Below are 115,343 nucleotides of genomic sequence, written 5' to 3'. Positions count from 1 at the left end.
CACCATGGTGGCGGCGTGGATCAACGCGGACACCGGCGTTGGGCCGGCCATCGCGTCCGCCAGCCAGGTTTGCAGCGGCAACTGGGCAGATTTACCCACCGCCCCGCCCAGCAGCATCAGCGCCGCCCAGGTGATGGCCGGATCGCCCACTGCCAGTTTTTGCGGCGCCAGCACTATCAGCTCACGGAAGTTCAGCGTGCCCAGCTCGTGGTAGAGAATGAACAGTGCGAAGGCCAGGAACACATCACCGACGCGGGTGACGATAAACGCCTTCATGGCCGCCGCGCCGTTGTGCGGATCTTTGTAATAGAAGCCGATCAACAGATAGCTGCACAGGCCCACGCCTTCCCAGCCCAGGTACATCAGCAACAGGTTATCCGCCAGTACCAATACCACCATGCTGGCGATAAACAGGTTGGTGTAGGCAAAGAAACGCGAATAGCCTTCTTCGCCGCGCATGTACCAGGAAGCGAACATGTGGATGAAGAAGCCGACGCCGGTCACAACCCCCAGCATCGTCAGCGACAGGCCATCCAGCGCCAGGTTAAAGCCGATATTGAAGTTGCCGACGGCCATCCAGTTCCACAGGCTTTGCTCGAACACCTGCGCGCCGGTGGCTTGTTGACCAAGAAAACCGATGGCCACAAACACCGTTACCAGTGCCGCCAAGCCGACGGAACCCACGCCGATGGTCGCCGATGTGTTTTCGGACCAGCGGCCGCGGGAGAATGCCAACAGCAGAAACCCGATCAGCGGTAGCAGAATAGTTAAATATAATAGGTTCATCCGCGCATCTCACTGACTGTATCAATATTCAGGGTGTGACGGCGACGGTAAAGCTGGAGCAGCAGCGCCAGGCCAATGCTGGCTTCGGCCGCCGCCAGGCTGATCGCCAGGATATACATCACCTGCCCGTCCGCCTGGCCCCAGTAGCTTCCCGCCACGATAAACGCCAACGCCGCGGCGTTAATCATCACTTCAAGGCTGATCAGCATAAACAGCAGGTTGCGGCGCACCAGCAGCCCGGTCAGCCCAAGCACAAACAGAATCGCCGCCAGGATCAAACCATGTTGGAGAGGGATCATGCTTGTTCCTCCGATTTTCTTCTCGCCATTTCGCCACCGGCGGTGGCATTGCTCAATACCTCGCCCGGTTTGTGTTCACGGCCAATGTGGAAGGCAACAACCAACCCCGCCAACAGCAGCATTGAGGCCAGTTCAACCGCCAGCACGTAAGGGCCGAACAGGCTGATCCCCACCGCTTTGGCATCCACCATATCGCCGCTGATGCCCTGATCGGACACGCTGCGAATGGCCACAATCAATACCGCCAACAGCAACAGCGACAGCACGCCGGGGCCGATCCAGACCACCGGCCGCAGCCATTCGCGTTCCTGCTGCTGCACCGCACTGCCCAGGTTCAGCATCATCACCACGAACACGAACAGCACCATAATGGCGCCCGCGTAGACGATGATTTCCAGCGCGCCGGCAAAATAGGCGCCCAGCGAGAAAAAGACTGCCGCAATCGCCAGTAATGAAACGATCAGGTACAGCAGCGCATGCACAGGGTTGGTGTGCGTAATCACGCGAAGCGTCGCGAGAACCGCAATCAGACCTGCCAGATAAAAGGCAATTTCCATGCTCAGCTTGCTCCTTAGGGCAATAGACCTTTGACGTCAATCGGCTTGGCTTCGTTTTCGGCTTCGCCTTTGGCTTTGCCGTCAATCGCCATACCGGCCATCCGGTAGAAGTTATATTCCGGATATTTACCCGGACCCGAGATCAACAAATCCGTCTTTTCATACACCAGATCCTGGCGTTTGAATTCCCCCATCTCAAAATCCGGCGTGAGCTGGATGGCCGTCGTCGGGCAGGCTTCCTCGCACAGCCCGCAGAAAATGCAGCGTGAGAAGTTGATGCGGAAAAATTCCGGATACCAGCGGCCGTCTTTCATCTCGGCCTTTTGCAGCGAGATGCAGCCTACCGGGCACGCTACCGCACACAGGTTACAGGCAACGCATCGCTCCTCGCCGTCCGGATCGCGCGTGAGCACGATACGGCCGCGGTAACGCGGCGGCAGATAAACCGGTTCTTCCGGATACATGCGGGTTTCACGTTTGGCAAAGGCATGCAGGCCAATCATCCAAATGCTGCGCACCTGGGTGGCGAAACCAACCACTAACTCTTTCAATGTCATGGTTCATTCACCCCTTTAATTCGCGTTATACAAAATGACCGCGGCGGTCGCCAGCAGGTTCAGCAGCGTTAACGGCAGGCAGATCTTCCAGCCGAAGGCCATCACTTGGTCATAGCGCGGGCGCGGCAGCGCGGCGCGGATCAGAATGAACATCATCATGAAGAACGCCGTTTTCAGCGCAAACCAGATAAACGGCGGCAGGAACGGGCCATGCCAGCCGCCAAAGAACAGCGTCACAATCAGGGCCGAAACGGTCACGATACCGATGTATTCCCCGACGAAGAACAGGCCGAACTTCATGCCGGAATATTCAATATGGTAACCGTCCGCCAGCTCCTGTTCCGCTTCCGGTTGGTCAAACGGGTGGCGGTGGCACACCGCAACGCCGGCGATGGCAAAGGTCAGGAAGCCGAAGAACTGCGGGATCACATTCCACAGGTGCGCCTGCGACTCCACTATCGCCTGCATATTGAAGGAGCCGGCCTGCGCCACCACGCCCATCAGCGACAGCCCGATGAACACTTCATAGCTCAGGGTTTGCGCCGAAGCACGCATTGCCCCCAACAGCGAGTATTTGTTATTGCTTGACCAGCCGGCAAACAGCACGGCATACACTGCCAGGCCCGCCATCATCAGGAAGAACAAAATACCAATGTTAAGATCGGACACCGCCCAGGTCGGGCTGACCGGCACAATGGCAAACGACAGCAACAAAGAGGTGAAGGCGATCATCGGCGCCAGGGTGAAAATCACCCGGTCAGAGAACGCCGGCACCCAATCCTCTTTGAAGAACATTTTGATCATATCGGCGACCAGCTGCAGGGAACCGCCCCAGCCGACACGGTTTGGCCCGTAACGGTTCTGGAACAGCCCGAGCAGACGGCGTTCGCCAAAGCTCATGAATGCCCCGCAGGTCACCACGACCAACAGAATGACTACCGCTTTCAGGATGGCGATCAGAATGGCGATCACCTCAGGGGTTAACCAGCTCATCGTGCCGCCTCCCGCAGATTCTCAACCTTCGTCCCTACCAGCACCGGCGGGATCCCCGGCAGCCCCAACGGCAGGCCAAGCTGGCCCGGCGCAAGGCCTTCGCTCAGGCGCACCGGCAGGCGCAACTGCTGGCCGGCGCAGTTAAACTCCACCATCGCGCCAGCGTTAACGCCCAGCTGTGCCGCGTCCGCCGGATTAACCGCCACGTAGGCCTGCGGCATACGCTGCTGAATCACCGGGGAACGCTGCGACATCTCATCGCTGCCGAACAGGTGGTAATACGGCGCCACGCGCCAACCCTCGGCGTTGAACGCGGCCGGCACCTGGGTGAAATAATCCAGGCTGCCCTCCCCCGCTTCAATCAGCCGCACGCCCGGATCGCCATGGCGCAGCTTGCCGCCCACTTCGGCCTGGAATTTGTTCCAGGCTTGCGGTGAGTTCCAGCCTGGCGCCCAGGCGAATGGGATCTGCTGGCGGTCGGCCAGCGGGCTGTTGTTCCCTTCCATCGAGAAAGCAAACATCGTGTCTTTATCCTGCGGCTGGCGCGGCTCGTGCACGCTGATATTCGCGCGCATCGCCGTGCGGCCGCTGTAACGGTGCGGTGAACGCGCCAGCTTCTGGCCGCGAATGCGGAACGTGGCGTCCGGCGCGGCATCCACCATACCTTTCAACTGCGGCAGCGCCTCGGCGCAGGCATCGATCACATGATCGAGCTGCGTCCAGTCGACCTGGCGGCTGGTATAGGTGGAGTGCAGCGAGTGCAGCCAGCGCCAGCTTTCCAGCATAATGCTGCGCACGTTTTTCCCGGCATCGTCGTAGTAGGCGGGATCGTACACCTGGAAGAAGCGTTGAGCGCGGCCTTCCTGGTTAATCAGGGTGCCGTCGCTTTCAGCAAAGCTGGCCGCAGACAGGATTAAATCGGCCTTTTCCATAATGGCGGTGCGTTGATGATCGGCCACGATCAGGTTATTGACCTGCGCCAGCGCGGCATCCACCTTCTCCGCTGGCGCATGGCGGTACAGATCGTTTTCCATCACGATCGCCGTATCAGCGCTACCCTCGGCCAACAGCGCCAGAGCGTCGTCAAGCGCCCCGCCGCCCATCATGGCCAGGCCCATACTGTTGGCGGCGCTGGCGACGAAGGTGATGCCAACGTCAACTCCGCGCCCTTTCAGCGCTTTGGCGATATTGGCGGCGGCTTCGATAATCGCTTCGCTGCCGGCGTTGCTGCCGGTCACGATCAGCGGTTTCTGCGCACCGGCCAGCGCCTGCACGATAACGTCGATTTTCTTATCCAGCCCGGCGGCCAGATCGCTGACGGCCGGCGCCACCGCATCCAGCGCATGGGCGATGGCGAAGCCCAGCCGAGCCTGCTCATCCACCGGCGCCCGGTAGTTCCAGGCCGCAATGTCGTCCAGGCGGGTGTTATCCACGTTGGTGACGAACAGCGGGTGCTTGGCGTGCTGGCCGATGTTCTGCACCGCCGCAATCTGCCAGTCGGCGACGCGCTGCGCCGCCGCCATCGCCCGGGCTTTGCCTTTCACTGCCTGGCGCACCGCCAACGCAATGCGCGCGCCGGTTTGGGTCAGATCTTCGCCCAGGATCAGCACGGCGTCGTAGCTTTCGATTTCGCGCAGGGCCGGGGTATAAACGCCGCTGTTTTGCAGCACGTTCAGCATCAGCGCCAGCCGGCGCTGTTCGGCGCTGGCGATACCGGTGTAGAAGTTTTCCGCCCCGACCAGTTCACGCAGCGCAAAGTTGCTTTCCAGGCTGGCGCGCGGCGAGCCGATACCGATGGTCTTCTTCGCCTGGCGCAGAATGTCCGCCGCCCCCTGCATCGCTTGCTCGGCGTTCAGCGTGATCCAATCTTCGCCGCGGCGCTGCTGCGGCTGGCGCGGACGGTCTTTCAGGTTGACGTAGCCGTAACCGAAACGCCCGCGATCGCACAGGAAGTAGTGGTTAACGCTGCCGTTGTAGCGGTTTTCGATGCGGCGCAGCTCGCCATAGCGCTCGCCCGGGCTGGTATTACAGCCGATGCTGCACTGCTGGCAGATGCTGGGCGCAAACTGCATGTCCCATTTGCGGTTGTAGCGTTCGGAATGGGTTTTGTCGGTGAACACGCCGGTCGGGCACACTTCCACCAGGTTGCCGGAAAACTCGCTTTCCAGCACGCCGCTTTCCGGGCGGCCGAAGTAGACGTTGTCGTGGGCGCCGTAAACGCCAAAATCCGTGCCGTCGGCATAATCTTTGTAATAGCGCACGCAGCGGTAACAGGCGATGCAACGGTTCATTTCGTGGGAAATGAACGGCCCCAGTTCCTGGTTCTGGTGGGTGCGTTTGGTAAAGCGATAACGGCGGAAACTGTGCCCGGTCATTACCGTCATATCCTGCAGGTGGCAGTTGCCGCCTTCTTCACACACCGGGCAATCGTGCGGGTGGTTGGTCATCAGCCACTCAACCACGCTTTCACGGAACTGTTTCGCTTCGGCATCGTCGATGGAAATAAAGGTACCATCGGCTGCCGGCGTCATACAGGACATCACCAAACGGCCGCGCGTATCTTCCGCGTTTTGATATTGCTTCACCGCACATTGGCGGCAAGCGCCGACGCTGCCGAGCGCCGGGTGCCAGCAAAAGTAAGGAATATCAAGGCCAAGAGAGAGACAAGCCTGCAACAGGTTGTCTGCTCCGTCGACGTCGTATTCTTTGCCGTCTACATGAATCGTAGCCATAGTCAGCATGCTTCCAAGTGGCCTGCCTTACGACAGGCGTTAATCAAAAATTCGGCCGTGCAAGGCGCGCTCAGCGCGCCCGGAAGCGGCTGTTTACCAGCGTTGCTTCAGCAAGTTGTTCGGCTGAATACCGCCGATCGCATGTGCATTGCTAAAGTGCTGCACGGCGATGCCCGCTTCGAACTCGTCACGGAAATATTTAATTGCGCTTTGCAGTGGCTCTACGGCACCTGGCGCGTGGGCGCAGAAGGTTTTGCCCGGGCCCAGGAAGCGGCAAAGCTGCTCAAGGGTTTCGATATCCCCGGGTTGCCCTTCGCCTTTTTCCAGCGCCCGCAGGATCTTGACGCTCCACGGCAGGCCGTCGCGGCACGGCGTACACCAGCCGCAGGATTCACGGGCGAAAAACTCTTCCAGATTACGCACCAACGACACCATGCCGATTTCGTGATCCACCGCCATGGCCAACGCCGTCCCCAGACGGCTGCCGGCTTTGCCGATGTGCTCGAAATCCATTGGCAGATCGAGGTGATCCGCCGTCAGGAAGTCGGTGCCGGCGCCGCCCGGCTGCCAGGCTTTGAACTTCAGGCCGTCGCGCATACCGCCGGCGTAATCTTCCAGAATTTCGCGCGCCGTGGTGCCAAACGGCAGTTCCCAGACGCCGGGGTTTTTCACCCGGCCGGAGAATCCCATCAGCTTGGTGCCGGCATCGTTGCTTTTGCCGGCGGAAATCCCCTGGTACCACTCCACGCCGTTAGCCAGGATGGCCGGCACGTTGCACAGGGTTTCTACGTTGTTGACGCAGGTCGGTTTGCCCCACACGCCGGCAGAGGCCGGGAACGGCGGTTTGGAGCGCGGGTTGGCGCGGCGCCCTTCCAGCGAGTTGATCAGCGCGGTTTCTTCGCCGCAGATGTAACGGCCGGCGCCAGTGTGAACAAACAGCTCCAGATCAAAGCCGCTGCCCAGGATGTTTTTACCCAGGAAGCCCGCTTCGGTGGCTTCGGCGATGGCGCGGCGCAGATGTTTGGCCGCCTCCACGTATTCACCGCGCAGGAAGATGTAGCCGCGGTAGGCCTTCAGCGCGAAGGCGGAGATCAACATGCCTTCCACCAACAGGTGTGGCAGTTGCTCCATCAGCAGACGGTCTTTATAGGTGCCCGGCTCCATTTCATCAGCGTTACACAGCAGGTAACGGATGTTCATGGATTCGTCTTTCGGCATCAGGCTCCATTTCAAGCCGGTGGAGAACCCTGCACCACCACGGCCTTTCAGGCCGGCGTCTTTCACCTGATTGACGATCTCTTCCGGCGCCAAGCCCTTGAGCGCTTTTTCCGCCCCGGCATAACCGTTTTTGCTGCGGTACTCATCCAGCCACACCGGCTGGTGATCGTCGCGCAGCCGCCAGGTCAGCGGGTGCATTTCGGCAGTACGTTTGATATCAATCATTTATACCGCTCCAATAGTTCGACCACGTTTTCCGGCGTCAGATGAGCATGGGTATCCTCATCGATCATCATATTCGGGCCTTTGTCGCAGTTCCCCAGGCAGCAGGTCGGTAGCAGCGTAAACCGGCCGTCAAAGGTGGTTTGCCCTGGCTTGATGTTGAGCTTTTTCTCCAGCGCGGCCTGAATGCCCTGATAACCGTTGATGTGGCAAACCACGCTGTCGCAGTAGCGGATGACGTGGCGCCCCACCGGCTGGCGGAAAATCTGGCTATAGAACGTGGCCACGCCTTCGACATCGCTGGCCGGGATACCCAGCACATCGGCGATGGCGTATATCGCGCCGTCCGGCACCCAACCGTGTTTTTTCTGCACGATCTTCAAGGCTTCAATCGACGCGGCGCGCGGATCTTCGTAATGGTGCTTTTCCTGCTCTATCGCATCACGTTCTTCAGCGCTCAGCGCAAAGGCCTCGGTGCCGTGCGGCAAAGGCGCGGCATCAATCGGCTCTGGCGCATCGTGACTCACGTGAGTATCTTTTTGAGAGTGCATAGTTAGCGGTCCACATCTGACATGACAAAATCGATACTACCCAGATAAACGATCAGGTCGGAAACCAGGCTGCCGCGGATCACCGCTGGGATTTGCTGCAAATGCGCAAAGCTCGGCGTGCGTACCCGGGTGCGATAGCTCATGGTGCTGCCGTCGCTGGTCAGGTAGTAGCTGTTGATCCCTTTCGTGGCTTCAACCATCTGGAATGATTCGTTCGCCGGCATCACCGGCCCCCAGGAAACCTGCAGGAAGTGGGTAATCAGCGTTTCAATGTGCTGCAGCGTGCGCTCTTTCGGCGGCGGCGTCGTCAACGGATGATCGGCCTTGAACGGCCCTTCCGGCATGTTGTTCAGGCACTGTTCAAGAATACGCAGGCTCTGGCGCAGCTCTTCCACTTTCAACATGACGCGGGTGTAGCAATCGCTGTTGCCATCGCCGATCGGCACGTCAAAATCGAAGTTTTCATAGCCGGAATAAGGCCGCCATTTACGCACGTCGAAGGAAATACCGGTCGCGCGCAAACCAGCGCCGGTAACGCCCCAAGCCAACGCCTCTTTGGCGTTGTAGGAAGCCACGCCAACGGAACGGCCCTTGAGGATGCTGTTCTGCAACGCCGCCTTCACGTAGGAATCCAGGCGCTTCGGCATCCAGTCGAGGAAATCACGCAGCAGGCGATCCCAGCCTTTCGGCAGATCGTGCGCCACGCCGCCGATACGGAACCAGGCCGGGTGCATACGGAACCCGGTGATCGCTTCCACCAGATCGTAGATTTTCTGGCGATCGGTAAAGGCGAAGAACACCGGGGTCATTGCGCCGACGTCCTGGATAAAGGTGCTGATGTACAGCAAGTGGCTGTTGATACGGAACAGCTCCGACAACATCACGCGGATGGTGTTGACGCGATCCGGCACCACGATACCGGCCAGTTTCTCAACCGCCAGCACGTACGGCATTTCGTTGACGCAGCCGCCCAGGTATTCGATGCGATCGGTATAGGGGATGTAGCTGTGCCACGACTGGCGTTCGCCCATTTTCTCGGCGCCGCGGTGGTGGTAGCCGATATCCGGCACGCAGTCGACGATGTCTTCACCGTCCAACTGGAGGATGATTCGGAACGCGCCGTGCGAGGACGGGTGGTTAGGGCCGAGGTTAAGGAACATAAAGTCCTCGTTCTCGGTGCCGCGCTTCATGCCCCACTCTTCCGGTTTGAAGGTCAAGGCCTCCATTTCCAGATCTTCTTTCTGTTTGGTCAACACAAAGGGATCGAATTCCGTGGCGCGCGCTGGGTAGTCCTTGCGTAACGGATGGCCTTCCCAGGTCTTCGGCATCATGATGCGCGTCAGGTGCGGGTGGCCGTCAAAGGTAATGCCGAACATCTCCCAGGTTTCACGCTCATACCAGTTGGCGTTGGGGAAGATTTGGGTCACGGTGGGCACGTGCAGATGTTTTTCCGACAGCGCCACTTTCAGCATGATGTCGCGGTTGCGATCGATGGAGATCAAATGATAGAAAACGGAGAAGTCCGCCGCCGGCAGGCCCTGGCGGTGGGTGCGCAAGCGTTCGTCCATGCCGTGCAGATCGAACAGCATAACGTACGGCTTCGGCAATTTTCTTAAAAACGTCATTACTTCCAGCAGCTGTTCAACCTTCACCCATACCACGGGTATGCCGGTGCGGGTGGGCTGAACAGTAAAGGCTTCCGGCCCAAAACGGTTGCGCAGTTCGCCAATCACCGGATCATCAAGATGATCGCGGGTTTCCCATACAGGACGGGCAGTCTGGGCGTCGTGCGTCGTTAAATCTGTCATAATTTTTTCACCACGTTAAATGGTCATTTTTATTGCAAGCTTAACTGCTCTTGGTTACCGAACCGGCGCAACAAGGTCGGTATTCATCCGCACGCTTAAATCTCGTCGGGCGTGCGAAGGTTAGTCACCGCGATGCGTTCGCCGTGCTTACGTTCCCTTTCAGACTGCATATTGGCGCGGTACACGCCCTGATCGCCGACCACCCATGACAACGGGCGGCGTTCTTTGCCGATGGACTCCTGCAGCAGCAGCAGCGCCTGCATGTAGGCCTCCGGGCGCGGCGGGCAACCGGGGATATACACGTCAACCGGCAGGAATTTGTCGACGCCCTGCACCACGGAATAAATGTCGTACATGCCGCCGGAATTGGCGCAGGCGCCCATTGAGATCACCCATTTCGGCTCCAGCATCTGCTCATACAGGCGCTGAATAACCGGCGCCATCTTGGTAAAGCAGGTGCCGGCCACCACCATGAAATCCGCCTGGCGCGGAGAGGCGCGCAGCACTTCAGCACCGAAGCGCGCCACGTCGTGAACGGCAGTAAAGGAGGTCACCATTTCCACATAGCAACAAGAAAGGCCAAAGTTATAAGGCCAAAGAGAGTTTTTACGCCCCCAGTTCACCATGTCATGCAACGCATGCTCGAGTTTACCCATGTAAACCGTACGGTGAACCTGCTGCTCCAGAGGATCGCTGACGATCTCCTGCTTTTGCAGGGGGTAACGGTCATTCTCACCGTTCGGGTCTATGCGGGTGAGCGTATAGTCCATGTTAATGCCTCGCTGTTACTGCGGATGACTGTTGCTGTTAGTAATGGTGCCTGGTTTGACCTGACGCTTGGAACGTGCCGGCGTCCAGTCCAGCGCGCCAATGCGCACCAGATAAAATAGGCCGGCCAAAAGCACCAGAATGAAGATGGTGGCTTCGACAAAACCCAACCAGCCGCTCTCACGAATAGAGACCGACCAGGCGTACAGGTATAAGGCTTCAACGTCGAAAATAACGAAGAACATGGCGACCAGGTAAAACTTGGCGGAAAGGCGCAAACGCGCCGACCCGACGGAGTCGATCCCTGATTCATAAGGGGTATTTTTGGCACGAGCTCTGGCTCTTCCGCCGAGGAAAAACGCCCCCAGCAGCATGAGGCCGCATAGCCCGATAGCTACGACAAGAAATACGGCAAACGCCCAGTGATGGGCGATAACTTCAGTGGTTGTTGACATACTCTTTGCTTACTCATCAAAAGCGGTGTCGGACATCCTGCTCTTATAGCTGGCAGTTAGCGCATCGCATCGATTCAAGGGAAGGATAAATAACCACAATAAAAAACTGCATTTAGATCACATTAGACAGTGATTTTAATGTGGTTTTTTACTCCTTTTCATAACCTTTTGTCAACTTTAACAAAAGATTCCTCACGTTAATTCACATATATAGCAATTTATTAACACTTAATGCGTCTTGGTTAGGCTAAATCGTGTCAGTCAACGGCGGTATAGCGACCAACAGGAATAAACCAACATTAATATTCAGGTTTTAGTCTAACATTTTCTCAAGAAACCCCCGTGTTTCCACTCACTACCTAGGGGTATTTTTTTGATCCAAGACACGTTTCCAGCAAAAAAACCGCCCCAGCCATGCCAGGCATTGGCAATGCTTATCAATTTTCGCCCAACGCGATGGCGCGAATGAAAATAGCAAAATACCCACACTAACTCCAGGTTTTTACTTGCTTGTCTCATGAATGAAAAACAAACGGAACAGGCGATTAACACCACGAACGGGGAATGTTGCTGGCTGGCAGGCTATAGGCGGGAAATGGGGTTACAGGCATAAAAAATGCCAGCCGGTTTTACCCCGGCTGGCATTCGCGTAATCACGGCTATGTGTTACCAGAAAATAAATCGGGTGTTACTCATCCGCATCGGCGGCGCCGCTATCATCCTTGGTGCCCACATCGGCACTGGTGAAGCTATAGCTATCGTTACCATTTTGCACCGCGCGGAAAATGGCCATTGCCAGCTCATTCTCACACTGCGTGTCCTTGCACAAGACATACTGCGTATCCGGCAACGGCGGCAACCCTTCGGAGGAGCCCAGCACGCGCAGATCCGGGCTCATCATTTCGATCGGCCGGGCTGTCACGCCCAGGCCCGCCTTACATGCCGCACGCACGGCGGAAAGCGTGGAAGCCACATAGGCGATACGCCAGGGGATGCCAGCTTCGTCCAGATGCTTGATCGCCATAGCGCGGAACGGGCTGGGTTCGTCAAGCACCACCAGCGGGATCGGCTCACCCTGCTGATAGCGGTAATCCGCAGAGCAATACCACAGCGTCGGCGACGTGCGCAGCACAATATGTGGGTGCCCTTCGGCATCGACGGTGGTGATGGCAAGATCGACCTCACCGGTTTTCAGCATATCGATCATAAATGGGCTGCGTTTCACCCGCACATCAATCGCCAGCTTGGGATAGACGGACGTCACGCGGTTGAGCAAAAAAGGCAGGATGGTATCGGCAGTATCATCAGACGCGCCAATCGTCAGGACACCCTTGATATTGTTGTACATCAATGAGGCACAGGCTTCATCGTTAAAGCGCAGGATTTTCCTGGCATAACCAAGAAGCTGAATGCCGTGTTCCGTCAACAACTTGTTACGGCCATGGCGGGCAAACAGTTCCTTGCCAACCAATTGCTCTAACCGCTGCATTTGTTGACTGACTGCTGACTGTGTTCGGCACACGGCGACGGCCGCGGCGGCAAAAGTATTTAAATCAGCAACAGCCACAAATGTCCTTAGCAGATCGAGGTCGAGATTAAGTATCGGACGATTTGCATTTGTCATAGTGTGTTCTTCACTTTTTGAATTCTATTAATTTATAAAACTACCCTGGTGTATTTCTAAGACGCCGTTTAAAGGGACGGCGCCAGATATGACAGTACCCCACTCATAAGTGGAGGGCAAAAAAATTACTTATATTTCGTTACCTCCATCGCCTTTTGCGCTAAAACATATCGATATTACTTATCAAATGCCGATACATACACGCTCAAAACCATTAACAATACGTTATCAAAAGGATTTTACGTAGTTGTCTGCCCCTTTTTCCATGCTATTCGTGCGCAACGGCGCCAAAAACCGGATGATCGCCGCACCGGCAGAGATTCTTCAGGCAGCGACAACGAAAAAGGAATCGCCATAACGGCCGGCCAACGCCGCCGATTCAATGAATAACCGTTTACGATCCGGCACACGATAGCGTCTACAGCAATTAATATAACTCTAAATAGTTAAATTATATTAATGTAATTAAGTATTCTCTCATACTTTGCCAGCGAGGACTATAGCGCCGCCTCCAGCCCGCCGCACCAGCAACGCCGCAGAAAACAACCCAAAATAGGCGTAATATTGGTGATTATAACCATAAAATAAATTCATTCAGACTTATCATCGCTACAGTCGCGCTTTTGGCAGATTTTTTACGTCGAAGGTGCCTGGAACTCTTCAAAAGCACCGGCGGCAGGAGTACATTGTGCGGATTGCGGAGTTCCACGGTAGGAGCCCCCGCTTCCAGTAATAAGGCTCAACATTCTATGTCCCCCATTGAGAAATCCAGCAAACTGGACAACGTCTGTTATGACATTCGCGGTCCGGTGCTTAAAGAAGCAAAACGCCTTGAAGAAGAAGGCAACAAAGTCCTCAAACTGAACATCGGCAACCCCGCGCCTTTCGGCTTTGAAGCCCCGGATGAAATCCTGGTCGACGTGATCCGCAACCTGCCTACGGCGCAGGGCTATTGCGATTCCAAAGGGCTGTATTCCGCCCGTAAGGCGATCATGCAGCACTACCAGGCGCGCGGCATGCGTGAAGTGACCGTGGAAGATATTTATATCGGCAACGGCGTTTCTGAACTGATCGTCCAGTCGATGCAAGCGCTACTCAACAGCGGTGACGAGATGCTGGTGCCGGCGCCCGATTACCCGCTGTGGACCGCTGCGGTTTCGCTTTCCAGCGGCAATGCGGTGCACTATCTGTGCGATGAGCAGGCCGGCTGGTTCCCCGATCTGGACGATATCCGCAGCAAGATCACCCCGCGCACCCGCGGCATCGTAATCATCAACCCGAACAACCCGACCGGCGCGGTGTACAGCAAGGCGTTGCTGGAACAGATCGTCGATATTGCCCGCGAGCATAATCTGATCATCTTCGCCGACGAGATCTACGACAAGATCCTCTACGATGAAGCGGAACACCATTCGATCGCCGCGCTAGCGCCGGATTTACTCACCGTCACCTTTAACGGGCTGTCCAAGACCTACCGCGTCGCGGGCTTCCGTCAAGGCTGGATGGTGCTCAACGGGCCGAAAAAACACGCCAAAGGTTACATTGAAGGGCTGGAAATGCTGGCCTCGATGCGCCTGTGCGCCAACGTCCCGATGCAGCACGCTATCCAGACGGCGCTGGGCGGCTATCAGAGCATCAGCGAATTCATTCAGCCAGGCGGCCGCCTGTATGAACAGCGCAACCGTACCTGGGAATTGCTCAACGACATCCCCGGCGTCTCTTGCGTGAAACCCCAGGGGGCGCTGTATATGTTCCCGCGTATCGATGCCAAGCGCTTTAACATCCACGACGACCAAAAAATGGTGCTGGATCTGCTGCTGCAGGAGAAAGTGCTGTTGGTGCAGGGCAGCGCCTTCAACTGGCCTTACCCGGATCACGTACGCATTGTCACCCTGCCGCGCGTTGACGATCTGGAAATGGCCGTTGGCAAGCTGGGGCGTTTCCTGGAACACTACCGCCAGCTGTAACTCCGCACAGGGGCGCAGGCATGTATGAACCGGGCACATAGGTTACAGATCTGACCAGCCTCATAGGTAACGCATTTATTCTTTAATCAGCCCGGATTATACGATGGTTCTGTCTATCGTACCGGGCCAATACCAACTCCCCGAACCCTATTTCGTCCGTGTCATCGTCAACTTCTTTCATCCACACCCATTCATACCTGAGGGCCTCCGATAGGAAGATTCGTCGGCCGTTGAACCATAAATCACCTTTCACTTCCACACGCAGTAACTTCGCCCCCTTTGGTACCGGCATCTCCTTTTGTGCCCCAGTATAAATCCGGGGGGAAGGACACCAGACTGATTGGGGCGTTTTTCCTCCCAGAGCCTTATGTGGCCGAACTTCATTAAATTCTTTTCTCCATGTGTTTAGCCATGTCTGTTGTTCCTCCAGAGAGGCAAATTTATGACACTGTTTCATTCCCTCTTTCATTGTTCTGTGCATTCTTTCATGACGTCCATTCTCTGTCGGTTTCCCTGGGCGAATTCGCTCGGGAGTAACACCACATTTGATTAGCCAGATAGACATCTGGCTTAATCCCCACAGCCCGGCACCGGCAAAAGGTGGACCGTTATCGGTGCGTAGAACCTGGGGCAAACCACATTCGTGGAAGACTCGCTCGAGGCAGGGAATGACAAATTTCCCATCGGGTAAATACGTGGCATCACAGGCAAGTACCATTCTGCTGTAGTTATCCGTCAGTGTGAAAGGATGACACCAACGTCCGGTTGTATGGGTGAACTTGCCTTTGAAATCCGCGCTCCAGACATCATTTGGCTGGTTTATCTTATGGAGCACATAAGACCGTTTGGGTTTGTATTTCAATCGATTACGTTTTTTTGTCAGGCCATGGATCTTAAATATGCCCCCAATAGTACTGGCAGCGGGCACATCCGAAACATCCATATTCAAAAGTAATTGTCTTATCTTTTCCGGGCCCCATGTAGGGTGCTGCTGTTTCTTCTCAAGAAGCAATTCCACCGTTGGCAGCGGTATGGAAAGTTGATGATGGCGAGCTCGGGAATGGTCAGAAAGAGAGGAAATATCATCAGGAGAAAATCGGGACAGCCACTTATAGCCAGTTTTGCGACTAATGTTGAAACGGCGGCATAGCTCAGCGACAGAAGTATCGCCCTTCAGACAAGCGGTGACAAATTGCAAACGTTGCATGGTAACACTCTCAGGCCAAGGCACAGTAAACCTCCCTATCTCGTTAACTGTGCCAGTTATAACCTGTTACCCATGTGCCCGGTGTAAAGTGTTACCCATGTGCCCGGTTCATACAGGCACTGCGCCCCTTATCCCGGCCCGATCGCACCACAAGATTTGCATAACCCGCCCCTACTGCCCACAATGTAGCTCTCACTTGCCGTTATAAAGAGAGCACCATGAGCCAGAGCCATTTCTTTGCCCACCTGTCACGCCTGAAACTGATTAGCCGCTGGCCGCTGATGCGTAACGTACGTACCGAAAATGTCTCCGAGCACAGCCTGCAGGTGGCCTTCGTCGCCCATGCGTTGACGGTGATTAAAAATCGTAAGTTTAATGGCAACCTGAATGCGGAGCGCGTGGCGCTGCTGGCGATGTACCACGATGCCAGTGAAGTGCTCACCGGCGACATGCCCACGCCGATCAAGTACTACAACCCGCAGATTGCCCATGAATATAAGAAGATCGAAAAAATCGCCCAGCAAAAGCTGCTGGATATGATCCCGGCAGAATTTCAGGATGATTTCCGGCCGATCCTCGACACCAGCTATTACACTGAAGACGAACAATATCTGGTCAAGCAGGCGGATGCGCTGTGCGCCTATCTGAAGTGCCTGGAGGAACTGTCTGCCGGCAACAATGAATTCAAACTGGCCAAAGCGCGCCTAGAGAAAACCTTACAGCAGCGCAACAGCCCGGAAATGGATTACTTCATGGCGGTGTTCATCCCAAGCTTCAGCCTCTCGCTGGATGAAATCAGCCTGGATTCGCCGTTGTAACCCACCTTCTGCCCGGCACGCCGCCGGGCCAGCCGTTAAAAGCCGTACAGCCACGGCACCACCACCACGCTGACCAGCATCACTAAGAAGGTAAAAGGCACGCCCATTCGCACAAAATCACCGAACTTGTAGTTGCCCGGCCCCAGCACCAGCGTGTTAACCGGCGAGGAAACCGGCGTCATAAATGCCGCCGATGCCGCAATAGCGATAATCATGGCGAACGGATACGGGGAGACGCCCATTTCCCGCGCGGCAGCAATGGCGATCGGCGCCATCAACACCGCCGTGGCAGTGTTAGATATAAACAGGCCAATGGTGGCGCACAGCACGAACAGGCACACCAGCATCACCCGCGGCCCCATGCTGCCGGCCACGTCCATCAGCCCATGGACGATCAAATCCACCCCGCCGGTTTTTTGCAGCGCCTGGGCGAACGGCATCATCCCCACGATCAGGATCACGCTGGGCCAATGGATGGATTTATAGGCGCTCTCCATATCGATGCAACGGAACTGCCCCATCAACAGACAGGCGATCAGCGCCGCAATCGGGTTGGGGATTTCATCGGTCAGCATCATCGCCACCATCAGCGCCAGGCAAAACAACGCGTGCGGCGCCTGGGTGATGGCCGGCGCGACTTCGTCCACTTCCGCCGGCAGGTTGAGCACGATAAAGTCGTGGGTTTCGGCCTGCAGTTGGCGGATCGCTTTCCAGTCGCCAATCACCAGCAAAATATCGCCAAACTGCAGCGGCTCATCCACCAGTTTGCCCGCCAGCGCCTCGCCGTTGCGGCGAATGCCCACCACATTCAGATCGTAGCGGGTGCGGAATACCGTTTCGCGCAGGCTTTTGCCCAACAGGGCGGAATCTGGGATCAGCGATACCTCCGCCATGCCCACATTGCGCGCCTGCTCGGAAAAGTAATCCCCACGCAGCACCATCGGCTCCAACAATTGTTCGCTACAGAACTGGCGCAGATCGACGTCGCTGTCCGACATATCGATCAGCAACACATCGCGCTCGCGCAGTTCGGTGCTGCCGGAAGCGCTGATCATCACACGCCGAAAGCGCTTCCAGCGTTCGATCCCTACCACGTTCGCCCCATAGCGGGCGCGCAGGTGCAGTTCATCCAGCGAATGGCCGACCAACGGCGAACCGCTGCGGATCGCCAAACGGCGCGCGCGGCCGCTCAGCTTGTAATCACGGATCAAATCGCGAAAGGTGCGCCGCTGCCAGGTTTCGCGCGTGCTTTCCCCATCATCATTGCCCAGCCAGCGGCGCGCTATCAGCATATAGCCGATGCCCAACAGCAGCACCAGCACGCCCACCGGCGTAAAATCGAAAAAACCAAAGCCGTGGGCGCCTTCACGCACCAGCTCACTGTTCACCACCATATTCGGCGGCGTTGCCACCAGCGTCATCATGCCGCTGATCAGGCCGGCAAAGCTCAACGGCATCATCAACCTGCCGGGCGCAGTTTTCATCCGTGCCGCCACGCTCAACACCACGGGGATGAAGATCGCCACCACGCCGGTCGAGCTCATAAACGCCCCCAGGCCCGCCACCGTCGCCATCAACAACGCCAGCATTTTGGTTTCGCTGCTGCCGGCCACTTTGACCAGCCAGTCCCCCACCTGGTAAGCCACGCCAGTGCGCACCAGCCCCTCGCCAATCACGAACAGGGCCGCGATCAAAATCACGTTGGGATCGCTAAAGCCCGCCATGGCCTCCGGCAAGGTCAATGTGCCGCTCAGCACAAAAGCGACGATCACCAATAACGCCACCACGTCCATGCGTAGTTTATTCGTGGTGAACAGTACAATGGCCACCAGCAATAAACTCAATACCCACAGTAATTCACCGTTCACAGCGTTCCCATATGATCGTGATCCAAAGGCCTAAAAAATAGCATAAAAAAACCCCGCAAATGCGGGGTACAATCAATTTGTCTACAGATTGTCGAGCGCTTAGCGCACCACGTCGATACGGGCGCCCTGCGCCAGCTTGCCAACCTGTAACTGCACCAGCGAAGACAACGCCAGCGCGACCTGATCCAACTTTGGCGCATCCGCCGGCGCATTCACTGCAATCACCTGGCAACCGGCAGCCAGCCCGGAAAGGATACCGGCCGCAGCGTCTTCCACCACCACACACGCCTGCGGCGCCAGGCCCAGCCGTTCAGCACCCAGCAGATAGGGATCCGGCTCCGGTTTGCCGCGCTGTACCTGCTCTGCGGTGATAAACACCGCCGGACGCGGCAGCCCACTGGCGGCCAGCCGCGAAGTGGCTACCGGCACCGAGCCGGAGGTGACGATCGCCCAAGGGATGTCAAGCGTATTCAAACGCGCCAGCAGCGCTGCCGCCCCTGGCAACGCGTGGACGCCATCGGTATCCTGCGCTTCCACCTGCTCAAGCACCGCGTGTTCACGCTGAATTTCCGCTTCGCTGGCACCCGGCATAAAATGGCGCAGCGAAGTGATCGCCTGTTTGCCATGAATAAAATCCAACACCTGTTGCACATCAAGGCCGCGGCCTTTGGCCCAGTTGCTCCAGGCGCGCTCTACAACAGGTAATGAATCCACCAACGTTCCATCAAGATCAAATAGAAAACCCTTACACTCCACAGAAAACCTCTTTGTATACTCAGGCATTGATGATTTGCGCGATCTCCACAGCGCTCAGGTGATACTGGCGTGGGCAAGAGAGCCAAATGGCCAGCATGCGCTGGTATTTTTCCCACATCTTGGTTTGGGCATTAAAGCCGTGGCTGCCGGAATCAAAGTGAGTATAACGCCCTTCTGTGTTGACCAGAAAACGCACGTAGCTCAGATAACGTGCCTCCGTGGCCGCATCAAAACCGAGGAATTCCAAACGACGCGGTTCAACACCCTGTTTATCCTTGAGGTTTTCCCATGAAACCTGAAGTGCATGGTGCATTTCCATAATATTGATAATCGTACGGCACACCTCTTCGCTCATTTCACCAAAATCCCGATCCAGCTCACGTAACTGTAAGCCAAAACCGCGTTCAATAATGGTTTGCAAGCGGCGATAGCGTTCCGCATTGTCTGGATCAAGCATCGACATCATTTTGTACTGATTAGACAGAATCAGGCGCTGGGCATTCGTCATTTCCATCATACTTTCCTCGGTGCTGAATAATGGCGCAAGCATCGCACAGCGCAAGAAAAGGGGAAATGACAACCCGCTCATTTTTTGATTTAACGTGGGGTTCTTGGGCAAGATCAAAAAACAGGCTGTTTGCAGAAACAGCCTGTTTTGATCTCAGAGGTCATCGAGGAAGGTTTTATCCAACTGTTTAAACGCACGCTTGAGCAAATCCGCCAGCGATTGATAGGTCGGCGGCCCTTCGATCGGCGCCACGGCCTGCCCGGCTTCGGCCAGCTTATTGCGCACCTCATGGAACCATTGCAGCAGCGTTGGCGGCAGCGGCGTGATGGCGCGGCGCCCCAACCACCACAGCCCCTGCATCGGCAGGCTACAGGCGAACAACGCGGTGGCGATTGCCGGGCCCAGTTGCCCGCCAAGGGCGATCTGCCAGGTCAGGGTAAAGATCGCCAGCGGCGGCATGAAGCGCACGGCAAACTGCGTCGCCCGCGAAACGCGGTTTTCCGGAAAAACAGGCGCCAGACGCTTATCCGCCGGCCAGGTTTTCATGTAGTGCTCCCCGCGCTGGAATACCTGAAACCAGCTTACAGTACCGGACGGTTTACTTGTCATGGCTACCTCAATTTCACGGTTGAAAATGTCTGCTCAGTCTGCGTCACTACTAAAAAATTTGAAGCTTTAAATTTATTTTGTGTTTGCCGCAGGCTATCGGTATGCTAAGCCGGCCTTTTGGCCGGTTAAAAGATGGCTTTTTTATTGCCAACGTTTAGCCCAATAAAAACGTAGATTATTTAAACCGCAGAGAAATCTCCGGTTTTTCCATCATCATGTACTTTGCTTCACCCACATGATGTTAATCATAAATGTCAACGGCACTCTGCGCTACGCTTGTTGTCTGATTGACGGTTTATTCACCATTGTTTTGGGTCTCCCTTTAACAACACAAACTATTAAGTAGGTACTTCCATGTCGAGTAAGCTAGTACTGGTTCTTAACTGCGGCAGTTCTTCCCTGAAGTTCGCCATTATTGATGCAACCAACGGTGAAGAACACCTCTCTGGCTTGGCCGAGTGTTTCCACCTGCCAGAAGCCCGCATCAAGTGGAAAATGGACGGTAGCAAGCAGGAAGCGGCATTGGGTGCCGGTGCGGCACACAGCGAAGCGCTCAACTTCATTGTTAACACGATCCTGGCCCAAAAACCTGAGCTGTCCGCCAATCTGACGGCTATCGGTCACCGTATCGTACACGGCGGTGAAAAATTCACGGCCTCTGCGGTGATCAATGACGAAGTGCTTCAGGGTATCAAAGATTCCGTACCTTTTGCACCACTGCACAACCCTGCTCACCTGATCGGCATTGCCGAAGCGCTGAAATCTTTCCCTAATCTGGCCGATAAGAACGTTGCCGTGTTCGACACCGCGTTCCATCAAACCATGCCGGAAGAATCTTACCTGTATGCCCTGCCGTACAGCCTATACCGCGACCACGGCGTGCGCCGTTACGGCGCTCACGGCACCAGCCACTTCTATGTGACTCAGGAAGCCGCGAAAATGCTGAACAAGCCGGTTGAAGAGGTTAACCTGATCACCTGCCACCTCGGCAACGGCGGCTCGGTTACGGCGGTGCGCAACGGTAAGTGTGTTGATACCTCCATGGGGCTGACCCCGCTGGAAGGCCTGGTGATGGGTACCCGCAGCGGCGACATCGATCCGGCGATCATCTTCCACTTGCACGACACGCTGGGCATGAGCATCGACCAGATCAACAAGCTGCTGACCAAAGAATCCGGCCTGCTGGGCCTGACCGAAGTCACCAGCGACTGCCGTTACGTTGAAGACAACTACACCAACAAAGAAGACGCCAAGCGTGCGATGGATGTCTTCTGCCACCGTCTGGCCAAATACATCGGTGCCTATGGCGCGCTGATGGAAGGCCGCCTGGACGCGGTTATCTTCACCGGCGGCATCGGTGAAAACGCCGGTATGGTGCGCGAACTGACGCTGAACAAACTGGGCCTGATGGGCTTTGAAGTGGACCACGAACGCAATATGGCGGCCCGCTTCGGCAACGCTGGCGCGATCACCAAAGATGGCAGCCGCCTGGCGCTGGTCATCCCGACCAATGAAGAATTGGTCATCGCGCAAGACGCCAACCGTCTGACCGCTTAATCCCCCAGCACCGCCAGCCGCCTCCAACCGCTGGCGGTGCTGTTTCAGGACTTGCATTGGCCGGTGGGCGTTTTTTCCCCGCGTAGCCATGCCGAATAAACCCGTGAAGAGGACTATTCTGTGTCACGTATAATCATGTTGATACCTACCGGCACCAGCGTCGGCCTGACCAGCGTCAGCCTGGGCGTCATTCGCTCCATGGAGCAAAAAGGCGTTCGTCTGAGCGTATTCAAACCTATCGCGCAGCCACGCAGCGGTGCCGATACGCTTGATCAAACCACCACCATTATCCGTAGCAACTCCAGCATCCCAGCGGCCGAACCGCTGCGCATGAGCTACGTTGAAAGCCTGCTAAGCAGCAACCAGCAGGACGAGTTGATGGAAGAGATCGTGGCGCGCTACCACGAGAACACCAAAGATGCCGAAGTGGTGCTGATCGAAGGCCTGGTGCCGACCCGCAAACACCAGTTCGCCAACGCGCTGAACTATGAAATCGCCAAAACCCTGAATGCCGAAATCGTCTTCGTGCTGGCATTGGGCAATGACTCCCCGGCACAGCTGACCGAGCGCATCGAACTGGCGCGCAGCAGCTTTGGCGGCAGCAAAAACAAAAACATCACCGGCGTTATCATCAACAAACTGAACGCACCGGTTGACGAACAGGGCCGCACCCGCCCCGATCTGTCTGAAATCTTCGATGATTCCAGCAAAGCCAACGTGGCCAACGTTGATCCCGCACAGCTGTTCGCTAACAGCCCGCTGCCGGTGCTGGGTTGCATCCCGTGGAGCTTCGATCTGATCGCCACCCGCGCAATTGATATGGCACGCCACCTGAATGCGCGCGTGATCAACGAAGGCGATATCATGACCCGCCGCGTGAAGTCCGTGACGTTCTGCGCGCGCAGCATCCCGCACATGCTGGAACACTTCCGCCCCGGCTCCCTGCTGGTAACCTCTGCAGACCGCCCGGACGTGCTGGTTTCCGCCTGCCTGGCGGCGATGAACGGCGTTGAAATCGGCGCACTGCTGCTGACGGGCGGCTACGAAATCGACGGCGCCATCAAAAAACTGTGCGAACGCGCCTTTGAAACCGGCCTGCCGGTGCTGATGGTCGACACCAACACCTGGCAAACCTCGCTGAGCCTGCAAAGCTTCAATCTGGAAGTGCCGCCGGATGACCATCAGCGCGTTGAGAAAGTCCAGAACTACGTGGCCAGCCACATCAGCAGCGCGTGGATCGACACGCTGACCGCCACCTCTGAGCGTTCACGCCGCCTGTCACCACCGGCATTCCGTTACGAGCTGACCGAACTGGCGCGCCAGGCTGGCAAACGCATCGTCCTGCCGGAAGGCGACGAACCGCGCACCGTGAAAGCGGCCGCCATCTGCGCCGAACGCGGCATCGCCCACTGCGTGCTGCTGGGCAACCCGGATGAAATCCAGCGCGTAGCCGCCGCGCAAGGCGTTGAACTGGGCAAAGGGATTGAGATTGTCGATCCGGTACAGGTGCGTGAAAACTACGTGCCGCGCCTGGTTGAACTGCGCAAAAGCAAGGGCATGACCGAAGTGGTTGCCCGCGAGCAACTGGAAGACAACGTGGTGCTCGGCACGCTGATGCTGGAAAAAAGCGAAGTGGACGGCCTGGTATCCGGTGCGGTTCACACCACCGCCAACACCATCCGCCCACCGCTGCAGTTGATCAAAACCGCACCGGGCAGCTCGCTGGTGTCTTCCGTGTTCTTCATGCTGCTGCCGGATCAGGTTCTGGTCTACGGCGACTGCGCGATCAACCCGGATCCGACCGCTGAACAGCTGTCTGAAATTGCAATCCAGTCTGCAGATTCCGCCGCGGCGTTCGGTATCGAACCACGTGTAGCGATGATCTCTTACTCTACCGGCAACTCCGGCGCCGGCAGCGACGTTGATAAAGTGCGCGAAGCTACTCGCCTGGCGCAGGAAAAACGCCCGGATCTGATCATCGACGGCCCGCTGCAGTATGACGCCGCGATCATGGCTGACGTTGCCAAATCCAAAGCGCCGAACTCACCGGTTGCAGGCCAGGCTACCGTGTTCATCTTCCCAGACCTGAACACCGGTAATACCACCTACAAAGCGGTACAGCGCTCAGCGAACCTGGTATCTATCGGGCCGATGCTGCAGGGTATGCGCAAGCCGGTTAACGACCTGTCCCGTGGCGCACTGGTTGACGATATCGTCTACACCGTAGCGCTGACGGCGATTCAGGCCGCACAGGCAGAAAATCTGGCAGCCAAAGCGTAAGGCTGCTAGCTCGCCCTCTCCCCGCAGGGAGAGGGCGTTTTATACCAATGCCGGGCTTAGCCTGGCAGCAGTTGGTTAGCCGCCGCAACGATATGCTCTGCGGTCAAACCATACTCCTGTTGCAGGAAGTCCTGCGTTCCCACCTGGCCATAGCGCTCTTTCACCCCCACCCGCCGCATCGGCACCGGGCAGGTTTCCACCAGCACTTCCGCCACCGCTGATCCCAGGCCGTTATGAATACTGTGATTTTCACAGGTCACGATACGCCCGGTTTTCGCCGCATAGGTCTGGATAATGTCCCGATCGATTGGTTTCAAGGTGAACATATCGATCACCGCCGCACTGATGCCGTTTTGCGCCAGCATCTGCGCCGCCCGCAACGCTTCCGCCACCATGATGCCGTTGGCGATCAGTGTAATATCGCCGCCGTCACGCAGCAGGTTCCCCTTGCCGAGGGTAAAACGGGCCCCGTCCTGGTAGATACGCGTTGCCTGCTTGCGAATGGTGCGCACCCAGTAAAACCCCTCCAGCGCCATGAGCTGCTGCAAGATGTCCTTGAACATGGTGGCGTCCGTCACCTCCAGCACCACGGAATTCGCCAACCCACGCACGATGCCCATGTCTTCGAAAGACATATGGGTGCCGCCGTTATGGCAGGCGGTCACGCCGGCGTCCGAGGCAATCACCTTGACGTTATTGCGCTGATAGTCCAGAGACATAAACAGCTGATCAAAACAGCGGCGGCTGGCGAACGCCGTAAAGGTATGAACGAATGGCACGCGCCCGGTCAACGACAGGCCGGCGGCGACGCCAATCACGTTCGCTTCCATAATGCCGCAGTTAATCACGTGCTGCGGGTAATCCCGATGCACGCCGTCCATCGCTATGGAGCTCATCAGATCGGCCTCCAGCGCAACGATCGGATGGCCGGCCTCTATTTGCCGACGCACTTCGCCGGCGTATACCTTGCGCATCTCTATGCTGTCTTTTTCCAGCGGCGTAACGACATTACCCATGAGCGGCCTCCAGTTCAGCGATGGTTTTTTCGATCTCCCGCTTAATCTCCGGCGTCAGGCGCAGGTGATGCGAGTTCTTCATCTGCTCCAGGCAGGGCACGCCCTGCCCCTTGATGCTGTCGAGGATCACTACCAGCGGGCGCTGTTCGCCGCCGCGCACCGGCGCCGCTGCGGCGTGAATGGCGATAATATCGTCGCCTTTCACGGTGGAAACCTCAAAGCCAAAGGCGCGGAATTTGGCGGCCAGATCGAAAGGTTTAATCACTTCGTCCAAATCGCCATCCAACTGCTGTTTGTTGTAATCAATAAACAGCGTCAGATTATTGAGGTTATGGTGAGCAATGAACTGGAACGCCTCCCAACACTGCCCCTCGTTCAGCTCGCCATCGCCAAGGATGCTGAACACCCGGTTGTCGCGCCTGGCCAGGCGATGCGACAGCGCCATCCCAGCGGCAATCGACACCCCCTGCCCCAGCGAGCCGGTGGTCGCATCCACGCCGGGCGTGTGCAGGCGATCCGGGTGGCTGGGCAGCCGGGTACCGTTCTGGTTGAGGGTTTCCAGCATCTCCCGAGGGAAATAGCCCTTGATCGCCAGCGTGCTGTAGAGCGCCGGGCCGGCATGCCCCTTCGACAGCACAAAATCATCACGCTCGAGCCAGCCCGGCTGAGCCGGATTGATACGCATCACCCCGCCATATAACACTGCCAGGGTTTCCACCACCGACATACACCCGCCATAGTGGCCAAACCCCAGCCCGGTCAGCGCCTTCAACGTTTCCAGGCGGATCAACCGCGCCAGTTCGCGCATTGCTTCGATATTTGCCGTTACAGAACTCATCATACCGCCCTCACTCTTTTTCAACGCCGTTGGCAGCCGCACCACCCCCGCGTTTGCCCAGGAAGTTGTGCGCGACCAACAGCGCAAAGATGGCTACGATCGCCACCATGATCATTTCTTTGGACATGAAGCGCGCCATATTCCCCAGCACAATGCCCACCACGCCAAAATCAGCATCGGAGAAAGTGGTATTGGCAAAGCCGAGCGCACCCAGTACCGGCAACAGCAGCACCGGCAGGAAGGTAATCAGCAAGCCGTTGGCAAACGCGCCCAACATGGCGCCGCGGCGCCCGCCGGTGGCATTGCCGAACACCCCGGCCGTAGCGCCGGTAAAGAAGTGCGGCACCACGCCAGGCAAAATCAGCACCATTTTCATTTGCCCAAGCAGGAACAGCCCGACCAACCCGCCGAGGAAGCTAAACAGGAAGCCGATCAGCACCGCATTCGGCGCATAGGGGTAAACCACCGGGCAATCCAGCGCCGGGCGCGCATTCGGCACCAGCTTTTCTGAAAAACCGGTAAAGGCCGGGACGATTTCGGCCAGGATCAACCGCACCCCCTGCAGGATGATGAACACCCCGGCAGCGAAGGTAATGGCCTGGATTATCGAATACACCAGATAGTTCTGCCCGGCGCTGAGCTGGCTTTCCACATAGGCCTGGCCGGCGCAGATCGCCATAATCAGGTAGATAACGATCATCGTTATCGAAATGGAAATCGAACTGTCGCGCAGGAAGCTCAGGTTTTTAGGCAGGTTCATCTCTTCCGTCGAGCGTGAATTTTTGCCGACCCGCGCCCCGATCCAGCCCGATAGCACATAGCCCAGGGTGCCGAAATGGCCGAAGGCAATGTCGTCATTGCCGGTGATGCGGCGCATATAGCGCTGCGCAAGCGCAGGAAAGAACGCCATCACCAGCCCCAGCGACAATGCGCCGGTGAACACCAGCGCAAAACCCTCAAACCCGGCGACGGTCAGGATAATGCCAATCATGCAGGCCATATAAAAAGTATGGTGGCCGGTAAGAAATATATATTTCAGCCGGGTAAAGCGCGCTACCACAATATTCGCCACCATCCCGAAGGCCATAATTAACGCCGTGGAGGCGCCATACTTTTCAAGGGCAATAGAGACGATGGCTTCATTATTGGGGATAATACCCTGGATATTGAAGGCATGTTCGAACATACCGCCGAGCGGGTTTAGTGAACTGACCAATACGGTAGCGCCGCCGCCCAACACAATGAAGCCAAGAATGGTTTTTACCGTCCCCTTCACGATATCAGAAAATGATTTACGTTGCGCCAGCAAACCGATAAGGGCAATAATCCCCACCAGCACGGAAGGCACCTTTAATATATCAACCACGAATTTAAGCGTTTCCTGGATAAACATATCCACCTCGCCATTGGGTCTGATTAAAGAATGGAGTGTGCTTCAAAATACGCACGCAGCTTGGTTTCCAGCTCATTGATATCAATAATATTGGCGATCACCACCAGTTGATCTTGCACAACGCTGGCGCTGCCGGCGATATCCTTCGCCATCACAAAAATATCGGCCGCACCGGGCGTGGCCGAGGATAAATCGGAATGTTCCACCTCTGCCTCTACGCCCAGTTTCTTCAACACTTTCTTTATGTTCATTTCAACCATAAAGCTGCTGCCGAGGCCGGAGCCACAAATAGCCATTATTTTCATGATATTCACCCGCCTGATTTTTATGTAAGGGTTCCCCGCCGGAATAGCTTCCGGTTAAATAAAGGAGACCATCATGGGAAAATACAAGTATTAATAGTGAGAAATAATATCCTCAATTTGCTGTTTATCTTTGGCGTTGAATAATTCATCCATCGCCACGTTGTTTGAAAATAGTTCAGCAAGCTGTGCAATAATATCGATATGGCTATTGCTGTCCGGCGCGGCCAGCATCACCACTACATAGACTGGATCGTTATCCGCAGAGTGAAACTTTACCCCCTGGTGTATTTTTAATAACGATAACCCCAGCGCTTTCGCCCCTGCTTCCGGCCGCGCATGCGGCATGGCGATACCAGGCGCTAACACAAAATAGGGCCCCAGCAGCCGATATTGCTGGAGAATCGCCGTGACGTAATCCGGCGTAATCGCCCCGCACCGCAGCAGCGGCTGTGCGCTCAGCGCCACCGCCTGTTGCCAGCCATCAACGCGGTCACACAGTTGGATCGTGTCATTATTTAACCAGTCGTTCAGCACGTTCCCTCCTTGCTATTCAATAAGGAATCGAACATCTGCATCAGTTGAGCAACCAGGCGCCAGCGGTGGCGCAGATTTTCACAGCCGGCGCCGTTGGTTGCCACAACCTGATAAAACTTTAATCAACGCACCGATCGCCAGCCGTGATTAGCATCACAAAGATAGCGCTACCAAAATTTTATGATAGGATTTTGTGATAGCGCTATCAAATAAACGGCATATCCTGTTGTGTCTAGCCCGCCTTGCGCCGGCCGTGCCGCAATGGCGCCAGCGCGCTTCGCAGCTCAGTACTATGCGGCGCACAGTTTTTTATCACACTCCACAGGGCCGCGGGTTAGAATAGGTTGAAAATGCGGCGGGTTCCGCAATACGCCTGCCCGGCAGCGCCGCAGGGGAAATCGTCCACCGTTTATGCGCACGATGCGCGGTTTAGTCAGGATTACACATGTCGATCGGTAAAAAACGGCGCAGTACCGGAAAGGTCACATTGGCCGACGTCGCCCAACTGGCCGGCGTTGGCACCATGACCGTTTCCCGGGCGCTGCGCACCCCGGAACAAGTCTCCGATAAACTACGAGAAAAAATCGAGGCGGCCATCAACAAGTTGGGCTATTTGCCTAACCTGGCGGCCAGTTCACTGGCATCCGCATCTTCCTATACCGTTGCCATGGTGGTGCCCAGCCTGTCTGAATTCGGCTGCGCCAGCATGTTCGCCGGCTTGCAGCACGTATTGCAGCCAGCGGGCTATCAGATCATGTTGGCGGAATCACAGCACCACCTTGAGCGGGAAGAAAAACTGCTGGAAACGCTGCTGTCGTATAATCTGGCCGCCGCGGTGTTGTTGAGCGTCGAGCATTCGCAAAATACCCGCAACGCGCTGAAAGTCGCCAATATCCCGGTGGTTGAAATTGGTGCGATACGCGAAGATCCGATTGATATGAATATCGGCATTGATTACGTGGCGGCCATGTATCACCTCACGCAAACGGTGATCGCCAGCGGTTACCAAAACGTTGGGCTGCTGTGCGCCAATCAGGAACAGTGGATTTTCCAGCAGCACCTGCAGGGCTGGCACAAAGCGCTGCTGCACAATCACATGTCGCCGCACCGGGTGATCAATGCCGCGCTACCGGCCAGCTTCAGCATCGGTGCGCAACAGTTGCCCGAGTTCCTGCTCGCCTGGCCAGAGCTGGACGCGTTGGTCTGCGCCGCCGATGAGTTGGCCTGCGGCGCGCTGTACGAGTGCCAGCGGCGGCACATAAAAGTGCCGGATCAGTTAGCGATCGTCGGCTTCGGCAACAGCGACGCCAGCCAGGTTTGCCAGCCGCCGCTGACGACCATGACCGTGCCGCACAAAGAGATTGGTATTCAGGCCGGCAAAGCCTTGCTGGCGCGTTTGAATGATGAAGCCTGGCAACCGGAAGGATCGCTGCCTTCCACGCTTTGCCGGCGTAGCAGCTGTTAAAATGCACAACACCGGCCAATGGCCGGTGTTGTGCATTACACTAGCAAACGATCAGGGCTGTTCGTCACCCTCTTCTGGCGCGGCCTCCCGCGCCAGCGGCTTACCGTAAGCCTGGCCATTGTTGCGCGTCAGCCACAGCGACAACGCTTTCAGCGAGTCTGGCGTAAACTCATCGCAACGCGCGGTAATTTCCTCCGGCTTCAGCCAGCACACTTCGGCAACTTCTTCTTCCTGCAGTGCAAACGGCCCGTGCGAAACGCAGCTAAACAGCGCACCCCACACCCGGCACTGCGCTTCCTCAAAGTAGAACAGGCCATGTTCGGCGAACGGTACACCGGCAATACCCAACTCTTCTTCCGCTTCACGGCGGGCCGACTCGAGCACGTTTTCGCCGCTTTGCACCACACCGCCGGCGGTTGCATCCAGCCAACCCGGATAGAAGTCTTTGGTTTCGGTGCGGCGCTGCACCAGTATTTTCCCCATCCCGTCATGCACCACGATATAGGTCGCACGATGACGCAGCCGCTCTGCACGCATTTGCTGGCGACTGGCTTGAGCAATCACTTCATTTTGCTCGTTGACAATATCAACCCACTCAATATCTGCAGCCTGACCCTGTTCCGCCATCCTCTAAAACCTTCTGTGTTGGCACGATGAATTCCGCGCACTGGTTGATCAATGAGTGTTATTCATAGATTCTTATTATGCAAATACCCGCCATACTGCAAGCTGTGTGCACATTGGCGTTGTTAGCCGGCAAAGGCCGCACCAACGCCGTTTCGCGCTGCAACTCGAATTATCGAGGGTATAAATTAATGGGATAATGACACCTCTGCAACCGTCTTGCCCTCGTGCAGAGACACTACCCGCAAAGTGTCTTCATCCAGCAGCCCGTAGCTGGCGGGAAAGCCGCCTTTCGGTATGCTGACCGAGCCGGGATTAAAACAAAAGATATCGCCCTGCCGTTCTGCCTGCGGCAAGTGCGTATGGCCATAAGCCAATACGTCGCCGGCCGATAGCGGCGGCAACGCAGAGGGATGATAAAGGTGACCATGGGTCAAAAACAATCGTCTTTTTTGCAACAGCACTTGCTGCCAAGGGGCGGTGATCGGGAACGCGAGCAGCATCTGATCGACTTCGCTATCGCAATTCCCGCGAACGGCGATAATCTTGTCGCTATAGCCATTCAATTGTTCGGCAACCTGCGCCGGTTGATAGTTGTCCGGCAGCGCATTACGCGGCCCATGATTAAGAAAATCGCCAAGCAGGATCAGCCAGTCGGCGTCATGTTCTTCAAAACGTTCCAGCACACGTTCCGTGGCGGACAGTGAGCCGTGCAGATCGGAAGCAAATAACAGTTTCATACCCATTCCTGATGTCGCGAAGTGATTAGTGATGTTAGCGCCGCCTGGCGACGCGACCCCGGCGTAACGGCACCGGCCGCCGCCGCTTGGTTTACGTTAGCGAAGCCCGGCGGATTTTCCTAAATCTGGATCAAGCAACTCGCGATCGCCTACGCTGAACTGATATCCTAAGCCGCGTGATTGAGAACCATTTCACTGCGCCGTACGCAGGCTCGCTATTGCCAGGCGGTTTGCTCCTTCAGGTTCACAGACGGCATGCGGCGGCTGATTACCCTTTTGGCGCCAACCGGCCCATGTTTCATCTTATGACGATGTTTTACAAGGAGTATCACTACATGATTGACCTGTATTACGCACCGACGCCCAACGGCCATAAGATAACCCTGTTCCTGGAAGAGGTTGGCTTACCCTACCGTATTCACCATGTGAATATCAGCGCCGGCGATCAGTTCAAACCCGAGTTTCTCGCCATCTCGCCCAACAATAAAATCCCGGCGATCGTCGATCTAAGCCCGGTCGACGGCGGCGCGCCGATCGGCCTGTTCGAATCCGGCGAGATCCTGCTTTATCTGGCCGAAAAAACCGGCAAACTGTTGAGCAAAAGCCTGCGCGAACGTGCGGCCACACTGCAGTGGCTGTTTTGGCAGGTGGCCGGCTTTGGCCCCATGCTCGGGCAAAATCACCACTTCACCCACTATGCGCCGCAGCCGGTTCCCTATGCCATCGAGCGCTACCAGTTGGAAACCAAACGCCTGTACGGCGTGCTGGAAGCGGAGCTGCAAAAGCACCCATACCTGGGGGGCGATAATTACAGCATCGCGGATATCGCCACCTACCCCTGGGCCGCGGCGCATGCCCGCCAACGTATCGATCTGGCGGACTACCCGGCAGTGCGCAACTGGTATGAGCGCATCGGCAACCGCCCGGCCACTCAACGCGCCTATCAGAAGGCTGACCAGGCCTGACGAGGCGATGAGCTGCCGGCGGCAGCTCATCGCCGGCACCTTGCATTATATTTTCCCTACTTTCCGTGTATTCTGGGCGAAAACAATCAGCTCACGGAGAATTACTGATGTCATTTAACCAACCCGACGCCATTATTCGTATAAAAAATCTACGGTTACGCACATTTGTCGGTATTAAGGAAGAAGAGATCAATAACCGCCAGGATGTCCTGATCAATGTGGCAATCCACTACCCCGCCGATAAAGCCCGCAACAGCGAAGACATTGCCGACGCCCTCAATTACCGCACCATTACCAAAGCCATCATCCGGCATGTGGAAGATAACCGTTTCGCGCTGCTGGAAAAATTAACCCAGGATGTGCTCGATATTGTGAAACAGCACCCGTGGGTGACCTATGCTGAAGTAGAAATAGACAAATTGCTGGCGCTGCGCTACGCCGATTCGGTTTCCATGACCATGAGCTACCGCCGGGGCTAAAAACCCGTTCTTGAGCGGCGAACCTGGCAGCGCAGCGTTACCCTGCCCTTCGCGGGGCACAGCCAAAGGGAGATCTCCATGCGTATCCTGATTACCGGCGCAACAGGGCTGATAGGCCGCACACTGACGCAGCGCCTGCTCACTCAGGGGCACAGCATCACCGTACTGACGCGCAGCGTACAGCGTGCGCGCAAGCTGTTTGGCGAGCAAGCCAGCTACTGGCCCTCGCTGGCGGAACAGCGCGATCTTGACGGTATTGACGCCGTCATCAACCTGGCCGGCGAACCGATCGCCAACAAACGCTGGAGCAACACTCAGAAGGAACGGCTATGCCAAAGCCGCTGGGCGCTGACCGAGCGGTTGGCCGCCTTGTGCCACGCCAGCCGCCGGCCCCCGCAGGCGCTGATTTCCGGCTCCGCCGTCGGCTATTACGGCGATCAGGGCCAGGCGGTCGTCACCGAGGACACCCCGGCGCATGACGAATTCACCCACCAGCTATGCCAACGTTGGGAAGCCTTGGCCCTAAGGGCACAAAGCCGCGAAACGCGGGTCTGCCTGCTGCGCACCGGCGTGGTGCTGGCCGCCAACGGCGGCGCGCTGGCGAAAATGCTGCCCCCGTTTCGTTTGGGCCTCGGCGGGCCGATAGGCGATGGTAGCCAGTACCTGCCGTGGATCCATCTTGACGACATGGTTGACGGCATCCTCTTCCTACTGGCTGACGCTAACCAGCAGGGGCCGTTCAATATGGTGGCGCCCAATCCGGTGCATAACGAACAGTTTACCGCCCAGCTTGCCAGGGTGCTCAACCGCCCGGCGTTTCTGCGCGTGCCGGCCTTCGCCATGAAGATGATGATGGGGGAAGCGGCAGTTCTGGTGCTCGGCGGGCAGCACGCCATCCCGAAACGGTTGGAACAGGCGGGGTTCAGCTTCCGCTACAGCGAACTGGCGCCGGCGCTGGAGAATGTGATAAACGGCAAGTAGAGCGCCGCGCCACACGCACAGTGCGGGCGCGGCTCACGGCGGCTTATTTCAACGCGCCGGAAAGGAACTGCTGCAGGCGAGGGCTTTTCGGGTTGCCAAACAGCTCATCAGGCGGCCCCTGTTCTTCGATAACCCCCTGGTGCAGGAAGATCACATGGCTGGAAACGTGGCGAGCAAACTCCATTTCGTGCGTCACCACCACCATGGTTTTCCCCTCTTCGGCCAGTTTCTGCATGATGCGCAACACTTCACCCACCAGCTCTGGATCCAGCGCTGAAGTCGGTTCATCAAACAGCAGCACCTCTGGCTCCATCGCCAACGCGCGGGCGATCGATACGCGTTGCTGTTGGCCGCCGGAAAGATGCACGGGGTATTTGCCGCGCGCACGCTCGTCGATCCCCACCTTGTCCAGATAGCGTATGGCGCGCTCACGCGACTCCGCCTTGCTTAGCCCCAGCACCTGGATCGGCGCTTCCATCACGTTCTCCAGCACCGTCATATGGCTCCACAGGTTAAAATGCTGGAAGACCATCGTCAGGCGGGTACGCAACAGTTGCAGCTGTTTTTTATCAAACACCTTAAGCTGCCCGTCTTTGTCCCGCACCATGCGGATATCTTCATTGTTCAGGCTGATGGAGCCTTCACTGGGCTTTTCCAGGAAGTTGATGCAACGCAGGAAGGTACTCTTGCCGGAACCGGAGGAACCGATAATGCTGATCACGTCCCCCGCGTTCGCCGCCAGTGAAACCCCTTTCAATACTTCATGTTCGCCATAGTGCTTATGCAACTCCGTGACGGCCAATTTTTTATCAGACATAGCGTTGTTCCCGTCATTCATCAATGTTGTTTAATGTGTACCATCCAGCGTTTTTCCGCCTTGCGGAACAGGCTGACAAGCGCATAAGAAATCACCAAATACAGCACCGCCGCAATGCCGAAGGCGTAGAACGGTTGGTAAGTGGCCGAGTTGATGTCACGCGCGATCTTCAACAGATCCGGCACGGTGGCGGTAAAGGCCAGTGCAGTGGAGTGCAGCATCAAAATCACTTCATTGCTGTAAGCCGGCAATGCGGTGCGCAGCGCCGAAGGCAGAATGATACAGCGGTACATTTTGAAGCGTGAAAAGCCATAGGCTTCGGCCGCTTCAATTTCGCCATAAGGCACGGCACGGATCGCGCCGGCAAAGATTTCGGTGGTATAGGCGCAGGTGTTAAGCGTCAGCGCCAGGATGGTGCAGTTAAGCCCGCTGCGGAAAAACGCATTGAGAAACTCGCTGCCGCGCACAATCTCCAGGCTGTACATGCCGGAATAGAACACCAGCAGTTGCACATACAGCGGCGTGCCGCGGAACACATAGGTGTAAAACCACACTGGCAGGCGTATCCACGCAATGGAGGAAACCCGCCCCACCGCCATCGGTATCGCCAGCAAGCCGCCGAACACCACGGAAAGAATCAGCAGCCACAAGGTAACGGCCACGCCGGTAAAACGGTAGCCATCACTCCATAGCAGCGACTGCCAGTATTGCTGCAGGATCTCGATCATAGCTCCGCCCTCTTCACTCCCAGCGAATAACGCCGTTCAAGCCACAGCAACACACCGTTGGATACCGTGGTAAAAAACAGATAAACCGCACCGGCCACCAGCGCGTAAAACATCGGCTGATAGGTGCCCTTGCCCGCCAACTGCGTGGCTTTCACCACATCGTTCAGGCCGAGAATCGACACCAGCGCCGTCGCTTTCAGGATCACCTGCCAGTTATTGCCGATCCCGGGCAGCGCGTAGCGCATCATCGCCGGGAACATGATACGGCGGAAGATTTGGCTGCCGGTGAAGCCATAAGCGGTCGCCGCTTCAATCTGCCCGCGCGGTACCGCCAGGTAGGCGCCGCGGAAGGTTTCGGTGAAATAGGCGCCGTAAATAAAGGCCAGGGTAATAATACCGGCACCAAGAGGATCGATATCAATTTGTGCAACACCGAAAAACTCGGTGATATTGTTCAAAACAATCTGCAGGCCATAGAAAATCAACAGCATCAACACCAGATCCGGCACGCCGCGGATCAGCGTGGTGTAAGCGCCGAACAGCGAGGAAATTATGCGGTTTTGGGACAGTTTGCCGGCCGCGCCGATCAGACCGATCGCCACCGCCAGCAACACGGAACTGATCGCCAGTTCCAGCGTCACCAAAGCGCCTTCATAGATAATTTGGGAATAGCCTTGCAGCATTACTGGGTCCTGTCGTCATTATTCGTGAACTTCCAGAGAGGCACGCCTTCCCTGGCTGCAAGACAGGCTTGCAGTTCGCAGGGGCCGGTATACGGCCCCGTAGTTACCCTTCGGTAGGGCGTGTGGATTAACCGCCGTAGACGTCAAAATCGAAGTATTTTTTCGCAATCGTGTCGTAAGTACCGTCTTTGCGCATTTCAGCGAAGGCTTTGTCCAGCGCGGTTTTCAGTTCGGTATCACCTTTACGCAGCCCCATGCCGGTGCCGACGCCAAAGAATTTATCGTCTTTCACCGCTGCGCCGGCGAAGGCATAGTTCTTGCCTGGGGGTTGTTTCAGGAAGCCGTCGCTGCCCGCCACTTCATCCTGGAATGCCGCATCGATACGCCCGGAAGCCAGATCGGCGTAGACAAGATCCTGGTTCTGGTAAGGCACAACCGTCACCCCTTTCGGCTGCCACAGGGCATTGGCGTAGGCTTCTTGTGTGGTGCCCTGCAGCACCCCGACGCTCTTGCCTTTGAGTGATTCAATCGTCGGCAGAATGCTTGAGCCTTTCGGTGCGATCAGCCGTGCGTTGGCCGCATACAGTTTGTCGGTAAAGTCGATTTCTTGCTGGCGCTTTTCAGTGATGGAAAGCGACGAAATAATGGCGTCGATTTTCTTGGCTTTCAGGGAAGGGATCAATGCATCAAAATCGCTCTCCACAAAAGTGCATTGGGTCTTTATACGTTTACACAGCTCTTTTGCCAGATCGATATCAAAGCCGACCAACTCCCCCTGCGCGTTTTTCGATTCGAATGGCGCATAGGTAGGATCGGTACCGATCTTTAATGGCGATGGAATCGCAGCGAATGCGCTGTGCAATGCACAGGCCATAAGCAGAGGAAGAATCAAAACCCGCTTTTTCATACATTACCCTCAATTGTTTTTGATGCCGCCTGGGCATGCTGTCATTATCCGCCAACGTGGCCCAGCAAAGCTGGCGCGTATCACACGTGACGGTTAACCACAGAATAAAAACCTACCCTATCCATCGGTATTAACTGCAGCAATCATGCCACATTTGCCATTGCCAGCCACAAGATGCATGTCAAGCGCCCCGGGATGCGAATATGGCTACCATCAGCACATAATTCGAACGTTCAGACCCAGGCCGGCGCCCAGCCCATGACGAATAATTAAACACGGAAACAGCAGGGTTAAAATGGGTGATCCATTAAAGTGCATACAAAGCACCACATTGGTGCAGTGTTGCATAAATGTATCAATATGGGGATTAACGGCTAATGGCTGCCCTGCCAGCGGGCAAACAAGTCTTGCGGCAAGGTAATATCGAACTGATCGATCACCCGGTTGACGGTCTGATCGATAATCGCTTCTACGCTGGTGGGTTGATGATAAAACGCCGGCATCGGCGGCATGATGATCGCCCCCATTTCCGCCGCCTGCGTCATCAGGCGCAGATGCCCCAGATGTAGAGGGGTTTCACGCACGCACAGCACCAAACGGCGGCTTTCTTTCAATACCACATCGGCGGCGCGGGTCAGCAGACCGTCGCTATAGCTGTTGACAATGCCGGATAACGTTTTAATCGAGCAGGGTAAAATCACCATGCCGAGCGTTTTGAACGAACCGGAAGAGATACTGGCGCCGATATCGCGCGTATCGTGCACCACATCGGCCAACGCCTGCACGTCACGCAGGCTAAGCGGCGTTTCCAACGCCAGCGTCTGGCGCGCGGCGTTGCTCATCACCAGGTGGGTTTCCACATCGTCAACCGAACGCAATACCTGCAGCATACGCACGCCGTAGATAGCGCCGCTGGCGCCAGAAATACCGATGATGAGTCGTTTCATTCGCAGGCCTCTGCCTTGGGGATAAATCAGGGCGACTTTGCCGCAATACGGGCGAATAAGCAAGCCGTAACGCCGCGATGCACCACCAGCAAACTGGCCTGCACCATTTTAGCCAGCAGAAAATAGCGCCGTGCCGGTGATGAAAAACACAGGGCGAGGCCCCCCAAAAGGGAACCTCGCCCATGATCACCGCCTGTAAACCGGCAGGAAAGTTAACCTTCGTTATGCATTTCCAGGTTTTCGGCTTCCGCCTGGCCGCGCAGCGCCTTGGCGTCGTCGTTACGCAACGACTCCAGGTACTCCAGATAGCCCTGATCGACATCCTTCGTCACGTAAATGCCGTTGAATACCGAGCATTCAAACTGGGTGATATCCGGGTTCTCTTCGTTCACCGCGGCGATCAAATCTTCCAGGTTCTGGAAGATCAGCCCGTCGGCGCCGATAAGCTGACGGATCTCATCCACTTCGCGCCCATGAGCAATCAGTTCATTGGCGCTTGGCATGTCGATGCCATACACGTTAGGGAAACGAATTTCCGGTGCGGCAGAAGCCAGATAAACCCGTTTGGCGCCGGCGTCGCGCGCCATTTCAACGATTTGCTCTGACGTGGTGCCGCGCACGATGGAATCATCCACCAGCAGCACATTCTTGTCGCGGAACTCGGCGCGGTTGGCATTCAGCTTGCGGCGTACGGATTTACGGCGCGCCTGCTGCCCCGGCATGATGAAGGTACGGCCGACGTAGCGGTTTTTTACAAACCCTTGGCGATACGGCTTGTTCAGGATACGGGCGATCTCCAGCGCAATATCGCAAGAGGTTTCCGGGATCGGGATCACCACGTCAATATCCACATCTTCCCATTCGCTGGCGATCTTCTCGCCCAACTTCTGCCCCATGCGCACGCGGGCGCTGTACACCGAAATCTTGTCCATGAAAGAGTCCGGGCGGGCAAAATAAACGTATTCGAACAGGCAAGGGTTGGTTTTCGGATTCTCCGCACACTGACGGGTGAACAACTGCCCTTTTTCCGTGATGTAGACCGCTTCGCCCGGCGCCACATCGCGCAGGAACTCAAAGCCCAGGGTATCCAGCGCCACGCTTTCGGAAGCAACCATATACTCGTTACGGCCGTCTTCCAGCGTGCGTTTGCCAATCACCAGCGGCCGAATGCCGTGCGGATCGCGAAACGCCAGCAGGCCATGGCCGATGATCATCGCCACGCAGGCATAAGCGCCGCGCAGTTGCTGATGCATAGCCGCCACGGCGGTAAAGATATCGTCGGCGCCCAACGGATAATGCGGGAAACGGTCCAGCTCGGTGGCCAGTACGTTCAGTAGAATCTCGGAGTCGGAGGTGGTGTTGACATGGCGGCGCCCGTTTTCAAACAGCGCCTGGCGTAATTCGTGAGCGTTGGTCAGATTACCGTTATGCGCCAGCGTAATGCCGAACGGCGAGTTGACGTAGAAGGGCTGAGCCTCGGAGGCGCTGGAGCTGCCGGCCGTGGGGTAACGCACATGGCCGATCCCCATATTCCCCTGCAGACGCTGCATATGACGTGCTTCAAACACGTCTTTCACCAGACCGTTTGCCTTACGCAGACGGAACCCGTTATGCGCATCGATAGTGACGATGCCTGCGGCATCCTGACCACGATGCTGAAGCACCGTCAATGCATCATAAATCGACTGGTTAACCGGCATAAAACCGGCGATACCGACAATACCGCACATGTTGTCTTTTCCTCTAAGCCGCTACCGCCCCGGTAAGTGGGCCGGTAAGAAACTCGACGTGCTCTGCAGATAGTCAAAAAACCACCTGATGATATAACTGAACTGCGGGATTAACTGCGACTGTTTCCAGTCTTCACTGTGTGAAAAGTCGGTAAAGGTATCCAGAAAGAACAGGATGGCCGCGACGATAAGCACCCCACGCAGCGCCCCGAAACAGATGCCCAGCACCCGATCGGTTCCTGACAGCCCGGTTTTTTCGACCAACGAGCTAATCACATAGTTAACAATTGCCCCGACGATCAGGGTCGCGATAAACAGGATAGTAATCGCGATACCATTTCGCACCAGTTCGTCTTGAAAACGCGTGAAATAGACGGCAAGAGATGGGTAGAAATGGCTGGCAACAAAAAACGCACATCCCCAAGTCACAAGTGACAAAGCCTCGCGGACAAAACCGCGGATCAGGCTGACCAGAGCAGAAAAGCCAATCAGCGCAATAATGACGTAATCAATCCAGACCATGAACTATTCCAATAGTGAATCGCCCCTGCGTCCAATCGCGGCGAATTCTAACAGAAAAAGAAAACGTTTGCGTAGGGGATTTTCCCTAGCGCCGCAAATAAAAATCGGCGAAGAAATAATTCCCAGCCGCCTCACAGGGATAGGCGTTCGCCCCCGTACGGAGCTTGCCGCAGGGGCGGCACAAGGCCGCCCCTTGGCCATTAGCGCACGCCGTACGGTTTGATCTGCCCACTCAATCCGCTAAGTGAGTTCAACTCCGGCAGTGCCGCCTGCAGTTTTTGCCGCGATGCATCCGGGCCAACGTAAATGCGGGTGATCTGCCCCTGCACCGGCGTTGCCGGCACGGTAAAGGCGCGGTGGCCGGATAACCGCAGCGAAGCGACGATCTCATTCACTTTGGCCGCGTTTTTCAGCGCCCCCAGTTGCACCACGTAAGCCTGCCCCGCCGGCGCTTTTTCTTCGGCCGGTTTGGTTTCTGCCGGTTTAGGCTGTTCCACCGGTTTTGGCGCTGGCTTCACTTCCGGCTTCGGCGCCGGTTTGGGCTTCGGTTCAACAGGCTTGGGTTCCACCGGCTTCACTTCAGCCGGCTTCGGTTTCGGCTGCGGCGCCGGTTTGCTTTCGGCCACCGCCGGCGGCGCAACGGCGGGCTGCTGCGCCGCCGCATGGTTAGCTGCCTGCTGCATGGCCGCTTCATTCGCCGCCTGCTGCTCCACCAGCGAAGCGGCGCCTTCCGGCGGCTGCGCCGGCAATGGCTGGCTAACCGGCGGCACCACGTCGGATTCTTCTACGTCGCCGGGTTTCGGCACTAATGGGATTGCCGCAAACTCATCCTGATAGTGTTTCTTTTTACCGTCCAGCAGCCCAGGCAGGATAATCACCCCCAGCGCCACCAGTATCACGGTCCCGACCAGACGGTTCTGAAATTTGCTTGCCACTCACTCTCCCCGTATCTCGTCTAACGCCGCCATCACGTGCGCAACGGTGTGGAACGATCCACAGACGATCACAATATCCTGTTTTTCTGCGTCCTGCATCGCCTGGCGCCAGGCGGTTGCAACATCGGCGAATTGCCGCGGCTGCGATAAATGCTGGGCCAGCAGATCAACGCTTGCGCCACGTGGGCCTTCCAACGGCGCACAGTACCACTCATCCACTTCAGGCGCCAGGCAGGCCAAAGTGCCGGCGATGTCTTTATCCGCCAACATCCCCACAACGGCGCGCACCTTGCCGCCATTACGCGGCAGCTGAGCCAGGCGGCTGGCGAGGTAGCCTGCCGCATGCGGATTATGCGCCACGTCGAGGATCAACATGGGTTCCTGCTGCACAATCTGGAAACGCCCTGGCAACAGCGCCTGCTGCAGCCCGGTAAAAATCGCGCGCTCGTCCACTTCCAGCGCCGCATAGTGCAACGCGGCCAGCGCCGTCGCCGCATTGGCCAGCGGCACGTTCGGCATCGGCAAATCGGTCAACAGCGTGCCGTCGCCTTGCCACTGCCAGCGTTCGCCCTGCTTGCTGAACGACCAGGCTTCGCCGCGGCGGTATAGCTTCGCCCCCAGAGATTGCGCCACCTGGGCAATGCTGGCCGGCATATCCGGCTCGCCGACCACCGCCGGTTTGCCAGCGCGGAAAATCCCGGCTTTCTCACGGCCAATGCTCTCGCGGTTATCGCCCAGCCAATCGGTGTGATCCAGCGCAATGCTGGTGATCACCGCCACATCGGGATCGACGATATTGGTCGCATCCAGACGCCCGCCCAGACCCACTTCCATGATCACGACGTCGAGCCGCGCCTGTTTGAACAACTGCAGCGCCGCCAGCGTACCAAACTCGAAATAGGTCAGCGACGTCTCGCCGCGCCCGGCTTCAACCGCAGCGAACGCGCGGCAGTGTTCGGCTTCGCTCAGTTCCTGGCCCTGGATCCGCACCCGCTCGGTGTAGCGGATCAGGTGAGGCGAGCTGTACACCCCCACCTTCAACCCGGCGGCCAGCAAAATGGCCTCCAGCGTACGGCAGGTAGTGCCCTTGCCATTGGTGCCGGCAACGGTGAATACGGTCGGGGCGGGAGAAAGAAGATCAAGCTGCGTTGCAACACGCTGAACGCGTGCCAGCCCAAGTTCGATGGCCTGGCTGTGCAGACGCTCCAGATAGTAAAGCCACGCGCTAAGTGACGACGTGGCCTGGGGGATTTGGTGGTTTTGCATGCGTCCCATCACTGATTGGGTCATTAGTTCATCAGCGCACCACCGTCAACAGCGGCTAAGGGTGGTGCTCTCCGTTGCCAGCCAACGCTAAACCATAACACTGGCAAATTGCACACCGCGCGGCCTGGGCCGGCGCGGTGTTACCGCCTGAATTTAGGCATCCGCCTGGCTGTCCGGCGCAACCACCGGCGCCGTTTCGCCAAAGTTCGGCTGCGGCTGGTTGGTCAGCTTGGAAAGAATGCTGGCCAGCGTCTGGCGCAGCTCGGGGCGGCGCACGATCATGTCGATGGCCCCTTTTTCGATCAGGAACTCACTGCGCTGGAAGCCAGGCGGCAGTTTTTCACGCACGGTTTGTTCGATCACGCGCGGGCCGGCAAAGCCAATCAGCGCCTTCGGCTCAGCGATGTTGATATCGCCAAGCATGGCCAGGCTGGCGGAAACGCCGCCCATGGTCGGATCGGTCAATACCGAGATATACGGCAGACCGCGCTCCTGCAATTTGGCCAGCGCGGCGCTGGTCTTCGCCATCTGCATCAGCGACATCAGCGCTTCCTGCATACGTGCGCCACCGCTGGCGGAGAAGCACACCAGCGGGCAGTTGTCTTCCAGCGCCTGTTCAACTGCACGCACAAAGCGCGCGCCGACGACTGAAGACATGGAGCCGCCGATAAAGGCGAATTCAAACGCCGCCGCAACCACCGGCATGCCGTAGAGTGTGCCTTTCATCACCACCAGCGCATCTTTCTCGCCGGTCGCTTTCTGGGCCGCGCTCAGGCGGTCTTTATACTTTTTGGAATCCCTGAACTTCAGAACGTCTTTTGGTTCCAGTTCACTGCCCAACTCAACTTCAGAGCCTTCATCCAGCAGCGTGTGCAGGCGTGCGCGCGCTGGCAAACGCATGTGGTGATCGCACTTCGGGCAAACTTCCAGATTACGCTCCAGCTCGGCGCGGTACAGTACCTGGCCGCAGCTATCGCATTTAGTCCAAACCCCCTCGGGAATGCTCGCCTTACGGGTTTGTGTAATATTGCTTTTGTTAAGAATTCGTTCAATCCAGCTCATCGATGACCTTTCTGTTTGAACCTGGCAGACGCCAATCTGCTGTTCATGCTTTAGCAATCCCCTTGTGAACGCCCCCAAAGAAAAATGCCTGACAAAACGCGGCAAGCGCGCAACGCAGGCTTCGGGGTTGTTCACAGGAACAGACCTGTGAATGTCGCTCATTAAACCATATCGGCCCGGCGCTGTGGATAAAAAACTGGTCGAACCGATAGGTTAAGCGATGTTTTTGTTATTTTTGCTGGCGTGCAGCGGCGCGTTTATGGCGCCAAATTTCTACCACGCCCGGCAGAATCGAGACAATGATAATAGCAACAATCAAGAGTTTCAGGTTTTCTTGCACCACCGGCAAATCGCCAAACAGGTAGCCGGCGTAGGTAAACAACAGCACCCACAGCAATGCCCCCGCCACGTTGTACGCGGCGAAATGGCGATAGGACATATGCCCCATACCCGCAACAAACGGCGCAAATGTCCGCACGATCGGCACAAAACGCGCCAGGATAATCGTCTTCCCACCGTGCTTCTCATAAAACTGATGCGTTTTTTCCAGATAGCTGCGGCGGAAAATCTTCGAGTCCGGGTTACTGAACAACTTTTCGCCAAACAGCCGGCCGATGGTGTAATTCACCGCATCGCCGACGATAGCGGCAATCGCCATCAGCAGCACCATGGTGTGCACGTTCAAATCGTTACTGGGCAGTGCCGCCAGCGCGCCGGCGACGAACAGCAGAGAGTCCCCCGGCAAAAACGGCGTCACTACCAGGCCGGTTTCACAGAACAGGATCAGGAACAGGATGGCGTACACCCACATGCCGTACTGCGCGACCAGCTCAGCCAGATGCACATCAATATGCAAAATAAAATCAACAAGGAACTTAATAATTTCCATAGATTCTCTCTTATGACCGGGCGAGCCACCCGCCCGGCGGATTAATCAGGGAACAAGGCTTAATCATCAGGTAAAAACAGCGGCCCCAGAGTTGGCCGCGGTAATGCAAAATGCGCAGGATAATCCACGGAAACCAAATACAGCCCCCCTGCCCGCGCCGTCGCTGCCGCCAGATTGCGATCCTTCAATGCCAACAGTTCAGCCATCCAGTTTTCATCCTGGTTGCCGCAGCCAATTTCCATCAGGCTGCCGACAATGTTACGAACCATATGATGCACAAACGCATTCGCCTTGATATCTACCACGATATATTGCCCATGACGCGAAACTTTAACGTGTTTTACGTTTCTCCAGGGGGTACGCGATTGGCATTGCACGGCACGGAACGAGGTGAAGTCATTTTCCCCCAGCAGTGCCTGTGCGGCACGGTGCATACGTTCGGCGTCCAGCGGATGGTAAAAATGGGTGACGCCCTGTTGCAGCACGGCCGGGCGGTAGCGGTGATTGAAGATGATATAGCGGTAACGCCGCGCCGTAGCGCTAAAGCGCGCGTGGAAATCCGCCGGCACATCGGCCACCCAACGCACGGCGATATCCGGCGGCAGGTGGGTATTCACCCCCATGGTCCAGGCGGCATCTTTGCGGCGCACGTTGGTTTCAAAGTGCGCCACCTGCCCAGTGGCGTGCACCCCGGCATCGGTGCGGCCGGCGCAAAACACCACGATCGGCTCATCCGCGACTTTGCTCAGGGCCGCTTCCAGACAGCCCTGAATGCTGTCTACTTCCTGTTGGCGCTGCCAGCCGTAATAACGGCTGCCATCATATTCAATACCCAGCGCAATTTTGTACGGTGGGGTTGCTACCTGTGACATCAGTACAACTGCTCCTGCAACAGGCGCTCGGCGGTTTCGATCGCCATCAGCGCGCCGCCAAAGCGCACGTTATCGGCCACGGACCAAAACTGCAGCAGTTCCGGGATGCCGTAGTCATTGCGCAGGCAACCGATGCTCAACGCGTCGCTGCCGGAGGCTTCCGTCACCTGGGTGGGGTAATCGTCCTCTTCGCTCAGTTGGATATCCGCCGCCTGTGCATACTCCGCGCGCGCTTCTTCCGCCACCAGCGGGCGCAGTGCCTCAAGGTGCACCACCTGCGCATGGCCGTAAAACACCGGCGATTGCACGCAGCTCACCGAAATCGGCAGGCCGTCGTCCTGCAGCACTTTGCGCACCTGATCGACAATCAGCCGTTCTTCGCGCACGCTGCCCTGCTCGTCCGCCAGCAGCGGCAGCAGGTTAAACGCCAACTGTTTATTGAACATGCTGGCTTCCACCGGGATACCGTTGAGCAGGCGCGCGCTTTGGCCTGCCAGTGCATCCACCGCGGCCTTGCCGCGTGAAGACACAGACATCAGCGTGGTGACATGCAAACGGGCAAGGCCGGCCTGCTCCACCAGCGGTTTGATGGCGGTCAGTAACTGGCTCACCATACCGTCGGCCACCGCCACGATATTTCGGTTGCGGTAATCGGCCAGCACCTGCGGGTTAACCCCCGGCACCACCAGCGGCACGTCCGGCTCCAGCGCAAACAAGCCGCTGCTATCGATCACCAGGCAGCCCATGTTGCCCGCGTCTTCGGCATAGCGAGCCGAAGCTTCGCTACCGGCAACGAAAAACGCCAACTGGGCCTGCGACCAGTCAAACTGCGCCGCATCCTGCACCCGCAGGGATTTACCGTCAAAGCGCACCGTTTCACCGGCGCTGCGCTCACTGGCCAAAGGATAGAGTTCACCCACCGGGAACTGACGTTCCTGCAACAATTCCAGCAACGCTTCCCCTACTGCGCCCGTGGCGCCGAGCAGAGCGATATTCCAGCCGTCAGACATTGGGTTTTCTCCAGAGTATGTCGTTCAAATACAGACGGGCGTTACCGCCCTGGCCTTCCACACCACCGCGTGGAAGGCGTTGGCGATACAACGCCCGCAGAGTAAAAAATGTTGTCGCGGGTTGCCCGATGGCACCCCATGCCGCGCTACGGCAAGCTTAATGCACGGTGAAGCCCAGTTGGTGCAACAGTTCGGCGCTGGCGCTGTCATCACAGCGTACGCGCAGCGATGACCACTCACGGCGCTCCTGATACTGCTTGCGCAAGCGGTCGAACTCACCGGGCTGGCCGGCCACTTTACGCAGCGGCGCGTCATCGCGGCGCACATCATACACCAAGTGCATCAATCGTTTTAACTTCGCGTCATCCAGCGGCCCGTGCAGGCGGATTTCACTGAACGCCGGCACCGGCAGCAGCGCCGCCAGCTCAACCTGCTGTGGCCGGTCAAGATACTGGCTAAAGGCTTCAAATACCTGCGTGGTGCCGCGCGCTTTGCCTTCCAACGAATAGCCGGCGATGTGCGCGGTACCGATATCTACCCGCGCCAGCAGCGGCAGAGAAAGCGCCGGCTCCGGCTCCCAGACGTCCAGCACCGTGCTTAATTTCTTGCCCTGCTCCAGCGCCTGCAGCAGCGCCGCGTTGTCGACCACCGGGCCGCGGCAGGCATTGATCAGGATCCGGTTATCCGGCAACGCCGCCAGCAGCTCGGCATCAGCCAGGTGAAGAGTGTTATACGGGCCGGATTTATTCAGCGGCGTGTGGAAGGTCAACACATCGGCTTCCGCCACCAGTTTTTCCAGCGGCCAGAACGCCCCGGCGTCGCCACGCGCGGCACGCGGTGGATCGCACAGCAGCGTGCGCACGCCCAGCGCCTTCAGGCGCGCATCCAGCCGCGAACCCACGTTGCCGACCCCGATGATGCCGACCGTTTTATCACGCAGTTGAAAGCCGTCGCGCTCGGCCAGCAACATCAGCGCAGAAAATACATATTCAACCACCGCAATGGCGTTGCAGCCCGGCGCGGCGGAAAAGGCGATGCCAGCCTGTTTCAACCAGGCATCGTCAACGTGATCGGTGCCGGCGGTGGCGCTGCCGACAAAGCCGATGCGCGTGCCGGCCAACAGTTCTTCATTAACTTTGGTCACCGAACGCACCATCAGGGCGTCCGCATCAGCCAGCGCATCACGTGGGATCGGGCGCCCGGGCACCGCCCGCACTTCCCCCAAACGGCTGAACAGCTCAGCCGCATACGGCATATTTTCATCAACCAGGATTTTCACTTCGCTCTCCGGCGGGTTAAAACAGTGTTCGTCTGGCAATAGTTTGCCACTGAATGGCACAGAAACCCAATGTTGTTATGCCCGGCGGAAGCGCTCCGGCGTGGTGCCGGCGATCTGCTGGAACATAACGATAAACGCCGACGCCGAGCTGTACCCCACCTCCAGGGCAACCTCCTGCACGGTTTTGCCCTGCTCAAGCAATGAAGTGGCATACAGAAAGCGCAGGCGCTGGCGCCATTCGCTAAACGACATGCCCAGTTCCTGCTGGCAACGGCGCGAAAGCGTGCGCTCGGTGGTATACACCTGCGCCGCCCACTGCGCCAGCGGCGTGTTGTCCGCCGGGCAGCGCTCCAGCGCCTGCAGCACGGGCGCCAAAAACTTGTCCCGCGAAGCAGGCAGATAGGCCTGTTGCTGCGGCGAACGGTGCAGTTGATCGATCAGCACCCGGCAAAGGCGCAAATCTTCCCGGGTCTGCGGCACATATTGCCGGCGGGCGTAAAAATCTTCGGCGATAGCGCGAAAGATCGGCGTCACGTTAACCAGGCACGGTTCGGCCGGCATCCCGGCGCACAGCGGCTGCATGATATCCACCATCCTGCACTGCGCCTGCCTGCGGTTGTAACAGGAGTGCTCCAGCCCCGCCGGCGCCCACACCACAAACTCTGGCGGCGCTAAAAAGCGCTGGCCGCCGATGTTCAGCGCCATCACCCCGGCCTTTACCCACATCAGTTGCCCCCAGCTATGTCTGTGCGGCTGAAATTCTGTGTGGGCGTTGAAATCTTCGCAGCGAAACTGCACCGGGCGCGGAGCAAGAATGTGCTCGGCGGGAAAGTAACGGATCTCGGCCATCATATTAGCCCGTAGGTTGTCTTGTTTACGTAGCAATTTGTCTGATTATCGTTATATATAATAAACCAGACACGCGTAAACTACCCGCTACGTTATCCGCAGTAAAATTCGAAGATACAAGATTATGAACGCACTTTTCCCGTTGCTGGCGGTATTCATCTGGTCGGTCAACGCCATCGTCAGTAAGCTTTCCGCGACCGCGATCGATCCCGCAGCCATCTCTTTCTACCGCTGGCTGCTGGCGCTGATTGCCCTGACGCCGATGGTGCTGCCGGGGCTGCTGCGCAATTTGCGCGCCGTACGCACCAACGGCTGGAAACTGTTGATTCTTAGCCTGCTCGGCATGGTGCTGTACCAGAGCCTGGCCTACTATGCCGCGCACAGCGTCAGCGCGCTGTTTATGGGGATTATCGTTTCGCTGATCCCACTGCTGACCATTCTGATCAGCATCTGGTTGCTGAACGTGGCGCCCACCCTTGGCGTGATGATTGGCAGCGTGCTATCGCTGGGCGGCATGGTGTGGCTGGTGAGCGGCGGCCAGCCGGGATTGCTGCTGGAACACGGCATCGGCAAGGGCGAACTGATGATGTTCGCCGCCGCCGCATCATACGCGCTGTACGGGGTGCTGACCAAACGCTGGGCGATCCCAATGCCGAACTGGCAAACGCTGTATGTGCAGATCCTGTTCGGGGTGGTGCTGTTGCTGCCCAACTTCCTGCTGGCGCCGGATATCGGGCTCACCCGTGAGAACATCCCGCTGGTGCTGTTTGCCGGCATCCCGGCTTCAATCGCCGCGCCCTATCTGTGGATCCAGGGCGTGATGCGCATGGGCGCCAACACCGCGTCGATCTTTATGAACCTGGCGCCGGTATTTACCGCCGTGATCGCCGTGGCGTTCCTGCATGAGCATTTGCACAGCTACCACCTGATCGGCGGTGGCGCCACCCTGCTGGGGGTAATACTTTCCCAACGCCTGCGTACCCCGCTCGGCCGTAAAAAACCGGCGGAACAGGCGAAAACCTGTAAAGACTGACGCTCGCCTCTGCGCTGGCTGAAATATCGGCAAGCGGGCGGCACGTCCGTCTTCAGTGAAAGAAATCTCGCCGAAACAGTATTGATAACCGTTATTTGCAGGTATCATTAAAGTACCTGCGCCGATGCGGCGGGGATGACTTTTTTTCTACATTGGGAAGGACTGGTAATATGCAACCTTTGAGCGGGCCCGACACCACTAACGCCCCCGACAGTCCTTCTGCTCCGGGTAGCCAAAACGCTGGCGGCGGCGATCAGCCGCTCTCTACGGCACAGCGCACCACGCTGGAAAAACTGATCGTCAAAATCATGGCGCTAAGCCCGGTGAAATCCGCAGAAATCTGGGCCGCACTGCGCCACGATCTGGCAGTAGACAACGGCAGCGAACTGCTGGCCCGCCATTTCCAGCCGGCGGAACAGCGCCTGCAAAGCCGCCTGGCGCAGGCGCAGCAAAACCATGGCAGCCGCCAACTGCTGCAACAGCTGACCGAACTGCTGCCCCAGGGCAACAACCGCGTGGCCGTCAGCGACTATATTCGCCAGCAATTTAACTGCACAGTGCTCAGCCAGCTCAACGATGCGCAGCTGCAACAGGTACTGGATCTGTTGCAAAGCGGCTCGCTGGCGATCCCCGCGCCGCAGCAGGCGATCGTTACCGATCGCCCCTTGCTGCCAGCGGAACACCAGAGCCTGGCGCCGTTAGTGACGCGCCTGAGCGCAACCACCGGCGAACCGCCGGCAAAAATCAGGCAGGCGATCTTCCACCTGGTCGGTATCAAAAGCAACGAACCGTTGCCGGCGCGCCACTTCCAGTTGCTCAGCCAATACCTGCAGGTGAAAACCACGCTCAGCCAGCAAAGCGCGCCGACGCTGAACGGCCTGCTGGCGGCGCTTAAACAGCCGGCAGACAGGCAGGAGCGGCAGTTGCTCAGCGATTATTGCCTGTCGCGCTTTAACCGCCGTGCCAACGCGGCATTAACCCAGGATCAGCTCAACGACGCCATTGGCCTGCTGTTTTCGCAGCGCCTGGAAAAAGCCGGAACGGCGGCGCTGATCCGCAGTGAAGATATCGCCACCCCGCCGCCGTCACCCAGTTGGTGGCAAGCTATCGCACGCAAACCGCTGGTGCCGGCGATCGTTGCGCTGGTGATCATCATCGGCGCGCTGATGCTGCTGTTCTAGGCAGCGTCAGCCTTACCCACAGCCGCAATCCCCGGCCGGCCGTGCGCCCCATTCACCCGCCAGCTCCCCCGTGGTCAACGGGTGGCCGTCGCGCAGCCAAAAATCCAGCCCGCCGATCAGCTCCTTCACCTTGAGGCCATACATCGCCAGCTTATAAGCGCCTTTGGTGGAACCGTTGCAACCAATGCCATCGCAATACGTGACGTACACCTTGCTGGGATCCAACTGCGCCAAGCGGGTTTCGTTCATCTGCCGGTGCGGCAAACTCAGCGCGCCGGGAATATGCCCGGCCCGATAGTATTCCGGCGAACGGGTATCGATCACCACAATCGCAGTTACGCCGTTGCGCAGATCTTCAGCCACGTCCCAGGCATCAGCGTAGTAGCTCAACTTGGCCTGCAAATAGGCCAGGTGTTGTGCCGGATCGGCGGGCGGAAAGGCTAAAACAGATGAAACGATAGCCATCGCTGACAGCTCCTGTGTTGTTTAAAGGCAGACCACAGATGATAGTCCCACTCATCATGAAAAGAGGGAAAACTTAGGTTATACCGGGCTTTGTTGCTGATGAATCTTTATTTTCCTTTATCGGGAATCAACCAGAAAATAAAACAGCATCTGGCGGTAGCTCAGACAAGCACTCAATAATACGATTAGGAATACTACCTGATAAACGCCGGCCTTGTGCCGATGGCGATGCGCGCCGGGCAGCGATTTTTTACTTTCAGCCTTTTCATTTGCCGCGCTTTGCTCTATTTGTAACGCCCTTATCTGTTTTTAAGGGATGCACTATGGCTCACATCTATGCCAGGGTTTTGCTGCTGGGCGCCACGCTGGCCCTGCTCAGCGCCTGCGACAGCGCGCAAACCCGCCCACAGGTCACCATTGAAGGTAAAACCATGGGCACTTTCTACAGCGTTAAAATCAGCGGCGAACTGGCGGAAAGCCAGCAGCAGCTCCGGCAAGAGATCGACGCGCTGCTGGAACAGGCCAACGACGATATATCTACCTATCGGCCCGGCTCCGTGCTTTCCAGGTTCAACCACAGCCCAAGCACGGCACCGCAGCCGATTCCGCGCGGCATGGCCGATATTATCCTGATGGCCCAGCGCATCGGCCGCGACACGCACGGCGCGATGGACATCACCGTCGGCCCGCTGGTTAACCTGTGGGGCTTCGGCCCGGATAAACACCCGTGGAAAACCCCGGATCAACAGCAAATTGAGGCGGCGAAAAGCCTTGTGGGTTTACAGCACCTGCAATTGATCGGCAACAGCCAGGGCGAGTGGCTGCAAAAAGATCTGCCAGCGCTGTATGTTGACCTTTCCACCCTGGGTGAAGGCTACGGCGTGGATCAACTGGTGCAGTTGATGGCGCGCAAAGGCATCACCAACTACCTGGTTTCCGTGGGCGGCGCGGTTTCTTCACGTGGGGTGAACGGCCAGGGCAAACCCTGGCGGGTGGCGATCCAAAAACCCACCGACCAGGAAAACGCGGTGCAGGCACTGGTGGATCTGCAAGGTTATGGCATCAGCACTTCCGGCAGCTACCGCAACTATTTTGAGGAAAACGGCAAACGCTATTCTCATGTGATCGATCCCACCACCGGCAGGCCGATCGACCATAAGCTGGTTTCCGCCACGGTGATCGCGCCCACCGCGCTGGAAGCCGACGGCTGGGACACCGGGCTGATGGTGCTCGGCCCAGAAAAGGCGCTACAGCTGGCGCAGCAGAAAGGGCTGGCGGTGTATCTGATCACCAAGACCGATAGCGGCTTCAACGCGGTGATGACGCCGCAGTTCAAAGCTTTCCTGGTACAGCCGAGCGACTGATGCTATCCGCCGCCGCCTAATACCGGGCGGCGGCGACATGTTATCGCTGGATTACCCTTTGCGGTGCAACAACAGATACACCGCCGGGATCACCAGCATCGACAACAGCGGCGCGCTGATCATACCGCCAATCATCGGCGCAGCGATGCGCCGCATCACCTCAGAGCCGGCCCCATCCCCCCACATGATCGGCAACAGGCCGGCCATAATGGTGGCCACCGTCATCACCTTTGGCCGGACGCGCAATACCGCGCCTTCACGGATACCGGCCAGCACCTGTTCACGCGTTAACGGCTGCCCCGGCAAACGCTGGCGCGCCAACGCCTGGTTCAGATACAGCACCATAATCACGCCGAATTCAGCGGCCACCCCGGCCAGCGCAATAAACCCAACCGCGCCCGCGACCGACAGATTATAGTTGAGCAGATACAGCAGCCACACGCCGCCGATCAATGCAAACGGCAACGTGGCGATAATCAGCAGCGCATCGCGCACGTTGCTGAAGGTGATAAACAGCAGCACAAAGATAATCATCAACGTGACCGGCAGCACCACCTTCAATTGGGCGCTGGCGCGTTCCAGGTATTCAAACTGCCCGGACCAACTCAATGAAACACCCGCCGGCAGTTGCACCTGCTGCGCCACCCGCTGTTGCATCTCCTCCACCGCCGAGCGCAAATCGCGCCCGCGCAGATCGACATAGATCCAGTTAGACAGCCGCGCGTTCTCGCTCTTGAGCATCGGCGGCCCTTCGCTGATGCGGATATCCGCCAGCGCAGAGAGCGGCAACTGTGCGCCGCTGGCGGTCACCACCGGCATCTCCCCCAACGCGGCGAACGAATCGCGGATCTCACGCGGATAACGCACGTTGATCGGGTAACGCGCCCGCCCGTCAAACACTTCGCCAACGTTTTCCCCGCCGATCAAGGTTGCCACCATCGCCTGCAGTTCCTGCACCGTCACGCCATAGCGCGCGGCGCGCTGGCGATTGATGTCGATATCCACGTAGCGCCCGCCGGTAACGCGCTCGGCCAGCGCCGAGGTCACCCCGGGCACCTGCTGGACGATTTGTTCGATCTGCCCGGCCACGCGTTCGATATCCGCCAGGTTGTTGCCGTTAACCTTGATGCCCACCGGGCTTTTGATGCCGGTGGCCAGCATGTCCAGCCGGTTGCGGATCGGCGGCACCCACACGTTGGCGATGCCGGGAACCTTAACCACACGATCCAGCTCTGCCACCAGCTTGTCCATGGTCATCCCCGGCCGCCACTGCTCACGCGGCTTGAAACGAATGGTGGATTCCAGCATGGTCAGCGGCGCCGGATCGGTGGCGGTTTCCGCGCGCCCGGCCTTGCCGAACACGGTGTCCACCTCCGGTACCGTTTTAATCAGCCGATCGGTGATCTGCAGCAAGCGCCCGGCCTCACGTGCCGAGATGCCCGGCAGCGTAGAAGGCATGTACAGCAGATCGCCCTCATCCAGCGGCGGCATAAATTCGCTGCCCAACCGGCTAAGAGGATAAAACGTCAGCGCCAGCAGCAGCGCGGAAATCCCCAACGTGGTTTTCGGCCGCGCCAATACCACCGCCAGCAGCGGCTGATACAGACGAATCAGCCAGCGGTTGATCGGATTGGCATGCTCATCAGGAATACGCCCACGGATAAAATAGCCCATCAGCACCGGCACCAGCGTAATGCCAAGCCCGGCGGCCACCGCCATGGCATAGGTCTTGGTAAAGGCCAGCGGCGCAAACATGCGCCCTTCCTGCGCCTGCAGTGTAAAGACCGGAATAAACGACAGCGTGATGATCAGCAGGCTGCAAAACAGCGCTGGCCCCACCTCCACCGCCGCCTGCTCGGAAATACGCCAATAATCGCCGCTGGCCGGCTGCCGGCCGGGATGATCGTGCCGCCACTGTTCCAACACCTTGTGCATGTTTTCGATCATCACAATCGCCGCATCCACCATCGCGCCAATGGCGATGGCAATGCCGCCCAGCGACATGATATTGGCGTTCACCCCCTGGTAGTGCATCACCACAAAGGCGCCCAGAATGCCCAGCGGCAAAGTGACGAGCGCCACCAGCGCCGAGCGCAGGTGGAACAGAAACAAAGAACAGACCACCGCCACCACCACGAACTCTTCCAGCAGCTTGTGCGACAGCGTTTCTATCGCGTGCTCAATCAGCTGCGAACGATCGTATACCGGCACGATCTCCACCCCCGCCGGCAGCGTATGCTGGATCTGCGCCAGCTTGGCCTTTAGCGCCTGGATGGTCGCCAACGCATTTTTGCCGTAGCGCATCACGATGATGCCGCCGGCCACTTCCCCCTCGCCATTCAGCTCCGCCACGCCCCGGCGCAGTTCCGGCCCGAGACGCACTTCCGCCACCTGCGGCAACATAATCGGCACACCGTTGCGCTCGGCCACCAGCACCTGGTCAAAATCCGCTAATTGCCGCAGATAGCCGGTGGTGCGCACCATATATTCGGCTTCGCCCATTTCCAATAGCGCGCCGCCGCCGGCCTGATTGGCACGCTGCAACGCATCAACCACCTGCTGCTGGGTAATGTTCAGCGCGCGCAGGCTTTGCGGATTAAGCACCACCTGGAACTGCCGCACCATGCCGCCAACGCTGGCCACTTCCGCCACGTCCGGCACGGTTTTCAGTTCAAACTTCAGCGTCCAGTCCTGCAGCGCGCGCAGATCGGCCAGGCTGTGTTTCCCGCTGCGATCCACCAACGCATAGGTATAGATCCACCCCACGCCGGTGGCGTCCGGCCCCAGTTCCACCTTCACCTGATCCGGCAGCGCGGCCTGCACCTGGCTAAGGGATTCCAGCACGCGTGAACGGGCCCAGTAAGGATCGGTGCCGTCTTCAAACAAGATGTAGATATAGGCGTCGCCGAACATGGAAAAACCCCGCACCGTTTTCGCGCCCGGCACCGTCAGCAGCGTGGTGGTTAACGGATACGTCACCTGATCCTCAATCACCTGCGGCGCTTTGCCGGGGTAGCTGGCGCGCACGATCACCTGTACATCGGACAAATCCGGCAGAGCATCCAGCGGCGCTTTCTGCAATGCCCATATCCCCCAGCCGGCCAGCATCAGTGAAGCCAACAACACCAGTAGCCGGTTACGCAACGACCAACGAATCACTGAGGCGATCATAGGTGGCCTCCATGCTCTGCGGCTTGCGGCATTATCCGGCTGATATGCGGGCCGTTGTCATCCACGCTGAAAAAGAACCTCACCTTGCTGCCCACCGCCAAACCGGCCGGCAACCCGCCGGGCGGCAAAGCGAAGTCCATGGTCATCGCTGGCCATTGCAGCGCCGGCACCGGGCCGTGCGCTAGGGTGATGGCGCCGTCCGCCAGTGCCACAATAGTGGCTTCGGCCTGGTATTGGACGGCGGGCGCGGTTTCCCCGGCCAACTGCGGTAATACGCTGCGCATGCTGGCTTCGGAGTCAATCAGGAATTGGCCGGAGGTCACCACCCGCTGTCCGGCCTGCAGGCCCTGTTTTATCTCGGCCCATCCGCCCTGTACCCGCCCGGCCACCACGTCGGCCGGCGTAAAATGTCCGTCGCTTTCGGCCAGCAGCACCGTGGTGCGATCGCTGCGGCTGATTAACGCCTCCTGCGGCACGGCAAGTACCGGTTGCTGCTGCCCGGCTGGCGATAGCGTGGCCTGTAGAAACATGCCCGGCTGCAGTTTTTGCTGCGGGTTCGCCAATTCCACACGCGCCTGCGCCGTGCGGGTCTGCGGATCCACGTTCGGCAACAGTTCACTTATCCGCCCGTTAAAACGCTCGCCCGGCCAACTGGCCGCACTGGCCTGCACCGCATCGCCCGGCTGCACCTGCGCGCCCTGCGGGTAATCGATCACCAGCCACACCGGATCCAGCGCGGCAATCTCGAACAGCGCCTGGCCCACGGCCACCTGCTGCCCTTCCCGTACCGATAGTTGGTTAATAAAACCGCTGGCCGGCGCGTTAAGCGTCACCCGTGGCTGCGGTTTACCGCTGCGTTCCACCTGGCGGATCACCGCTTCCGGCATAAACGCCAGTTGCAGCCGTTGGCGGGCGGCGGCGGTTAATGGGCGATCCCCCAGTTGGCGTACCGCCAGGTACTCCTGCTGCGCGGCGCTCCATTCCGGGATCCACAGTTGCGCTAACGGCTGCCCCTGCTGCACCCGCTGCTGGTTGGCGCGCACGTACAGTTTCTCGATCTGGGCGTTGGCGCGGGCGGCGATCACCTGCACACCGCGCTCATCGGTCGCGATGCGGCCAACGGCGTTCAACGGTGCTTCAAGCACGCGCATCTGCGCCTGCTCGGTGCGCACTCCCAGATTTTGCTGCTGGCGCGCGCTGATGATCACGCCCCCTTCCGGCGCGGCCTCATCGGCATAGCGCGGCACCAGTTGCATATCCATAAACGGCGATTTTCCCGGGCGATCGAAACGTTGGCCGGGCACCATCGGATCGTACCAGTACAACACCTGGCGCTGCGCATCCCCGGCCGGAGCCGGCGCGTGCTCGGCGGCCAGCCAATAGCCGGCCAGACCGCCGCCGGCCACTGCGGCCACCAATAATGCAAGACTTAAGCGTAGGTTCATTGCGCGGCCTCCTGTAGCGTGAGATAGCGGATCGCCGCCCAGATTTGCGCCAGTTCACGTGCCGTGCGCCCTGCTTCCAGGCGGCTTTCCAGCAATGCCAGACGGGCTTCCAGCGGGCCGGCCAGCGCGCTTTGGCCGCTGCGGTACTGCGCCAACTGCAGCGCAACCCGCTGCTGCTGCAGCGGTATCACTTGCTGTTGCTGGCGCTGCCACTGCGCCAGCGTGGCCTGATACTGCGCCAGCAGCGTATCGAGCTGCGCCTGGTGATCGCGGATCAACTGCGCCAGACGATCGTTGGCTTCCAGCGTGCGGGAAACGTCCGCCGCGTAGTCTTTGTCCTGGCGTTGGGCGGTGAACAACGGCAGATCGACGGTGAACATCACCCCGGCCATGTCTTCATAGCCATCGGCGCGCTTGCCGTAATACACCTCGATGCCCACGTCCGGAATTGCCGCCACCTGTGACTGCGCCGAACGCGCCCGGGCCACATCCGCTTCGCGGCGGGCCTGCAGCATTTCCGGGTGTTGGGCAATGGCCTGCTGCAACACACGGCTTTCCACCGGCAGGCGCTCAAAGCGCGGCAGCGGGCCTGTGACGCGCACCGCCGCATCGCCGGTGAGCTGAGTCAATCTGGCTTGCGCCACGGCGGTATCGCGTTGGGCTTCGCTGAGGCGATCCTGCATCGTCAGCAACGACAGGCGCGCCTCGATAAGCCCGCTGGCTGGGGCGCTACCGCTAGCCACTCCAGCGCGCTGGGCGGCGATCTGGCGTTCGCTTTCCTGCACCAGCGCCCTGGCGTCTTGCCACGTCTGTTGGCTAAGCGCCAAATCAAGCCAGGCCTGCGCGGTTTGCTGGCGCAGTTGGCTGAGGATCACCACGCTGCCGGCGCTGGCCTGGCTGGCCTCGGCGCGCAGGGTCGCGGCCTTGCGCTGGCGTTTGCTGCTGCTGACGTAATCCTGCATGATGCCGACCCGCTCCATCGTCATACCTTCACGGGTAAAACGGCGGCCGTTGCCGCCCTGTACCGGCACGTTCTCGATACCAAACTTCAATTTGGGGTCGGGCAGTTGCATGGCCGCATCGGCCTGGTTATTCAGGGCATTGATTTGATGCTGGCTGGCCGAAAGCGCCGCCGAATGGCGCTCCGCCGCCGCCAGCGCCTGCGCCAGTGTTAACTCGGCGGCCAGTGTGCCGCTGGCCCAGCAGGCCAGCAGCAGCCCGCCCACCCGCAGCGGGTAAGAAAGACGTTTGTTCATGGTGGCTCCCGTTACCGTTGGCTGGCGTGGATCGCCGTCAATTGGTAACCGCCGGCAACCTGGCGGAAGCTGAAATCAACCGGTGTGCCGGCCGGCAAGGCACTAACCGGCGGCGGCGGCAACAGGAAGCTCATGGTCATCGGCGGCCAATTCAGCGCCGGGATCGCCTGGTGAGCAATCGACACCGCCTGCGGGCGCCAGGCTTTGATAACCCCTTGGGCATGAATTTCCGCGGATGAGGATGGCGCAAGCGCCGGGGCGGCTGGGGCCGCGACAGGGAACAACAGGAAAAGGGCCATAGCGGCCATCAGGTTACGCATAGTACAGACTCCGTAAAATAGTCAACAAACACCAAAACCACCCGGCAATGCGGGCGCGCACAGGGTTGTTGGGCTATTCACGGAAGCAACAAAAAGCAATCTCTGCCGGTGGGCCGACGATCGGCGGCATCTGCCAGACCGGGCGGGCGCCGTGGTATTGCACCGGTGGGATCACCGCCACGCGTTCGGTACCGGCAGGCAACGCCGCCAACACCGGGCCGGAGTGATCCTGCTGGGCGTTGTCCGGCACGCAGTGTTTGCCGCACACCGGCTCTGCGGCCGCATGCCGTTCAGTCTCGGCCGCACTGGCGTGCTGCATATGCTGCATCGCCGGCGCATCCAGCGTCGCCTGCAGGTGGCAAGCGTGGCTGGCGAGCGCCAATTGCGTATTCAGCAGCAGCCAGACAGCCACCCACAGCCAGGCGGCCGGCTTCTTCACCAGGCCGGCGTAATGCGTGGATAATAATCTGCTGATCCTGGCTGACATGCTGGTATTCCGCTCAACGTAACAGCGCGAGTATAACGGGGGGATAGGGGTGCAGAAACGGGATTTACATCAACTGACAAAGCCAGCCCGGCATTCAGCAATATGCGGCAACTATGTTGATTTAAATCAAAAAAACAGAATAAAGGTAAAAAAAAAAACGGGCACGGCAAGCCGCACCCGATTGATCGCATACCCAGCAGGATTATGCCTGGTATTTACGCAGCGTCAGCGTGGCGTTGGTGCCGCCAAAGCCGAACCCGTTGGTCATCACGGTGGTCAGTTCACGTTTGGTCGGTTCAGTGATGATGTTCATCCCTTTCGCATGCTCATCCAGCGTTTCAATATTGATGCTCGGGGCAATAAAGCCGTGCTCCAGCATCAACAGCGTGTAGATGGTTTCCTGCACACCAGCGGCGCCCAGCGAGTGGCCAGTCATTGCCTTGGTGGCAGAGATAGCCGGCACGTTGTCGCCGAACACTTCACGGATCGCGCCCAGTTCTTTCACATCGCCAACCGGCGTAGAGGTGCCGTGCGTATTGATGTAATCGATCGGCGTATCAACACCTTGCATCGCCATCTTCATGCAGCGCACTGCGCCTTCGCCCGACGGAGCAACCATGTCGGCGCCGTCAGAGGTGGCACCGTAGCCAACCACTTCAGCAAAGATGTGCGCACCACGTGCCAGCGCATGTTCCAGCTCTTCCACAACCACCATACCGCCGCCGCCGGCGATAACGAAACCGTCACGGTTAGCGTCATAGGTACGGGACGCTTTTTCCGGCGTATCGTTGTATTTGGTGGACAGCGCGCCCATCGCATCGAACTCACAGGCCATTTCCCAGGTCAGCTCTTCGCCGCCGCCGGCGAATACGATGTCCTGTTTGCCCATCTGGATTTGTTCAACCGCGTTGCCGATGCAGTGTGCGGAAGTCGCACAGGCAGAACTGATGGAGTAGTTAACGCCATTAATTTTAAACGGCGTAGCCAGGCAGGCGGAAACGCTGGAAGCCATCGCTTTGGTCACCACGTAAGGACCAACGGCTTTCAGACCGCGTGGGCTGCGCATGGCGTCGGCACCGAACACCTGAAAACGGGCGGAGCCGCCAGAACCGGCGATCAGACCAACGCGCGGATTATTTTGGTAAACGTCTTCCGTCAGGCCGGCAGAAGCGACGGCTTCTTGCATGGACAGGTATGCGTAAATGGATGCGTCGCTCATGAAACGCACCACCTTGCGGTCGATGAGGCCGGTAGTATCCAGTTTTACGTTGCCCCATACGTGACTACGCATGCCGGAATCTTTCAGTTCCTGGGAGAAAGTGATCCCAGAACGTCCTTCCTGCAGGCTCGCCAGGACCTCCTGCTGGTTGTTACCAATGCTGGAGACGATGCCCAGGCCAGTAATCACTGCACGTTTCATTCAATACCTCTTCCACAATTATTACATTCGGGATTTCGTCACGCACTTTAGCGTACAGTTGTAAGCCGAACAAGTCCGATCAGCGTGATTCTTGTCTGATTTGCACCGGGAGGGCGCTGCGGCTAGAATCCCGTCACCCCTTGAGCTATGAGCAACCGCCGTGAATCACGCCCCCATCCAAACCGCCGCATTAACCTGGAATGAACAGGGTACACCTGTTTCGCAACAGTTCGATGACGTCTATTTTTCCAATCAGGATGGGCTGGAAGAAACCCGCTACGTTTTTTTGGGCGGTAACCGGTTGCCGCAGCGTTTTGCGCAGCACCCACGTCCACTGTTTGTGGTGGCGGAGACGGGATTCGGCACCGGGCTGAATTTTTTGACCTTGTGGCAGGCGTTCAACGCCTTCCGGGTGCAGAGCCCGCAAGCCAGGCTGCAACGCCTGCATTTTGTCAGCTTTGAAAAATTCCCACTGCAGTTGGCCGATCTGGCGGCGGCGCATGCGCGCTGGCCGGAGCTGGCGCCCTTCGCCGAGGAACTGCGCGCCAACTGGCCATTGCCGCTGCCCGGCTGCCACCGGCTGCTGTTGGACGGTGGGCGCGTTACGCTGGATTTATGGTTTGGCGACGTCAACGCCCTGCTGCCCACGCTCGATCACAGCATGAACCAACAGATTGACGCCTGGTTTCTCGACGGCTTCGCCCCGGCGAAAAACCCCGACATGTGGAGCCCGGCGCTGTTTAGCGCCATGGCGCGTCTGGCGCGCCCGCAGGGCAGCTTCGCTACCTTCACCGCCGCCGGCTTTGTGCGCCGGGGCCTGCAGCAGGCCGGCTTCACGGTGGAAAAATGCAAAGGGTTTGGCCAAAAGCGGGAAATGCTCACCGGCTGGATGCCGGCCGATGCGCAGCCCGCCGCCGACCCAACGCCTTGGTTCCATCGCCCGGCGGCGCACACGCCTGAAGACGTTGCCATTGTCGGCGGCGGCATCGCCAGCGCCCTCATCGCCCTGGCATTACAGCGGCGCGGCGCCCACGTCACGCTCTATTGCGCCGATGGGCAACCCGCAGAAGGTGCATCCGGCAACCGCCAGGGGGCGTTGTACCCTTTGCTGAACGGCCGCAATGATGCCCTGGAGCGTTTCTTTTGCTCCGCCTTCCCCTTTGCCCGCCGGCTATATGACGCGCTAGAGCAGCGCGGCGTCGCGTTCGCTCACCAGTGGTGCGGCGTCAGCCAACTGGCCTATGACGAGAAAAGCGCAGGTAAAATCGAGCGAATGCTGACCGCCCTCTGGCCGCCGGAACTGGTGCAGGCGGCCGATCGGCACGCACTGAGCGCGCTTTGCGGCGTCGACAGCGGCTTTGGCGGCGCTCACTACCCGCTGGGCGGTTGGCTGTGCCCGGCCGAGCTGACGCGCAGCGCCGTCACGTTGGCGCAAAGTCAGGGGCTGGTCTGCCGCTATCAACACCGCCTCACAACGCTGGATCAGGACGCACAGGGCTGGCGGCTGGAGTTTGCCGATGGCGCAACCCAGCGGCACGCCACGGTGGTTCTGGCCTGCGGCCACGCCTTAGCGGCGCTGGCGCAAAGCGCCGCGCTGCCGGTGTATGCCGTTCGCGGCCAGGTTTCCCATATCCCCACGACGCCGGCACTGGGCAAACTGAAACAGGTGCTGTGTTACGACGGCTACCTGACGCCCGTGAACCCCGCGAATCAGCAGCACTGTATCGGCGCCAGCTACCAGCGCGGCGATACCGCCACCGACTATCGGGAAGAGGAACAGCAGGAAAACCGGCAGCGTTTAATGCGTTGCCTGCCGGCGCAGGATTGGCCGCGACAGGTGGATGTCAGCGGCGGCCAGGCGCGCTGCGGGGTACGCAGCGCAACGCGCGACCATCTGCCGATGATAGGCGCCGTGCCGGACTATGCCGCTACGCTGGATGTTTATCAGGATTTGCCGCGGCAACACCAGCGTGGTGAAGCGGTAGCCGATGCGCCGGTTTATCCGAATCTGTTTATTCTGAGCGCGCTAGGCGCCCGCGGGCTTTGCTCTGCCCCACTGGCCGCGGAAATACTGGCGGCGCAGATCTTCGGTGAACCCCTGCCCGCCGATGCCGAAATGCTGGCGGCGCTGAACCCCAACCGAATGTGGGTACGCAAACTGCTGAAGGGGAAGGCGGTTTAATCCCCCTCACCCCAACCCTCTCCCAGAGGGTGAGGGAGCAGTATGTGCACCGGTGCTGAAACGCCCCTCACCCCAGCCCTCTCCCCGAGGGAGAGGGAGCAGTATGTACATCGGTGCTGAAACGCCCCTCACCCCGGCCATCTCCTCGAGGGAGAGGGAGCATTACGTGCACCGGTGCTGAAACGCCCCTCACCCCAGCCCTCTCCCAAGGGAGAGGGAGCAGTATGTGCACCGGTGCTGAAACGCCCCTCACCCCGGCCCTCTCCCCAAGGGAGAGGGAGCAGTATGTACATCGGTGCTGAAACGCCCCTCACCCCGGCCATCTCCCCAAGGGTGAGGGAGCAGTATGTGAACCGGTGTGGGTGAAGGGATAACGGAAACGGCAAACGGCGGCAGACGATCCCCTCTCCCGGCGGGAGAGGGTTAGGGTGAGGGCGAAAAAAATCAGGCGGTGGGCAGCGCCTTTTGGTACAAATTCTCCCACATCCCCAGCACCAAGATCTGATCCGGCGGGGAAAGCTCACCGGCGCGGATGGCTTTATCCAGGCTGTGCTGCACGCGGGCCTTCAGTGCTTCGGCCGTATGCTCACCGTTCTCTTCCACTTCAGCCACCGCCAGCGTCAAATGACCGCGCAGGTAGCCACCGGCAAACAGTTCATCATCGCTGGCGTGTTCTACCATGTCATCAATCAGCGCCAGAATGCGCGCTTCAACTTCTGCGATCATCAAATTTCCTCTTAAACTCATTCAGTTGAGATCTTCCGGATAGGGGAAGTGCTCCGCCGTTAACGGGGGCGTATTGTAAAACGATTGTAGCGCCTGAATAAAGCGCGCAGGCCGTGTGGGTATCCCCTGCTCCAGCAGTTCCAACACCCGTGCGCGCACTTTACGCTGGAAGACGATGCGATCCGGCTCGCAGTCCCCGTTCAGGTTGTCGCAACTGACGTTGAACGGGAAGCCCGCCGCCACGCAGAACATCCACTCCAACGCCTGTGGCTTGATCTCCACCGCTTCAAATTCGCTTTGCGTCTGGGCGTCGCGCCCGTCCGGGCAGTACCAGTAACCAAAATCCACCAACGTCCGGCGTTGTTCGCCGGCGATGCACCAGTGGGAAATCTCATGCATACCGCTGGCGTAAAAACCGTGGGCGAAGACAATGCGGTTATAGGGCACCGCGTCGTTCGCCGGCAGGTAGATCGGCTCATCATCGCCTTTTACCAGGCGCGTGTTGTAATCACCGCTGAAACACTGATTGAAGATGTCGATCAGTTGGGTGTAATGATGCTTTTCGGCCATAGAAAAACCTGAATAACCCTAAAAATAAGGCGGCAATTATTTCATCTTGCCGCCCGTTTCGCCTATTAAAAATGCACTGCCAGCCACTGCATGATTTCTGCGCCGTGGTTATCGTAAAGCAACTTCAGGCTCATCAGCAGTGAAACCACCACGATCATCGGCCGGATCAGCTTTTGGCCGCGGGTCAGCACCATGTGCGCGCCAAGGCGGGCACCCAGCACCTGCCCCACCAACATTACCAGGCCCATGCTCCACACCACCTTTCCGCCGATGATAAACAACATCAGGCCGCCAAAGTTGGAGGTGAAGTTCAGCACTTTGGCATGCGCGGTGGATTTCGCCAGGTTAAAGCCACACAGCGTAACGTAAGCCAGGGCATAAAATGAGCCGGCGCCGGGGCCGAAGAAACCGTCGTAGAAACCGACGCAGCCGCCGGCTACCAGCCCGAACGGCACCGCGCTCAGGCGCCGCTGGCGATCGCTCTCCCCCAGCCGAGGGGTGAACAGGAAGTACAGGCCGATACCGATAATCAGCAGCGGCAGCATCTGGCGCAGCAGATCGGCCCGCATATACTGCACCAGCAGCGCACCAATCACCGAACCTAGCAAGGTCAGCGCAATCGTCAGCTTCTGATCGTGCAGATCCACCGCGCGGCGGCGGATAAAGTACAGGCTGGCGGAAAGAGAGCCGCCAACCGATTGCAGCTTGTTGGTGGCCAACGCCTGCGCCGGCGGCACGCCGACGGCCAGTAACGCCGGCACGGTCAGCAAACCGCCGCCGCCCGCAATCGAATCGATAAACCCAGCCAATAACGCCACAGCAAACAAGATCCCGAGAAGCCCGGGACCTGCAACAAGCCAATCCATGAATTATTCCGCAGTGAAATGATTATCCAACAACGCCTGGCAGGCAGGCGGCAAAGGCGGCGGTACAGGTTTACCGGGCTTCGCGCTCGGCAGATGCGGCTTAAACCAGCTTGCCAATTCAGCGCCGCAGCCATCGCCTGCCGGCGGCGCATCCTGCTCCTTGCACTCCAGGCTGCCCGCCGGGCAGCGCAAACGCACGTGCATGTGCGCACGATGGCCAAACCACGGCCGCACCTTTTGCAGCCACGCGCGATCGCTGCCGGCATCTTCACACAGGCGCTGCTTGATCGCTGGATTGACAAAAATACGCGTGACCTCGTGATCCTGCGCCGCCAGCTTGATCAACTGGCCCACCTGCGGCTGCCACTGGCGCTCCACGACACGCTTGCCGTCGGCGGAAACCAGATCGATCGGCTGCGGCTTCAGTAGTTGCTGCTGCGACCAGCGCTGGCGCGGCAATTGCAGCCAGATATCCACGTCCAGCCCCGACTGGTGGCTGGCGTGGCCGCTGCTAAAGCGCCCGCCGGCCGGCATCGCCATGTCGCCGATCAGGACGGTGCCCAGCGCATTCTGCCGGGCCTCGCTGCCCAGGCGTTGAATAAACGCCAGCAGATCCGGGTGGCCGAAATAACGGCGTTGGTCGGTACGCATCACCTGATAATCCGCCGCTTCCAGCGGCAGCGGCTGCGCGCCAATCAGGCAGCCATTAGAGAAGCCACCGATGGCCTGCGGCGCGCCGGCGACCGGGTGATCGATCTTCTGCCACGGCGTGAGCGCCATCGCAGACGCCGAAGCCAGCAACGCAACAAGGCCGAACATTACGTTTTTCATGGCGGCTACCAACGCGGAACCGGGGAAGCCACATCACCGTTTTGCGCACGCTGGCGCAGCAGGTGATCCATCAGCACGATCGCCATCATCGCCTCGGCGATCGGCACCGCACGGATGCCAACGCAGGGATCGTGGCGGCCGCGGGTGATCATTTCCACCGCTTCGCCCTGGCGATTGATCGTGCGCCCGGGCACCGTAATGCTGGAGGTCGGTTTCAGCGCCAGATGGGCGATCACCGGCTGGCCGCTGCTGATACCGCCCAGAATGCCGCCGGCATGGTTGCTCTGGAAGCCCTGCGGGGTGATTTCATCGCGGTTTTCGCTGCCACGCTTGGTGACCACGGCAAAACCATCGCCGATTTCCACGCCTTTCACCGCATTGATGCTCATCAGCGCATGGGCCAGATCGGCATCAAGGCGATCGAATACCGGTTCACCAAGCCCGGCCGGCACGTTTTCAGCCACTACGCTGACCTTCGCGCCAATCGAATCCCCTTCTTTCTTCAGGGCGCGCATCAATTCATCCAGCGCTTCCAGTTTGGCGGGATCCGGGCAAAAGAAGGGGTTCTGCTCAACCTGTTCCCAATCTTTCAGTTCACAGTGAACGTCCCCCATCTGCGCCAGGTAACCGCGCACGGTCACGCCAAACTTCTGCGCCAGGTATTTTTTGGCGATCGCCCCTGCGGCCACGCGCATCGCGGTTTCACGCGCCGAGGAACGGCCGCCGCCGCGGTAATCGCGCACGCCGTATTTTTGCTCATAGGTATAATCAGCGTGCCCTGGGCGGAACAGATCTTTAATCGCCCCGTAATCCTGCGAGCGCTGATCGGTGTTTTCAATGATCAGGCCGATGCTGGTGCCGGTCGTTACCCCCTCGAACACCCCGGAAAGAATACGCACCTGGTCCGGCTCGCGGCGTTGGGTGGTATAGCGGGAAGTGCCTGGGCGGCGGCGATCCAAATCGTGTTGTAAGTCGGCTTCCGTCAATGGGATGCCCGGCGGCACGCCATCGACGATACATCCCAGCGCCACACCGTGGGATTCACCAAAAGTGGTGACGCGGAAGATTTGCCCAATACTGTTCCCTGCCATCACGGCTCCTTTTACCGTTGATTATTATCGTTATCAGGCCCGGCGCTGCGGGCCTGGTGAGTACATTAGTTGCGGTACGCGCTAAAATGCGCTTCACAGCCGACCAATTGCTGTTTGGTCAGCATGAACACACCGTCACCGCCGTTTTCGAACTCCAGCCAGGTGAACGGAATATCCGGATACTGTTCCATAACATGTACCATGCTGTTGCCGACTTCACAAATCAGCACGCCGTCATCGCTGAGGAAATCCGGCGCGCAGGCCAGAATGCGGCGCACCAGATCCAGGCCATCGTGGCCGGCGGCCAGGCCCAGCTCCGGCTCAAAGCGGAATTCCTGCGGCAGATCGGACATATCTTCGGCGTCGACGTACGGCGGGTTGGTGACGATCAGATCGTATTGGATCGCCGGCACATCGCGGAACAGATCGGAGCGAATCGGGATCACCTGCTGTTCAACGCCATGCGCCTGTATGTTGCGTTCGGTCACCGCCAGCGCGTCGCTGGAAATGTCCACAGCGTCCACTTCGGCTTCCGGGAACGCGTAGCTGCAGGCGATGGCGATGCAGCCGCTGCCGGTGCACATATCCAGAATATGCCGCGGAGCATGCGGCACCAGGCCGCTGAAACGCGCGTTGATCAATTCGCCGATCGGTGAACGCGGCACCAGCACGCTTTCATCCACGTAGAACTCCATGCCGCAGAACCAGGCTTTATTGGTCAGGTAGGCGACCGGGATGCGCTCGTTGACGCGGCGAATCACGCGCTCAACGATACGGTGGCGCTCGCTGGAGGTCAGGCGGGCGGTATGCATGTCTTCCGGAATATCAAGCGGCAGGTACAGGCTGGGCAACACCAGCTGCACCGCTTCGTCCCATGGATTGTCGGTGCCATGCCCATAATAGATAGCGGCGGCGTTAAAGCGGCTTACGGTCCAGCGCAGCATATCCTGGATGGTGTGCAGTTCACTGACTGCTTCATCGACGAAAATTTTGTCCAATTTGCCCTCCGGCAGGCATGATAATCACTCTATAGCCGCATAGTTTGCCATGAAGCCAGCGACAAATCAGCAGCAATAGTCGCTCGCCGCCGTTGCCGCGGGGTGAAGCCGGCAGTTTTGCGTCGACAGAACATGGCAAGACGGTAAACTATTCGCTTAAACGACGATATCCGGTGAATAAATAATGAAAAATAAACCCTCTCTGAGCAAAGATGAAGTACAGCTCTTCAGGGAATCGGTGGCCGGCGCAAGAACACTGCGGCAGGATACCATTGTCCACCCCAAGCCAAAGGCCAGGTTCCGGCAGGCGGCCCCGCAGCGCCTGCTGCAGGAGCAGGTTGATGCCAGCTTTTATTTTTCCGATGAATTTCAGCCGCTGCTCGACGAAGACGGCCCGGCACGCTATGTGCGCCCGGGTTACAGCCATTTTGAGCTGAAAAAGCTGCGCCGCGGGGATTATGTGCCGGATTTGTTCCTGGATCTGCATGGGCTGACGCAAAAACAAGCCAAGCAGGAGCTGGGGGCGCTGCTGGCGGCCTGCCAGCGCGAACATGTGCACTGCGCCTGCGTGATGCACGGCCACGGCAAGCATATTCTCAAACAGCAAACGCCACTGTGGCTGGCACAGCATCCGGCCGTGCTGGCGTTCCATCAGGCACCGAAAGAATGGGGCGGCAATGCAGCCATTCTGATTTTGGTCGATCTGGCCGATTAAAAAACACCAAGGGCGATGCCATGCATCGCCCTTGCGGTTGACCGGGTGATGACGGGCTTTGGACGCAACGACGGCACCACGACCTATTGCGGGACACAGCCTAGGCTTTTACCGTCAATTGCGACGGCGCAACCTGCCATTCAAAGCTTCCGGCGCTGCCGTCGGCGGCCAGTTCAACATCCGCAATGGCCGAAGTGGCGAACATAGGAGCGGATTCACCCGGGCACAGTTCCGCCACCAGGTAACCCACCAGCGGCAAGTGAGAGATAACCAACACGGCCCCTACCCCTTCTTTTGCCAGAGCCTGCAGATAGCAGCTCACCAGGCCCGCGTCGCCGCCGGGAGTCAGTTCCGGCAGCACTTCAGCGCCTTCGGGCAGTGGCAACGCTTCACGCACCGCTTCCAGGGTTTGCTGTGCCCGCAGATAAGGGCTGACCAGCACCCGTTCAATATCCACCGGCTTGGTGCTTAACCAGGCCGCCATTTGGCGTGAATCATCACGACCGCCGGTAGTTAAAGGCCTTACCGAATCGCTGGCGGCATCGAGTTCTGCCGCTCCGTGACGCATGATCAAAACTTGCATATTGCACCGCTGTTGTTAGCCAAAAAACGCTATACCCGCCATCGTGTAAGTTACAGGCGTGTGGGCTGCACTTGGGCTATAGGGTATAACAGAAACGCCGCGCACACTTACCACATCGCGGGATTTCCCCCCAACGATAACGCACCGTCTCTCTGTGATGACCGGGCATTTTGCCTGAAAGTTCCGGTAAAAGAAAACGCTGTTTTTTACATCAGCGGCAACGGCCGCAGAATTTCCGGCGTATCTGCTCCCCATTCAACAGCTTAATATTTAATCTTCAACGAGATGAATTTTATTGATAACCACAGCGCCACGCCCCACCGTTGATCATTGCACGCACCGTTGGCGCATTGCCGGCCGCGCGCGGCCTTTCACGGGTAGAAACGCGCGCCCTGCTGCGCCATCTGCTGCAAGCGTTCGCAGGGCGCGAAATGCTCGCCGTACTGTTGCTGTAGATGGGCCAGGATTTTCACCACCTCCGCCGCCCCCAAGCGATCGATGTAACGAAACGGGCCGCCGAGGAACGGCGGGAAACCAATGCCGAACACCGCGCCGATATCCCCGTCGCGCGCACTGCGCACCACGCCTTCATCCAGGCAGCGAACCGCCTCATTGAGCATCATCATTACGCAGCGCTGGGCGATCAACGCATGGGGGATATGCGCCTTCGGCGTGATGCCCAGAAGAGTATAAACGCGCTCGTCAACCCGCTTGCGCCAACGCCAGCGCACTTTCCCCGTGGGGTAAAGATAAAAACCGCGGCCGTTCTTGCGCCCTTTGCGCCCGTCTTTATGCAGCGCATCAAATGCCGCCGGCGCGGCAAAGCGCGGCCCAAGTTCAGCTTCCAGCACCGGGATAATCTTGGTGCCCACGTCAATGCCCACTTCGTCCAGCAGCGTTATCGGGCCAACCGGGAAACCAAAATCCACCAGCGCCCGATCCAGCGATTCGATCGGCTCCCCATCCAGCAGGCAACGCGCCGCTTCATTGATATAGGGCGCCAAAATACGGTTGACGTAGAAACCGGCGCGATCGGCCACCACGATCGCGGTTTTCCCCTGTTTGTGCGCCAGCGCCACCGCGGTGGCGATCGTTTCATCGCTGGTGCCGGCATGGGGGATCACTTCCACCAGCGGCATTTTTTCCACCGGGCTGAAGTAATGCAGGCCGATCACCTGCTGTGGCCGCGCCGCGTTGGCGGCGATCTGGGCAATTGGCAGCGATGACGTATTAGACGCGAAGACCGTGTGCGGCGCCGCGTGCTGTTCAACTTCGGCCACCATCTGCTGCTTGAGCGCCAGTTCCTCAAACACGGCTTCAATAACGATATCCACCTGTTCAAAGCCGCACCAGTTGGTTGCGCCGGAAATCAGCATCATCTGTTTTTGCCGCTGCGCCGGGCGCAGGCGTTTACTGCGCACCCGTTTACCCAGCAGGTTCCAGGTATATTGCAAAGCGCGATTGATCCCCTGCGTATCAACGTCTTTAATGCGCACCGGCAGTTCGCCGCGGGTGGCGGTAACGCAGGCAATGCCGCCGCCCATCAGGCCGCCGCCGAGGATGCCGACACGGCGCAGCGGATGCGGTTGCGCTTCGCTGCCGCGCGCCTTCTTCAGCGCCGTCGCGGCAAAGAACAGGCTACGCAACGCCGCCGACTGCGGCGACATCGCCAGCTCGCCAAACGCCAGGGCTTCCGCTTCGTAACCGCTGCGGCTGCCACTATCGAGCCCGGTTCTGACCACCTGGATGATACGTTCCGCCGCCGGGTAGTTGCCGCGCGTTTTTTCCCGCGTTTTGCGCCGCACGATGCTGAACAACAGGCTGCGGCCCAGCGGCCCGTTCAACAACCGCTCGCGCCATGGCAGCTGCCGCTGCGCGCGCCAGCCTTGTCTAACCTGTGCCACCGCCGTCTGCAGCAGGATCGCTTGCGGCACGGCATCGTCCACCAGCCCGCTGCGCAACGCCTGGCGGGCACGCAGGTGTTTGCCGGTCAGCATCATATCCAGCGCCCGACTGGCGCCCACCAAACGCGGCAACCGTTGAGTGCCGCCAGAACCGGGCAGCAACCCCAGTTGCACTTCCGGCAACCCCAGCACGGTTTTATCGTCCAGCGAACAAACGCGGCTATGGCAGGCGAGCGCCAGTTCCAACCCGCCGCCCAGACAGGCGCCGTGGATAGCCGCCACCACCGGCACCGGGAACGCCGCGATTTGCGCCAGGGTGCACTGGCCTTTTTTCGCCAGCGTTTGTGCCGCCTCGCGGCTGGCGCAGGCGGCAATCATGCTGATATCCGCGCCGGCGATAAACGAATCCGGCTTGCCGGAGATAATCACCAGCCCTTCTAGCGCGGCAATCTGCTGCGCCTTCAGCAACACGGCATTTATCTGCTCGGCAAACTCTGCCTTGAGGGTATTCACCTTCTCATCCGGCACATCAATGGTGATCACGCCAATGTTGTCCGGCCGCAGCGTGAATTGGAACGCCGAAGGTTTGGCGCGCTGTTCGTGCAGTGCGTTTTCCGTGCGCATCATGCCGCCTCCACCACCATTGCCGCCCCAAGCCCGCCCGCGGCGCAGGCCGTTGCCAGCCCCAGCCCGCCGCCACGGCGTTTCAGCTCATGCAGCGTTTGCGTCACCATGCGCGCCCCGGTGGCGGCGAACGGATGACCATAGGCGATAGAACCACCCAGCACGTTGAATTTATCCATATCCACCTCGCCTATCGCCTGCGCCAGGCCCAGTTTCTCACGGGCAAACGTGGGGCTGGCGAACATTTTCAGGTTGGCCAGCGTCTGGGCGGCAAAGGCTTCATGCATATCAATCAGAGCCAGATCTGCCAGCGTGATACCGGCACGCGCCAACGCCAGCGGCGTGGCATAGGACGGGCCCAGCAGCATATCCTGCCGGACGTCGATCGCCGTGAATGCATAGCTGCGCAGATAACCCAGCGGCGCCAGCCCCAGTTCCCTGGCGCGCGCCTCGCTCATCATCAGCACGGCCGCCGCGCCATCGGTCAACGGCGTGCTGTTGGCCGCGGTCACGCTGCCATGCGTACGATCGAACGCTGGTTTTAGCCTGGCGTAGGCCGCAAGGCTGGAGTCTTTGCGGATGTTGTTGTCTTCGGCAAGCGCGGTGTTGTAAGGCGGCACATAGGCGGTCATCACTTCATCAAGCAGCAGCCCCTGCGCCCAGGCCTGGGCGGCAAGCGTATGGGAACGGTGCGCCAACGCGTCTTGCTCTTCGCGGCCGATCGCATAGGTTTTGGCCATTTGCTCCGCGGTATCGCCCATGCGCAAACCGGTGGAGTATTCCGCCACCGCGGGCGGCACCGGCAGCAGATCGCGCAGTTTCAGTTTGCTAAATAATTTCAGGCGTCCCGCCAACGTTCGCGCCTTGCTGGCATCCACCAGCGTGCGCGCCAACGCTTTACTGACGCCGATAGGCAACACCGAGGACGAGTCCGCACCGCCGGCGATGCCAATGCCGATATTACCGGCGATGATGCTTTCGGCCACGTTGGCAATCGCCTGGAAGCTGGTGGCGCAGGCGCGTGAAACGCTGTAGGCATCGGTATGCACGCTCATCCCGGTGCCGAGCACGATTTCACGCGCTATGTTGGGCGCCTCCGGCATTTGCACCACCTGGCCAAACACCAGTTGTTCAATAAGCTGCGGATCAATCCCGCTGCGCGCCAGCAGTTCACTCACGGCCATCTTGCCCAGATCCATCGCTGGAATGCCGTGATAGGCCGTCGCCTGTTTGGCAAAGGGCGTACGAAGGCCGTTTACAATCGCAATGCGGTCCCCCTGGCGGGTCAGCAGCGGCAAAGCCTTACTCATCGGTGAAGCTCCTGAAAAAGAGAACGTCAGCACCATGGGTAACGAGAAGAGGTCTGACCTGATCGAAGGTCATTGTTAACCAAATATTTACATTTGGCAAACCGGCAAAAGTGAAAACTGCGAGCGGGAGCAACTTTCTAACGTGGAGAGGGAAGCGAGATGATGCGCGGGCAGCCCGCGCATGGCAGTACGCGTAGCGCTTAACGCAGGCCGAGTTGGAAAATCAAGGTTTCAGCCTGGCAGGCAAAGGTGAAATCGACGTCGAGCTGCACGCCGCCGTCAACCGGCTTGACGCTGCTGTTAATCGCGCAGGGTTCAGATTCCACGGCGCGCGCTTTTTCAGACAGCGCCGCCAGGGTGGTTTCCGCCTCCTGCTGGTTGGCGAACACGCGGCTGTAGGAAGCGGTGCAATCGGTGTTGTCCATTATGGTGCCGACATCCACACAGCAGCATGCTGCGGTTTCCTGTGCACTGCATTTGTTAATTGCATCTGACATAGGGCTATCTCCTCACGCGGGGCGCCGGGCCCCGATTGCCAATAATGATCTGGCGCAAAAACACAAAAATCTGCTGATTATTTTACCCTCACCGCCGACTAATCACTAGCACTTACTTTCTTTGGGTGTTTTAAGTGATGGATATCACAAATAAAAATCAGCAGTTGCTATCAGAGGGTAGGAATTTTGTTATTTTGCGCATTTTTTTGTTAGGCGGATCTCCTTTTCAAGATCAAATCATTAAATTTCTATAAACAAATTTGCAACATTACCGGGAGTCAACCCTATAATTCAGCAACTGGTCAGATTTGTTGGGATGCTTACGAACCCTACAATCCGCGCTCCTTTGTTACCCGGTGTAACAATAGCTATCATAATAAACACAATGAGGTTTTGGTCATGAGCCAGAAAAACCTGTTCACTAAATCAGCACTCGCAGTTGCAGTGGCGATGATGACTTCAAACGTATATGCCGCTGGGTTCCAGCTGAACGAGTTTTCCGCCGTTGGTTTGGGGCGCGCGTATTCTGGCGAAGGCGCAATGGCGGATACCGCCGCCTCGGCCAGCCGTAACCCGGCCACCATGATGATGTTCGATCGCCCGGTGTTCTCCATCGGCGCGATATTCATCGATCCGGACGTGGATATCTCCGGGCGTTCACCTTCAGGCGCCAGCCTGGATGCAAAAAATATCGCTCCCACCGCCTGGGTACCAAACCTGCATTACATTCACCCGATCAACGATCAATGGGCGGTGGGCGGTTCGATCACCAGCAACTACGGCCTGGCCACCGAGTTTAACAGCGGCTATGCCGCCGGCGCCTACGGCGGCACGACCGATCTGGAAACCCTGAACCTGAACCTGAGCGCCGCCTACCGCCTGAACCAACACCTTAGTTTTGGCCTGGGCTTTGATGCGGTGTATGCCCGCGCCAAAATCGAGCGCTACGCCGGCGATCTGCCTCAGTTGGCGGTGGCCTCCGGCCAGGTGCCGGCGGCCTACGCCGGCGCAGTGGGCAGCCTGCCGGCAGATACCCAGATCGCCCATTTGAAAGGCGATAAATGGGGCTACGGCTGGAACGCCGGCATTCTGTACGAAGTGGACGATAACAACCGCTACGGCTTCACCTACCGTTCGGAAGTGAAAATTGACTTCGACGGCGATTACAGCAGCAACCTGCCGCCGGCGCTGAACCAGATCACCCAGGCCATGGGGCTGCCGTACGGTACCGGCGGTAACACGATCCCCGGCTCGCTGACGCTGAATTTGCCGGAAATGTGGGAAGTGTCGGGTTATAACAAAGTGGCGCCCAAATGGGCGGTGCACTATAGCCTGGCCTACACCAGTTGGAGCCAGTTCCAGGAGTTGAAGGCCACCGGCAGTAACGGCCAGACGCTGTTCCAGAAACATGAAGGCTTCCGCGATGCCTACCGCATTGCTCTCGGCACCACCTACTACTACGACGATACCTGGACCTTCCGTACCGGTATCGCCTTCGATGACAGCCCGGTGCCGGCAGAAAACCGTTCCATTTCCATCCCGGATCAGGATCGCCTCTGGCTGAGCGCAGGCACCACCTATGCCATCAGTAAGGATGCCTCGGTAGACGTGGGCGTATCCTATATGCGCGGCCAGAAAGTCTCCATCACGGAAGGCCCCTATACCTTCCAGTCCAAAGGCCGGGCCTGGCTGTACGGCGCCAACTTCAACTACAGTTTCTGATCGCCAATGCCTGCCGCCCTGCTGTCTGGGGCTTAAGCCAAAAAAAGGGCGCTGTCACAGCGCCCTTTTTGTCCCTACCGCCGGCCAGAATGGCGTTAGTTGGCTGAATCGATATCGTCCAGATCGCCCTGAATCGCCTTGGCGTTCGGGTTTTCTTCCGGCTTCAGCACGCCGCCGTTGGCAATAAAGTCATGACGTTGGAAGTAGGCTTCGCGCACCATCAGGTAAGGATCGGACGAATTGCGCAGCAGCCCATCGGAATCCAGCAACTGAGCGCGGCTTTCGATACCTTCGACCACCCATTTACCCGCCGACATCCAGAAGGTCAGATAGCTCAACACCGGATAGACGGTATCGGCATAGTCGCCGGCGTCTTCACGCAGGGTAAAGCTGCCGTAGCCCGGCAACATCACGTAGGGGCCGTAACCCACGCCGTAGTGGCCAAGCGTACTGCCGAAACGGTTGGGCTCTTCCCGCGCCAGTTTTGGGTTCGCCATGCCGGCCACGTCAATCAGGCCACCCATCCCCAGAATGGTGTTCAGGAAGAAACGGTTGAAGTGGATCATCCCGCGATACGGATCGCCTTTAAGGAAGGCGTTGACCATACTGGCCGGTTCTTCCAGGTTAGAGGTGAAATTGCTTAAACCATTGCGCGCCGGCATCGGCACATAATCGCGCCACGCCACCGCAACCGGCCGCAGAACATAAGGATCCAGCACGTTGTAGTTGAAATTAAACATCGTGCGGTTGAACCCTTCCAGAGGATCAGAACGCCCTTGTGTATCATTGGGAGTGCTGGCGCACCCCACAAGCAACACTGAGGCAAAAACCAGCCCTGTCAGGCGAAAATTCATATTTTTCTCCATAAAAACGCACGTTCAGTTTCTCTTTCAGGGAAGTTGCTTATCTATCTGAACGTTAATCTGCCCTTTACCATTAAAGCCCTGCACGGCGCTTTCGCCAAACCACTCCCCAGGCTGCGGGGTGGCGAGGCCCTCCTGCGAAATACGGACCCGCACCTGCACCTGATGCTGGGCGGAAAGCAGCCGCTCCGGCATCATGGCGTTACTGTCATCCAACGAAAACGACAGCGGGAAACGGCTTAAAGGTAACTGTTTTACCGCAACCGGCAACGAATTATTACCATCGGTGACCGAAATAACCAGCACGCCTTGCTGCGGCAGTGCCTTTTCAGCCTGCGGCGACAGCGCCACATTGACGACAAGTTTAACAGTTTCTCCGCCTGCCTGTATTTTTGCTTGTTCAATACTGCGCTTGACCATGTCGATACGGCGATCGCCGGCCGGCAACAGCGGCAGCATTTGCTGCCAGGCCGCTATCGCCTGCGGGTAGTCGCCCTGTTCAAAGGCATTAAACGCCAGCAGGCTGCGCGCTCGCAGATCGCTACTATCCTCTGCGACCCGTTTGCGCAGTAAAACGGCAGCCTGCCTGTTATCCTCTGGATCGTTGGAACGCGTCAAGACTTCCGCATAGCCCAGGCGCACTTCCGGATTATTCGGATCCAGCCGATAAGCATGAGCAAACGCCTGGGTCGCCGTTGTCGCATTGTTCAGCGCCACGCCGATCCGCCCCAACATCATCCAGTCGTTGATATTGCGATCGTCATGCTGCAATGCGGTACGCAGCCCCAACCCCAGCCGGGCGATCTCTTCCATATTCAACGGGGCGGCATGCTCATCGGTCAGGCGTTCACGCAAGGCCGGCAGCTCGGTGCTCACCTGCTGCCAGGCCAGCACCTGCGCCAGGCCGCCGGTTTTAAGGTACAGCCCCACCGTGACCACCACCAACAGCAGCACGCCCGGCGCCAGCGCCCAGCGGTTGATCGGCCACGCCTGCTCCGCCTGTTGATTGGGAATGTCATTCAGCAGATTTTGCTGTAATTCTTTGATCAGCACCGGGCGCTCGGCGACCACGCCCTGTTCTTCGTCCTGCGCCAGCTCTTGCAGGCGATCCTGATAAAACGCCTTGTTGAGTGCGTCACGGCTGGCGGCGCCATCCCGCGGTGCCTGCCGCAGCGCCGGCACCACCAGCAACAGCGCGGCGCCCACCAGCAGCGCGATCATTATCAGCCAAAAAGCCATTAGGGTTTCTTCCTGTCAGTGTCGTCCAGCAGCGCCGCCAAACGCTGCCGCTCCTGCTCGGAGATATCATCGTTATCGGTAGCGGCGCGGCGGCGGCTGCGCGCTATCACCACCGCGCCGCCGATCAGCACAAACAGCAGTGGCCCGAGCCACAAAACCAGCGTCGCCGGCGTCAGCGGCGGCTGATAGGTCACAAAGTTGCCGTAGCGGGCCACCATGTAATCAATAATCTGCTGTTTGCTCTGCCCTTGCATCATCAGTTCATAAACCTTGGTGCGCATATCCGCGGCGATGATGGCGTTGGAATCGGCAATGTTGTTGTTTTGGCATTTCGGGCAACGCAACTGCTCCGTCAGCTCACGATACTGCTGCTCTTGCTCCACCGATTTGAACTTATAGGTGTCAATCGCGGCGGCGGCGTTCCAACTTAACAGCGCGGCACACATCAGCACGACCAGCCTCATGCATCACCCCCATATTTACGGTACAGAGGCAGCACTTCCTGCTGCCAGACGCGCTCGTTCAGATCGCCGGCGTGGCGATAGCGGATAATGCCCTGGCCGTCGATCAGGAAGGTTTCCGGCGCGCCGTATACGCCCAGATCCAGCCCCAACATGCCGTCGCCGTCGTACAGGCTGAGCGCATATGGATTGCCCAAGGTGTTCAACCAGGCGATCGCTTTGGCGCGATCGTCCTTGTAGTTAAGGCCCACCACGCGCACGCCTTTAACCGCCAGGCTATTTAAATACTCATGTTCCGCCCGGCAGGTTGGGCACCAGGTCGCCCAGACGTTAAGCAGTATCGGCTTGCCGTTGCGCAGCACCACCTGGCTATAGGTCTTTCCTGGTTGATCGAGGGATTCCAGCGTGAACACCGGCACCGGTTTGCCGATCAATGCCGATTCCAGCAGGGTGGGATCCTCCCCGCCGGCATTACGCGCCAGTTGCACCAGAAACGCCGCCACCAGCAGCAAAAACAGCATAAATGGAATGAATAACAGTTTACGCTTCATGCCTGCTCCCCTGATGCGCCCCGGCGTTGCTGTTTGCGGCTCATGCGGTAGCGCGGATCTAAAATACACAGCAGGCCGCCAAGCGCCATCAACACCCCGCCGTACCAGATCCAACGTACAAAGGGTTTGTAATACAGGCGAACCGCCCAGGCGCCGTCATCCAGCTCTTCGCCCAACGCCGCGTACAGATCGCGCGCCAAATTGCCGTCGATGGCCGCTTCGGTCATCATGCTGCGCGCCACGTTGTAATAGCGTTTTTCAGCATGCAAGGTGGCCTCCGGCTTGCCGTTGCGCGTTACGTCGATAATGCCGACGCCGCCGGTATAGTTCGGCCCGCGGATCTCATGCACGTCGCGGAAGATAAAGTGATAATCATGAATATCCACGCTATCGCCGGCCTTCATGCGCACGTCGCGTTCAACGCTGTAGTTCTGGCTGAAGGCGATGCCGATCACCGTGACCGCCACGCCAAGGTGCCCCAGCACCATGCCCCAGTGGCTGCGCGACAGGTGGCGCAGGCCGCGCCAAAAGCTATGGCGGTGGGTGGCGCGTTCGTGCAGTTCTACCAGCGACAGAACGATCACCCAAAATGCCATCACCAGGCCCACCACCGTCATGCCGGCGATGCTGTCTTGCAACAGCCACGGCAACAGGATCGATAACGCCAGCGTCACCACCAGCGCCGCACCCAGGCGGCGCCACAGCGTGGCCGGATCGTCACGGCGCCAGCGCACCAGCGGCCCAATGCCCAGCAACAGCGCCAACGGCGCCATCAGCCAGGTGAACATGGTATTAAAGAACGGCTCGCCGACGGAAATGCTGCCCAGGCCAAGTTGTTTATGTACCAGCGGCAGCAGCGTGCCAAGCAGCACCACCAGCATGGCGGCAACCAGCAGCACGTTGTTGCCCAACAGGAAGGTTTCACGCGAGAAGGTTTCATGCTGCACCCGGCTGCGCACCTGGCCGCCTTTTATCGCATACAGCAACAACGAACCCCCAATGACGATCACCAGATAAGCCAGAATAAACATGCCGCGCGCCGGATCGGAGGCGAACGAGTGCACGGAAACCAGCACCCCGGAGCGCACCAGGAAGGTGCCAAGCAGGCACAAAGAGAAAGCCGTGATCGCCAGCAACACCGTCCAGGCTTTAAAAGTGCCGCGCTTTTCGGTTACCGCCAGCGAGTGGATCAGTGCGGTGCCGACCAGCCACGGCATAAACGAGGCGTTTTCCACCGGATCCCAGAACCACCAGCCGCCCCAGCCCAGCTCATAATAGGCCCAGGCCGAACCCAACACGATGCCCAGCGTCAGGAACACCCAGGCGGCGGTGGTCCAGGGGCGCGACCAACGGGCCCAGGCGGTATCCAGCCGGCCGGCCATCAGAGAGGCGATGGCGAAGGCAAAGGCGACCGAGAATCCGACGTAGCCCATATACAGCAGCGGCGGATGGAAGATCAGGCCGATATCCTGCAGCAGCGGATTCAGATCGCGCCCGTCAATCGGGAATGCCGGCAGCGTGCGGGTGAAGGGGTTGGAAGTCAGGATGATGAACAGCAAAAAACCGACGCTGATCATCCCCATCACCGCCAGCACGCGCGCCACCGCATCTTGCGGCATGCGGCGGCTGCACAGCGCCACGGCCAGCGACCAGCCGCTCAGCAGCAGCACCCACAGCAGCAGCGAACCTTCATGCGCTCCCCAGGTGGCGGCAATGCGGTAATACACCGGCAACTGGCTGTTGGAGTTGGCCGCCACATACGCCACGGTGAAATCATTGGTGACAAACGCATACACCAGGCAGAGAAAGGCCAGTGCAATGGCCCCAAACATGCCGTAAGTGAGCGGGCGCGCAACGTTCATCATGCGCACGTCCTGACGCACCGCGCCCCACTGCGGGTAAATGCTCAGTAGCAGCGCCAGCGCCAACGCCAGACACAGCAAAAAACTGCCCAGCTCAGGCATCATGGCGTGTTCCCCTGTTGCGGGCTGCGATAGGCGGCGGCCGGGCCCTGGTGATTTTCTTTCATGGCGTCGGCCACCTCCGGTGGGGTGTAGTTTTCATCGTGTTTAGCCAGCACTTCACGCGCATTGACCACGTTACCTTCGCCCAGTACGCCCTGGGCCACCACGCCCTGCCCTTCGCGGAACAGATCCGGCAGAATGCCTTCATAGGTAACATCGATGGCGCCGCGGGCATCGTAGATCTTGAACGTGACCTTCAGGCTTTGCGGATCGCGCTTCACCGATCCCGGCATCACCATCCCGCCGATACGTAAGCGCTGGCCAACATAGGGTTTTTGATGGCTTTCGCCTTTGCCCAGCAGGATTTCGCCGGGGGTATAGAACAGATCGATATTGCTGCGCAGCGCATACAGCACCAGCGTTGAGGTTAGCGCAACGCCGATCAAGACCACCAGCGCCAGATACAGGCGGCTTTTGCGGCGTGGATTCACAATGATTTCTCCGGCTGATTGGCGGCCTGCGGCGCGGATTGGCGGGCATGGCGGATACGCTGTTCACGCGCCTGGCGGCGGCGAACTTCGGCCAGCAGTTGCCGGCGTTGCCACAGGGTGTGGCAAACCAAGCCCAGCAGTGGGATTAACGTGGCGGCGACCGCCAGCCAAACGTAGAAGGCATAGCCGCCCATGGCGAAAAACGCCGCCCAGGAATCGAATGCGGCGCTCATGATTGGCGCTCCTTGTTAACCAACGCGGCAACCCACGGGCGGCGGCTTTCTTGCGATAAAATCAGGTTACGCAGGCGCATCAGCGTCAGCGTAATAAAAAACAGCAGGTAGCCGAGGATCGCCCAGCGCAGCGGCGTGCGCATACTCGGCGCAATGCTCTGCTGCATGTTGGTGGAGCCCTGGTGGAGCGTATTCCACCATTCGACAGAGAAATGGATAATGGGAATGTTGACCACCCCGACCAGCACCAAAATACCGGCTGCGCGCCCGGCCAGGCGACGATCGTCAAAGGCGTTATACAACGCAATGATGCCCATATAGAGGAACAGCAGCACCAGTTCCGAGGTGAGGCGGGCATCCCATACCCACCAGGTGCCCCACATCGGTTTGCCCCATGCCGAGCCGGTAACCAACGCGATAAAGGTAAACACCGCGCCCACCGGGGCCATCGCCGCCACCAGGGTATCGGACATTTTCATCTGCCACACCAGGCCGATGAACGCCGCAACCGCCATGGCGGCATAGACGCCCATTGACCACATTGCCGCCGGCACATGGATATACATGATGCGGAAACTGTCGCCCTGCTGATAATCCCTGGGGGCAAAGCCAAAGCCCCATGCCCAGCCCAGCAGCAGACATGCCGCCCCTGCCAGCCCCAGCCAGGGAACCCAGCGGCCACAGATGTGGTAAAGCCGCTCTGGCCGGGCAAATTGATGTAACCATTTCCACATTGTCGTCATTGCTCACATTAACATTAATACGGTAGGCCGCCCCGCCAGCCGGAGCGTGCAACCTTCATATGCGACGGAATACGCTCTTGGTGGCGTTAATCCATAATTGAATCAGTCTGTCAGTGCACGCTTACGCGCAAGGCCGCCGCAATAGCGAACGGTGCCAGGGTGGCGCTGCCTGCCAGCATCGCGCCCAGTAACGCCAGGTAGCCATCAATCGCCATCCCGGTGGCCGCGGCATCGATCGCCGCGGTCGCGAAGATCAACACGGGGATGAACAGCGGCAGCACCAGCAGGCTCAGCAGCACACCGCCTTTGCGCAGCCCGACCGTCAGCGCCACGCCGATCGCGCCAAGCAGGCTTAACGTTGGCGTGCCTAACAGCAGGGTTAACGCCACCGCCAGCCAGGTATGCATATCCAGCGACAACAACAGCGCCACCAACGGGGAAAGCACCAACAACGGCAACCCGGTTACCACCCAGTGAGCGCATACTTTGCCCAATGCCGTTAGCGGCAGCGGCGCCGGCAACAGCAGCAACTGCTCCAGGGAGCCGTCGAGAAAATCATCGCGGAACAGGCGCTCCAGCGACAACAGCGCTGCCAGGAGCGCGGCAACCCAGATAATGCCCGGCGCGATCCGCGCCAACAGCTGTGGCTCTGGGCCGATCCCTAAGGGGAACAGCGTGATGACAATCAGAAAGAACCACAGCGGGTTAACAATCTCTGCGCCTTTACGGAAGGCGATTTTCAACTCACGGCGCAACACCAGCAAGAACATCAGACTGACTCCGCGAACGTGGCCGCCAGCCGGATTTTACCCACCGTTTGCGTGGCGCCCGCCAATGCCTGATGGGTGGTTAACACTACCATCCCGCCCTGCCGGGCATGTTGCTCAAAAAGCGCAATCAATTCGGTAACGCCCTGTTTATCAATCGCCGTTAGCGGCTCGTCCAAAATCCACAGCGGGCAGGCGCTCAACCACAGCCGCGCCAGCGCGACGCGCCGTTGCTGGCCAGCAGAAAGCTGCGCCACCGGTATATCTTCGTAGCCCACCAGCCCTACCTGCGCCAGGGCTTGCCAAATGCTGGGATTATCGGGCCGCTGATGCACCGCCTGATAAAACTGCAGGTTTTCAAACGCGGTGAGCGTGGCCTTGATGCCCGGCTGGTGGCCGATAAACAGCAGTTCCTGATAATAGGCCGCGCGGTTGCGCAACGTATTTTTCCCGCGCCAGTGAACCTCGCCATGCTCTGGCCGCGCCAGCCCGGCCAGGATGCGCAGCAGGCTGGTTTTGCCGGCGCCATTCGCCCCTTCCACCTGAACAATGTCACCAGGGTTAACTGAAAAGCTTAACCCGCTAAATAACGTGCGTTCGTCACGCACACAACTCAGGTTTTTGGCTTCCAGCATGGGGGAAAACTCAACGTTAATTTCAGGGAGAAGGAATCATAGCATAAGCAATTTGGCCGACGTAGCCTGCGGCACGGCCAAGCGCTACTCCGTTGGGGGTAATATTACGATTCAGATCAATTCTGCACGGGAAAAACACGAAAATTAAAATTTTGTTACTTTTCATAAAGTTTAGCACAACGCCGGCCAGCAACTATGCTTAGCCTGTATTGGCTGTTACTGCGTGATTAATAAATGAATGCCCGTGGCTGATTGCTGAATGGGGCGAGATGTTTAGGGAGAGAAGTATGAATGATAACGTGCCACGCACGGGCAAGGGCATCGATGCGCTAAAAGTTGAAAGCAAAGAGCATGACGAAGGCAAAACGGATATCGAAATAAAAGAAGAGAACCTGCCCTCCCGCGCCGCCGCGGTGCATGAACAGATCCGCATGGAAGGAGAAAAAGAGCTGGAGCGCGACTGGCAGGCACTGCTGTGGTCTGCCGTCGCCGCCGGGATTTCGATGGCGGCTTCGCTGATGGGAAAAGGCATTTTTCACGCCCGCCTGCCCGATGACCCAAGCCGTTTCTTTATTGAAAACATCGGCTACACCTTTGGATTTTTTATCGTCATCATGGCGCGCCAACAGCTATTTACCGAGAACACGGTAACTGCGGTTTTGCCGGTGATGCACCGGCCGACGCCACGCAATGTGTTGATTCTCTCACGGCTTTGGGGGCTGGTGCTGGTGGGCAACCTGTTCGGCACCGCCCTGGCGGCGCTGGCGTTTATCCACATGCCGATTCTGGATGACGGGGTGCGCAAGGCGTTTGTCGCTCTGGCGGAAGAGGTGATGCATAACTCACCGACGCAAATGTTCGCCGACGGTATTCTTGCCGGCTGGATCATCGCGACCATGGTGTGGATGCTGCCCGCCGCCGGCGCGGCGAAAATTTGGGTGATCGTACTGATGGTTTATCTGATGGGGATTTGCAACCTTACCCACATTGTGGCGGGTTCGGCCGAGATCCTGTATCTGGTGTTTACCGGCGCACTGCCCTGGCAAGCCTTTTTCTACCCGTTCGCCATCCCAACGCTGGCAGGCAATATCATCGGCGGCACCTTTATTTTCGCCCTGCTGAGCCATGTGCAGATCCGTAACGATCTACGCCACGCGGCCAAGACAGCGGAAAAGCAGGCCGGAAAAGCGCAAAAACCGTAATCCCATACGCTTTCGGCCGCCAAATCCGGGCCGATTGGCGAGGGAATAAGCAAACGCACTGCTAAACGCTTATTATGCCGGTAAAAAAAGGTATAATGCCCGCCAGCACGCTTTTGCTGCTGGCGTGTCCCCGTAGTTAAACGGATATAACAAGCCCCTCCTAAGGGCTAGTTACTGGTTCGATTCCAGTCGGGGACACCATTTTACTGCCGCTACCTTGTGGCGAAGGCTGCTCACCACAGCAAAATCAATAACAACGGGCACGACTAATCCCCACACCTTTCTGTTATTGCTCATCCTGATTCCGAAGTTAACCCTCGCGCATCACACACATTATCTGCCAGCAAGCGCTGCCGGTTTTCATGGCAACGGCGCGGACTGTTGCGCTTCCTGAGCCTGCAGGGTAAAACCGGCCATCAGCTGTTTTAAGTGCAGTTCCGTCTGCGCGCGCAGGGCTGCCGATTCCGGGCTGTTCGCCGGCTGTGCGGCCAACTGGCGCAGTTGCTCCTCTGCCGGCACCGTCCGGTTCAGGGCCTGAGTGATGGAAAAAACCTGCGATTTGAGTTCGCTGACCGTCATGTATTTCCCTTTCTTTTCATCCAGGCCGTTGAGACGATGGGCCAGTTGTTGCAACTGCGCCATACCCTGATGCCAACCGTCCAGGCTGGCGGGTAACGCCGCCGCAACGGCCAGTTGCTGTTGCCACTGCCGGGTGAGAGCGGCCGTTTCCGGTTGGTTCGGCCAAAGGCGCTGAGCCTGGTGAACCAGCCCGCTCCCATAATCCCAAAGCCAGGCCGGCGACAGCGTGGGAAGCAGTTCCAGTTGCCGTTGCGCCTGCGCCAACCATACCGGATCAAAACCCGGCGCGGTCTGCTGCATCGCTTTCAGGGCGTCATCAGGTAAGGCGGCAGGCAATGGCGCCACTGTGGCCATCAGCACTTTCTGCACCGGGTTTTCAGCCAGGCGGTGTGCGCCCCATAGGGCTATAGCCCCAACTATCAACGTGACCAACACGCCAGCCGCAAACGGTTTCCAGGGTTTTACCGGCCGGGCGGGCGCCACGTTAATCCGCGGTTCCGGCGCCGGCTGCACCACGTATACCCACCTGGGCGCCTCAGCCTGTGCATTTTCCCCAGGCATCACCGCGGTTGGCGCCAGAACGACGGGCGGTGAAGCCGCGGTGCCAGCATCGCTGTTTTCCAGACGAACGGCGGCGGTGTGAAGCAACTGACGCAACACATCAAGCCCCGCCTGATGCCGCAATTCCAGGCGCTGCAGGGCTTCGCCAACGGTAGCAAGATGTTTTTCCGCCTGGTACAGCGCGCCCAGATCGGCGTAAATCAGCGTCATGGTACGCAGCAGTTGCTGCAGGCGTTTGTTTAGCGAAAACAGGATCTCGATACGGGCATGTACCGGCTGCGGCCACAGGCTTCCCCATTGCCGGGTAATCAGCGCTTCCAGAATGGACAACCCTTCATTCAGCCCCGTCAACCCGGCAATCTGAGTGCGCGCCAGCGTATACCAGGCGGCAGTTTGAAGCTCGATGCCATTATGTTCAAACAGGCTGAGGCAGAGCTTTTCGGCATAATGCCAATTTACATCGGGGCGCGCAGGATGCACCAGTTTGTTCAGCTCGTCGCGCAGGAGGACGTAATCCGCAAACGTGCGCGGATCGTCGCCGGTTCTGAGATGGCGTTCGGATGTGTGTGTCATGATGATTATGAGTGATGATTAAGGTGAGAAAAAGGACCGTTACAGCGCAGCTCGCGGGGCCAGATAGTGTTGCTGTTTCAGGTAGCGCAGCAATATCTTGCCCTCGGGCATAAATTCGGTGCCGTAGCGGACCAGGCCCAAACCTTTCAGTTCGGCCTCAATGGCATAGCGCAGCTCGCCGGGTTGTGTTTGCTCCAGCAGCACTACGCTGATTTCTTTTAGCCGCGGCTCGTATTTCAGCAGAACGGCGGACAGCGTGCTCATCAGTTGATGGCTAGTGCCAGGCATCCCCTGCAGAATTTTCGACATATCCGGCAGACCATAATCCGGCAGATGCGCCAGCGTGCCGGCACGGCAATTGAGAATACGCTGCATATTGTCCAGCACCGACAGGATCACCTGGTTTTGTTCGCTGACCTGATGAAGATCCAGACCGCCGGAGAAATTGCCGTAGAGTATTTCGTAGAGTGAAGGACGCGGCATTTTACTCATCCTTCACAGGTTTCAGCGCCAGGCTGTTATTAGCGGCCTCGATAATCCTGGCCTTATCCGGATCGAGCTCATCGCGGGCCAGCACGATGCGCCAGGTATTATTCACCAGGTCTGGCGAGATAAACATGCCCGCCACAGCCACATACCGAGCGCCCTCTTCCATCGGCATATCTACCGTCACGGCCCCGCCGGGGGTAAGGCGAACATCTTTTTCCGCCAGCCAATCCGCTTTAATGGCCTGGCTATCACTAGCAAACAGTGACGGATAATCTGTACTGTCAAAGGCCTTCCGATCCTTTAACTGATAGATACGAATCACCGTGGAGAGCGCAACACCACCAGCATTGCTGTTGACGGCCTCGCGGGCCTGAATATCAAGATGCAGAGTCTTCACCTGCTTGTAGAATATGGATTTGGTCACGGCCACGGTACCCTCCGTGACCTTCTGCGTTAGCCCACAGCCAGCAAGCAGCAGAGTGAACCCGGATACCAGAATAAGTAATGGGGCCCTACCAGCGGTAATCGCCATGTTCATCGATCTCCCTTCGGTGAATATTCTCCTGAACGCGCTCGTAACGCCCCAGATTGATAATGATTGCCTTGTCTGCTTGCGTTTCGGCAGCCTTAAGCGGCCTCATCACCGCCGTACGGCCCAATTGCCCGCCCGATGCCCCCGAAGCACTGCGCATCTGGGCATCGGGAAGCAGGCTTCTGCCGACACACAGTTGCAGGCGTACATCCAGACGAGCGCCCAGATAAACATGCAGCAACGCCAACAGGTCCGTGTGCAAATTCCCTCCCGGCAGCCAGCCCTGCACTTCTTGCCGGCTGGTCGTGGTGAGGCGCATCAGCACCTGGCTGTTAACATCGGTTGCGTAAGCCCCCATCACCGGGCGCCCCTTCAGACTAACCGGCTGCCGCACGCTCATAGCCAACTGTTTTTTCAACGGCACCCTTCGCCGATCATGGTGCCAGATCTGCGCTCGGGTATACGGCGCCAGCAGGCTGACCAGTGACGCCATGCCTTCCGCAGTACGACCAGGTAACAGCATGACCGGCAACAGGGCCAGAAAGCGGGATGCAGGGGTGGCGATATTTTCCGCACAGCCATCAATCCCCAGCCCCGCCAACCCCAGCAGATACTGTGAGGTTTTGTCCTTTCCTCCGGCCTTGAACGTCGCCGGGTAAGAGTATTTACGCCAGATCCTGTAATACTGGGTAATCAGGCGATGATTGAAAATATCGAGAAAATCAGCGGTCGCCTCAACGCCTTCCCGCCGCTGGGTGATGTCATCGATATAGTGCGTCGGCAGCGGCGACTCCACGCCGTAGAGCCCCATAAAGGTAATACGTACCGTAGGCGACAGGTGCGGGTGTTCAGCGGGCTCGAATGCTTTGATTTCGGACGCCGGAAATCCCATTCCAGGATGCGGACGGAAGCGCACCGGCTCATGACGTACCTGCCAGGTGCTGCCGGCCACCGGTTTATCCGGCTGGCTTTGCTCCAGCAACTGGCAGAAGCGATAAAAGTTAATGTACGGCAACCTGTCACCCAGTTGCGCGATCAGCCGGGCAGGCGCTGACTGTGGTTCTCTTTCCACCGGATGCATTTTCCTTCTGGCTGAACGATGAGGGTGAGCTGATTAAACTGGTTCATGTCGGCATAAAGCGCGAAGAAACGGTTGAGCATTTCCCCGAATAAATGAATATCGCCTTCACCGGTGAAGCCGTTGCTGTCAAGGGCCACCTCTATATCCAGGCCCCGGAGCAGGAAACCACCCTCGAAGCGCTGAATACGATGATGCGCAACACGCTGGATAGCATCCAGCCGACGGGTGTTTAGTTCATCATCCTGCCAGTTATAAAGCGCCAGCGTTCCACGCAGCACTTCCGCGCTGCTCATCATATTGAGGAAACCGGAACCCAGATGGCTCAGCACCCGCCAGTGAAAACGGTCTTCGGCAGGCGGGTAAACCGGCAGCGTGGGCTTGCAGAGATTTTTCACTGACAGCGGTGTCTGCACCACCTGTTCGCAGTGGTCCAGCAGCGTGCTTTGCAGCGCCCGGCGCGGCAACTGACCATTAGTGCCGGTGATACGCAATGACACCGTTTCTCGGGCAAAAGCGCGATCGTCCTCCCACTGATGCCCTCCGAGGATCAGCCAGGTATCATGCAGGCCGGTGACACTGCGCTTAACACGGGTGTGGTAGTAACGCGGTGGCGCCTGGCGACGCATCATCCCACCTTTGTGACGGAAACTGCTGAACGGCACATATTCGGCATCGCCGGTACGGCCAGAGCCCATCACGGCGTCGACGGAGTAAATTTCGGTATGCCCGTCCTGCAGCCGTTTGGGGCGCAATAAGTATTCGCTTTCAAGCCCCGTAATGGTGAGCGGATCTGCCTCAAGCGCGAACAGATTGATGACGGGAACACAATGCAAGCGAATGGCGTCATCCGTTACCGGCAGGTCTGACGGCCAAGGCTGGCTCAGTACCACTTCAATATCAAAGTACGCCACACCTGAGGGGATCGTAATGCCATCCAGCCCGTTGAGGTGGACAAACATAAACTTGTCCCGGAAGGTGAAATACTCCAGCAGCAGTTGGTAGCCACTGAACGCGGTGTCCCCTTTAGGCCACAGACCGTCTTCTTCACGAAAGCCGCCCGGCGAGAAATACCCATCAAGGCGAATACGGTCGGTCTGCCCGGGCAGGCGCATGTACAGTGCCGCCTGGCGTTTCGTCAGCATCAGGTGCAGATGACTACTGACCGGTTCATCTGCGCCGAGATACAGGCTCAGACGGCTGAGGTCGGCATGCGACCAGTCAGCCTGACTGCTGCAAGCAAAGCGCATCCGCAACAACGAGCGGCCATCAGGCTCAGTGGTCATGGTGATGCCTGAGATGCTTAGCGGATTGAGCATCACATCCTGAGTGGTGCAGTAGCGGCAAACGGTGTTCTTCGGCCCCACCGGGCGGGAATACACTTCCAGACCCGCAGGCACGACTTCCGCCATTTTCATGGCATGGAGAGCCGGCGTGAGCGCTACTACAGAGAGCGACGGAATGGTGCGCAGGTAGTGTGGCCAGAGCATACTGACCAGCCCTTCAGTCAACTCCGGCAGGTCGTCGTCAATCTTTTCCCGCAGCCGCCCCATCGAGAAGGCGAAGCCTTCGAACAGACGTTCGACATACGGATCGGGTATACCTGCTTTATCCAGATCCAGCATAGCGGCTCGGTCAGGGTGGATCTGGGCAAATTCTTTGGCGGCTTCGCGCAGGTAGCGCATTTCCGCGTCGTAATAACGCAGGGTTAAATCTTCCATGATATCCTCAGGATTATGCAGGTGGGTCAGACGTTATTTCGTTGGATGTATCAATATTATCGCTCTGAATACTCCTATGGAGCCAATCGTCAAACAAACGGCCAAATCTTACAGCCTGCCATATATCTTCAACTTGGCTTACTAGCTTAATGAAAACAATAAAAACAAGTAAAAAATAGGCCAATAAAAAACCCATAAACAAACCTATTTCCTGCTGTTTCCATAATGAATACACCGTAGTCACTCCTGCGTAAATAAAAACAAGCAAAGAAACCACACCAAATAATATAACTACCCCGTACGATTTACTCACTTCTTTATCATCAACACTAAAATCATCATCAGAATATTTACCGATAATAGTATTCTTTAGAAAGCACCCTAGACGTATATCTAGTGAGCTTATATTTTCAGAAGCCATACAGGAAATTAACTGATGGCAGTGCCACACTGGAAGATAAATACCGATCTGTTCATACAGAAGCTTTATTTGTACAATAATATGTGGTGTTAGCGGTTTTTCCTTTAACCCATCAATTTTAGAAAGGACATCCACCTTCTTATCAGAGGATATTTTATCAAATCTGTATTTTCTCTCAGCTCTTTGATTTCCTAGAATTTTACCAACCCAGTCAATTCCTTTTTTCACCAAATACAAGGCAAGCGGGATCAGTATTCCTTTAACAATTTCAATATTAGTTCCCTCAGACATAAACACCCTCCTTAAATACACAACACAACCGCCCGAGCCGGATCGATAGCAATCAGCCCGGCAAGCAATTGATCCATCAACGGACTGAGGCGGGCTTTGTCCACCTCGCTGCGCCCGGCTTTCGTACGCAATAGTTTCAGATGACGCGCCCGTACTTCGAATAACAGTTCTGGCTCCCACTGTGCCAGGGTGAGGCCGCTAGCTTGGCCGTTCAACTCGCTAAGCAGATGTGTGGCCAGTTCATTCTTGCCATACTGGTCGGCAATACGTGCCATCAGTAAACGTAATAGCCATTTCTGGCGTTCAGTGACGCTCCCCGGCTGGTTCTGCAGCCAGGAGAGGGCTGCGTCAACTCCCTTACTGTCTGCAACCTGCTGGGCTTCTGGCTCCAGTGCCAGAATGTCATCGTTACCGGCAGCCATCGGGGTGGATGGCGTGTCATTGCTCCATCCGCCCGTCGTATCCAGCACACTCTGCTGGATCCAGTTCAGCGTCACTTCATCCGCAAACGGCGTACCGTCACTGAACGCCAGCGTCTCCAGCCCGGACAGGCGGGACAACAGTCCCTTCAGGTCAGCGGCAACAATGTCGGCCAGTGTCTCCTGGCCGGATTTCGTCAGGGCCTGGTGGATATACCATTGCAAATCCAGCCACAGATGGTTAGCGCCGCGGGAAAAGGTGCTGTCCGCCGTCTCCAGCATTTCAGCCCAGTTCTGTTGCAGGTACAGGCGCTTAAGCAGCGCACGCTGGTCCGCCCTTGGCGGCTCGATACGTGTTCGCCCCTGAGCATCCGGGGCCGGGATAGCCCGCAGGGTATCGTGGCGCAGACTTTTCATCAGGTGGTGTGCTGATAGCCAGCCATCGGGCTGTTCACGCAGGTATTCGGTAAGGGTGCGGGCCTGTGCCAATAAATCCTGACCGGACGTGATACGTCCAATTGACGGTGCATCACTGTGACCGATCGTGGATTGCGGTTCGCTGCTGCTGGCGTTCTGCGGCACCACGGCATCCACACCGCCGGCTTTCTGTAGCCGGCTTTCCAGCGCACCGTACAACGCACTGAGCTGAGGGTGGGTTTCCTCCGGCTCGCTCTCGGTGAGTTGTGCTATCAGCAACAGTGCGCCGGTGGTACGCATCGCATCGATCCTGACCACCTCCGGGTACAGGGACAGGCTGTCGGTCATACGCGAGCCGGCCAACCACTCCAGCGCCGCCTTTCGGCTGCGGTCACGTTGCGGATGCAACTGTACGCCAAAACGCTCAAGAAGGCCTGCCAGCAGTTCGAGCCCTTCGGCCAGCCCCTGCTCACCTTCGCGGTGCAGCTTTGCCCAGCAGTAGTAAGTTGCCACACGGATATCTTTGGCGGTGGTGGTCAGTAACTTCTCTGCCAGCCGGCAGATGATCTCCGTATCGGCTCCGGAGAGTTTGTTGACCTCTTCGCGCATCTGCTGGAAATCATCGTCATAAACAGGGTCCTCACCGGCGGGCGATGAACCGGAAAGAGGCTGCAGCCAGTTGTCCCACTGCGCCACACGTTCACGGGTGGCGGCAAGCAGTGATTCCTGTTCGACCTGGCAAGCACTGAGTAAGCCATTCGGGGTATTCATCAATACACCTCCTCTTCATCATTGCCCGCGCTGGCGACCGGGTCTGATGGTGTCGCCCCAGTCGTACTGAAGATGGTCTCCGGCAGGTGGAAATTACGCAACTTCAGCAGTGCCAGTGGCCCCTCACCGGCCTCAGTGCGCAGCGTATAATTGAGATGACGCCCGTCCTGCGCTTTCCAGCTCAGACTGTAACTGCTGCCGACACCCGGGTAGGCTCTCACCGTAGCCTTATCAAGCAGGCGTATCCAGCCCCAGGCGCCGGGAATATCCGCATACTGACGGGTACCCGCCTGCGTGCTAATCCAACTTAAGTAGGCACCCGGCGCTTCGGTATCCGCAGGCCACGTAAAGCGCTTCCACGCCGGCATCTGATTGACGTAGGTCAGCTTCTGGCTGTCAATAATCATGTCGGTCTGAATCACACCGGCAGCAGTGCCCGGGCGCAGTTCGAAATGCATCCCAGCGTTGCCTTGCGTAAATGCAACGTCAGAGAGCTGGCTCAGAATGTTAATGGCCTTCAGGAAGGCTGGATTAAAGGTCAACCCCTGTGAATTAATGCTGTCCGGCACCCAATGACTACCTTCCCGGTGCAGCACGCCTTTGAGCCGCGTCTGCAGGAATTGTGCAATACGGCCTGAATCGGCATTCAGGTATTTCGCCAGTAAAGGTAGGGAGACATCACTGCTGGAGTCACTGAACGGATAGCGCCCGCCAAAGGCGCTGTTCCACTCACTGACCACCGCCTGCTGCCACTGGGCATTAAGACTGTCCGCCGCCGGGGTCAACACCTGCTGCCAGGCCTGCTCCATCGGCTGTACAAACACCGTCCGGCCAAAACCACTCCATTCCTGGCCAAGGCCTGCGGCTATCAGGCTGCCATAATCGCGGGTTTCGGTCAGATCCACGGTTTTACCCTGGAACACCGTCTGGGCCAGCACTTGGGCCATCGCCTGCGGGTCAGCCGCGTTGGTGACCTGTTGCAGGCGAAGACGCACCTGGGTGACACGAGTCAGATATGCCTGCAGATTTTGTGCCTGCCCTGCGGTTTTATTCCTGTCCATCAATGCCAGTACCGGACTGAAGGTCGCATCCAGCGGGCCATGAGCTCCCACTTGCTGGTCTATGGCGTCTTTGTTTTCTCCGCTCAGCAGGTTTTTCGCCGATTTCACCAGCGAGTCGGATATCGCCCCCCCGGTCTGGCCGGTACTGCCTTGAACGTTCAGGGTGTTCATCAGCGCGACCAGTGGTGACTGACGCACATCGGCCATCAGGGTTAACTGGTCAATGGAATCCGGCAAGGTGGCGGCACGGTGCCAGCGCAGGCTGTTAAGAAACGCCAGCCATGCCCCGCCGAAATCGGCAAAGTAGCGCTCCGTCAGCCGCTTTTTCAACGCTTCCGGGGAGGTTTCATCCTGTATTTTTGCCTGACGCTTGCTGTCAGTGAGCACCCAGTCGAGTTCGTCCCGACGCGCCTTCACCACTTTCTCGATGGCTGGCTGTACCGCCTGCTCCCAGGCCTGGCGGGTGAACATCCCCGGCACAATTTCGGTGGTGCTGAACAGGCGGGACACGTCGGTATCGCCGGTCATGTCTTCGAGGCGCATATCGACATACAGCTGTGCCACCTGAGAGAGCATCTTCTGATACAGGGTCGATTCGCTGTTACGCATCCCCATCAGGCGAACCAACAGGGAACGCGCCTGGCTGACCATGCTCTCATCAGCAGGTAACGTCCACTGCGGATGGGCCGCCAGCTGCGCACCGTAAAACGACAGCAGTGACGGCGCCATGCCCTGCCAAACACCGTCTTTCACACCGTCGCGCTTCGGCCAGTTATGCAGCAGCGCAGAACTGAACCAGGCGGCGTCCATATGTTCTGGGCGAGCCAGCATCAGGTAGAGCTTGAGCTGGTCATAGGTGGTTTTTGCTATCTGCTCACGCAGCGGGCTGCCCGGCGGCAGCGCATTAAAGGCGCTGACCTGCCTCTGCAGATGATCCGCGGCCGCATCACGCAACAGAGGCAGCGCACTGTCCTGATAACGTGGCCAGAGTGCGGCCAGCAGAGCGTTATTCTGGCTCAACCCGGCCTGCGCATACCATGGCACACCATGCTCTGAACGGTACTGCAGGCGGGCCAGGGTTTTCTGTAGTTCAGACAGCGCGTGCAGGCGCTGTTCCAGTGGCTGATTTTGCCGGGCAGCCATCGCGGCCTGTGCATTCGCGCTGTCAATCTGGCTGCGGTTGTTCACATACGCGATCCCCATCCACGCAGCCCATCCCACCATCGCCAGGGCGACAACAAAAGCCATCACCTTGCGCCACGGAATACCCGGTTTGTGCGGGCGCAGTCCGGCAGGAAGCATCCGGACAGACTCAGGCAGAATATCCCAGCGCTTATCCATGCCCCAGTGATGTTGCACGGCACGCTCAGCACCCACAGAAGGCTGACTGAACACCACACCGGCCAGCGGCAGCGGGCGGTACGGATTGAGCATCACCGACAGCGGTGCGGTCACGCTCTCCGGTCCGCGGATGAGCTGGTCAGCCAGGACAAGCAAAAAGTTGTGTTTCACATCATTACAGGTCTGTTGCAGACCCTGCGAGGTCAGTTCAGGCGTCAGGGCAGACAACTGCTCTGTTAGCCCCTCTGTACGACAGCCGGCAGGCAACAGACAGCCTGTTGCCTGCGCAATCCGCCCTTCCTGCTTACCGGCTCGGGGATGCAGAGACCAGATATACAGCGGGAGTTTCCAGCCCAGCACATCCATGCGCTCGCTGATGGCATGGGATAGGGAGTCCATGGTGCTTTCAGAAGGCACCGGCAATGGGCGTTCCTGGCCGGGAGCGGACAGTTGGTCGAAAGCCGAGGTTACCCACACCAGGCCATCGACCGGCCGGCGACGCAGCTTACGCAGTGCGATCAGCCAGGCGTTGTCGGCTGGCGAGTTGAGGTCACCGCCCCACAACAGCAGCGTGCCACGATCTTCCTGCCAGAGCTGGCCCGTCAGGCCTGGTGTCAGTTGCTCCACCTCAGAGAGGGTGCCAGTTACCAGCAGAATGCGCGTTTTACGGCCCCAGCGACGACCGTAGAGGTTACGCATGGCTTCACGAATGGTGTCAACGGTGACATTGCGTGGAGGAGTCCGGGCAGCTCTTGATTCATCAGCAGGCAACACATTGTTCTTCTGTTCTCGCCAGCGGTGATACTTTTCCCGCATAAACCGGAACACAAACGGCGTGTAACGAATAATCAGCAGGGCAAGCCAAATAGCCGCAAATGCCATTGCCTGTTTCAGGTGTGTATCGAGGCCATACTGAGGGCCAAAATGCAGGATCAGCCCCAGTATAACGAGTGAGATTAAGGCTACGATGCCGGCAAGCCCTCCTCTGCTCCATGAACTAACCGGCGTCATTATTATTGCTCCCTGAAGTAACGGTACTCACAAAACGATCAGTCCCGGAAGTAAACAGACCTAAAACAGGTGTCTGGCTGACCAATGTGATATCGGAGAGCAATGCGGCTAAAAGCCATGCACTGCCTGCCCCCGGAATACCATTATATTTTTCCAGTACATCAATCTCCTGGGGCACCCACGGCGTCTGATATGGTTGAGAAGCTGTCATTAACTCAGCAAACCGATCATTCCAGTGCCCGTAGTCGCAAAAGACTTTTGATGTTTGACAGGCAATTGTTTGTGTTTCCAGAAACAATCTCATATCAGCTTTGAAATGAGTCATATCCAGCGGCATCGGCCGCAGAATACGGGCAGAATGGGGAAGTTGATATTTTTCAGCCACATCATCGCTGGTAAGCAGCATACTCGCCAGCGCATCGGAATATCGCTCGGCCCCATGCTGCTGCAATATGAGGATCAAATCGATATCCAGAACCGGTTTTTTAAGGCGCTCTTCAACCCAGGCAAAAGACAGGATTTCACAAAAAGAAACGGAACCAGAGATAGCACGATCGGGATATAGATTTCCCCAGACTTTGCGTAATAGAGAATCAGATTCCGCAGAATTGTTGTCGCTTACAACAGTAATGTTAAGCGGCACGGTAACGGGTAGTACCGCGATTGCGTTTTGCACACCGGCCAGACCCAACTCCAACAGAGAACCAAAAGTTACGGGTGGAGCGACAAAATGGCTAGTCAGTGAAAGAAGTTGCGCTGCGTCTGATGCCTCTGATTTCGCGATAGAATAGGAGGTTACACCCGAAGGTAAAAGAATGCTGCTGCCAAGCACCGCCAGATAACGCCCCGCCCATGATTCCCACTGTTGCTGCCCATATTCAGCTTCCTTCTGTAAGAACTGGTGCTCATCAACAGTTCTGCCCCAGAGCCAGCCACGCAAACAAAACAGGAAAAACCAGCCAAGAACCGGGCTGGATGCCAGCCACCAGATATTGAATGCAGCCAGAGCCTCAACCATGCCTGACGCATGCAGGATAAACAGCAAAGCCCCCACAACTGCGGCAACACCTCCTGCTAACAGCCATCCCATAAATGATGGCTCAGGAGGCAACTCCATTGTTGTTGCTTTCGTCCTTTCCCAGCCCATTGATTATCCTACTGTACTGTTCTGAGCACTTGAAATTACAATACAACCGCATTGACATTTGCAGCCATCGACGACAACAGCCCGACCGTTAAATGTCCGGTGCGGTGATCCTTCCACGATGGGATTGGTTCCATGCCCTTCTACCGGGCAACTGACCATATCGCCAACTAGCGCGGCTTTTTTCCCGTCGACAGTAAAATTGGAAGAGGTGGAGATCACTTTGCCACCGTGAGAAGTTTTGTCACCAAGTAAAACCAAGCCTTTTGTCATATTTAATTCTCGACTATTAAAAACACACAATCAATTAACTTTCATTTCATCAACCTTTTTAAAGTCAGGTTTTATTTCTCGCGATGACACCCTTTCACCATTGGGGTATACAAAAGTGAATGCCACTCCTTTTTTCTTTTCATAAGGGAATATCATCTCAACTTTCTTATTCTCTTCGATCGTTGGATGGTAATTCACCCAGACATCATTATCTTTTACAATCAAACGAACATCAAAAAAGGAACTTTTCTCCCCAAATAAGTTCAGCTTATCTGATTTTGTAGAATTCTTTTGAGTACTCCACTTTTCTAATACGGGGTAATATTTAGGGGCGTAATTGAATCTATTTCCACTTATGATTTCAAATTGTCCATTCCTAGAGGCATCAGCATCAAATGCAACCGTTGCACCTACAGCAGAGCCTGGGATAAGATCCTTCCCAAGATGGGCCGCATCTATATATTCAATACCTACATTTACTGCACTTAAAGTCCATTTGCATGAACCACCACCAGTCATAGCCACTTTAGCTTCCCAAATATCTCCACTTCTTTGCGTAAGTGGGATCCCGATAACGTTATAGCTGGGTTCTGTGACAACTGAGCCATCAAACCCGCTGATTCTCTTTTTCATGCATTCATGCGAGATGTATCTGACCTCAAGCGGAAACGGTTTCGTATACTGAGATGGATTTTTTACTTCAAAATTGACCCATTTTGTATCCGCCGGTGGATATATAGTTTTGTTAACACTTCTACTTATGCTGCATCCTGCGGAGGAAAACAATACCAATGTAAGCAGAATTAGTTTTGATTGGCTATACATTTTCCATCACCTCTTCACCATATTGAGAAAACCGCAAAAGCGAATCATTGCCAGACGGCATAGATAATGTTGGAGCCAGCGCTGCTCCCAACAAGCTTTCGATATTAAGGAATATTTCATTTCTTGATAATTCATCAGCCGGTATATCATTTTTATTTTCTTCCATCTGCTCCCTGAATGAATCAACATTATGCAGATGCTCAGTAAAGGTGCGTTTTTCCACTATGCCGGCGTTATCAATCAACTCTAAAACCTTGTTATACATATAGGGCATATAGGACGTCATAAAGTGTTCAAAAATATTTAAATTAACACCTCTGTCCGGGTTTCTGCCTTTAGGGAAAAAATCTTTTAAATCCGATTGCGTCAAGGACGTTTTAAATTCTTTCTGTTTCTTCCCAGCCTGTTGCATATCTTGTTCCGCCAGAGCGGGCACCAGATAAAGCTTAGCCTTTAGTGGAAGTGGATTTCTGATGGTAATACACCCCGCCGGAGTTGGGAGATCCCTCTTACACTCATTCCATTCCCGGCTCTGGGTGGCCGTGAGAAAGGCTACCGTATTACCATGATGCCAGAAGCAATCCCCCCACGAAACCATCTGGTATGAAAGTAGTTCCCCCAGAGACCAGAAAAAGCCCAGCGTCCCACCAAACCATCCCCAGATTTTATATAACTCATTATCCAAGTTGGCTTCCGGTGGAACAGCTGGAATCGGGTCGTTGTCATTAACATGACGATAGTGCGTTATACTGGACAACTGTTCAACAGCATCCTTTGTAAATGTTCTTGGCATACCGTATGTGTACAGTACAGGATCATCATTTTGTAAGTATGCTGATTGAATTAATGCTAAAGCCCCACCTAAACTGTGTCCACAAATAAACAAATCGTTTATTTTAATTAGTTTCTCAAGCTCACTTAGTTCTGCTTCAAATTTTTTACAAACCCGGCTATAACCGCTCCAAAAACCATCATGAACTTTTCCCGCAGGGAGTAGGCTAGAACATTGCGTTTTATCTATATCGCATAATTCTGAATTTACCGGTCTGAACGCAAGATCCGTTCCTACATCAAACAAGCTGGCAGTTCCACGCCAGGCAACAATCACCTTATCCGCGTTATAAACATAATAAAGCTGCGTATCACCGTCTGCCTTTGTTGCAGCAATATCGCCCTCTGGCTGTGCTGTTCCATGTGGATTCTTCTCGTCTACTTTAGGCGAAGTGTCTCGTGAGGTATCCATAAATACCGGGGGATGATATCGTTCACTAAAGGGAACATCCTGTACTAACGTATTCCATGCAGAGCCGTCTTTATAAAGCTGAGGTAAGCGGGATAGATCCTGGCACTGGTTAATAAAAAAGCGCGTAATTGACACCGTATCCAGAGTACTGTCATCTGCATAGGCAAGCGTTGCTGCTGCCCCAAGGTTAATTCCATTCGCAATGGAATAGTCCTTTTGATGATGCAGAACAAGCTCCCAGGCTCGGAAGGGGCATATTTCAATAACGTGTCGCTTTTCAAGTTGATTGGTTCTTATTACCACCCCTTTCATAATTTTATTCTGAGGGAAATGAAATGGCGGCCAGACTTCCCCATCTCTTAACTCAACAGAAGGAAGCGTCCGGCAAAGTTCACCGATAACGGCATAATGCCAGATATACCCTTTCTCTTCAGCTTCAGGACGCACAACAGAATCATTTTCCGCATCGCGACTAACGCGTAAGGCACGTTTTTCCATTTCCGTAGCCAGTTGATTGCTATCTAACGTCAGCCTCAATTCAAGTCCATGCGGCATATCAATGCGAACAAGTCCATCCGCATCGCTTTGACCTGAATACGTAAAGTTATCGACTGGTCCGGATACCGGGTGAGTACTTTCGACTATCCATGGCATATTTGCCACTGGAACATTCTGCTCATCTACAAGTTGGAATTCGACCCAATAAGGTTTTTGCTTTCCCGCCGTAGCTTTTGCCTCTGTATGCGTCACAGATGTCACTAATGAACTACCTGCCATAAACATCCCTCTTTATTCAGGTTTAATAAAAAATCATGAGCTCTTTTCTCTTGTAAGATAAAATGTTCCAACCTTAATTATCTCTGATAAGAATACAGCAGCAAGAAATATCGCCCCAACTTTGATTGACATAGTTTTAAACATCCATGGCAATATCGAAATAGAAGGGATCATGAAGAACAGCCTGAATGGTGTTTGAAAATAAACTATCCAACTCACATACTTCCACTTTTTTAATAACATCACAGCAGAAAAAACAATCGATACATTAAGCAGTAATGAAAAAGAAAAAAGAACTAGCGAATATGCACCTTGCTGCGGATAAATATCGCTAAAAGACAATATATCATCAATTAAAGGAATTCGTCCCTGAGAGATATTCAGCCAGATAAATCTGACGATATAAAAAAGATCAAACACAGCCCAAAAATAAAATATATAGTTGTGTTTTAAGATGAATTTCATTTATTTCCCTCATAGACATCATCAGCGGTCGTTGGTTGCCAGTGCCACGACTGACCTGTAACAACCCAGGCATCGTCACCTTCCAGAAAAGTTTGCGTTACCTTTCTTTGTTCTCCGTAGCGATATATTGCTGATTGCTGCTCTATCTCTTCGGCAGCATCAGATGGCAAAGGCTGCCATTCCTGGATTTTATCTCTTTTCGTATTCATATAGTCCTTCCCTTCAGAACCAAAAACACGTCCCTCATCACCCATAGAAGTTAAGCGGTTGATTGCCATTATTGCAGTATTCTTCAACCCGTGATAATCATGATCAACAGTAACCCAATGCCCTGGACCTTCATCCTTTTGTTCACGTGGAAACTCAATTTTTACATTACCAGGTGTCGATGAATAAAAAGGTGCTGTCTTCCCTGACGAGTCAGATATTCCTTCATATACCTCACCATCTGGAGAGGTTACTTTATAACTGGTGAATGGTTTGATACCCCCTGATTCAGGATCGGTAACAGTAAACGTTCCGCCATATCCCTTAGGGAAAGTAAGAGGTGGAGTATCAAGTGTTGCAGGCCCAGTTTGATTGACATTTGCCGCTTTCAGAAAAATATTCCCCGGACATCCCAGTTCAATATTCCCACCGCTAAGCTTTATATAAGCGCCACCGCAACTTAAAATCAGTTCCTGGCTGGCATTCACCTTCACGCTTCCCTGACCACTGGTGACAGTGATGTCCTGTAATGCTGAGACATTCATGGCATCAGCTTGTGCCTGAATATCCACCTTCCCTGCCCCTGCATACATTTTCATTCCTGCTGCCTGTGCAAACAAACTTACCGCCTCGCCTGCAGCTACAGTGAATGATTGCCCGGCACTGATATCGGTGTTTTGACCTGACATGAGGCCAATACTTGCCCCGCCTGAAGCAAGTCTGACAGTCTCAGGACTTAGAATACCAATTCCTGCAGGTGCACTGGCCAACATTCCTGGCATTTTCAGATATTTCAGTGAGCTGTTAAGCGTCTTTTGGCTGTCAATGTCAGATACCGTTGCCTGCGCCCCTTTCGCTGCTGCCTGAAGGCTTCTTGCCAGCGTAAGTGCCTGCTCCAATTGTTCTACAGCTCTGTCCATTTCAAGCATTTTACTGCCGACGTCAGGTTGCGCATCTGCAGTAAGCAAAACACCTTTTCCACCGCGAACGCTAACCCAGTCATTCGTTCGCAATTCAGCGCCTTCACCGCGAAGAACCCTGCTCGCGTTGACGTTGTGCCCTAAATTAAGCTGTGTCTTGCCCCCGTACTCCGTACTGAGCTTGATGTGCTCCTCACCGCGTTTGTCTTCCATCCGCAGCTTGTTCAGGCCCGCTGTGCGGATAACATTGCGCGTACTGTTCAGTTCAGTGACGTGGTCAACATGGCGGGAGTCATGCAGGGCATGAGCGATATACGGGCGATCCGGGTCACCTTCGTGGAACGCGATCGCCACTTCGGTCCCCTGTATCAACGGGAAGTGGAAGCCGTATTTGTCGCCGCCGTAAGGTTTGGCGAAACGCACCGGCATACTTTCCATACCCTGGCTTTTGTCATCCCGGTCAGCATCAAATTTCACCCGGTAAAGACCGGCTTCATCCTGCCAGGCGTAGATATCGTTGTTTTTAGCACTGGTGATACGAGCCGTCAGTGTGCCACTGATAACCGGGCGCTTTTTAGCCGGCGGCCGCCAGCAGCGGGTTTCGTTGTAAGGCACCGCCGTCCACAAAACCTGTAGAGCATTCTTACGGCTGGCGAAATAACCTACACGCAGAATAACCAGGCCATTTTCAACAATTGCAGGTAAGGTGGGGGGAATAGTTGTTTCGGTAATAACCAAAACCTGCGCTGGGCTCAGAGTGATATCCGTACTGTTGCCGGTCACCAACGTTTGGTTGGTCAGAAAACGCTCATGCTCGAGATGGGCCCAAAAATTGCCAGTTTCCGCCGCCGGATCAATTTTATCGCCACTTTCCAGGTGACGTGGGCGATAGTGATACACCTCACCATATGTCACGCCATCACCATCGCCGCGCGTCATGTCCACCGGGGCAGACATAAGCACCTTCTGCGCTTCCCTGTAGTTGTAATCATTGGCCGTCACCATACGTTCAACCACGTTGTGGAGAACATTCACCCCCCATACAGAATCAACAGCATTATCATTCATACCCGACGGGCTGTTCAGCGGTAGTGTCTTACCAAATTGCCAGGCACTTTGTTTGTCCGCGAAATGTACCACTTCCGTTTGTGTATCCGGCTGGAGAGTAAAAAAGTAAAAAATCCCCACTTCCGCCATCAGACGCTCAATAAAGTCCAGATCACTTTCCTGATACTGGTTAATCTGCTCACGTTTCGGGTAACCTACCTTCAGGGTGAACTCATACTCCCAACCTTTCAGGCCATGTTCTTGCAAAACCTGCTCCACAACTTCCGGCACCGATTTATTCACAAAGAAACGATGAGTGCGGAACTGTTTGTTTAGCAATGAAAGGAAAGGTTCGATAATAATTTCATACTCGACCTGATCGCGAGAGCCCGTAAGGCGACGAAAACTTGTGACTACCCCATGTACGATTTTTCCCACCACCGAATTGAAAAGATCGCCCACGCCCATATTTAATGTGGCTGGTTTACTTAACATCATATCAGCGGTGAGATCCGGGTGAGGACAGGTGAAGCGGATAGTGTAATGGTAGAGAACACTCATCTTTTCCACGCCTTGAAAACTCTCCACATCCAGCGGATAAAGACAGGAAGGAATATTCAGACTATAGCGATTAAGCGTGGTTCCAATCATATTAGATATATTCTCCATTTGTATAATACCCGACCAGTAAAATAATGATGTTAAGCAAGGCCGCACTATTATTTCGTTAAGGAAAGTGGCTAATAACGATTAATTCACTCATTACAAATTTAAGTCGGAGCGTATTTATAAATACCATAGGCTATAAAAACAAAAAAGAACACGAGCACACAAAAAATAAACCGATAGAGATTTTATAAAAACCCGAAAAAAAACCAATGTAAAATATCATATCTACCCTGGGAAGAACTTGATAAATAACCATTAAATAACTATAGCCGTAAAACTTAAACTTGTAGATATGTTGGTTTTCCTCGCACCACAGTTAATTTTTGGAGTAAAATACAAGGTATTCGCAGCGTTGCATCCCTTTTGTAGAACGAATTATATTGGGAATATATGGATTGATTTTTTATACTTATGCCTCACAAAAAAAACCATATTAGCATGATACTAATAGTGATCAGTCCATTTTTTATGAATATGTGGAAATGCGAATCGATAGATTAAGTAACCAACATAAGTAAGTAAAATAAAACCCACACCTAAATATAATCTACCTGCTACCTCTGACACGAAAAAGAACCAACATGAAAAAACAGCGCCTAAAACTGCCAATGTCCCACCAACTGTACATAACAGGTTATAAAAAATAACTTTGAAAATATTTTTTAAAGTCATAAGCCACCAAAAAAATATCTGCAAATCCTATCAAACTCAACAGAATTTAATTCACTAATACGACATGCACTCTCAAAGGGTCTAACGGCATCTTCAACAATAAAATAAATCAGATCTAAATCCCCCATGCGTTTTAATTTATAATAAGCCTCGGGGTTTCTTTCACGTAGATATCTGGATGTATAAATCGCTCGGGATGTTTCAGCACCAATTGAAAGCAACCCTCCGATGACGGTACCCGCAAAGAGGGCGGTAACCGCAAAGAGGGCGGTAACCGCTCGCTCCGAAATCACATAGCCTAATTTTATACCAGTCCATTGTGCAAAAAATATTTTGCCAACGCGACTCCCAGCTATTTCTACTCCTAGAGAAGGCATATCTATTCGGGATACAAAATCACTAACAAATACATTAATAACACTTTCAACTATTATTTTGTTGAAAGTTGTCCTTTTGATGAGCTGCGCAATTCTGAACTTATCGTCCAAATTATCTCTTCTATGTTCAACGTCCATAAAATCATATCCGAGATAACCAAAGCTCACCGGGAGTGAAATAAATCCCTTAGCTATAGCCCCCCAGAATCCAGATCTATCGACATTAATAGCCTCCAGCATATCTCTGGCAATTTCTTTAGCACTGTCCACGATTGTGCTCCTTTAATCAACGAGTGGCTTCGTCAAATGCCATCACTATCCCCTCTTCCTCACTCCAGCCAAGCGTCAAAGATTGCGGTGTTTGCTTTGCGGCCATATGGCTTAGCAACTGCTGGCTCAGTACCGGCAGAATTTGTTGGTTGAGCAGGCTGTCGACGTTGCGCGCGCCGGTGTCCGGCAGCAGGCAGGCGGAGGTCAGGGCATCGTACAAACTCTCCTCAATCTGCGTGGTCAGGCCGTAGTGGCGGTGCAGGCGTTTGCTCACCTGCTCAAGCTTCATTTCGACGATGGTACGCATCGCCGGCTCACTCAACGGGCGATAAATCACCGTCTGAAAGCGGGCCAGCAGCGCTGGCTGAAAGTGGTCACGTAAAATCGGACGCAGCAGTTCGTGCAGGTTGCCTTCGGTAGCATCCGGCTGTTCATCCAGCAGTTGCATCAGGTGATCGCTGCCGAGGTTGGATGTCATCAGGATAACGGTGTTGCGAAAGTCGATTTCACGCCCTTCGCCATCGCGCATAAAACCGCGGTCGAACACCTGATAGAACAGGTTCATCACATCACGATGCGCTTTTTCCACTTCATCCAGCAGCACCACACTGTATGGCCGCTTGCGCACCGCTTCGGTAAGAATGCCGCCCTGGCCGTAACCCACGTAGCCTGGGGGCGAGCCTTTCAGTTGGGAAACGGTGTGCGGTTCCTGGTATTCAGACAGGTTAATGGTAATCAGCGACTTTTCACCGCCGTACAGCGCATCCGCCAGCACCAGCGCGCTCTCTGTTTTGCCCACCCCACTTGGGCCCACCAGCAGGAATACGCCCTGCGGGCCGTTCTCGGCGGTCAGGCCGGTTTTAGCGGCGCGCAGGCGCTGGGCAACAGCGGCCAGGGCCACTTCCTGGCCGACTACCCGTTTACCGATTTCCTGTTCCAGCGTCAGCAGTTCGGTCTGTTGATCTTTCATCAGCGAGGAGAGCGGCACGCCGGTCCAATCGGCAATCACGTTGGCGACAGTGCGGGCATCCACATCAATCTGAATCAGGGCCGTATCTTGTTGCAGCGCTTCGAGCTTTTTCTGTAAATCATGGATATCCGCCTGATACTCATCCCCAGGCTGAATGCCCTGGCGGCAGGCCATCAACTGCATCGCCAGCGTTTTTTCCGCTGCAAAATGCGCTTCCTGCCGTTGCAGAGTCGTTGCCAGTTGGATGCGCTGCTGTTCAATGGCTCGCAGGCGATCGCCGTGCTTATTGCTGCCCGTAGCGATATCTTCTTGCAGCGCCTGGGCTTCCAGCTCCAGTGCCGTCAGTTGCGCCTTCAAACGAGTGAGGGCTTCCGGGACGGTATCAAGCCCCATACGCACGCGAGCAGCGGCGGTATCCAGCAGATCGATCGCTTTGTCCGGCAGTTGCCGCCCGGTCAGATAGCGCCTTGAGAGCGTAACGGCGGCGCGTACCGCATCATCGGTGATGTGCACACCGTGGTGCTCCGCGTAACGGGATTTCAGACCGCGCAGCATCAGGCCGGCGGTGTCGTCATCCGGTTCATCCACCTTCACCATCTGAAAGCGGCGCTCCAGCGCGGCGTCACGTTCAAAATACTGTTTGTATTCGCTCCAGGTGGTCGCGGCAATAGTGCGCAGTTCGCCACGCGCCAGCGCAGGTTTCAGCAGGTTGGCAGCATCAGCGCCCCCCGCCGAGTTACCCGCGCCGATAATGGTGTGCGCTTCATCGATAAACAATAGAACCGGAGCCAGCGACTGCTGCACGGCTTCAATGACATTTTTCAGGCGCTGTTCAAATTCACCTTTCACACCGGCTCCCGCTTGCAGCAGGCCGAGATCCAGAGTCCGCAAACTCACGGGTTTCAGGCTTTCCGGTACGTTGCCTTCGGCAATGCGCAGCGCCAGCCCTTCCACCAGCGCGGTTTTGCCCACGCCGGGTTCCCCCACCAGAATCGGGTTGTTCTTCCGGCGGCGAGAGAGGATGTCCACCATTTGGCGAATTTCACTATCGCGGCCAAACACCGGGTCGATTTTACCTTCGCGAGCTTTGGCGGTGACATCAAGGGTGAATTTGTCCAATGCATTTTGTAACGCCGGGTTGAGTTCCCCCGGTTTCACTTCCGCCCCAATCGGGCGGCCAACGAACACCACGTCGCCACCGTGCTCTTGCGCAAGTTCGGCTTCCTGCTGAACGTCCGGGCGCTCGTCCGACTGCGCATCCAGCAGCGGGCGCAGGCGCTCCAGTTGGCTTCGCCCCAGGGTCAACAGCGGCCACAAACCTTCGCAGCGAACCAGCTTCGGTTTATCAATCAACGCCATCAGCAGATACTGGCTTCGAATTTGCGTCTCACCGGCAAGCGAAGCCAGCAGCCAGGCTTGCTGCAACAGCGTTTGGATGCTATCAGAGAGCTGTGGGCGGCTGCGCAACGCACGCGGCAGCTTGTCCAGCCAGCCGAGCAAATCCTGCCAGATCGCATCCATATCCCATTCGTAGCGGCGCGCCAGCACCGTCAGATCGCCTTCGCCCTGCTCCAACAGTTTCAACAACCAGTGTTCTGGTGCGATTTCCGCGTGTGCGCGGGTCTGGCACAGGGAAGCCGCGCCTTCAAGCGCACGGGCACAGTAAGGATTAAGACGACGCAGGAGGATTGCCGGGTTTTCCATCATGTATTCTCTCGTAAGGGATTCCTGGGCACGCTACCGCCCGTCGCTGTTTACCGAAGCGCATAAGGTCAGGCAGACAGGTTGTGGCGTTCTTTGCTGAGAGACCGCACGGGCAGGCTTTCAGCGAAAAACTGCGGACAGGCAACCCTGTCCGCATCGGGCTTATGCCGTGGCGCGTTCGTTCCACGAATCGGAATGAATGATGTTGCCGTCTTTGTAGGTCCAGGTGATTTTTTCGTAACGCAGTTCGATCCTCTCGAGATGGTTGTGCTTCTCGTAAGAAGGATCCTTGATGTCGTGCATCAGCGGATTTACTTTCACCACTTTCACGTTTTCCAGCGTGGTGTTGAAGTACTCCACCTCCTGGCCCGCGTCGTTGATTTTGTACCACTTGAATTCCGCAGACTTCAGGGTCTGGCCGGTAGTCACCGCCTTGTACAAGTACGGGCTAGATGAGTCGATCTCCTTAGTAAAAAAGAACGGGGTGTGAATACGGGTGCCGGTCAATTTGCCGGTGTTGTTGTCGGTTGGGATGTACAGGTTGTGCTCCTGAGCGACCACTTCGATGCTGCCTTCACGATCCTGAACATCCACAGACCCTTTGATGTCTGCGCCGCCGTCGTCTTTCAGCCAAAGATAAACAGGGATTGCCATGGTATTACTCTCCATTGTGTTGTGATGCGTCATCATCCTGCGATGGCGCCAGGGTATTGCCCGGTATCTGGCAGGCATCCGCCTGCGGTACCAGACTGATTTCGACACGGCGGTTGAGCGCGCGGCCTTCCGCAGTGTCATTGGTTGCGACCGGGCGGCTCGCGCCATAGCCCTGCACCGCAAAACAGCTTTCCGGCACGTCGCCGGTATCACGCATCCAGTCACGCACCGCTTCGGCGCGCTTCTGCGACAACGTTTGGTTTAGCTTCGGGTTGCCGGTGTTATCGGTGTGCCCGGCCACCACAATCAGCCAGCCCGGCCTGGCCTTAATGCCCACCAGAGAATTCACCAGCATTTTGGTCGAACCGGTTTTCAACGCAGATTGGCCGGAATCAAACAGCGACATGCTGTCGAGGCGGATAGTCTTCAGCCCCTGCACGATTTTGTTAATCACCGGTGGAGGTGTCTGCGACGGTGCCCAGTCACTGATTGCAGTTTCTACCGGCGCGATCAGGCGCCCCCCTTGATACAAGCCCATGCGGTAACGCAGCGGTTCTCCCCGGCGCAGCCAGTCATCTAACAGGCGTGCGTCAGCACGCAGGTGTTGCTGTGCCTGAAACTTAGGTTCTGGTGGCTCGCCGCTAAGGCGATGGTAGAGCGCAAGATGATCACCCACGCTACGGATAAGGCGCTGATTGTTGATAAACGAGGCCAGCATCGCCAGTGCAAGAAATACGCCGCCCAGCAACCCAACCCACCGCCAGAACACCATCCTGCTGCTGATCCCTCGACGGCGCGGCAAACAGGAAAGCAGTAGCTCCGGTAGCGGCAGCGTATCCGCCAGGCCAATGCTGGCCGGCGCCAACGCCGTGATATCGGTTATATGTTGTTGCCAAAGGTTGCCACTCTTGCCATTGACTGGTGCCATGCAAAAGGCCTGCGCACAGGGCTTCTGTGCGGGCAACTCCCCCTGACGTACAGCCAACAGACTGTCTACCATACTGGCCTGCCAGCCCAACAGGCTGTCGAGCCACAGCGCCTGGCTCAAACGGGTAAGATGCTCCGATGCATCGCTTTCTGTTATCCAGTCCGCAAGTGGCAGGTTCCCCTGCCCTGGCCGATAAACCTGCAGACCGGCGCTGTTATTGACGGAGACAAACCAGGCAGGCTCTTCCCCCGCACAAGCACCTGGCGGTGAAACCCAGGTCACCGTCCATATGGGCGGTAAGCCGCTGAACCACGGGCGACACTGCACCGCGGCACGCAGCCAACCCCGCAGGCTTTGGGTAAAATCATCCGCGCCGGTATGGCGTTCAGGCTGTACAGCCAGCAACACGGACACCTGCGAGATCAGCGCCGGGCGCACAAGACTCAGATGCTGCGCCAACAAAGGAAGCTGTTCTGCATCCAACACCTGCAAGTACCAGCCCTGGCGAGTTTCACGGTGCCGGGAAGCGGCTTCAAACAGAGGGGAGCCGTCGCCACAGACAAGAATCACAGCCCCCTGAAAATCTTCAGGTGGCAGGCTGCCATCCGCGATGCTGCGAACCGCTTCATGCCGTACATGTGTCGCCAGCCACTGTCGCCACAACATCACACCGCAAGCCAGAACAACCAGTAAACTGAGCGCCACCCGGCTGCCCACGGAAAACGGCCAGAATCCCAGGACAAGCCACAGGACAAGAAGCCCTACCAGCGTGGTCAACAGGGCGCGGTAAACATCACGCATCGCTTACCCCGGCCTGATTGTCTGGCTCACCATGTCGGTGAGGGAAGAAGAGAGGAAAAACCAAAGCGCCGCCAGCACGGCTATCCCGGCAATCCACGACAACCAATATAGACGGCGACCGCTGCGCAGACGTGACGCCCGAACAACAATCGGCGCGTCCTGCGCCAGAGTAAATGGCGGAACCCGCTCGCCAAGCGTGCGCACCACATCCTCGCGGCGTTCGTCATTCTGTGCGCGGTACTGCCCGACAAACCCCAACTGCAGAGTGCGGTACAGACAGGTCAGCACGGCCGTATCCGGCGAGTTTTCCTTAAGAATATTGCGGATCCGCTCCCACAATTCCTCACCCGCCTTCAGAGTGCCAAAAAAACGCGCCTGCAATGGATCACGCCGCCAGAACAGATAACCATCATCATCCACGCCACGGTTAAGCACGCTCTCATCCAGCAGCGCGCACAGCGCATAGATCATATGCTCCCGGCTGGCCTCGCTGTAACCGGCATCGGCCAATGCTTTACGGGCGCTTTCCACCAGATGGCAAGCACGGCGATACAAACGTTCACCATCATGTACTTTCTGCCCGCCGCGCAGTTGGCTGGCCATCAGCCAGCCGGGGTAAAAAATACGTTCTATCTGGCTAAGATCGGATCTATTCATGTACGCAGCACCGCATAAAGTTCCAGTTTCACATCCCCGAGCGATCGCGGGGTGTAGAAGGTACAACTGCCCGCTTCCAGCATCGCCCGGGCCGCATCCGTCGAGAGATCCAGCGCAAAATACTGGTTCTCAAGACGCAACGGGATAGCAGCCGGCACGTGGCTAAGCGGTTTGATGACCATGCCGCTCAACGCCACGTTCACCACATCGGAAACGTCATCAAAACTGCCGGCCTTACACAATTGCGGGAACCTGACCTGCAACTCATGATTTGGCATCGGGGAGCGCACCGAAAGGTAGAAATCAGCCCCTTCACGCAAACGGGCGTCGTGCAGCGAGCCTTTCCAAATCTGATCCTCATGCTCAAGTTGAATACTGACCACACGGGAAGGCAGGCTGGCTTCAAGGAGTTTGTCGAGCAGCGTAAGCAATGGCGGAAATACCTGCTCCGGCGCATCGTGCTGATAAGCCGGAATATCCCTGACATCATGTTCAAGTGAGAACGTCAGCAAGCTGCCGGCCAGGCGTGCCAGTTCCCGGTACAACAGCTCGGGATGACGGGCAGGCGCCTGCAAAAGCTCTGCCAGCACCGGCTCCGCGCTGTTCAGGGCATTCAGCAACCAGAACAGGGAAACATCCGCGACGGCGAAATCCGCCATCCGCTCATTGCTTTCACGGCGCATGGCCATCAGGCGCTGGCGTCTTGCCTGCAGACGTTTCAGCAAGTCGCCCAGCGCCATCGCCAGCACAGGGCTCGCGGACAACGAGAGTAACGGCGGGATAAAAGAAGTATCCCGGCTCCACTGCCCCTGCGCATTACGCACAAGCCGTGTGGCCGGGCAGGTCAGATACGCGGTATTTTCCTGTGAGGAAAGACGCAACGAAATAGCATGGCGCAGGATAGCCAGTTCGCCACGTTCGGTTCCGGCCAGATCCTGCACCTGCATACGCTCAGCCTTCCAGCGGCGTGGGCGATCGCTATCCTGCCCGTCATCCAGATTACCGCCATTGGCGCTGAGCAACGGCAAAGCGAGCAGCACGTCCACCACATCCTGGCCGGATGCGGCAGACAAATCACAGACAGGGGGCAAATTGTCGGCCAGATCGGTATCGATCAATGTGCCATCCGGGAAACGCGCTACGATGCGGATTGCATTGAGGCGGGATAATGCCAGCCCAGCGTCATCGAATTCTGCAGCAATAACTCCCCACGGATGGGCCAGCCCCATCCGTGCAACGATGTCGCTCACATACGCATCCCACTGCGCCTGCTGTTGAAACTGTTGCGGGGCCAGAAAGGCCCCGTCCTCCCATAATGGACGAAAAATCTTCATCGGCTTCCTGCCTTATTTGACTTAGGCTTTCGCCTTCGGCATCTGGGAAACCAGCGATAGATTGACGTCCATTCCTTCAACCTGGAAATGCGGTACGGCATACAGTTTCACGCGGAAGAAACCTGGGTTGTCTGCAATATCTTCGACGATCACTTTGGCATCGCGCAGCGGGTGAGAAGCCTGCAGCTCGTCGCCTGGATCGGTCATTTCGGTCACCAGGCCACGTACCCAGGTGTTAAGTTCCAGCTCCAACAGCCGGCGGTCTTTGGTGGTGCCGATGTTTTCACGCTGAATAATCTTCAGGTAATGAGCGATACGCGACAGCAAGAAGATATACGGCAAACGGGCGTTGATGCGGCTGTTGGCCGTCGCGTCAGGAGTGTCGTACAGCGCCGGTTTTTGGGTGGAGTTCGCTGAGAAGAAGCAGGCGTAGTCGCGGTTTTTGTAGTAAGACAGCGGAATGAAGCCAAGATTGGAGAACTCAAACTCACGGGTTTCCGGGATCATCACTTCAGAGGGGATTTTCACCTGATTGCCGGTGCCCAGGTCATACAGATGAATCGGCAAATCCTGAACCGCGCCGCCGGCCTGCGGGCCGCGGATCTGCACGCACCAGCCGTTGTTGATAAAGCTGCGCACCATATTGGAAGCAAAGGCAAACGAGGCGTTGGTCCACAAGTATTTCTCGTGTTCCGGGCCTTTCACTTCTTCCACATAGTTGAAACTGCGCACCGGCACGGTGTCTGGGCCATACGGCAGGCGCCCCAACACGCGCGGCATTACCAGGCCGATATAACGGCTGTCATCCGTCTCGCGGAATGATTTCCATTTGAGGTACTCGGCGCGGTCAAAGTAATTGCCAATATCTTTAATGGCAGCCACCTGTTCCATATCCTCCTTCAGGAAGAATTTAGCGCCGGCGGCGCCGATAAACGGCATATGGGCAGCGGCGGAAACTTTGGCGATGTTACGCAGCAGCGCCACGTCTTGGGCGGATGCGTCAAATTCATATGCCGAGATTAACGCCGCAATCGGCTCGCCCCCTGGCGTATCATACTCGGCAATATACGTCTGGCGGTACAATCCACTCTGAATGATTTCCGGCGAGTCTTCAAAATCCTGGCGTAGCTCTTCTTTGGCGAGATCGAGGACTTCCAGCTTCACGTTCTGGCGAAAATCCGTGTTGTCCACCAGGTGTTTAAGCCCGCGCCACAGGCTTTCAACCGCCTGAAATTCCGCATGGTGCATCACGGCATCAAGCTGGCGGCTAATCTGGTAATCCAGTTCAGCAATCTGGTGATCGATTAAGGTTTTATCGAGCTTATCAACCTTCTGGCCGGACTGTTTCAGGCGATCCAAAAACACCTGCACACCGGCGGTAATACGTTCATTCGCCCCGGCTTCTGCCATGGCGGTTTCATCCTGCCAGATACTGATATCGCTTAAATGCGTGGCCGGTTTGAGATTGATTTTTTCAAACAGGGAGGCGTATACGCCGCCCGCTTCAGAACGTTCCCGAACGAGGGTTTCGCCGGAAGACGCTGTCGTATTTTGTACAGACATGAGCATTCTCTCGTGTTGATCCGTGGAATTATCAGGCGTCTTTCGGAGCCAGTTCAGACAGTTCAGCGCGCAACTCCTCGCTCAGCGCCGGGTCACGTAATATGGCCTCAAAAGATTTTCTGAAGGTGGCGTTGTCCAGGAGGTTGGATTTCAGATCGCGCAGCAGATTGCGCATGGCAAGCATGGCTTTCAATTGAGGTATTTGGCGGGCGACCTGTTCCGGCTCGAAATCTTTCATATCACGAAAAGCGAGATGAATATTTTCCTCCGCGCCATCACCGGCCAGGGTATTTTCAACGCAAAGATTTAAGGATGGGCTAAATTCTGCAAGCACGCTGTTAAAGTTGTTTTTATTGACATTCACTTTCTCACGTTCAGATAATGGCCGCGACTCTTTGCCATTACTGAAGTCGCCCGTCACTAACAATTTCAGCGGCAGTTCCACTTTCTTCTGCGCACCGCCGGTATGCAGGTCTAACTTCAGATTAACGCGAGCTTTTGGCACTTCATTCTGGAAGCTGTTTTCGCTCATAGATCCCTCTTCATATCGCCATGTGATGGTTTTTTGAACCAAATTTCAACATGGGTGATATTAGAACAAATACTAATAAAAGATCAACTTCGCAGATCATTGATCTGACAAAATTAAAAAACTAAGAATTTTCTATTAAATTTCCCTCTTAAATCATCATGCAACCACCCTGAAAACTACGCACAAATGACTATCATTTGCATATAAAGTAGCAATATCCGCTATCAGGAAATTAAATATCAGGGGAATAACAATAAACTGATCCAATTTTGATTAAAATCAAAATTAATGTAATTTGATAAAATACACACACCATGATTCATTTCGCAAATAAATATAAAAACCATGAATCATCACTGTATTATTTTAATAAATCTATTTTCTTACCAAGAAAACGAAAATTTAGTCTACTGATAACGACTAAATAAAGAGAAATAGATTGCTGTCACTCAGAAGGGATTTAGAAAAAAGCCGGCTAATCTCAGGTGGCGATCATCGGCCGGTGTTCGCACTGGGTGGCGGCTGGGGAAAATTGCCGGCGGTGTACCCGTGCTCCCGCTAAAACCTGGCGATTAGAACCATTTTCAGCGCACGGAAGCGCGCAAACTTGGGCTTTCAGCTCAGATCATGCAACATTTTATCCACGGGCGGGGTCAGCGTGATATTAAAAAAATCTACCGATAATCCGCTGCGCTCCGGGGTGCAGCACTTCATGCCGATTTTCGCTGTCCCTTGCGGAAAGTAGCATAGGCGTAGTAGCGGCCAGTGGTGGCCATCCGATGAGTACTGCAGCCTCAGGCTGTCGCCTTTGCGGGTCAGGCGCTGCCAATAGCCGGTGCGTCGCCCGTCCGACATAAACATGATCCCGGCTTGATCATACAGCGTTTTGAAATTCACCTGGAAAGCCGGGATATCAACACCAAATCCATGCTCTGGCACCGATCATGCACGTGCCGGATACAGGCCGACAACACCAATTAGTGCTTCTCACCAGGGACTATCAGGAACTGCACCATGATAGCGCTCAAAAAATACAGCGCAGACATGGTGTACATCACCGCAACGGTGCCAAACCCGGCCAGCAGCGCCACAATGGCAGGCCCGACAAAATTGCCCAGCCCCGAGCCCAGGTTCACCGCCGAGTTGGCCGCGCCTTTTTTATCGGGAGCCATCATCGGCACCAGCGGTGTCATGGGCACAAAACCCGCCAACCCAGCGCCCCAAAGGCTCATCGCCAGCATAAATGCCAGGTAATTATGGCCCCAGATCATCGGTGTCCAGTAGACGATGAGCGTCGCTACGCCGGTGAGAATACTGCCGAAAATCTGAATCGTGCGGCGGAACCCAATCCTGTCGCCCAACCAACCAAAAACAATATTGAAGAACTGGTTGGAAATAAAGGTAATACCCCAGATGCTGGCCCACTCTTCCATGGTGAAATTTTTCTCCAGCAGGAACAGCGGCAAGACAACGACAAAACCAAAGGTGCCAAGCCCATTGATGGTTTTCACAATCACCGCCAGGCCGACGCGTGGGCGCTCAAACATAATCGCAATACCGGCCTGCAGCTCGCGGAGCACCGGCATCTTGCGCGGCTGCAGCACGAACGGGTTACGTTCCAGAAACAGCATACAGGCCATACCCAATACCGCCCCCGCCATCCCCAACCACAGCACGTTGATATGGCCGATTTGCGGTATCAATCTGGCGGCCAGTACAGGACCAAGAATGGTAAATCCCAGGTTAAACACTACCCAGAACCAGGAGGTGCCGATCCCCTGCGAGCGCTTGTCCAATTGGATGGTCAAGCGCACCAGGAAGGCATAGCACACCAAGGGGTAGCCTGCGCCACGCAGCATATAGGCAAACAAAATGGCCAGAAAATTATGGCTGGGCAGCGCAAACTGGATGAACACTACCGAAGAGAGCGCATAAACGATAAACCCCGCGACCATCACTTTCTTGGGGCCAAAAACATCGACGCACACCCCCGACAACCAGGACGTCAGCGCCACCACAATGCCATAACCGGCAAAAATATTGGCAACGCTGGCCTGTTCAAACCCTTGGCCGCTCAGCCAGGCAGAGAGCCAGCTATTTTCAATACAGCCGCCCAGCATGAATAAAAATGTGCCGATATAACTCCAGATGAATTTCGTC

Annotated in this window: 104 protein-coding genes, 1 tRNA gene and 1 pseudogene (2 of these 106 cut by a window edge); 16 read left to right on the top strand and 90 right to left on the bottom strand. The window is 56.9% G+C overall.

Features of this window, described 5'->3' with window-relative positions:
* From nuoL to lrhA, 12 genes are all read right to left on the bottom strand, one after another.
* Nucleotides 1-786, bottom strand: the 5' portion of a protein-coding gene (gene nuoL / locus ACN28Q_RS20235; RefSeq protein ID WP_095847983.1) for an NADH-quinone oxidoreductase subunit L. The gene continues 1,062 nt to the left of window position 1, outside the view; the window shows 786 of its 1,848 coding nt (coding positions 1-786); it begins with the start codon at nucleotides 784-786; its stop codon lies beyond the left edge, outside the window.
* On the bottom strand, nucleotides 783-1,085 hold the full coding sequence (nuoK, locus tag ACN28Q_RS20230) for an NADH-quinone oxidoreductase subunit NuoK (protein WP_004936014.1): 303 nt from the start codon (nucleotides 1,083-1,085) through the stop codon (nucleotides 783-785). The genes nuoL and nuoK overlap by 4 nt, the downstream gene beginning before the upstream one ends.
* The gene (gene nuoJ, locus ACN28Q_RS20225) at nucleotides 1,082-1,642 is read right to left on the bottom strand and encodes an NADH-quinone oxidoreductase subunit J (RefSeq protein ID WP_095847982.1); all 561 of its coding nucleotides are present in this window, start codon (nucleotides 1,640-1,642) and stop codon (nucleotides 1,082-1,084) included. Before nuoJ ends, nuoK begins: the two co-directional genes overlap by 4 nt.
* A 14-nt stretch (nucleotides 1,643-1,656) precedes the next feature.
* A complete protein-coding gene (gene nuoI, locus ACN28Q_RS20220) occupies nucleotides 1,657-2,199 on the bottom strand; it encodes an NADH-quinone oxidoreductase subunit NuoI (protein WP_095847981.1) in 543 nt (180 codons plus the stop codon).
* 15 nt (nucleotides 2,200-2,214) lie between these two features.
* Nucleotides 2,215-3,192 carry an NADH-quinone oxidoreductase subunit NuoH gene (nuoH, locus tag ACN28Q_RS20215; RefSeq protein ID WP_095847980.1) on the bottom strand — a complete coding sequence of 326 codons (978 nt, stop codon included), beginning with the start codon at nucleotides 3,190-3,192 and terminating at the stop codon, nucleotides 2,215-2,217.
* Nucleotides 3,189-5,924: an NADH-quinone oxidoreductase subunit NuoG gene (gene nuoG / locus ACN28Q_RS20210; RefSeq protein WP_095849122.1), complete on the bottom strand. Its 2,736-nt coding sequence runs from the start codon at nucleotides 5,922-5,924 to the stop codon at nucleotides 3,189-3,191. The genes nuoH and nuoG overlap by 4 nt, the downstream gene beginning before the upstream one ends.
* Before the next feature lie 93 nt (nucleotides 5,925-6,017).
* On the bottom strand, nucleotides 6,018-7,367 hold the full coding sequence (gene nuoF, locus ACN28Q_RS20205; RefSeq protein WP_095847979.1) for an NADH-quinone oxidoreductase subunit NuoF: 1,350 nt from the start codon (nucleotides 7,365-7,367) through the stop codon (nucleotides 6,018-6,020).
* Nucleotides 7,364-7,915, bottom strand: coding sequence for an NADH-quinone oxidoreductase subunit NuoE (nuoE, locus tag ACN28Q_RS20200; protein ID WP_230469491.1), 552 nt, complete (start codon nucleotides 7,913-7,915; stop codon nucleotides 7,364-7,366). The genes nuoF and nuoE overlap by 4 nt, the downstream gene beginning before the upstream one ends.
* Nucleotides 7,916-7,917: 2 nt before the next feature.
* On the bottom strand, nucleotides 7,918-9,723 hold the full coding sequence (gene nuoC, locus ACN28Q_RS20195) for an NADH-quinone oxidoreductase subunit C/D (protein ID WP_095847978.1): 1,806 nt from the start codon (nucleotides 9,721-9,723) through the stop codon (nucleotides 7,918-7,920).
* Nucleotides 9,724-9,818: 95 nt separating this feature from the next.
* Nucleotides 9,819-10,493, bottom strand: coding sequence for a NuoB/complex I 20 kDa subunit family protein (locus ACN28Q_RS20190; protein WP_095847977.1), 675 nt, complete (start codon nucleotides 10,491-10,493; stop codon nucleotides 9,819-9,821).
* A gap of 15 nt (nucleotides 10,494-10,508) precedes the next feature.
* The gene (gene nuoA / locus ACN28Q_RS20185; RefSeq protein ID WP_095847976.1) at nucleotides 10,509-10,946 is read right to left on the bottom strand and encodes an NADH-quinone oxidoreductase subunit NuoA; all 438 of its coding nucleotides are present in this window, start codon (nucleotides 10,944-10,946) and stop codon (nucleotides 10,509-10,511) included.
* Nucleotides 10,947-11,634: 688 nt separating this feature from the next.
* Nucleotides 11,635-12,570, bottom strand: a complete 936-nt coding sequence (lrhA, locus tag ACN28Q_RS20180) for a transcriptional regulator LrhA (protein WP_095847975.1) — start codon at nucleotides 12,568-12,570, stop codon at nucleotides 11,635-11,637.
* Nucleotides 12,571-13,319: 749 nt separating this feature from the next.
* On the opposite strand from lrhA, the gene ACN28Q_RS20175 reads away from it, so the two are divergent.
* Entirely contained in the window at nucleotides 13,320-14,537 is a 1,218-nt protein-coding gene (locus ACN28Q_RS20175) for a pyridoxal phosphate-dependent aminotransferase (protein ID WP_095847974.1), read from the top strand.
* Between the two features lie 82 nt (nucleotides 14,538-14,619).
* On the opposite strand, the gene ACN28Q_RS20170 is transcribed toward ACN28Q_RS20175, so the two are convergent.
* On the bottom strand, nucleotides 14,620-15,768 hold the full coding sequence (locus tag ACN28Q_RS20170) for an integrase core domain-containing protein (RefSeq protein ID WP_095845103.1): 1,149 nt from the start codon (nucleotides 15,766-15,768) through the stop codon (nucleotides 14,620-14,622).
* A 194-nt stretch (nucleotides 15,769-15,962) separates the two neighbouring features.
* Between ACN28Q_RS20170 and yfbR the strand changes: the two genes are divergently transcribed.
* Complete coding sequence (gene yfbR, locus ACN28Q_RS20165) at nucleotides 15,963-16,562, top strand: 5'-deoxynucleotidase (RefSeq protein ID WP_095847973.1); 600 nt, start codon at nucleotides 15,963-15,965, stop codon at nucleotides 16,560-16,562.
* Nucleotides 16,563-16,597: 35 nt separating this feature from the next.
* Here the strand turns inward: yfbR and ACN28Q_RS20160 are convergent, their stop codons facing one another.
* The 4 genes from ACN28Q_RS20160 to yfbV all read right to left on the bottom strand — a co-directional run bounded on the left by ACN28Q_RS20160 (nucleotide 16,598) and on the right by yfbV (nucleotide 20,303).
* On the bottom strand, nucleotides 16,598-18,430 hold the full coding sequence (locus ACN28Q_RS20160) for an SLC13 family permease (RefSeq protein WP_095847972.1): 1,833 nt from the start codon (nucleotides 18,428-18,430) through the stop codon (nucleotides 16,598-16,600).
* Nucleotides 18,431-18,529: 99 nt separating this feature from the next.
* Nucleotides 18,530-19,186 (bottom strand): sugar phosphatase, encoded by a 657-nt coding sequence (locus ACN28Q_RS20155; RefSeq protein ID WP_095847971.1) that lies wholly within the window; start codon nucleotides 19,184-19,186, stop codon nucleotides 18,530-18,532.
* A gap of 19 nt (nucleotides 19,187-19,205) precedes the next feature.
* Nucleotides 19,206-19,700 carry a YfbU family protein gene (locus tag ACN28Q_RS20150; RefSeq protein ID WP_095849120.1) on the bottom strand — a complete coding sequence of 165 codons (495 nt, stop codon included), beginning with the start codon at nucleotides 19,698-19,700 and terminating at the stop codon, nucleotides 19,206-19,208.
* 147 nt (nucleotides 19,701-19,847) lie between these two features.
* Nucleotides 19,848-20,303, bottom strand: a complete 456-nt coding sequence (gene yfbV / locus ACN28Q_RS20145; RefSeq protein ID WP_095847970.1) for a terminus macrodomain insulation protein YfbV — start codon at nucleotides 20,301-20,303, stop codon at nucleotides 19,848-19,850.
* A 354-nt stretch (nucleotides 20,304-20,657) separates the two neighbouring features.
* Between yfbV and ackA the strand changes: the two genes are divergently transcribed.
* Both ackA and pta read left to right on the top strand, forming a co-directional pair.
* Nucleotides 20,658-21,860 carry an acetate kinase gene (ackA, locus tag ACN28Q_RS20140; protein ID WP_095847969.1) on the top strand — a complete coding sequence of 401 codons (1,203 nt, stop codon included), beginning with the start codon at nucleotides 20,658-20,660 and terminating at the stop codon, nucleotides 21,858-21,860.
* 120 nt (nucleotides 21,861-21,980) lie between these two features.
* Nucleotides 21,981-24,140: a phosphate acetyltransferase gene (pta, locus tag ACN28Q_RS20135; protein WP_095847968.1), complete on the top strand. Its 2,160-nt coding sequence runs from the start codon at nucleotides 21,981-21,983 to the stop codon at nucleotides 24,138-24,140.
* Between the two features lie 56 nt (nucleotides 24,141-24,196).
* Here the strand turns inward: pta and ACN28Q_RS20130 are convergent, their stop codons facing one another.
* The 5 genes from ACN28Q_RS20130 to ACN28Q_RS20110 form a co-directional block, all read right to left on the bottom strand.
* On the bottom strand, nucleotides 24,197-25,156 hold the full coding sequence (locus ACN28Q_RS20130) for a transketolase family protein (RefSeq protein WP_095847967.1): 960 nt from the start codon (nucleotides 25,154-25,156) through the stop codon (nucleotides 24,197-24,199).
* A complete protein-coding gene (locus ACN28Q_RS20125) occupies nucleotides 25,149-25,997 on the bottom strand; it encodes a transketolase (protein ID WP_230469429.1) in 849 nt (282 codons plus the stop codon). The genes ACN28Q_RS20130 and ACN28Q_RS20125 overlap by 8 nt, the downstream gene beginning before the upstream one ends.
* A 7-nt stretch (nucleotides 25,998-26,004) precedes the next feature.
* Nucleotides 26,005-27,387 carry a PTS ascorbate transporter subunit IIC gene (locus tag ACN28Q_RS20120; protein WP_095847966.1) on the bottom strand — a complete coding sequence of 461 codons (1,383 nt, stop codon included), beginning with the start codon at nucleotides 27,385-27,387 and terminating at the stop codon, nucleotides 26,005-26,007.
* A gap of 23 nt (nucleotides 27,388-27,410) precedes the next feature.
* Entirely contained in the window at nucleotides 27,411-27,692 is a 282-nt protein-coding gene (locus ACN28Q_RS20115) for a PTS sugar transporter subunit IIB (protein ID WP_095847965.1), read from the bottom strand.
* A gap of 90 nt (nucleotides 27,693-27,782) precedes the next feature.
* Nucleotides 27,783-28,226 carry a PTS sugar transporter subunit IIA gene (locus tag ACN28Q_RS20110; protein ID WP_095847964.1) on the bottom strand — a complete coding sequence of 148 codons (444 nt, stop codon included), beginning with the start codon at nucleotides 28,224-28,226 and terminating at the stop codon, nucleotides 27,783-27,785.
* 445 nt (nucleotides 28,227-28,671) lie between these two features.
* On the opposite strand from ACN28Q_RS20110, the gene ACN28Q_RS20105 reads away from it, so the two are divergent.
* Nucleotides 28,672-29,691 (top strand): LacI family DNA-binding transcriptional regulator, encoded by a 1,020-nt coding sequence (locus ACN28Q_RS20105; RefSeq protein ID WP_095847963.1) that lies wholly within the window; start codon nucleotides 28,672-28,674, stop codon nucleotides 29,689-29,691.
* A gap of 51 nt (nucleotides 29,692-29,742) precedes the next feature.
* Here the strand turns inward: ACN28Q_RS20105 and yfcD are convergent, their stop codons facing one another.
* Complete coding sequence (gene yfcD, locus ACN28Q_RS20100) at nucleotides 29,743-30,318, bottom strand: NUDIX hydrolase YfcD (protein WP_095847962.1); 576 nt, start codon at nucleotides 30,316-30,318, stop codon at nucleotides 29,743-29,745.
* A 185-nt stretch (nucleotides 30,319-30,503) separates the two neighbouring features.
* Complete coding sequence (gene yfcE / locus ACN28Q_RS20095; protein WP_095847961.1) at nucleotides 30,504-31,055, bottom strand: phosphodiesterase; 552 nt, start codon at nucleotides 31,053-31,055, stop codon at nucleotides 30,504-30,506.
* Between the two features lie 335 nt (nucleotides 31,056-31,390).
* On the opposite strand from yfcE, the gene yfcG reads away from it, so the two are divergent.
* The 3 genes from yfcG (at nucleotide 31,391) to ACN28Q_RS20080 (ending at nucleotide 33,480) form a co-directional block, all read left to right on the top strand.
* Entirely contained in the window at nucleotides 31,391-32,020 is a 630-nt protein-coding gene (yfcG, locus tag ACN28Q_RS20090) for a GSH-dependent disulfide bond oxidoreductase (RefSeq protein ID WP_095847960.1), read from the top strand.
* A gap of 107 nt (nucleotides 32,021-32,127) precedes the next feature.
* The gene (gene folX / locus ACN28Q_RS20085) at nucleotides 32,128-32,499 is read left to right on the top strand and encodes a dihydroneopterin triphosphate 2'-epimerase (RefSeq protein WP_095847959.1); all 372 of its coding nucleotides are present in this window, start codon (nucleotides 32,128-32,130) and stop codon (nucleotides 32,497-32,499) included.
* 78 nt (nucleotides 32,500-32,577) lie between these two features.
* On the top strand, nucleotides 32,578-33,480 hold the full coding sequence (locus ACN28Q_RS20080) for a TIGR01777 family oxidoreductase (protein WP_095847958.1): 903 nt from the start codon (nucleotides 32,578-32,580) through the stop codon (nucleotides 33,478-33,480).
* 43 nt (nucleotides 33,481-33,523) lie between these two features.
* Here ACN28Q_RS20080 and hisP read toward each other — a convergent pair whose 3' ends face one another.
* From hisP to ACN28Q_RS20005, 15 genes are all read right to left on the bottom strand, one after another.
* Entirely contained in the window at nucleotides 33,524-34,297 is a 774-nt protein-coding gene (hisP, locus tag ACN28Q_RS20075) for a histidine ABC transporter ATP-binding protein HisP (RefSeq protein ID WP_095849118.1), read from the bottom strand.
* A gap of 20 nt (nucleotides 34,298-34,317) precedes the next feature.
* Complete coding sequence (locus ACN28Q_RS20070; protein ID WP_095847957.1) at nucleotides 34,318-35,025, bottom strand: ABC transporter permease; 708 nt, start codon at nucleotides 35,023-35,025, stop codon at nucleotides 34,318-34,320.
* Nucleotides 35,022-35,708, bottom strand: coding sequence for a histidine ABC transporter permease HisQ (locus tag ACN28Q_RS20065; RefSeq protein ID WP_095847956.1), 687 nt, complete (start codon nucleotides 35,706-35,708; stop codon nucleotides 35,022-35,024). The genes ACN28Q_RS20070 and ACN28Q_RS20065 overlap by 4 nt, the downstream gene beginning before the upstream one ends.
* Nucleotides 35,709-35,835: 127 nt before the next feature.
* Nucleotides 35,836-36,615, bottom strand: a complete 780-nt coding sequence (locus tag ACN28Q_RS20060) for a lysine/arginine/ornithine ABC transporter substrate-binding protein (RefSeq protein WP_095847955.1) — start codon at nucleotides 36,613-36,615, stop codon at nucleotides 35,836-35,838.
* Nucleotides 36,616-36,989: 374 nt separating this feature from the next.
* Complete coding sequence (locus ACN28Q_RS20055) at nucleotides 36,990-37,562, bottom strand: UbiX family flavin prenyltransferase (RefSeq protein WP_095847954.1); 573 nt, start codon at nucleotides 37,560-37,562, stop codon at nucleotides 36,990-36,992.
* A gap of 212 nt (nucleotides 37,563-37,774) precedes the next feature.
* A complete protein-coding gene (purF, locus tag ACN28Q_RS20050; RefSeq protein ID WP_095847953.1) occupies nucleotides 37,775-39,292 on the bottom strand; it encodes an amidophosphoribosyltransferase in 1,518 nt (505 codons plus the stop codon).
* Between the two features lie 21 nt (nucleotides 39,293-39,313).
* Entirely contained in the window at nucleotides 39,314-39,814 is a 501-nt protein-coding gene (cvpA, locus tag ACN28Q_RS20045) for a colicin V production protein (RefSeq protein ID WP_095847952.1), read from the bottom strand.
* Nucleotides 39,815-40,014: 200 nt separating this feature from the next.
* The gene (dedD, locus tag ACN28Q_RS20040; protein ID WP_095847951.1) at nucleotides 40,015-40,749 is read right to left on the bottom strand and encodes a cell division protein DedD; all 735 of its coding nucleotides are present in this window, start codon (nucleotides 40,747-40,749) and stop codon (nucleotides 40,015-40,017) included.
* Complete coding sequence (folC, locus tag ACN28Q_RS20035; protein WP_095847950.1) at nucleotides 40,750-42,015, bottom strand: bifunctional tetrahydrofolate synthase/dihydrofolate synthase; 1,266 nt, start codon at nucleotides 42,013-42,015, stop codon at nucleotides 40,750-40,752.
* A 153-nt stretch (nucleotides 42,016-42,168) separates the two neighbouring features.
* Nucleotides 42,169-43,077 (bottom strand): acetyl-CoA carboxylase, carboxyltransferase subunit beta, encoded by a 909-nt coding sequence (accD, locus tag ACN28Q_RS20030; RefSeq protein WP_095847949.1) that lies wholly within the window; start codon nucleotides 43,075-43,077, stop codon nucleotides 42,169-42,171.
* A 229-nt stretch (nucleotides 43,078-43,306) separates the two neighbouring features.
* Nucleotides 43,307-43,966 carry a DedA family protein gene (locus ACN28Q_RS20025; protein ID WP_095847948.1) on the bottom strand — a complete coding sequence of 220 codons (660 nt, stop codon included), beginning with the start codon at nucleotides 43,964-43,966 and terminating at the stop codon, nucleotides 43,307-43,309.
* Between the two features lie 59 nt (nucleotides 43,967-44,025).
* A complete protein-coding gene (truA, locus tag ACN28Q_RS20020) occupies nucleotides 44,026-44,838 on the bottom strand; it encodes a tRNA pseudouridine(38-40) synthase TruA (RefSeq protein ID WP_095847947.1) in 813 nt (270 codons plus the stop codon).
* Entirely contained in the window at nucleotides 44,838-45,848 is a 1,011-nt protein-coding gene (locus tag ACN28Q_RS20015; protein WP_095847946.1) for an aspartate-semialdehyde dehydrogenase, read from the bottom strand. Before ACN28Q_RS20015 ends, truA begins: the two co-directional genes overlap by 1 nt.
* A 157-nt stretch (nucleotides 45,849-46,005) precedes the next feature.
* Nucleotides 46,006-47,127: a 4-phosphoerythronate dehydrogenase PdxB gene (gene pdxB / locus ACN28Q_RS20010; protein WP_095847945.1), complete on the bottom strand. Its 1,122-nt coding sequence runs from the start codon at nucleotides 47,125-47,127 to the stop codon at nucleotides 46,006-46,008.
* Between the two features lie 75 nt (nucleotides 47,128-47,202).
* Nucleotides 47,203-47,976 carry an AraC family transcriptional regulator gene (locus tag ACN28Q_RS20005; RefSeq protein WP_095847944.1) on the bottom strand — a complete coding sequence of 258 codons (774 nt, stop codon included), beginning with the start codon at nucleotides 47,974-47,976 and terminating at the stop codon, nucleotides 47,203-47,205.
* Between the two features lie 124 nt (nucleotides 47,977-48,100).
* Between ACN28Q_RS20005 and ACN28Q_RS20000 the strand changes: the two genes are divergently transcribed.
* Nucleotides 48,101-49,009 carry a DMT family transporter gene (locus tag ACN28Q_RS20000; RefSeq protein ID WP_095847943.1) on the top strand — a complete coding sequence of 303 codons (909 nt, stop codon included), beginning with the start codon at nucleotides 48,101-48,103 and terminating at the stop codon, nucleotides 49,007-49,009.
* Between the two features lie 170 nt (nucleotides 49,010-49,179).
* Entirely contained in the window at nucleotides 49,180-50,190 is a 1,011-nt protein-coding gene (flk, locus tag ACN28Q_RS19995; protein ID WP_095847942.1) for a flagella biosynthesis regulator Flk, read from the top strand.
* A 12-nt stretch (nucleotides 50,191-50,202) separates the two neighbouring features.
* Here flk and ACN28Q_RS19990 read toward each other — a convergent pair whose 3' ends face one another.
* Nucleotides 50,203-50,655, bottom strand: coding sequence for a rhodanese-like domain-containing protein (locus tag ACN28Q_RS19990; RefSeq protein WP_095847941.1), 453 nt, complete (start codon nucleotides 50,653-50,655; stop codon nucleotides 50,203-50,205).
* A 323-nt stretch (nucleotides 50,656-50,978) separates the two neighbouring features.
* Here ACN28Q_RS19990 and apbE point away from each other — a divergent pair, with 323 nt between their 5' ends.
* The gene (gene apbE, locus ACN28Q_RS19985) at nucleotides 50,979-52,019 is read left to right on the top strand and encodes an FAD:protein FMN transferase ApbE (protein WP_095847940.1); all 1,041 of its coding nucleotides are present in this window, start codon (nucleotides 50,979-50,981) and stop codon (nucleotides 52,017-52,019) included.
* A gap of 51 nt (nucleotides 52,020-52,070) precedes the next feature.
* On the opposite strand, the gene ACN28Q_RS19980 is transcribed toward apbE, so the two are convergent.
* From ACN28Q_RS19980 to fabB, 6 genes are all read right to left on the bottom strand, one after another.
* Nucleotides 52,071-55,190: an efflux RND transporter permease subunit gene (locus ACN28Q_RS19980; RefSeq protein WP_095847939.1), complete on the bottom strand. Its 3,120-nt coding sequence runs from the start codon at nucleotides 55,188-55,190 to the stop codon at nucleotides 52,071-52,073.
* Entirely contained in the window at nucleotides 55,187-56,635 is a 1,449-nt protein-coding gene (locus ACN28Q_RS19975; protein ID WP_095847938.1) for an efflux RND transporter periplasmic adaptor subunit, read from the bottom strand. The genes ACN28Q_RS19980 and ACN28Q_RS19975 overlap by 4 nt, the downstream gene beginning before the upstream one ends.
* Nucleotides 56,632-57,891, bottom strand: coding sequence for a TolC family protein (locus ACN28Q_RS19970; RefSeq protein ID WP_095847937.1), 1,260 nt, complete (start codon nucleotides 57,889-57,891; stop codon nucleotides 56,632-56,634). Before ACN28Q_RS19970 ends, ACN28Q_RS19975 begins: the two co-directional genes overlap by 4 nt.
* Nucleotides 57,892-57,902: 11 nt before the next feature.
* A complete protein-coding gene (locus tag ACN28Q_RS19965) occupies nucleotides 57,903-58,211 on the bottom strand; it encodes a copper-binding protein (protein ID WP_095847936.1) in 309 nt (102 codons plus the stop codon).
* 73 nt (nucleotides 58,212-58,284) lie between these two features.
* Nucleotides 58,285-58,698 (bottom strand): hypothetical protein, encoded by a 414-nt coding sequence (locus ACN28Q_RS19960; protein ID WP_095847935.1) that lies wholly within the window; start codon nucleotides 58,696-58,698, stop codon nucleotides 58,285-58,287.
* Nucleotides 58,699-58,900: 202 nt separating this feature from the next.
* Complete coding sequence (gene fabB / locus ACN28Q_RS19955; RefSeq protein WP_095847934.1) at nucleotides 58,901-60,118, bottom strand: beta-ketoacyl-ACP synthase I; 1,218 nt, start codon at nucleotides 60,116-60,118, stop codon at nucleotides 58,901-58,903.
* Between the two features lie 160 nt (nucleotides 60,119-60,278).
* Here fabB and mnmC point away from each other — a divergent pair, with 160 nt between their 5' ends.
* Entirely contained in the window at nucleotides 60,279-62,300 is a 2,022-nt protein-coding gene (gene mnmC, locus ACN28Q_RS19950) for a bifunctional tRNA (5-methylaminomethyl-2-thiouridine)(34)-methyltransferase MnmC2/FAD-dependent 5-carboxymethylaminomethyl-2-thiouridine(34) oxidoreductase MnmC1 (protein ID WP_095847933.1), read from the top strand.
* Between the two features lie 444 nt (nucleotides 62,301-62,744).
* Here mnmC and ACN28Q_RS19945 read toward each other — a convergent pair whose 3' ends face one another.
* The 6 genes from ACN28Q_RS19945 to prmB form a co-directional block, all read right to left on the bottom strand.
* Entirely contained in the window at nucleotides 62,745-63,026 is a 282-nt protein-coding gene (locus ACN28Q_RS19945; RefSeq protein WP_095847932.1) for a YfcL family protein, read from the bottom strand.
* A 21-nt stretch (nucleotides 63,027-63,047) separates the two neighbouring features.
* Nucleotides 63,048-63,596 (bottom strand): elongation factor P hydroxylase, encoded by a 549-nt coding sequence (locus ACN28Q_RS19940; protein WP_095847931.1) that lies wholly within the window; start codon nucleotides 63,594-63,596, stop codon nucleotides 63,048-63,050.
* 65 nt (nucleotides 63,597-63,661) lie between these two features.
* The gene (locus tag ACN28Q_RS19935) at nucleotides 63,662-64,462 is read right to left on the bottom strand and encodes a sulfite exporter TauE/SafE family protein (RefSeq protein WP_095847930.1); all 801 of its coding nucleotides are present in this window, start codon (nucleotides 64,460-64,462) and stop codon (nucleotides 63,662-63,664) included.
* A 3-nt stretch (nucleotides 64,463-64,465) separates the two neighbouring features.
* Nucleotides 64,466-65,293: a penicillin-insensitive murein endopeptidase gene (gene mepA / locus ACN28Q_RS19930; RefSeq protein ID WP_095847929.1), complete on the bottom strand. Its 828-nt coding sequence runs from the start codon at nucleotides 65,291-65,293 to the stop codon at nucleotides 64,466-64,468.
* Nucleotides 65,294-65,298: 5 nt separating this feature from the next.
* The gene (gene aroC / locus ACN28Q_RS19925) at nucleotides 65,299-66,384 is read right to left on the bottom strand and encodes a chorismate synthase (protein ID WP_095847928.1); all 1,086 of its coding nucleotides are present in this window, start codon (nucleotides 66,382-66,384) and stop codon (nucleotides 65,299-65,301) included.
* 65 nt (nucleotides 66,385-66,449) lie between these two features.
* A complete protein-coding gene (gene prmB, locus ACN28Q_RS19920) occupies nucleotides 66,450-67,382 on the bottom strand; it encodes a 50S ribosomal protein L3 N(5)-glutamine methyltransferase (protein ID WP_095847927.1) in 933 nt (310 codons plus the stop codon).
* Between the two features lie 184 nt (nucleotides 67,383-67,566).
* On the opposite strand from prmB, the gene smrB reads away from it, so the two are divergent.
* On the top strand, nucleotides 67,567-68,097 hold the full coding sequence (gene smrB / locus ACN28Q_RS19915; protein ID WP_095847926.1) for an endonuclease SmrB: 531 nt from the start codon (nucleotides 67,567-67,569) through the stop codon (nucleotides 68,095-68,097).
* Nucleotides 68,098-68,197: 100 nt separating this feature from the next.
* Here the strand turns inward: smrB and sixA are convergent, their stop codons facing one another.
* The 4 genes from sixA to ACN28Q_RS19895 all read right to left on the bottom strand — a co-directional run bounded on the left by sixA (nucleotide 68,198) and on the right by ACN28Q_RS19895 (nucleotide 73,003).
* Nucleotides 68,198-68,680 carry a phosphohistidine phosphatase SixA gene (gene sixA, locus ACN28Q_RS19910; RefSeq protein ID WP_095847925.1) on the bottom strand — a complete coding sequence of 161 codons (483 nt, stop codon included), beginning with the start codon at nucleotides 68,678-68,680 and terminating at the stop codon, nucleotides 68,198-68,200.
* A 371-nt stretch (nucleotides 68,681-69,051) separates the two neighbouring features.
* Nucleotides 69,052-71,208 carry a fatty acid oxidation complex subunit alpha FadJ gene (gene fadJ, locus ACN28Q_RS19905; protein ID WP_095849117.1) on the bottom strand — a complete coding sequence of 719 codons (2,157 nt, stop codon included), beginning with the start codon at nucleotides 71,206-71,208 and terminating at the stop codon, nucleotides 69,052-69,054.
* Complete coding sequence (gene fadI / locus ACN28Q_RS19900) at nucleotides 71,208-72,518, bottom strand: acetyl-CoA C-acyltransferase FadI (protein ID WP_095847924.1); 1,311 nt, start codon at nucleotides 72,516-72,518, stop codon at nucleotides 71,208-71,210. Before fadI ends, fadJ begins: the two co-directional genes overlap by 1 nt.
* Before the next feature lie 200 nt (nucleotides 72,519-72,718).
* Nucleotides 72,719-73,003 carry a YfcZ/YiiS family protein gene (locus tag ACN28Q_RS19895; RefSeq protein ID WP_095849116.1) on the bottom strand — a complete coding sequence of 95 codons (285 nt, stop codon included), beginning with the start codon at nucleotides 73,001-73,003 and terminating at the stop codon, nucleotides 72,719-72,721.
* Nucleotides 73,004-73,414: 411 nt separating this feature from the next.
* Between ACN28Q_RS19895 and fadL the strand changes: the two genes are divergently transcribed.
* Nucleotides 73,415-74,737 carry a long-chain fatty acid transporter FadL gene (gene fadL, locus ACN28Q_RS19890; RefSeq protein ID WP_095847923.1) on the top strand — a complete coding sequence of 441 codons (1,323 nt, stop codon included), beginning with the start codon at nucleotides 73,415-73,417 and terminating at the stop codon, nucleotides 74,735-74,737.
* A gap of 95 nt (nucleotides 74,738-74,832) precedes the next feature.
* On the opposite strand, the gene mlaA is transcribed toward fadL, so the two are convergent.
* The 10 genes from mlaA to ccmA form a co-directional block, all read right to left on the bottom strand.
* Nucleotides 74,833-75,591: a phospholipid-binding lipoprotein MlaA gene (mlaA, locus tag ACN28Q_RS19885; protein WP_095847922.1), complete on the bottom strand. Its 759-nt coding sequence runs from the start codon at nucleotides 75,589-75,591 to the stop codon at nucleotides 74,833-74,835.
* A gap of 36 nt (nucleotides 75,592-75,627) precedes the next feature.
* Nucleotides 75,628-76,839, bottom strand: coding sequence for a c-type cytochrome biogenesis protein CcmI (ccmI, locus tag ACN28Q_RS19880; protein ID WP_095847921.1), 1,212 nt, complete (start codon nucleotides 76,837-76,839; stop codon nucleotides 75,628-75,630).
* Nucleotides 76,839-77,303 carry a cytochrome c-type biogenesis protein gene (locus ACN28Q_RS19875; protein ID WP_095847920.1) on the bottom strand — a complete coding sequence of 155 codons (465 nt, stop codon included), beginning with the start codon at nucleotides 77,301-77,303 and terminating at the stop codon, nucleotides 76,839-76,841. Before ACN28Q_RS19875 ends, ccmI begins: the two co-directional genes overlap by 1 nt.
* Nucleotides 77,300-77,851 carry a DsbE family thiol:disulfide interchange protein gene (locus tag ACN28Q_RS19870; RefSeq protein ID WP_095847919.1) on the bottom strand — a complete coding sequence of 184 codons (552 nt, stop codon included), beginning with the start codon at nucleotides 77,849-77,851 and terminating at the stop codon, nucleotides 77,300-77,302. Before ACN28Q_RS19870 ends, ACN28Q_RS19875 begins: the two co-directional genes overlap by 4 nt.
* Nucleotides 77,848-79,818 carry a heme lyase CcmF/NrfE family subunit gene (locus tag ACN28Q_RS19865; RefSeq protein ID WP_095847918.1) on the bottom strand — a complete coding sequence of 657 codons (1,971 nt, stop codon included), beginning with the start codon at nucleotides 79,816-79,818 and terminating at the stop codon, nucleotides 77,848-77,850. The genes ACN28Q_RS19870 and ACN28Q_RS19865 overlap by 4 nt, the downstream gene beginning before the upstream one ends.
* A complete protein-coding gene (gene ccmE, locus ACN28Q_RS19860) occupies nucleotides 79,815-80,306 on the bottom strand; it encodes a cytochrome c maturation protein CcmE (RefSeq protein WP_095847917.1) in 492 nt (163 codons plus the stop codon). Before ccmE ends, ACN28Q_RS19865 begins: the two co-directional genes overlap by 4 nt.
* Nucleotides 80,303-80,539: a heme exporter protein CcmD gene (gene ccmD / locus ACN28Q_RS19855; RefSeq protein ID WP_095847916.1), complete on the bottom strand. Its 237-nt coding sequence runs from the start codon at nucleotides 80,537-80,539 to the stop codon at nucleotides 80,303-80,305. The genes ccmE and ccmD overlap by 4 nt, the downstream gene beginning before the upstream one ends.
* On the bottom strand, nucleotides 80,536-81,273 hold the full coding sequence (locus ACN28Q_RS19850) for a heme ABC transporter permease (protein ID WP_095847915.1): 738 nt from the start codon (nucleotides 81,271-81,273) through the stop codon (nucleotides 80,536-80,538). The genes ccmD and ACN28Q_RS19850 overlap by 4 nt, the downstream gene beginning before the upstream one ends.
* Nucleotides 81,274-81,392: 119 nt before the next feature.
* The gene (gene ccmB / locus ACN28Q_RS19845; protein WP_095847914.1) at nucleotides 81,393-82,052 is read right to left on the bottom strand and encodes a heme exporter protein CcmB; all 660 of its coding nucleotides are present in this window, start codon (nucleotides 82,050-82,052) and stop codon (nucleotides 81,393-81,395) included.
* Complete coding sequence (ccmA, locus tag ACN28Q_RS19840; RefSeq protein WP_095847913.1) at nucleotides 82,052-82,684, bottom strand: cytochrome c biogenesis heme-transporting ATPase CcmA; 633 nt, start codon at nucleotides 82,682-82,684, stop codon at nucleotides 82,052-82,054. The genes ccmB and ccmA overlap by 1 nt, the downstream gene beginning before the upstream one ends.
* A gap of 287 nt (nucleotides 82,685-82,971) precedes the next feature.
* Between ccmA and ACN28Q_RS19835 the strand changes: the two genes are divergently transcribed.
* Together ACN28Q_RS19835 and ACN28Q_RS19830 are read left to right on the top strand one after the other, a co-directional pair.
* On the top strand, nucleotides 82,972-83,886 hold the full coding sequence (locus tag ACN28Q_RS19835) for a formate/nitrite transporter family protein (protein WP_095847912.1): 915 nt from the start codon (nucleotides 82,972-82,974) through the stop codon (nucleotides 83,884-83,886).
* A 126-nt stretch (nucleotides 83,887-84,012) separates the two neighbouring features.
* Nucleotides 84,013-84,087, top strand: a tRNA-Arg gene (locus tag ACN28Q_RS19830).
* A 159-nt stretch (nucleotides 84,088-84,246) separates the two neighbouring features.
* On the opposite strand, the gene ACN28Q_RS19825 is transcribed toward ACN28Q_RS19830, so the two are convergent.
* From ACN28Q_RS19825 to ACN28Q_RS19710, 24 genes and pseudogenes are all read right to left on the bottom strand, one after another.
* A complete protein-coding gene (locus tag ACN28Q_RS19825; protein ID WP_095847911.1) occupies nucleotides 84,247-85,599 on the bottom strand; it encodes a VasL domain-containing protein in 1,353 nt (450 codons plus the stop codon).
* Nucleotides 85,600-85,638: 39 nt separating this feature from the next.
* Nucleotides 85,639-86,082 carry a type VI secretion system baseplate subunit TssE gene (tssE, locus tag ACN28Q_RS19820; protein ID WP_095847910.1) on the bottom strand — a complete coding sequence of 148 codons (444 nt, stop codon included), beginning with the start codon at nucleotides 86,080-86,082 and terminating at the stop codon, nucleotides 85,639-85,641.
* Nucleotide 86,083: 1 nt separating this feature from the next.
* Entirely contained in the window at nucleotides 86,084-86,620 is a 537-nt protein-coding gene (gene tssJ / locus ACN28Q_RS19815) for a type VI secretion system lipoprotein TssJ (RefSeq protein ID WP_121525498.1), read from the bottom strand.
* On the bottom strand, nucleotides 86,601-87,701 hold the full coding sequence (gene tssG / locus ACN28Q_RS19810) for a type VI secretion system baseplate subunit TssG (protein WP_095847908.1): 1,101 nt from the start codon (nucleotides 87,699-87,701) through the stop codon (nucleotides 86,601-86,603). Before tssG ends, tssJ begins: the two co-directional genes overlap by 20 nt.
* Nucleotides 87,656-89,419 carry a type VI secretion system baseplate subunit TssF gene (tssF, locus tag ACN28Q_RS19805; RefSeq protein ID WP_095847907.1) on the bottom strand — a complete coding sequence of 588 codons (1,764 nt, stop codon included), beginning with the start codon at nucleotides 89,417-89,419 and terminating at the stop codon, nucleotides 87,656-87,658. The genes tssG and tssF overlap by 46 nt, the downstream gene beginning before the upstream one ends.
* Nucleotides 89,420-89,432: 13 nt before the next feature.
* Complete coding sequence (locus tag ACN28Q_RS19800; RefSeq protein WP_095847906.1) at nucleotides 89,433-90,131, bottom strand: hypothetical protein; 699 nt, start codon at nucleotides 90,129-90,131, stop codon at nucleotides 89,433-89,435.
* A gap of 11 nt (nucleotides 90,132-90,142) precedes the next feature.
* On the bottom strand, nucleotides 90,143-91,738 hold the full coding sequence (gene tssA, locus ACN28Q_RS19795; RefSeq protein WP_095847905.1) for a type VI secretion system protein TssA: 1,596 nt from the start codon (nucleotides 91,736-91,738) through the stop codon (nucleotides 90,143-90,145).
* Complete coding sequence (locus ACN28Q_RS19790) at nucleotides 91,738-95,151, bottom strand: ImcF-related family protein (protein ID WP_095847904.1); 3,414 nt, start codon at nucleotides 95,149-95,151, stop codon at nucleotides 91,738-91,740. The genes tssA and ACN28Q_RS19790 overlap by 1 nt, the downstream gene beginning before the upstream one ends.
* Nucleotides 95,138-96,298 carry a KPHS_23130 family T6SS system protein gene (locus ACN28Q_RS19785; protein ID WP_095847903.1) on the bottom strand — a complete coding sequence of 387 codons (1,161 nt, stop codon included), beginning with the start codon at nucleotides 96,296-96,298 and terminating at the stop codon, nucleotides 95,138-95,140. Before ACN28Q_RS19785 ends, ACN28Q_RS19790 begins: the two co-directional genes overlap by 14 nt.
* 3 nt (nucleotides 96,299-96,301) lie before the next feature.
* Nucleotides 96,302-96,568: a PAAR domain-containing protein gene (locus ACN28Q_RS19780; RefSeq protein ID WP_095847902.1), complete on the bottom strand. Its 267-nt coding sequence runs from the start codon at nucleotides 96,566-96,568 to the stop codon at nucleotides 96,302-96,304.
* 30 nt (nucleotides 96,569-96,598) lie between these two features.
* Complete coding sequence (locus tag ACN28Q_RS19775; RefSeq protein ID WP_230469428.1) at nucleotides 96,599-97,201, bottom strand: hypothetical protein; 603 nt, start codon at nucleotides 97,199-97,201, stop codon at nucleotides 96,599-96,601.
* Between the two features lie 184 nt (nucleotides 97,202-97,385).
* Entirely contained in the window at nucleotides 97,386-99,413 is a 2,028-nt protein-coding gene (locus tag ACN28Q_RS19770) for a lipase family protein (protein WP_095849115.1), read from the bottom strand.
* A 33-nt stretch (nucleotides 99,414-99,446) separates the two neighbouring features.
* Complete coding sequence (locus ACN28Q_RS19765; RefSeq protein WP_095847900.1) at nucleotides 99,447-99,878, bottom strand: hypothetical protein; 432 nt, start codon at nucleotides 99,876-99,878, stop codon at nucleotides 99,447-99,449.
* Complete coding sequence (locus ACN28Q_RS19760) at nucleotides 99,875-102,703, bottom strand: DUF2345 domain-containing protein (RefSeq protein WP_230469427.1); 2,829 nt, start codon at nucleotides 102,701-102,703, stop codon at nucleotides 99,875-99,877. The genes ACN28Q_RS19765 and ACN28Q_RS19760 overlap by 4 nt, the downstream gene beginning before the upstream one ends.
* Nucleotides 102,704-103,389: 686 nt before the next feature.
* Nucleotides 103,390-104,040, bottom strand: coding sequence for an Ssp6 family T6SS pore-forming effector (locus ACN28Q_RS19755; protein ID WP_095847899.1), 651 nt, complete (start codon nucleotides 104,038-104,040; stop codon nucleotides 103,390-103,392).
* A 16-nt stretch (nucleotides 104,041-104,056) separates the two neighbouring features.
* Nucleotides 104,057-106,714 (bottom strand): type VI secretion system ATPase TssH, encoded by a 2,658-nt coding sequence (tssH, locus tag ACN28Q_RS19750; protein WP_095849113.1) that lies wholly within the window; start codon nucleotides 106,712-106,714, stop codon nucleotides 104,057-104,059.
* Nucleotides 106,715-106,876: 162 nt separating this feature from the next.
* The gene (gene hcp, locus ACN28Q_RS19745; protein WP_095847898.1) at nucleotides 106,877-107,368 is read right to left on the bottom strand and encodes a type VI secretion system effector Hcp; all 492 of its coding nucleotides are present in this window, start codon (nucleotides 107,366-107,368) and stop codon (nucleotides 106,877-106,879) included.
* A gap of 4 nt (nucleotides 107,369-107,372) precedes the next feature.
* On the bottom strand, nucleotides 107,373-109,097 hold the full coding sequence (locus ACN28Q_RS19740; RefSeq protein ID WP_095847897.1) for an OmpA family protein: 1,725 nt from the start codon (nucleotides 109,095-109,097) through the stop codon (nucleotides 107,373-107,375).
* A gap of 3 nt (nucleotides 109,098-109,100) precedes the next feature.
* On the bottom strand, nucleotides 109,101-109,754 hold the full coding sequence (tssL, locus tag ACN28Q_RS19735) for a type VI secretion system protein TssL, short form (protein WP_095847896.1): 654 nt from the start codon (nucleotides 109,752-109,754) through the stop codon (nucleotides 109,101-109,103).
* Entirely contained in the window at nucleotides 109,751-111,088 is a 1,338-nt protein-coding gene (gene tssK / locus ACN28Q_RS19730; RefSeq protein ID WP_095847895.1) for a type VI secretion system baseplate subunit TssK, read from the bottom strand. The genes tssL and tssK overlap by 4 nt, the downstream gene beginning before the upstream one ends.
* A 21-nt stretch (nucleotides 111,089-111,109) precedes the next feature.
* Nucleotides 111,110-112,657 carry a type VI secretion system contractile sheath large subunit gene (gene tssC / locus ACN28Q_RS19725; RefSeq protein ID WP_095847894.1) on the bottom strand — a complete coding sequence of 516 codons (1,548 nt, stop codon included), beginning with the start codon at nucleotides 112,655-112,657 and terminating at the stop codon, nucleotides 111,110-111,112.
* A 25-nt stretch (nucleotides 112,658-112,682) separates the two neighbouring features.
* The gene (gene tssB, locus ACN28Q_RS19720) at nucleotides 112,683-113,183 is read right to left on the bottom strand and encodes a type VI secretion system contractile sheath small subunit (protein WP_095847893.1); all 501 of its coding nucleotides are present in this window, start codon (nucleotides 113,181-113,183) and stop codon (nucleotides 112,683-112,685) included.
* Between the two features lie 615 nt (nucleotides 113,184-113,798).
* A pseudogene (locus tag ACN28Q_RS19715) lies at nucleotides 113,799-114,077 on the bottom strand (DUF1349 domain-containing protein); the annotation flags it as partial.
* Nucleotides 114,078-114,160: 83 nt separating this feature from the next.
* A protein-coding gene (locus tag ACN28Q_RS19710; RefSeq protein ID WP_095849111.1) for an MFS transporter crosses the window boundary here: on the bottom strand, nucleotides 114,161-115,343 show its 3' portion. Its footprint extends 47 nt past the window's final position; only the last 1,183 of its 1,230 coding nucleotides appear in the window; its start codon lies off the right edge, out of view — the gene reads right to left on this strand; it ends in the stop codon at nucleotides 114,161-114,163.

This window comes from Gibbsiella quercinecans (assembly GCF_002291425.1).
GTDB lineage: Bacteria > Pseudomonadota > Gammaproteobacteria > Enterobacterales > Enterobacteriaceae > Gibbsiella > Gibbsiella quercinecans.
The sequence above is the reverse complement of the archived record's forward strand: the minus strand, read 5'-3'. Positions and strand labels throughout refer to the sequence as shown.

Coding starts and splice junctions, on each gene's coding strand:
- fadJ (WP_095849117.1), bottom strand. CDS start 71,208: ATGCGCACGGAAAACGCACTGCACGAACAGCGCGCCAAACCTTCGGCG.
- sixA (WP_095847925.1), bottom strand. CDS start 68,680: ATGCAAGTTTTGATCATGCGTCACGGAGCGGCAGAACTCGATGCCGCC.
- ACN28Q_RS20190 (WP_095847977.1), bottom strand. CDS start 10,493: ATGGACTATACGCTCACCCGCATAGACCCGAACGGTGAGAATGACCGT.
- ACN28Q_RS19875 (WP_095847920.1), bottom strand. CDS start 77,303: ATGAGGCTGGTCGTGCTGATGTGTGCCGCGCTGTTAAGTTGGAACGCC.
- ACN28Q_RS19865 (WP_095847918.1), bottom strand. CDS start 79,818: ATGATGCCTGAGCTGGGCAGTTTTTTGCTGTGTCTGGCGTTGGCGCTG.
- ACN28Q_RS19780 (WP_095847902.1), bottom strand. CDS start 96,568: ATGACAAAAGGCTTGGTTTTACTTGGTGACAAAACTTCTCACGGTGGC.
- nuoI (WP_095847981.1), bottom strand. CDS start 2,199: ATGACATTGAAAGAGTTAGTGGTTGGTTTCGCCACCCAGGTGCGCAGC.
- ACN28Q_RS20130 (WP_095847967.1), bottom strand. CDS start 25,156: ATGGGTAATGTCGTTACGCCGCTGGAAAAAGACAGCATAGAGATGCGC.
- ACN28Q_RS20025 (WP_095847948.1), bottom strand. CDS start 43,966: ATGGAAATTATTAAGTTCCTTGTTGATTTTATTTTGCATATTGATGTG.
- yfcE (WP_095847961.1), bottom strand. CDS start 31,055: ATGAAACTGTTATTTGCTTCCGATCTGCACGGCTCACTGTCCGCCACG.
- ACN28Q_RS19775 (WP_230469428.1), bottom strand. CDS start 97,201: ATGAAAAAGAGAATCAGCGGGTTTGATGGCTCAGTTGTCACAGAACCC.
- ACN28Q_RS20065 (WP_095847956.1), bottom strand. CDS start 35,708: ATGCTGCAAGGCTATTCCCAAATTATCTATGAAGGCGCTTTGGTGACG.
- tssG (WP_095847908.1), bottom strand. CDS start 87,701: ATGCATCCGGTGGAAAGAGAACCACAGTCAGCGCCTGCCCGGCTGATC.
- ACN28Q_RS19850 (WP_095847915.1), bottom strand. CDS start 81,273: ATGTGGAAATGGTTACATCAATTTGCCCGGCCAGAGCGGCTTTACCAC.
- ACN28Q_RS20015 (WP_095847946.1), bottom strand. CDS start 45,848: ATGTCTGACGGCTGGAATATCGCTCTGCTCGGCGCCACGGGCGCAGTA.
- ACN28Q_RS19945 (WP_095847932.1), bottom strand. CDS start 63,026: ATGATCGCAGAAGTTGAAGCGCGCATTCTGGCGCTGATTGATGACATG.
- ACN28Q_RS20150 (WP_095849120.1), bottom strand. CDS start 19,700: ATGGAAATGACGAATGCCCAGCGCCTGATTCTGTCTAATCAGTACAAA.
- ACN28Q_RS20070 (WP_095847957.1), bottom strand. CDS start 35,025: ATGATCGAGATCCTGCAGCAATACTGGCAGTCGCTGCTATGGAGTGAT.
- ccmI (WP_095847921.1), bottom strand. CDS start 76,839: ATGGCTTTTTGGCTGATAATGATCGCGCTGCTGGTGGGCGCCGCGCTG.
- nuoJ (WP_095847982.1), bottom strand. CDS start 1,642: ATGGAAATTGCCTTTTATCTGGCAGGTCTGATTGCGGTTCTCGCGACG.
- ACN28Q_RS19935 (WP_095847930.1), bottom strand. CDS start 64,462: ATGGATTGGCTTGTTGCAGGTCCCGGGCTTCTCGGGATCTTGTTTGCT.
- ccmD (WP_095847916.1), bottom strand. CDS start 80,539: ATGAGCGCCGCATTCGATTCCTGGGCGGCGTTTTTCGCCATGGGCGGC.
- ACN28Q_RS20080 (WP_095847958.1), top strand. CDS start 32,578: ATGCGTATCCTGATTACCGGCGCAACAGGGCTGATAGGCCGCACACTG.
- yfcD (WP_095847962.1), bottom strand. CDS start 30,318: ATGGCGGAACAGGGTCAGGCTGCAGATATTGAGTGGGTTGATATTGTC.
- hcp (WP_095847898.1), bottom strand. CDS start 107,368: ATGGCAATCCCTGTTTATCTTTGGCTGAAAGACGACGGCGGCGCAGAC.
- nuoG (WP_095849122.1), bottom strand. CDS start 5,924: ATGGCTACGATTCATGTAGACGGCAAAGAATACGACGTCGACGGAGCA.
- ACN28Q_RS19765 (WP_095847900.1), bottom strand. CDS start 99,878: ATGAAATTCATCTTAAAACACAACTATATATTTTATTTTTGGGCTGTG.
- truA (WP_095847947.1), bottom strand. CDS start 44,838: ATGTCACAGGTAGCAACCCCACCGTACAAAATTGCGCTGGGTATTGAA.
- ACN28Q_RS20055 (WP_095847954.1), bottom strand. CDS start 37,562: ATGAAACGACTCATCATCGGTATTTCTGGCGCCAGCGGCGCTATCTAC.
- tssB (WP_095847893.1), bottom strand. CDS start 113,183: ATGAGCGAAAACAGCTTCCAGAATGAAGTGCCAAAAGCTCGCGTTAAT.
- nuoC (WP_095847978.1), bottom strand. CDS start 9,723: ATGACAGATTTAACGACGCACGACGCCCAGACTGCCCGTCCTGTATGG.
- folC (WP_095847950.1), bottom strand. CDS start 42,015: ATGCAAAACCACCAAATCCCCCAGGCCACGTCGTCACTTAGCGCGTGG.
- purF (WP_095847953.1), bottom strand. CDS start 39,292: ATGTGCGGTATTGTCGGTATCGCCGGTTTTATGCCGGTTAACCAGTCG.
- ACN28Q_RS20105 (WP_095847963.1), top strand. CDS start 28,672: ATGTCGATCGGTAAAAAACGGCGCAGTACCGGAAAGGTCACATTGGCC.
- tssL (WP_095847896.1), bottom strand. CDS start 109,754: ATGAATAGATCCGATCTTAGCCAGATAGAACGTATTTTTTACCCCGGC.
- ACN28Q_RS19870 (WP_095847919.1), bottom strand. CDS start 77,851: ATGAAGCGTAAACTGTTATTCATTCCATTTATGCTGTTTTTGCTGCTG.
- folX (WP_095847959.1), top strand. CDS start 32,128: ATGTCATTTAACCAACCCGACGCCATTATTCGTATAAAAAATCTACGG.
- ACN28Q_RS19960 (WP_095847935.1), bottom strand. CDS start 58,698: ATGTCAGCCAGGATCAGCAGATTATTATCCACGCATTACGCCGGCCTG.
- fabB (WP_095847934.1), bottom strand. CDS start 60,118: ATGAAACGTGCAGTGATTACTGGCCTGGGCATCGTCTCCAGCATTGGT.
- nuoA (WP_095847976.1), bottom strand. CDS start 10,946: ATGTCAACAACCACTGAAGTTATCGCCCATCACTGGGCGTTTGCCGTA.
- smrB (WP_095847926.1), top strand. CDS start 67,567: ATGAAAAATAAACCCTCTCTGAGCAAAGATGAAGTACAGCTCTTCAGG.
- mlaA (WP_095847922.1), bottom strand. CDS start 75,591: ATGAATTTTCGCCTGACAGGGCTGGTTTTTGCCTCAGTGTTGCTTGTG.
- ACN28Q_RS20060 (WP_095847955.1), bottom strand. CDS start 36,615: ATGAAAAAGCGGGTTTTGATTCTTCCTCTGCTTATGGCCTGTGCATTG.
- ACN28Q_RS19975 (WP_095847938.1), bottom strand. CDS start 56,635: ATGAACCTACGCTTAAGTCTTGCATTATTGGTGGCCGCAGTGGCCGGC.
- flk (WP_095847942.1), top strand. CDS start 49,180: ATGCAACCTTTGAGCGGGCCCGACACCACTAACGCCCCCGACAGTCCT.
- ACN28Q_RS19965 (WP_095847936.1), bottom strand. CDS start 58,211: ATGCGTAACCTGATGGCCGCTATGGCCCTTTTCCTGTTGTTCCCTGTC.
- nuoE (WP_230469491.1), bottom strand. CDS start 7,915: ATGCACTCTCAAAAAGATACTCACGTGAGTCACGATGCGCCAGAGCCG.
- tssF (WP_095847907.1), bottom strand. CDS start 89,419: ATGGAAGATTTAACCCTGCGTTATTACGACGCGGAAATGCGCTACCTG.
- ACN28Q_RS19740 (WP_095847897.1), bottom strand. CDS start 109,097: ATGCGTGATGTTTACCGCGCCCTGTTGACCACGCTGGTAGGGCTTCTT.
- fadI (WP_095847924.1), bottom strand. CDS start 72,518: ATGAGTAAGGCTTTGCCGCTGCTGACCCGCCAGGGGGACCGCATTGCG.
- ACN28Q_RS20000 (WP_095847943.1), top strand. CDS start 48,101: ATGAACGCACTTTTCCCGTTGCTGGCGGTATTCATCTGGTCGGTCAAC.
- yfbV (WP_095847970.1), bottom strand. CDS start 20,303: ATGACAAGTAAACCGTCCGGTACTGTAAGCTGGTTTCAGGTATTCCAG.
- tssC (WP_095847894.1), bottom strand. CDS start 112,657: ATGCTCATGTCTGTACAAAATACGACAGCGTCTTCCGGCGAAACCCTC.
- ACN28Q_RS19980 (WP_095847939.1), bottom strand. CDS start 55,190: ATGATCGCCTCAGTGATTCGTTGGTCGTTGCGTAACCGGCTACTGGTG.
- ACN28Q_RS19825 (WP_095847911.1), bottom strand. CDS start 85,599: ATGACACACACATCCGAACGCCATCTCAGAACCGGCGACGATCCGCGC.
- ACN28Q_RS19940 (WP_095847931.1), bottom strand. CDS start 63,596: ATGGCCGAAAAGCATCATTACACCCAACTGATCGACATCTTCAATCAG.
- fadL (WP_095847923.1), top strand. CDS start 73,415: ATGAGCCAGAAAAACCTGTTCACTAAATCAGCACTCGCAGTTGCAGTG.
- nuoH (WP_095847980.1), bottom strand. CDS start 3,192: ATGAGCTGGTTAACCCCTGAGGTGATCGCCATTCTGATCGCCATCCTG.
- ACN28Q_RS20115 (WP_095847965.1), bottom strand. CDS start 27,692: ATGAAAATAATGGCTATTTGTGGCTCCGGCCTCGGCAGCAGCTTTATG.
- cvpA (WP_095847952.1), bottom strand. CDS start 39,814: ATGGTCTGGATTGATTACGTCATTATTGCGCTGATTGGCTTTTCTGCT.
- yfcG (WP_095847960.1), top strand. CDS start 31,391: ATGATTGACCTGTATTACGCACCGACGCCCAACGGCCATAAGATAACC.
- tssH (WP_095849113.1), bottom strand. CDS start 106,714: ATGGAAAACCCGGCAATCCTCCTGCGTCGTCTTAATCCTTACTGTGCC.
- tssE (WP_095847910.1), bottom strand. CDS start 86,082: ATGCCGCGTCCTTCACTCTACGAAATACTCTACGGCAATTTCTCCGGC.
- ACN28Q_RS19790 (WP_095847904.1), bottom strand. CDS start 95,151: ATGACGCCGGTTAGTTCATGGAGCAGAGGAGGGCTTGCCGGCATCGTA.
- ACN28Q_RS19835 (WP_095847912.1), top strand. CDS start 82,972: ATGAATGATAACGTGCCACGCACGGGCAAGGGCATCGATGCGCTAAAA.
- ACN28Q_RS19990 (WP_095847941.1), bottom strand. CDS start 50,655: ATGGCTATCGTTTCATCTGTTTTAGCCTTTCCGCCCGCCGATCCGGCA.
- lrhA (WP_095847975.1), bottom strand. CDS start 12,570: ATGACAAATGCAAATCGTCCGATACTTAATCTCGACCTCGATCTGCTA.
- ackA (WP_095847969.1), top strand. CDS start 20,658: ATGTCGAGTAAGCTAGTACTGGTTCTTAACTGCGGCAGTTCTTCCCTG.
- ccmB (WP_095847914.1), bottom strand. CDS start 82,052: ATGTTCTTGCTGGTGTTGCGCCGTGAGTTGAAAATCGCCTTCCGTAAA.
- nuoF (WP_095847979.1), bottom strand. CDS start 7,367: ATGATTGATATCAAACGTACTGCCGAAATGCACCCGCTGACCTGGCGG.
- ACN28Q_RS19770 (WP_095849115.1), bottom strand. CDS start 99,413: ATGGCAGGTAGTTCATTAGTGACATCTGTGACGCATACAGAGGCAAAA.
- ACN28Q_RS19760 (WP_230469427.1), bottom strand. CDS start 102,703: ATGATTGGAACCACGCTTAATCGCTATAGTCTGAATATTCCTTCCTGT.
- ACN28Q_RS19785 (WP_095847903.1), bottom strand. CDS start 96,298: ATGGGCTGGGAAAGGACGAAAGCAACAACAATGGAGTTGCCTCCTGAG.
- tssA (WP_095847905.1), bottom strand. CDS start 91,738: ATGAATACCCCGAATGGCTTACTCAGTGCTTGCCAGGTCGAACAGGAA.
- apbE (WP_095847940.1), top strand. CDS start 50,979: ATGGCTCACATCTATGCCAGGGTTTTGCTGCTGGGCGCCACGCTGGCC.
- ACN28Q_RS20125 (WP_230469429.1), bottom strand. CDS start 25,997: ATGATGAGTTCTGTAACGGCAAATATCGAAGCAATGCGCGAACTGGCG.
- hisP (WP_095849118.1), bottom strand. CDS start 34,297: ATGTCTGATAAAAAATTGGCCGTCACGGAGTTGCATAAGCACTATGGC.
- ACN28Q_RS20005 (WP_095847944.1), bottom strand. CDS start 47,976: ATGGCCGAGATCCGTTACTTTCCCGCCGAGCACATTCTTGCTCCGCGC.
- ACN28Q_RS19970 (WP_095847937.1), bottom strand. CDS start 57,891: ATGAACAAACGTCTTTCTTACCCGCTGCGGGTGGGCGGGCTGCTGCTG.
- tssK (WP_095847895.1), bottom strand. CDS start 111,088: ATGAAGATTTTTCGTCCATTATGGGAGGACGGGGCCTTTCTGGCCCCG.
- ccmA (WP_095847913.1), bottom strand. CDS start 82,684: ATGCTGGAAGCCAAAAACCTGAGTTGTGTGCGTGACGAACGCACGTTA.
- tssJ (WP_121525498.1), bottom strand. CDS start 86,620: ATGGCGATTACCGCTGGTAGGGCCCCATTACTTATTCTGGTATCCGGG.
- ACN28Q_RS20175 (WP_095847974.1), top strand. CDS start 13,320: ATGTCCCCCATTGAGAAATCCAGCAAACTGGACAACGTCTGTTATGAC.
- ACN28Q_RS20120 (WP_095847966.1), bottom strand. CDS start 27,387: ATGTTTATCCAGGAAACGCTTAAATTCGTGGTTGATATATTAAAGGTG.
- yfbR (WP_095847973.1), top strand. CDS start 15,963: ATGAGCCAGAGCCATTTCTTTGCCCACCTGTCACGCCTGAAACTGATT.
- accD (WP_095847949.1), bottom strand. CDS start 43,077: ATGAGCTGGATTGAACGAATTCTTAACAAAAGCAATATTACACAAACC.
- aroC (WP_095847928.1), bottom strand. CDS start 66,384: ATGGCAGGGAACAGTATTGGGCAAATCTTCCGCGTCACCACTTTTGGT.
- nuoK (WP_004936014.1), bottom strand. CDS start 1,085: ATGATCCCTCTCCAACATGGTTTGATCCTGGCGGCGATTCTGTTTGTG.
- ACN28Q_RS19800 (WP_095847906.1), bottom strand. CDS start 90,131: ATGTCTGAGGGAACTAATATTGAAATTGTTAAAGGAATACTGATCCCG.
- mepA (WP_095847929.1), bottom strand. CDS start 65,293: ATGAAAAACGTAATGTTCGGCCTTGTTGCGTTGCTGGCTTCGGCGTCT.